Here is a 109,858-nt window from a genome sequence, read left to right as displayed (position 1 = left end):
GTGTCGCCGATACCGATCGACTTCACATAGGCCTCGGCGCGCTTCGCGGTCGAACGCGGATCGCGGGTGTAGAGCTCGCCGGTCGAAGGCTCGACGATATCACAGACCAGGATCAGCATCGGCGTGGCCGAGAAGGGATCGACCCAGATCGCGTCGAGATCGGGCTTCAGGATCATGTCGGACTCGTTGATGGCCTTCCAGCCCTCGATCGACGAACCGTCGAACATGAAGCCGTCGCTCAGCTCATCCTCGCCGACGACACCGGCGCACATCGTCAGATGCTGCCACTTGCCCTTCGGATCGGTGAAACGGAGGTCGACCCACTCGATCTCCTTGTCCTTGATGACCTTAAGAACGTCAGCGGGCTTGTTAGCCATATGTCTTGCCTTCCCCGTCAGAAAAACCGTAAAATATCCATGGGCGGTCGTTGCGCCCTGCCTGCAGCTGATCCTCGCTTGCGCAATCAGATCGCGTCGGCGTCTCTCTCTCCAGTCCGGATGCGGACCGCGCCTTCGACCGGCAGGATGAAGATCTTGCCGTCGCCGATGCGACCCGTCTGCGCCGCGGATGCGATCGCCTCGACCACGCGATCGGCCAGGCTGTCTTCGACGACAACCTCCAGCTTCACCTTGGGCAGGAAATCGACAACATATTCCGCACCGCGGTAAAGCTCGGTATGGCCCTTTTGACGGCCAAATCCCTTCGCTTCGGTCACCGTGATGCCGGAAACGCCCACTTCGTGGAGGGCTTCCTTGACCTCATCGAGCTTGAACGGCTTGATGATCGCTTCAATCTTTTTCACCTGAGCCCTCCCCGGCCAGCGCTATGCGGGCCTTCAATAAGCGTGCCAGAATGCGAGTCGCAAGGATGCTGGGGCAGAACGATGAGATATTCTGCCGCATTGCCGCAAAACCCGGCATATATCGACAATCTGCCTGAAAAATGGGCAGTTTTTGATCAGCTATAGGGTGGTTTGTCCAGCCCGCGGCTGCTCTGCGTGAAAATCTCGCAACCGTCCTCGGTGATTCCGATCGAATGTTCGAACTGCGCCGAGAGCGAGCGGTCGCGCGTCACCGCCGTCCAGCCGTCATCGAGCAGCTTCACGTCGGCCCGGCCGATGTTGATCATCGGCTCGATCGTGAAGAACATGCCGGGGCGGAGTTCGGGGCCGGTGCCGGGGCGACCGACATGCACCACCTCGGGCGAATCGTGGAACACCCGGCCGAGGCCGTGGCCGCAGAAATCACGGACCACGCCATAGCGATGCTTTTCGGCATGCTTCTGGATGGCGTGACCGATGTCGCCCAGATGATTGCCGGGCTTCGCCTGTTCGATCCCGAGCATCAGGCATTCATGGGTGACGTCAACCAGTCGGCGCGCCTTGATGGGCACGTCGCCGACCAGATACATGCGGCTGCTGTCGCCATGCCAGCCGTCGAGCAGCGGGGTGACGTCGATATTGACGATGTCGCCTTCCTTGAGCGTCTTTGGCCCGGGAATGCCATGGCAGACGACATGGTTGATGCTGATGCAGCAGCTATGCGTATAGCCGCGATAATGCATAGTCGCGGGCACCGCGCCGCCCGCGATCGTCATGTCGTAGACGATCCGGTCGAGTTCCTGGGTCTCGACTCCGGGTACGACATGCGGGGCCAGTGCGTCGAGGATGTCGGCGGCCAGCCGCCCGGCGGCGCGCATCCCCGCGAAGCCCGCTTCGCCATGGAGCTTGATGGCCCCGTTGCGCGGGTTGGCGGCAATGGTGTCGTCGGCGATCACATAGTTGGTCATCATTGTCATATAAGCGAAAACCGCCCGCTTTGCGAGGGGCGAGACGCGCGCTATGGCGTCTTCCATGACATCGCCTCAAACCGAAGAACGCATCTGGACGGCCGCCCTGCTGGTGATTGGGGACGAGATATTGTCGGGCCGCACCCAGGACCGGAACGTCTCGCAGGTCGCACTGTGGCTCAACCTTCAGGGGATACGCCTGTCCGAGGTGCGCGTCGTAGCCGACGATCTGTCACTGATTGGCGAGGCTGTGGTCCAGCTAAAGGCGCGCAACGACTATCTGTTCACCACCGGCGGGATCGGCCCGACTCATGACGATATCACCGTCGACGCCATCGCCGCGGCGCTGGGCGTTCCGGTGGTGATTCACCCGCGCGCCCGCGCCGTCCTCCAGGACTATTATGAATCGCGTGGCGGGCTGACCGAGGCGCGGCTGCGGATGGCGAGGGTGCCCGAAGGCGCCGAACTGATCGAGAATCGGATGTCGGGCGCGCCGGGCATCCGGATGGGGAATATCTTCATCCTGGCGGGCGTACCCAACATCGCCGCGATGATGCTCGATGCCTTGTCGAACCGGCTGGAGGGCGGCAAGCCGGTGCTGTCGCGCACGATCGGCTGCTGGGTGGCCGAAAGCGAGGTCGCCGATCTGCTCCGCGAAACCGAAAAGGCCCATGCCGGTTCGCAGATCGGAAGCTATCCCTTCTTCCGTGAAGGCAAGACGGGCGCCAATTTCGTGGTGCGCTCGACCGACGCCGTGATCCTCGATGCCTGTATCGCGGCGATCGCGGCCGGGCTCGAGGGGCTCGGCTACCTGCCCGTGACCGACGGCATCTGAACGCTATACGCCAGGCTGGTCCCGGACGCGCCGGGCAAAGGCGAGCGCGAGGAAGGCGAGCCCGGCGAAGGTCGAGGCGATGACGAAGGCCGCGCCGGGAAAATGAACCGGCGCGCTGGGCCCGGTGAAATAGGCCAGCGTCGGATTCAGCAGCAGCGGAGCGGCTATCGCGCCGATGGCGTTGAGGCTGCCGATGAAACCCTGCATCTCCCCTTGCGCGTCCGCGGGCGCGCGGCTGGACATGAGCGCGGTGAGGCTGGGCTGGACCAGTGCCTGGAGCGCCGACACCACGATCATGATCAGCCCGAACCAGGCATAGGGCACCAGCGCGTAACCGAGATAGCAGGCGGCGGCGACGCCGGTTCCTATCATCGCGGCGCGCCGCTCGCGGAAGCGCGCGACGACCCGGCCCAGGATCACGCCCTGGACCACCACCATCGCCATGCCCGCCATCGTCAGCGATGCGCCGACCATGCCGCTCGACCAGCCATATTGAGCGATGGCGAAATAGGCCCAGGTCGCGGGATAGACCATCGAAGCGATGTTCCAGAGCAACAGCACGGCGGCGAGCCCCAGCACGCCGCGCAGCTTGCGCGCGGCGGCCAGCGCGCCGATCGGGTTGGCGCGCGCCAGGCTGAAGCTGCGGCGGTTTTCAGGGGCTAGCGTCTCGGGGAAAAAGAAATAGCCGAAAACGAAGTTGACCGCGGCCAGCGCGGCGGCGGCATAGAAGGGCGCGCGGTGGCTGATGTCGCCGAGCAGCCCGCCCGCCGCCGGGCCGATGATGAAGCCGATGCCGAACGCCGCGCCGACCAGCCCGAAGCGCTTCGCCCGGTCCTTGGGGGCGGTGATGTCGGCCAGCGCGGCGGTCGCCGGGCTGAACGAAGCTCCGAAGACTCCGGCGATCGCCCGTCCGGCGAACAGCCAGGCCAAGCTCGGCGCGAAGCCCATCAGCACATAGTCGACCGACAGGCCGGCGAGCGCGAGCAGCAGCACCGGCCGCCGCCCGAAGCGATCGCCCAGATTGCCCGCCATCGGCCCGCACAGAAACTGCATCACGGCATAGGCCGCCGCCAGCCAGCCGCCGACCCGCGTCGCATCGGCCAGGCTGAGATGCCCTAGCTCCATCACGAGGCGCGGCAGCACCGGGATGATGATACCGAAGCCGATCGCGTCGATCAGGATGGTGGCGACGATGAATACGGTCGCGGAGCCCCGGCCACGATCTGAATCCGACATCAATTCCCCGAATCTCATGGCGGTGCCCGGCACCGCGCCGCTTCATCGGCGCTCGCCGGCCAAAAGACAAGGATGACGGCGGCGGCGGACTCGTCCATGAAGGGGGTGACATCCTGGGGAGGTTCGCATGATCCGCATCGTCGTCGCCTATATCGCCACGCTGGCCGTTTTCGCCGCTGTCGATTTCGTCTGGCTGACCCAGGTCGGCCCCGGGCTCTACAATCCGCTCATCGGGTCGATACTCGCGATGCGGCCGCGGTTGGAGCCCGCGGTGATCTTCTATCTGCTCTACATTGGCGGCCTGCTCTATTTCGCGGTACTGCCGGGGCTCAACGGCGCTGGCTGGCGCGGCGCGCTGACCAAGGGCGCGATCTTCGGCTTCATGGCCTATGCGACCTACGACCTGACCAACCACGCCACGCTTGTAGTCTGGTCGACCAAGATCACCATACTCGACATGCTGTGGGGCACCTTCCTGTCGGGCACGGCCTCGATCGGCGGCTATGCGATCACCCGGAAGCTCGTGAAAGCCTGACCGTGAAGATCGAAGGTGGTTGCCATTGCGGTCTGGTGCGGTTCGAGGCCGAGGTCGGCGAGGAGCCGCTCGAGGTTCTCGACTGCAACTGCTCGATCTGCGCGATGACCGGCTATCTGCATCTGATCGTGCCCGACACGAAGTTCCGGCTGATCGATGGGCAGAAGGATACCACCACCTATCGGTTCGGCAGCGGCAAGGCGCGGCACATCTTCTGCTCGCAATGCGGGATCAAGAGCTTCTATCGGCCGCGCTCGCATCCCGACGGGATCAGCATCTCGCTGCGCTGTGTCGACGACTGGCAGGATCTCGATGTCCGGATCACGCCCTTCGAAGGGCAGGACTGGGGCAAGGGAGAGAATGTTCCCGGCACATGATCGCCGAAACAAATGTGGCGGCCCCCACTGGAGGCGCCACATCCGGCGTGTAACTGAAATCGGGCCTCAGGCCGCGAGCGGCATGTCCGCCTGATCATTCTGTCCCTCGAGCGGAGCGGGCAGGGCTGCGGACGGTGCTTCCACCACTTTGGCCTCGGCTTGGCGTACCGGGAACAGCCAGCGCGACAGCGCGACCAGCACGCCGAGCGCCAAGTAAATGCCGATCACCGCCATCGGGGCAGGCAGGATTGCGACCGCAAAGGCGACGCGCAGATAGTTGGCGTTGAAGCCGAGATCCTGGCCCAGCGCCTCGCAGACGCCGAAGAAGGTGTCGTGGCGGGCGAAAACGGGGGGCTTCGAAGCGGGCATCTGTCCAATCCTTTGTACGGCGGCCGGCCTGGCCGCGGAGATGCTTCCTGCAGTGCACGGCGCGTGCCAAATGCAGGACATCCCAGTTTTCAAGGACGGAATCGGTTTGCCTTCACCTTGGCTGGCCACTGTACCGCTAACTGTTGGTGAAATGTGCCAGCTATTCGGTGGCGGTGCCGTCTAATTCAAGGAGGGTATCAGGACGGCTTCAGCCGGTAATGGCTGACTGCCCAGGGCACGCCATCCTTGTGGCCGAACAGTCCGGCCGTTGCCAGGAAGAACAGCCGCCAGCGCCGCTCCCACAGCTTCGCGTCCTTGCCATAGGTCTGGCGAAAGATCTCGGCGATCGCAGGCTGGTTCGCGTCGAAACGGGCGAGCCAGTCGAACGCGGTGCGGGCATAATGCTTGCCGTTCCAGCGCCACTCCTCTTCGACCGTGAATAGCTTGGGGAAATGCCTGATCAGTGCATGACTGGGCATGATCCCGCCCGTGAAGAAATGCTGCGCGATCCAGTCGGCCTTGTCGGCATGGTCGAAGCGGTAGCTCGCCTTGTCATGCGTGAAGATGTGGATGAACAGATAGCCATCGGGCTTCAGCCAGCCCTTCACCTTGGTGAGCAGCGCTTCCCAGTTCGACATATGCTCGAACATCTCGACCGAGACGACGCGGTCGAACTGCGCATCGGCCTGGAAGTCGTTCATGTCACAGGTGATGACCTTCAGATTGGTCGATCCCTGTGCGGCGGCGAGCTTCTCGATATGCTGGCGCTGGCCGTGCGAGTTGGACACTGCGGTGATCCGCGCGTTGGGATATTTCGCCGCCATGTAGAGGCTGAGCGAGCCCCAGCCGCAGCCAAGCTCCAATATCTCCTGCCCGTCGGCCAGCTTCGCATGCTCGGCGGTCTGGGCGAGAGCCAGCTCCTCCGCATCGCCGATCGAGTCTTTCGGGTCGGCATAATAGCAGCAGCTATATTTGCGGCGCGGGCCCAGGCACAGATCGAAGAAGGCGGCGGGCACCTCATAATGCTGGGTGTTTGCGTCGTCGGTGTGGATCGCGATCGGGAAGTCCTTCATCGTCCGCGCGAAGGCTTCGTTATTCTCTGGTTCGCGGGCCAGCTTGCGCCCGGTGCGGCCGACGAGGAACTCGACACCCGCCAGCGTGACGGCGTCAGGAAGGGGTAGCCGCTCGACGGCGGCGGTGGCTGCGGCGATGAAGTCCATCAATTTTTCCTGGGAGGTAGTGGGAAGAAGGCGCTGGTCCGCGCCATATAATCTTTGAAGGCGTCGCCCCGGCTGCGCAGCATATGCGCTTCGAGCGGCGGGATGCCGGAGACATGGACGAGCAGCCAGTACATCATCGCCGGGCCGATCAGCGCCAGCCAGCCCTGCCACCAGCCGCCCGACAGGTCGATCGCGATGACCGGATAGGCGACCCAGCCGAGCCATTCGAAGAAATAATTGGGATGGCGCGACCAGCCCCACAAGCCGGTGTCGCAGACCTTGCCATGGTTCGCCTTGTCGGCGGTGAAGGCGCGCAATTGCCGATCGGCAATGCCTTCGCCGATCACCGACAGGATGAGCAGCGCGAGGCCCGCATAATCGGTGGTCGACAGGGCCGGGCCGGGGCGCTGCGCGGCGGCGTAGACCGTGACGACCAGCCCGACGCCGCACAACGCCTGTACTTGCAGGAAACCGAACAGCCGCGCCTGGAACTTGTCGCCCCACTCCTTGCGCAGATCGGCGTAGCGCGGGTCTTCATACGTGGCGTTGGCCGTGCGCGCGAGGATGTGGAAGCCCAGCCTGATCGACCAGCAGCCGACCATCGCAGCGACCAGCCAGCTCCGCTCGAGCGGCGCGGTGCCGGCGGTCATCAGTGCGGCGATCAGGCCGCCCAGCCCGATCGCGAAGGACCAGAAGACATCGGCCCAGCCCGACTGGCCGCTCCGCTTCTGCACCGCCCAGGCGGCCGCCATCATCGCCGACATGATCAGCGATGCGATGATGATGCTGCCGATTGCGCTCATATGGCCTTTGCCCCGATGTTCCCCAGCATCACCCGCTCATCCTGAGGAGCCATTGAGCTTGTCGAAATGGCGTCTCGAAGGGTCCTTCGACACGGGTCTTCGCCAAGCTCAGCCCCTGCTCAGGATGAGCGGGTATGTAAATGCTCTACCCATATACGTTCGTCGCAGCAAAGCCGTTGCAGCAATATTCGCCATTGCGCTTTCGCTAACGTGGGTTAGCAGTCGGGTGGGGCCAGAACCGCAACCCATTTGCTTCGGCCGGCGTAGCTGCAGCGAACGGGAGAGCAGGGCGGAGATGACAGGGACGAAGAGCATGGGCAACCGCCGCGCGGGGCAGCGGATCGCGGTGATCGGCAGCGGCATCACGGGGCTTTCCGCCGCGTGGATGCTGTCGAAGCAGAATGACGTCGTGCTCTACGAGGCCGAGGGGCGGCCCGGCGGCCATACCCGCACGATCGACGTCGACATGCCCGACGGATCGACGCTGGGGGTCGACACGGGCTTCATCGTCTTTAACGACCGCACCTATCCGAACCTGATCGCGATGCTTGCCCATCTCGGCGTTCCGGCGCGGGTGACCGACATGAGCTTCGCGGTGTCGCTTGATGACGGCAAGCTCGAATATGCCGCGGGCGACCGCATCTGGCAGTTGTTCGCCCAGCCATCGAACCTGTTCTCGCGCCGCTTCTGGTCGATGCTGCGCAACCTCGTACGCTTCTATCGCGAGGCTGCGGCGCAGATGGGCGGCTTCGGCGACATGACCCTTGGCCAGATGCTCGAGCAGGGCGGTTATGGCGAGGCGTTCCGCGACGATCATCTGTTGCCGATGGCAGCGGCGATCTGGTCCGCGCCGGCGCAACTGCTGCTCGATTATCCGGCCGAGGCGTTCGTCCGCTTCTGCGACAATCACGGCCTGCTCAACCTCGGCACGCGCCCGAAATGGCGCACGGTGATCGGCGGCAGCCGGAGCTATGTCGACAAGCTGCTCGCCGATTTCGCGGGCGAACTGCGCCTTGGTACGCCGGTCGCGAAGGTCGAGCGCAAGGGCGGGCAGGTGACGATCACCGATGCCACGGGCAATCCCGATCGCTTCGACGAAGTGGTGATCGCCGCGCATGGCAATCAGGCGCTGGCGATGCTCGCCGATCCGAGCCCTGCCGAGCGCGAACTGCTCGGGGCCTTCCGCTATAGCACCAACAGCGTTGTCCTCCATGACGATCCGGCGCTGATGCCCAAGCGCCGCGCGCTGTGGGGCGCTTGGAATTATTTCGGCCGCCGCCACGCCAATGACGCGACCGGCGATCTGTGCGTCAGCTACTGGATGAACCGGCTGCAGGGTTTCGAGACGAAGCGCCCGCTGATCGTCACCCTCAACCCCAATCGCGCGATCGGGGCGGGGCATGAGATCAACCGCACCAGTTTCGAGCATCCGATCTTCGATCATGGCGCGCTCGACGCCCAGCGCCGCATCTGGGCGATCCAGGGGCAGCGCAACACCTTCTACTGTGGAGCGCATTTCGGCGCGGGCTTCCATGAGGATGGCCTGCAATCGGGGCTTGCCGTCGCGGAGATGCTGGGGGCGCAACGCCCCTGGACGGTCGACGACCCCAATGGCCGGTTGGCGATGGATCTTGCTCCAGGCCGGGAAGCCGCGGCGTGAAATCCGCCATCTATGCGGGCGAGGTGTTCCACCAGCGCTTTCGTCCGCGCGCGCACCGGCTGCGCTACCGCATCTTCCAGTGCCTGTTCGACCTCGACGAGATCGATGCGATGGCGGGGCGGCTGCGTCTCTTCTCGCGCAACCGCTTCAATCTCTTCTCCTTCCATGACAAGGACTTCGCGGATCGCAGCGGTGCGCCGTTGCGTCCGCAGATCGAGGCGCTGATGGTTCGCGCCGGGCAGGAACCCGATGGCGGGCCGATCCGTTTGCTGACGATGCCGCGAATGCTGGGCCATGTCTTCAACCCGATATCGGTGTGGTTCTGCCACCGCCGCGACGGCAGCCTCGCGACCTTGATCTATGAAGTGACCAACACCTTCAAGGAACGGCACAGCTATGTGATCCCGGTGACGCCCGAGCAAGCGAACGCCGGTGTCAGCGACAAGCTGATCCGCCAAGCGTGCGACAAGAGCTTTTATGTGTCGCCCTTCATGGACCTCGACATGCGTTACGACTTCACCGTCGAGCCGCCGATGGAGCGCACCCGCGTCGTCGTGGCGGGGGGAGACCTCAAGGGCCCGCTGATCGTCGCCGCCTTTCAGGGCAAGCGCCGCGAATTGAGCGATGCTGCGTTGTTCAAGGCCTTCCTCCGCCATCCGCTGCTGACGCTGAAGGTGGTTGCGGGCATCCATGTCGAAGCGCTCTGGCTGTTCCTCAAGCGGATCGGCGTGCGTCGCCATGTCGCCACCAATGGCGACGGCGTATCGATCGTGGCGGCCGCATGAGCGTTGCCTTCCGCCGGGAAAGCGATGATGAGCATCTCGAGCCGAAGTTCGAGCTGCCGATCCCGCCCGGTCCCAACCTCGTCACCGAACGGGGCGCGACCCTGATCAAGGCGAAGATCGCTGAGCTCGAAGCCGCGATCGACAAAGGCGGCACCGAGGAAGATCTCAAGTCGCTGAAGCGCGACCTGCGTTACTGGGCGACCCGCCATGCGACGATGGAGGTGCAGCTGCCCGCCGCGGGCGACGAAGCCGCCTTCGGCACCCGCGTCCGCTACCGCCTCAACGGCAAGGCCGCCGAGGTATCGATCGTCGGCGACGACGAGGCCGACCCTGCGGCTGGGCTGATCTCCTTCTCTTCTCCCATCGCGCGCGCGCTGATCGGAGCCGGTGAAGGTGACTTTGCTGATTTCGCGGGCAAGTCCGATGCGATCGAGGTGATGTTGGTCGCGCGCCTTTAACCCGATTTCGGTGCGGCGATTCCCGTGTTCCAGTTCCATGGCAGCTTACCATTAGCGCGCCTGCGCCGGACGATCTCGTCATGCAGCGCATACATGTCCGGCAGCAGACCGTGGCGAGGGTGCGAGCCTGCTTCGAACGCCATGTAGAAACCGGAATCGTCATAGGGGGACCATGTCGGTGCACCGGCCGCCTCGGGCTTTCCGCAGCGTGCGAAGGACGCCCAATAATCCATCATCTGCTCCGACAGTTTCCGTTCGAGCGGCGTGGCGGGGATTTGAGGCCAGTTCGACGGGGTGTCCGCCAGCGTGCCGAACACATAGGGAATCTCCGAGGCATGGAATGCGTGCAGGCCTCTTTTGCGGGCCGCCGCTGTGCTATGATCGAAAAAATAGAGGAAGGCCGGTTGACCTGCCGCGCGTTGACGGGCCACCACGTTGAACGCCGTCCAGCCATACATCGCGTCGCGCGTCGCGTCGGTCATGCTCTGCTCCAGATCACAGGCGGGATATAGCTGGAGGAAGGCATCTGCGAGATCGCCATATCGAGCGCGGATCATGCTCTCATAGGCGGTTGCGCTGTCCGGGGCGGCGGGCACCAGGAAGCGGATCGACAATATTTCCCCCCGGTTGAACCCGGCGAGCAGCGGTACCAATGCCTGCTCGCCCCGCTCGAATATATCGACCAGCTGCCCGGGCACGACACCGCCGTCGATGGTCGGCCATGGCGCATAGCCCGCGGCAAAAGCCGCCGATGTCAGGGCTCCCGCATCTATCGCTCGCATGTCGGCGATACTACGGCAGTGTAGTGCGCGCATCAGCGCTGCACCGATGTCCTCGGCGGGCTCATGGCCATGCCGCCGTCCGCGCAGCGAGGGCATCGAGATCATATAGGCGCTTTGCGCGATGGCGCGGTGAAACAGCCCGCGTGCGGCAGGCGAGGCCATCAGGAACAGGACGCTGAGCGCCCCCGCCGATTCCCCGGCAATCGTTATGTTGTTCGGATCGCCTCCAAAGGCCATGATGTTCCAGCTTATCCACTTCAGCGCCTCGATCTGGTCAAGCAGGCCGTAATTGCCTGATACGGCGTCGCTATTTTCCGCGCTGAGCTCTGGATGCGCCAGGAAACCGAACACGCCCAGACGATAGTTGATCGTCACGACCACCACGCCGCGCTGCGCCATCGCCGCGCCGTCAAGCATGGGATCACCGCTGCCGCCGGTCGCGAGCGCCCCGCCGTGGATCCAGACATAGACCGGCGCATCGGCAAGGCCTTCCTTCGCCCAGATGTTGAGCGTCAGGCAGTCCTCGTCCATCGCCTCGAATATCTGGCCATAGACACTGCCCGGCGTCGGCGGACGCTGCCAGCATGCGGGGCCGAAGCCGGCCGCATCCTGGATTTCATCCAGACGAGCCAATCGCACGGGCGGCCGCCACCGTAATTCCCCGACCGGCGGCGCGGCATAGGGAATGCCTCGGAACGACAGGACATCGCCGTCGCGCCGTCCTGCGAAAATGCCGGCATCGGTTTCTACTATCGGATGAGCGGGCATGAACGCTCCATGGATATCGCGAGCGAGGCAGGCAATGCGTCGGACCGGTCTGTCCGCCATGCCATATGCGGGCATGGCGGACAGAAATGGCCTAGAAGCGGTAGCCGAAAGAAGCGCCGATCTGGCGGCCAGGCTGAAGCTGGCCGAGCGCGAGCGATCCGAGCAGCGCCGAGTTGACATAGGCTTGGGCCTTGATCGTTTCGTCGGTGACATTGCGGGCGAACAGGCTCGCCGACCAGCGCGCATCTTCCGACTTATAGGCGATCGACAGATCCAGCGTTCCCGCGGCCTTCTGAGCGGTCACCGGAATATTGAACTCGGTGAAGTAGAAGCGGCTCTTCCAGTCATATCGGGCGCCGAGCGTGATCGCCCCGCCCTTCAGCGGCAGATCATAATAGATCGCCGGGCTGGCGGAGAAACGAGGCGCTTGGGGAAGGCGGTTGCCCGCCAGCTGTATGCCGCAGACCGGCACGCCGCCGCGCGTCTCACAATCGGGCGTGAAAGACGGCCGCGCCGAGTCCTGCGTGAAGAACTCGTCGAACCGCGCATGAAGCCAGGCTCCGGCGAACTCCAGCCGCAGATTGGCCATGGGGCGCAGAGTCATTTCCAGTTCGAGACCGTCGATCGTCGCGCGCGCGGCGTTCACCACGCTCGACACTACGCCGATCACCTGGCTGACCTGCAGGTTCTTATATTTCATATGGAAGGCGGCGAGGTTCGCATCGAGCATGCCGTCGAGATAGGTTCCCTTCAGGCCGAGCTCGATGCTGGAATTGGTTTCGGGGTTGAAGGATGGAGCCAAGCCGCCAGCCGAAAATCCGCCGCCTTTGTAGCCGGTCGCATATTTGACATAGCCGGTGACTCGTTCGGCCAGATCGGCGGACGCGCCGGCTTCATAGGTCACGCGATCCCATTTGGCGCGCTGCCCGCCGGCCCCGATGAAACTGTTGGATTCCTGGATCCGCTTGCGATCGTTGCTGTAGCGCAAACCGGCAAACAGCCGGGCGCTTGGGCTGAACGCATATTGCCCGTGCGCAAACAATGCGTAGGAGCGCGTCTTGATCTCCGCTGCGATCAGCACTGGTATCGGAAGGAAACTTATCGGAACCGCAAGATCCTGGGTGAAATCCTCCGAAAACAGGTTCGCGCCCAGCACTACGCTTAGCGGTTTCGAACTGTCCGAGGCGTAAAGCAATTCAGCATAATTCTGGTCCGCGCTCTGGTCGAACATGGTGTTGGTGAAGTTGACCGGCGTTGCATCGCCATCGAGATTCTGGAAAATCGACGATCGCATGAACGAATAGACCGCGCGCAAGCTGCCGCCGCCCAGTTGCAGTTCGCCCTCGGTCCGGATTGACTTGGACTCGAGTTCGCGTTTGCCCTGGTTCGCATAGGTCTCCCGCTTCTTCGGATCTCCGGTCGCAGCGCTTTGGATGGCGGCGGGCAGGGGGATCGACGGATCGGGGGTGCCGAAGAAGAAGAAGCCCTGACCGTTGTCATCCTCCTTCTGATATTCGAGCGAAACGCGCGCAGTGAAGCGGTCGGATGCCAGCCATTCGAGTTGCGCCCGGCCGGAATAGGTCTTCTCGCCATCGAGACGGTCGGGGCCGTTCGCAACCAGGTTCTTGGTGAAGCCCCGGCCATATTTCTGCTGGACCGCAAGCCGTGCGCGCAGGCTGCCCGCTTCATCCAGCGGGCCACTGATATAGGCCGAGCTCCTGATCAGCCCCGGGTCGATACCGCCCGACACGTCAAGCCCGGCGGATAGCGCCGCCGTCGGCCGGTTAGGGATGATGTTGATCGCGCCGCCGGTCGCGTTCCGCCCGAACAGCGTTCCCTGTGGCCCGCGCAGGATCTCGACCCGGTTGACGTCGAGAAAGGTCGCGGTCGCCAGCGAAGACTGGGCCAGATAGACGCCATCGACATGTAGCGCGACGCCGGGGTCGGCGCCCGCCACCAGCTGCGTGTTGCCAATACCGCGGATCGCGATGTTGGAATTGCTGCCATAGGTGCTGATCTGGATGTTCGGGCTGGTCGTGACCAATTCGCTCAGCGAGCTGATCTGCGCTTCCTGAAGGCGCTTGCCCAGATAGGCGGAGACCGCCGTCGGCGTTTCGCGGATCGACTCCGCCCGCCGCGACGCCGTGACGATGATCTCTTCGTTGGACTCTGCGGTCGCGGCGGCCTGCGCGCTCGCCTGGCTGGCGATACCGATGCTCAATGCCGCAAGGGCGGGCGTCCAGATGCAGGATTTGATAGTCATGATGTCCCCTCCGTCGGTACGGCTTCGTACTCGTCGGCTGTGCTAATCTTCCGTTCGACGAAGAAAAGGACGGGAGATTGCAGCGGGGGGAGGACCAAAGTTTGCACCATCGGCAACGTTCTCGATCCGCTCGACGAACGCTAGTGAGAAACCTTGACCGGCCTCTCGAATAGGGTCTTAGTTGGCCGCCATCGGGGAGTGGATAGGCCATGCCGAGCCTTGGCGAAGAAGGATTGACGGGCGACCCCGTGGTCGCATGGATCAAGCGGCATTGCGCCTGGTCCTATGCCGACGACGAAGCATGTTCGGCGATGCTCGAGAATGTCGGCATTTTTCTCGATGAGCGGGGGCACCTCGTAAGACCGATAGACCCCGAACAGCTGTGCCTGTTGTGTCTCAACATCGCCTCGCTCGCCGACGACGAATTTCACGCCCTCACCAAGCAGCGGCTGCCCGTCGGAACCTTCGCGACGGGCGCGCGCATCATGCTCGGCTTTTCGCATCTGGAGGATGCGCTCAAACAGATGATGCGCTTCTTCGAAATGTTCCACGGCGGCTTTCGCTGGAAGCTGGAGGCTGTCGGTGAGGTCGCGAGCCTATCCGTACAGATCGATGCGGCAGGTATGACGGACTCCCTTCCGGCGGAAGAGGTGCTGATCGTCGCCTTCCACATGTGCTTGTGCTGGTATGCGGGCCGGACCGTGCCGCTGCTGTGGCTCTCCACCGTCTGTCGCGATCATCCAGCGCTGATCGACGACCGCCGCTATTTCATTCGCAGCTATGCCAAGTTGGATAGCGTGACGGCGATACACTTCCCGCGCAGCTGCCTCGGTTGGCCGGTGCGGGCGCGCAATTCGGAACGACCGATTTCCGATGCGATCCGGTTCAGCCTTGGGAATGTGTGGAATGAGGACAGCGCCTCGTTTCTGCCAAAGGATAGTGTCGCCACGGCCGCGTTGGTCCGCTCGATTCTGGCCGACGATCCGACGAGTTCGGTCGAGACGATTTCGTCCCGTCTCGACATGTCGCCAATGTCCTTGTGGCGCGCCTTGCGGCGCGAAGGCGTAAACTTCCAGCAGCTTCGCCGATCCTGCCTGTCCGATCTCGCCGTCGCGCGGCTGCAATATGGTATCGCGCATACCGAGGACGTTGCCGAAGACCTCGGCTTTTCGGACGCGCGATCCTTTCGCCGCTTCATGAGAAGCGCAACCGGCTTTTCACCCGCGCAGATCAGGGCCGGCATGGGAGCCACATCGTCTGAGAGCGGGCGGGAACACAGGTTGAACCATCTGATGGCTACCGTCCGCCGCTTCGACGCTTGCTGAGACGCGTGCTCGGGTCGGACATTCCGGACGTCAGCTGAACGGTGTCGCGAACTCCAGCCGGATTCCGCCGGGAATGAACACCAGGAAATGGCGTGTCGCCGACCCGGGGCGGATCGGCCCCGGCGCGGAATCGATGACGACCTCGGGATGCGCGCTCACCCTGGCCCAGACAGCGTCCAGCGCGGCGTCGTCCGCCACTGCCAGCGACAGGTGATGGAGGCCGATATTGACGCGCCGGTCGAAGGCCCGCGCGGTGCGCGGGTCGGCGGCGCGCCACAGCGTCAGCAGGACCGAGCCATCGGACACGAAGATCGACGGATAGTCGGGGACCCCGCCGACCTCTTCGAAACCGAGCACGCCGCAGAAAAAGCCGCGGGCCTGGTCGATGTCGGGGACGGTGAGGCCGATATGGTGGACGCCTCGGGTGAGTTTCCCGGTCATGCTTTCGATCCTTCCAGTTCGTTGATGCGGGCACGCAATGCGGCGAGTTCGTCGAGAAGCGGCTGGGTGCCCTGCCTTATCTCGGCTTCGGTGAAGCGGGGGGTGATGTGCTGCGGGCAGTTCCAGTCGAAGCCCACCACGTCGATCACGAAGGCCCGTTCGGGCTCCGCGGCATAACCCGGCGTCATCAACGCGGCGATGTGGGCGGGGTCGTCACTGCCATGGGCATGGCCGATCAGTTTCAGCCGCCGGCGGTTCGGATAGTCCATCAGGAACAGCGAGACACGATCGTCGGCAGCCAGGTTGGCGGCGGAGAGAAATTGGCGGTTGCCGCGATAGTCGGCAAAGCCGATCCGATTTCCCGAAATATGCCGCAGAAAGCCTGAAGGGCCGCCGCGGTGCTGGACATAGGGCCAGCCATCTTCGCTCACGCTCGCCATATAGAAGCTGTCGCGTCCGCCGATGAAATCCAGCTCGCGGGCGGTGAGGATGTCGATCGGGCCCGCTTGCGCCTCCATCCGCGCATAGGAAGCCCGCGATCCCGCGGCTTCCTGAAGCGCGCGGGCGCCCGGTCCGAACATCCTATGGAGGAACGTCTGTGCCATGCAGCGGAAATAGCGCGTTGCCATTTCCATGATAATGACCGAGAAATCGTGTTCACTATTTCAAATATGAGAATAATGGACCGTTTCGAGACTCTCACCGCCTTTGTCGCAGTAGCCGATCATCGCGGCTTTGCGGCGGCGGCGCGGGCACTGGGCGTGGCGCCTCCCGCCGTCACCCGCGCCGTCGCGGCGCTCGAACGGCATCTGGGCGTGACGCTGTTCCATCGGTCGACCCGGGCGGTGTCTCTAACCGACGAAGGCGCGGCCTTTCTCGATCGGGCGCGGCAGATCGTGGCCGATCTGCATGAGGCCGAGCATATCGTGATGGGCGGGCGATCCGCGCCCCGCGGACAGCTGTACGTGACCGCCCCGGTGATGTTCGGGCGGCTGCATGTCCTGCCGGTGATCGGCGCGCTGCTCGATAGACATGCGGATTTGAGCGCGCGGATGATGCTGCTCGATCGCAACGTTCGCATCGTCGAAGAAGGAATCGACGTCGCGGTACGGATCGGCGCGCTGGCGGATAGTGCGCTGCGCGTCGTGACGATCGGATCGGTGCGCCAGACGATCGTGGCCAGCCCGGCTTATCTCACCGCGCATGGCGTTCCGCTGGTCCCCGCCGATCTTGCGGGCCACCGCTGCATTGTCGGCAGTGGCGTGCGCGTCGGTAGCGCCTGGCCCTTCGGGTCGAAGGGAGATGCCGATGTGGAGGTCTCTCCGCGCCTGACCGTGAATACGATCGATGCGACGATTGCAGCGGCGGAAGCCGGGCTGGGTATCGCCAATGTGCTGAGCTACCAGTCGGCCGATGCGATCGCCGCCGGCCGGCTGGTGCGTCTTCTGGCGGAGCACGCACCGCCGCCGATGCCGGTCAGCCTGCTGTACGACGCCGGGCGGGCCGCGATGCCGGCGGTGCGCGCGTTCATCGAAATGATGCGCGAGCGCGCCCGGCAGGGAGCGTGGGGCTAGCGGTATTTCGGCCCTGGATGGCGCAGTGAAAGGAACTCTGAGCTCCTATTCCAGGATGCACTTTTATATGACTTTACGGTTTTGCTGATAACACCATAGATGTGAAGATTTTGATCGGTAAAGGAAATTTAATTTACCAGCATATATGCATCCAATTTGGTACAATCGTTGTTCGGCTGATACTTGTCGCTCATGAAACCCCCGGGCATCATTACTTGATCGAATGATTGCAGGCGGGGCTCGCGATGGGGATCAGGAAGCGGCCAGATTCGGGCCAATATTTCATCGAAGCTCCTAAGGCTCGTTCGTCGCGGCAACGCTACGAAAAGACCCCGCTTGTTGCTGCCCGTGCTGGAATATTGTGGTTTTTGAAGGGAATTTTTTCTAGAAATCCTCGGCCTTTCGTCGCTTCGGCTATCGCGGATAAGATCGACAACGGCCTGAATATTTCGCGTCAGGTATTGAAGAGCGGCGCCATTTTGACACCCGGGAGCAGGCTGTTTGAATCCGTTGCGGATCAGCTGCGCCAACATGCTGTCGAGGCCTATAGGGTAGCGGATAATGCACTCGATCAGATCGACGATAATTTAAAACAGGAAGCGGCTTGGCTAGATGAGGCGAAGCCGGATGAAATCCTGAGCACGCTTGAAACCAAGCTGGAGGACCGCCGGGTCAAGCTCCATACCGACCTTCTTTCGCTGGCGAGCGAGTTGGTCAAAAGCCGGGTTAAATTGGAAGAGTTTCTCCATCGGTATAAGATACCGGAGGATTACCATTGGGGAAAACGCCTTGATCTCGCTGTCTTTGGCCAGATCGGCGTACTTTTGCTGATAGAGTTCCTGATGAACGCCGTTTTTCAGGCGGATACCCAACAAACAGGATTGATAGGCGGCGTTTTGATCGCATCGCTTACCTCTCTCGCCACAATCATATTGGGCATGCTTTTTGGGATTGGTTTTCAACGAACGAACAAGATCGCGCAGGGGGGCGTACTTGTGGGGTTGGGGCTGATAGCCCTCGCATTCGTGCTCTCGTTCATTTTTGTTTCTTCGCTGAGCCTCGTTAGGATTGCAGGAGAAAGTGGAGACCTGCACCCGCTCGAAACCGCGCGCGCAGAGTTAATGGGCGATCCATTTGCCGGTGTGCGAGCCATGCTCGACCTTCCCGCTTTTGCTTACACGCTCTGTATTTGTTCGCTGATCTCCGCTGTCGCCCGCAAATATCTTCAATATGGCGGCGCATTTCCTGGGGGCAGGAAGCGCATGCTCGATTTTCTCGATGCCGAGGACTCCTTCGAGGATCAATATTCCGTCGATCTGGATGATGCGAAAGAGATAGCCCAGACCCACGCCGAGATGCTGGAGGAAGCCCCGAGATTTATCGTGGCTTGTAAGGTGCCTATTCAGACCTTGGTTGCGGATCATGAAAATGTCGTCGAACAGCACAGCCATGACATCGACGATATACATGGTGCGGCGAGGCTGTTTACCGCGTTCATTCGTGAGAACGGTTTTGACGGAGACGTGGCGGACGCGGCGTTGCCGCCGGCAGAAGTCAAAGGCTCAATGCAGGGCCATCTCGATAAACTTTCGCAGCGGCACCGGCTTTTCGTCGAGAACGCCAATAATTTGTGTGAACGGGAAGATGTCAGCCAGTCGTCGGTTGTCGCAGCGCGGGAAAGATTGAACGATCTCGTCGAGGCGAAATTGGCGGAATATGCGCTTGAGCGCGAACGGATCGTGGAGCAGGCGCTCAAGAGCTATCAACGTAGCAGAAACTGGCGGAACGACATTATGGCCGCGGCAGCGCGGGACAAGGGTGATATCGCAACGCTTCGACCGGAGAAAATCTGATGGCGCGACGCGGTCGAAAGGGAGGCAAGGAAGCGGTCAGCGGGATCATTTGGCTCGCGGCTCTGGCGGTTTTGTTGGCGGGAGTGACGGGCGGGTATATGTATTTGAAGCGCTCGCAGGCCGTGCATGTCACCGATGCGGACACCGGTTGTTTGTCCGCTTCAACAACGCCTGAAGCGGACCTCTTCATGGTCGATGCAACCGACCATCTGTCTGCGGCGACTGCGAATGAGGTGGTTCAAGCCATTCGTGATCGGGTAAAAGAGTTGCCCCGCTATAGCCAGGTCATCATCGTTGCCTTTGGCGATGATACCTCTACTCCTTTGGCTCCGCTTTTCAGCCATTGTTTGCCGGGCCAGGCCAAGGACGCGCGGCTTGACGAGTCTGGCCGTTTTCTCGACGACGCATATGTGGGATTCGAGAAAGCATTGCTCGACATGAGCACCAAGCTTCAAAACCTGCCTGATGCGCCAACATCGCCTATCACGGCGCAGATCACGCGGGCTGCAAGCAATCCTGTGCTTCACTGGACGGGAGATAAGCGTACGCTCGTACTGTTTTCGGATGGGCTCGAATCCAGCATCTATTGGACAAAGAATTTGAAGCTCCGGGAGCCGGCGCCCCACATTCTTGACGGTGTGAGCGCCGAGTATTTCGAGCTTGGCAACGCGCGGGCAAAAAGGCTGCAAACCGAGGACATGCGCGAAGAGTGGAAGCGCTGGTTCGATAAGGCGGGCGCCAGCGTACGGATGACGGCGCCTGGATATGCCGCAAGCTGACCTGACTTTTTCGGTGAGCAGATGTTCCCAGCATGCTGATGTCGAAGCGATGACCGAGGATTTTGCCAGAAGCATCGTGATCCCGCTCGAAGGGGCACTGACTTTTACGCCAGATAGCGTACCGCCATCACGGTCAGATCATCGGTGGGATCGGTGCCATCCTCGAAGGTGCGTACCGCGTCGCGCACCGCTTCGACGATGTCGGTCGCGCTCGTCCCGCCCTTGAGCGCGGCGAGCAGCCGGTCATGGCCGAACAAAGCGTCGGCGCCGTTGAGCGCTTCGCTCACTCCGTCGGAGATCAGCACGAGCGTCTCGCCGGGCGAGAGCTTCATCACCTCGGCGGGGTAGGGGAAGTCGGTGATGCAGAAGGGCGGTCCGCCGTCGAGCTTGTGCGGTGCGATCGTGCCGTCGGCGCGGATATGGAGCGGGTCCTCGTGGCCGGCGCTGATCAGGATCACCTCACCGCTCGACAGGTCCATGACGCCGATCAGCATCGTGACGTTCATCGCCTCGCTGTTGTCGCGCATCAGTTCCTCATTGAGGATCGACGCGGCTTCGGCGAGGCTGGCGATGCCGCGCAGCACGACGCTCTTGGTCAGTGCCTTCGACAGCGCCATGAACAGCGCGGCGGGCACGCCCTTGCCGGTGACGTCGCCGACCAGGAAGGCGATGCGGTCGGCGTCGATCCGGATCACGTCGTACAAGTCGCCGCCGATCGACTTGGCGGGTTCGAGCAGCGCGTCGACGTCGATGCGCGGATCGATCCGCGCGATCTCGGCGCGGGGCGGCAGCATGCCGAGCTGGATGGTGCGCCCTGCCTGAAGCTCGCCCTCCACCGCGGCGGCGGCGATCCGCTCGCGCACCAGCATCTCGCGCAGCCGCGCCCGCTCGCGCGCCGCCTCGGCGACCATCACGAACAACAGCCCCGCCAGCGCGGAGACCGGCGGCAGCCAGATGCCGGCGAAGCGGAACAGGCCGAAGCTCAGCGCGATGATCGCGATGAACACGCCGAAGGCGAGCGCGGCGCTGGCGCGCGGGCGTAGCCACAGGAAACCAAGCAACACGATCCACAGCGCCCCGAGCGCCACGCCCAGCGTCCAGACGGTCGAAAGCGGCGTGATCGCATCCCCGCGCAGGATCGCGTCGAGAAGATGCGCCTGGATCTCGACACCAGACATCTGGCTGGTCGCGCCCGATTTCGGCGTGGCATAGCGATCGCCGAGGCCGTCGGCGGTCGCGCCGATCAGGACGTGGCGGCCCGCGATCAGCTCCGGCGGCACGCTGCCCTGAAGCAGGTCGATGAAGGAGACGGTCGGGATATGCCCCGTCGCGCCGCCATAGGCGATCAGGACCGGGTGCTCCTGCCGCAATGCCTTGCTGTCCGCGGCCGCACCCCCGCTGGCGCGCAGGCCCGCCATGACCGCGCCAAGTTGGAGCCAGGCGCGCTCGCCGTCGCCTTCCTCCAGATAGATCTGGCGCACGACCCGATCGCTGTCGAAGTGGAGATTGACCTGAGCGATCCCCGCCGCCGCCTCGGCGAGGGGGCCGGAGGGCAGGGCGATGTCATAGGGCGCGCCATTCTGGCCCGGCACGTCGATCACCAGCGGCAGGATCGCGCGGCTGCGGCGCACCGCATCGGCCAGCATCGCATCGTCGGGGCTCGGCTCGATGAACAGCACGTCATAGCCGACGCTGCGCGGCCCCATTGTGGCAAGCTGGCTCAACAGGCTGGCATGGACGCTGCGCGGCCAGGGCCAGCGGCCGATCGCCTCCAGACTGCGATTGTCGATCGCGACGATGACGATGTCGTCGGGCGGGTCGCGATCGGTGGCCGACAGCGCATGGTCATAGACGATATAGTCGATCCGCTCGGTGGCGCGGGTCAGGATCAGGCCCGCGACGAGCGCGCTGCCGATCAGCGCCAGCGCAACCCATCCGGCGGTGAACCGCGATCGCATCCCATTCCCCCAAGGCTCGGGTCCCCACCGGACGAGTGGCGCGACCCTGATGGCTATCATCGGCGTCGTCAACGCCCTTCGCAGATGGTTGCTTTCGGCGCGCAAAGCGGCTGAAAGCGCGGATGTGGAGACCAGCCCAGACCTTGCCATCCGGATGCGCCGCGCCGCGTTCAACCGCGCGCTTGCCGATGCCGATCTCAGCGCGATCGGGCCGCTTCTCGCACCCGATGTCGTTCTCGTCACAGGCACCGACAGCGCGGTCCTATCCGGGCGCAAGGCACAATTGGTGCTATGGAAGCGCGAGTTCGCCGCGCCCGAACGCAGCGTCTATATCCGCACGCCGGAGACGATCCGGGTTTCGGAGGTCGCGCCGATTGCGTTCGAACATGGTCATTGGCAGGGCATGTCGGCCAAGACCGGTCTGCAGTTTGCGGCAGGCGAATACAGCGCGAAATGGCGCAGGATCGGCTCGGACTGGGTGATCGAGGCGGAGCTTTACCTCACGCTGGCCTGATCCCCGACGCGAAAAGGCCGCGCTCCTTGCGGAACGCGGCCCTGCTTTGCCCCCTGTAGCAAATGGGTTAGCGATTTCGAGGCGGACCAACGCATCCGCCGGCTCGGAAATCGCGGTAGAGAAAAAGGGTCAGGCTGCGACCTGGCCCTCTTCGGGATCACGCAGCACATAGCCGCGGCCCCAGACGGTCTCGATATAATTGTCGCCGCCGCATGCCAGGCTGAGCTTCTTGCGCAGCTTGCAGATGAAGACGTCAATGATCTTGAGTTCGGGCTCGTCCATCCCGCCATAGAGATGGTTGAGGAACATTTCCTTGGTCAGCGTGGTGCCCTTGCGCAGCGACAGCAGCTCGAGCATCGCATATTCCTTGCCGGTCAGGTGCACGCGGGCGCCATCGACCTCGACCGTCTTCGCATCGAGGTTGACCGCCAGCTTGCCGGTGCGGATGACCGACTGGCTGTGGCCCTTCGAACGGCGCACGATCGCATGGATGCGAGCGACCAGTTCCTCGCGGTGGAACGGCTTGGTGACATAATCGTCGGCGCCGAAGCCAAGCGCGCGGACCTTCGAGTCCATCTCGCCGATGCCTGACAGGATCATGACCGGGGTCTGGACCTTGGCGTTGCGGAGCTTCTTGAGCACGTCATAGCCGTGCATGTCGGGAAGGTTCAGGTCGAGCGCGATGATGTCGTAATCATAGAGCTTGCCCAGATCGAGGCCTTCCTCGCCCAGATCGGTGGTGTAGACGTTGAACCCTTCCGAACCCAGCATCAGCTCGATGCTCTTGGCGGTCGTGGGATCATCCTCGATCAGCAATACGCGCATAAGACCCGTTCCTGCTTGCCAGTGCCAGGGGACCGAACACGTCGTCCGGCCCGCCCGTGAACCTTGTTAACCATGCCGTTAATGAAGGTAAAAGGTTAATGCGGTGTTAAAGACCATTCGTGATTTTTACTTAGGTAAAAAATCCGTGTCGATTTCGCGGCTTAGGGCAGACCGCCCAACAACGCCTCGATGCGGGCGATCTCCCTTATATATGCTGGGCGCCAGCGCAGGATCGACTCGTCGATTGTCTCGTTCCGGTCGTGATCGTCGAAGTAGCTGCCGTCGCGATGTGTGAATTTCATCGGGTCGCCGACCACCCTCAGACCCGATCCCCGGCGCCGCTTCCGTTCGAACTCGGCGCGTGATTTCAGGATATAATGGTTAACCTGGACATGGTCGTAGCGGACCGGCGCGAAGCCCCGTCCGGGGTCCAGCGCCGCGCCAGACGCGTCGGCATAGCGTCCGTTCATGAGGCGGACGCGATGGGCGGTGACCTTGTATATCTCGCTTGCGACCGCGATGGTCTTGATCTGGCGGCTCAGCGGATGATCGATCTCCGATGCGCGGACGAAGCGATCGGTCACCAGCCCCGACGCATGATCGATCAGCCCCGCCGATCCGAACACCCGCCAGTTAAGGCCGATGGCGGCGACGTCGGGGGCGAACCGCTCCAGGAAACCGGCGATCGACGCGTCGCTCTTCAGGTTCAGAAATTCGTCGAGATCGAGGAAGGCGATCCAGCGTGTCTCACAGCGGACGACGGCGTCCTGATAGGCGCTGATCTGTGATGAGCGGCCCTCGACGCCAGGCCAGGGGCGGTAATCGATCAGGCCGAGCGCGGCTAGCCGTTCGAGCAGGGCATCGCTGCCGTCATCGCTGTCGTTCGAATAGAGCGCGATCCGCTCGATCCCGATGCTGCGGTGGAACGCGATCCACTCGATCAGATAGGGACCTTCGTTGCGCGCGATCCCGCACAGGGTGACGCCGGGCGATCGGTCGGCGGGCGCAATGGCGGGCCGGCCGGCCAGCTGCGGGCGCCCCTCGTGCCGGCCATGGGCGTCGAAATGCGTCCAGGGATCGAGCCCGTCGCGATAGGGGTCGGCCAGGTCGCCCGACGCCAGCAGGTAGCGCTGGGCATCGAAATTGGCGTCGGTGGCGAGCTCAATGGCGAGAGGATCTGGCGCGGACACGGCTGTTATATATGCGTTGGACCTTGATCCCCTGGGCGGCGAGCATCGTCTGCACCGACAGCGGCCCGGCGAGGTGTCCGGCGCCGACTGCGACGAACACGGTGCCCGGCACGTCGAGCCTCTTTTTCAGCCATTCGGTCCAGTTGGCGTTGCGACGGCGCAGCAGCACTTCGCGCAGATGCGGGGTCAGGTCCTCGTCCTTCTCGAAGGCGCGGGCGATCTCGATCTGGTTGCCGTTGGCCCAGCTGCTGAGCAGCCGGTCATAATCGGTGCGTGCGCCGCTCTGCGTGTCGACCATCGCGGCGAGCAACTCGCGCTGGTCTTGCTCGGGCAGGGTGGAGAACAGTTCGAGCTGGGCCGACGCGGTCTCCAGCGCTTCGACCTTGCGGATGCGCGCGCCGGGCGCGGCGGCGCTGATCGCCTGCGGCTCGAAGGCGGGCGTGATCTTCGCCTCGACACCGGCTTCGCGCTGGATGCCCAGCTTCTTGATCGTCGTCCCCATCATCACAAAGGCGGCCTGCCAGGTCGGCATCCGGTCGAGGCTCGCCATGCTGATCCTGGCATCGTTCACCTGCTGGATGAAGCGGGGCCGCAGCTTTTCCGGCAGCCTTTCGACGATCGGGGGCAGGTTGGGGTCGGGGGGCGGAAACAGGCGGGCGATAGCTTGCGGATCCTTGTCGATCTGCGTCTCGACCACCAGCGTGTCAGCGGCGGCCATCGCCTTGCGGATGCGGGCATCCTGCCACTGGTAGCCGGGCGGCAGCGCGTGGATCGTCCCGAACAGATAGATGGTGGTGTCGGCGTCGCCGAATTTCCACAGCGCCGGCGCGGCTATGGCCGGGGTTGCGATCAGGGCGGCGAGAAGCGGCGCAAGGGCGCGGCGGAACAGGATCATGGCGACGGTCTAGGCGAAAATGGATCGTCATCCCAGCCTTCGTTGGAAAGAAGCGAGGCGACCAGATTCCTTGACCCGCCGCACGCCCCACGCCAAAGGGCCCTTACGATTTTCGTAAGCCCGAAGGACCCTGTCTTGGCGACCAAGCCGCTCTCGTTCCAGCGCCTGATCCTGACTCTCCATGACTATTGGAGCGACCAGGGCTGCGTGATCCTGCAGCCTTATGACATGGAGATGGGGGCGGGCACCTTCCACCCCGCGACCACGCTGCGCGCGCTGGGGCCGCAGCCGTGGAAGGCCGCCTATGTCCAGCCGTCGCGCCGCCCGACCGATGGCCGCTATGGCGAGAACCCGAACCGGCTCGGCCATTATTATCAATATCAGGTGATCCTGAAGCCTTCGCCCGCGAATCTGCAGGAGCTCTATCTCGGCAGCCTGGAGCGGATCGGCATCGACCCGCTGGCGCACGACATCCGCTTCGTCGAGGACGACTGGGAAAGCCCGACGCTGGGCGCCTGGGGCCTTGGCTGGGAAGTCTGGTGCGACGGGATGGAGGTGACCCAGTTCACCTATTTCCAGCAGGTCGGCGGCTTCGACTGCAAGCCGGTGGCGGGCGAGCTGACCTATGGGCTCGAACGGCTGGCGATGTACATCCAGGGTGTCGACCGGGTCTATGATCTTGCGTTCAACAACGAGGGCGTCAGCTATGGCGATGTCTTCCTCGAAAATGAGCGCCAGTTCAGCGCCTATAATTTCGAGGCCGCCAATACCGAACTGCTCTTCAAACAGTTCACCCAGGCCGCCGACGAATGCCGCGCGCTGCTCGATCGCGACAAGCCGCTGCCGCTCCCAGCCTATGATCAGGCGATCAAGGCCAGCCATATCTTCAACACGCTGCAGGCGCGCGGGGTGATCTCGGTCGCCGAGCGCCAGGCCTATATCGGCCGCGTCCGCGAACTGGCGAAAGGCGCCTGCGCGGCGTGGATGAGCCATAATGGGTGGGAGGCCTGATCATGGCTGATTTCCTGCTCGAACTCCTCTCCGAGGAAATCCCTGCGCGGATGCAGGAGAAGGCGTCCGCCGATCTCGCCCGCCTGTTCGCCGAGGAACTCGCCAAGGCGGGGCTCAAGCCCGAGGGCCTGACCAGCTATGTCACGCCGCGCCGCCTCGCGCTGATCGCGCGTGGCCTGCCGGTGGAGACCGCCGCCGTCTCCGAAGAGACCAAGGGCCCGAAGGTCGGCGCGCCGCCGCAGGCGCTCGAAGGCTTCCTGCGCAAGACCGGCCTCACCGCCGACCAGCTTGTCGAGCGCGACGGCACGCTGTTTGCGGTGGTGGAGAAGCCCGGCCGCGCGACCGCCACCGTCCTGGCCGAGGCGATCCCCGCGATCGTCCGCGCCTTTCCCTGGCCCAAGTCGATGCGATGGGGCACCGCCTCGCAATCGACCAGTGCGCTGCGCTGGGTCCGCCCGCTCCAGGGCGTGATCGCACTGCTCGGCGACGATGTCGTCCCGTTCGAGATCGATGGCGTCGTCAGCGGCGCGGCGACCGTCGGCCATCGCTTCCACCATCCCGGGATCATCACCATCGGCAATGCCGACGATTATGCGGCAAAGCTGCGCGCCTGCCATGTCATCGTCGACCCGGCCGAACGCCGCGACATCATCCGCACCCGCGCCGCCGAACTGGCGGCCGAGGCGGGGCTGTCGGTGGTGCCCGACGAGGGGCTGGTCGCGGAGAATGCTGGGCTCACCGAATGGCCGGTGCCGTTGCTCGGCCATTTCGACCCGTCCTTCCTCGAAGTCCCGCGCGAGGTGATCCAGCTCACGCTGCGCACCAACCAGAAATATTTCGTCCTGAACGACGCAGCTGGCAAACTCGCTCCAGCCTTCATCTGCACCGCCAACATCACGGCGAGGGATGGCGGCGTCGGCATCGTCGCGGGCAACGGCAAGGTGCTGGCGGCGCGGCTGTCGGACGCGAAGTTCTTCTGGGAGCAGGACCTGAAGATCCGTTTGGAGGACTATCTCCCCAAGCTGGAATCGATGCTGTTCTATGAAGGCATGGGCACGCTGCGCGCAAAGGCGGATCGGATCGCCGATCTCGCCGCTTGGATCGCCACCGCCTATTTCCCCGATCGCGATGCCGAAACCGCGCATCGCGCCGGGCTGCTCGCCAAAGCCGATCTCGCCACCGCCATGGTCGGCGAGTTTCCCGAACTTCAGGGCGTCATGGGCGGCTATTATGCCGAGAAGGGTGGCGAGAAGCCGGGCACCGTCGCGGCGCTCCAGCAGCAATATGTCGGCTCGGTCGAAGGCTGCATTCCGGCCTGCGTCGCGCTGGCTGATCGGATAGACACGCTCGTCGCCTTCTTCGCGCGCGGGATCAAGCCGACCGGGTCAAAGGACCCCTTCGCGCTCCGCCGCGCCGCCCTGCAGATCATCCAAACCATTCTCGCCAACGGCACCCGTCTGAAGCTCGCGGCGACGATCGCGCAGGCGAAGCAGGTGCTCGGCGCGGACGCGCTCGATAGCACCGAGCTGCTCGACTTCTTCGCCGACCGCCTCAAGGTGCAGCAGCGCGAGGCCGGGGTGCGCCACGACCTGATCGACGCGGTGTTCGCGCTCGGCGGGGAAGATGATCTCGTCCGATTGCTTGCACGGGTCAAAGCGTTGCAGGCCTTCGTCGAAACCCCGGACGGAGCGAACCTGCTCGCGGGGTACAAGCGCGCGGCGAACATTCTCAAGAAGGAGGGCGGGGTGCCCGAGGGCGCTTCCGCTGTTCCCGATTATGCGCCCGAACCCGCCGAATCCGCGCTGATCGCGGCGCTCGACACGGCCGAGCCCAAGGTTGCGACGGCGATCGAGGCGGAGGATTTCGCCGGGGCAATGTCCGTCCTCGCCTCGTTGCGCGGGCCGATCGACGCCTTCTTCAACGACGTCACGGTCAATGACGCGGACGAAAATAAGCGACGTACACGTCTTGCCCTACTTGAAAAAATACGTGCTGCGGTGCACAATGTTGCTGACTTCTCGAAAATAGAAGGCTGATTCGATTGCCGCGCCCCAAGCAAGGGGCGGGTCGTGATAGGGAAAGTGACGGCTTGATGACGACGCAATATGTCTATCGCTTCGGCGGCGGTGTTTCCGATGGCGGCAAGGGCGACCGCAACCTGCTCGGCGGCAAGGGCGCCAATCTCGCGGAGATGGCGTCGATCGGCCTGCCGGTGCCGCCCGGCTTCACCATCTCGACCGAAATGTGCCAGCGCTATTATGACGAAGGCCAGATCTTCCCCGAAAGCCTGAAGGCCGAAGTCGCCAACGGCATCGCCCATATCGAGGCGATCACCAACAAGAAGTTCGGCGTCGCCGCCGATCCGCTGCTCGTGTCGGTCCGGTCGGGCGCGCGCGCCTCGATGCCCGGCATGATGGACACCGTGCTCAACCTGGGCCTGAACGACGAGACCGTCGTCGGCCTCGCCACTGTCTCGGGCGACCCCCGCTTCGCGTGGGACAGCTATCGCCGCTTCATTCAGATGTATTCGGACGTCGTTCTCGAGCTCGATCACAGCGCCTTCGAGGAAGCGCTTGAGATCGCCAAAGAGGACAAGGGCTACAGCCTCGACACCGAGATGACCGCCGATGACTGGCAGGCGCTGGTCAAGCGCTATCAGGAACTGGTCGTCGAGCTGTGGGACAAGCCCTTTCCGCAGGATGTTCATGAGCAGCTGTGGGGCGCGATCGGCGCGGTCTTCGGTTCCTGGCAGTCGGAACGCGCAAAGGTCTATCGTCGTCTGAATGACATTCCCGCCGCCTGGGGCACCGCGGTCAACGTGCAGGCGATGGTCTTCGGAAACATGGGTGAGACCTCGGCCACCGGCGTCGCCTTCACCCGCGATCCCGCCAAGGGCGACCGCGCTTATTATGGCGAGTTCCTGATCAACGCGCAGGGTGAGGATGTCGTCGCCGGCATCCGCACGCCCCAATATCTGACCAAGACCGCGCGTGAGCAGGCCGGGGCCAAGCCCGCCTCGATGGAAGAGGCGCTGCCCGAGGTCTATGGTCAGCTCGCCAAGGTGTTCGACCTGCTCGAGACGCATTATCGAGACATGCAGGACATCGAGTTTACGGTGCAGCAGGGCAAGCTCTGGATGCTCCAGACCCGCTCGGGCAAGCGCACCGCCAAGGCGGCGCTCAAGATCGCAGTCGACATGGCCAATGAAGGGCTGATCACCGAGGAAGAGGCGGTCGCCCGCGTCGATCCGGCGGCGCTCGACCAGTTGCTCCACCCGACCCTCGACCCCAGCGCTCCGCGTGACGTGATCGCCAAGGGGCTTCCCGCATCGCCGGGCGCCGCGTCGGGTCTCGTCGTGTTCGATGCCGAGACCGCCGAGAAGCGCGCCGAGCTGGGCGATGCCGTGATCCTGGTGCGTGTCGAGACATCGCCAGAGGACATTCACGGCATGCATGCCGCCAGGGGCATCCTGACCGCGCGTGGCGGCATGACCAGTCACGCCGCCGTGGTGGCGCGCGGCATGGGGCGCCCCTGCGTGTCGGGTGTCGGCAACCTCGCGATCGACGCCAAGGCGAAGGTCTTCCGGGTCGCCGGCCGCGAAGTTCGTGAAGGCGATATCATCACGATCGACGGGGCGACCGGCGAGGTGATGATCGGCGCGGTGCCGACCGTCCAGCCCGAGCTGGCGGGCGATTTCGGCACGCTGATGGGCTGGGCAGACAAGGTCCGCCGCCTCAAGGTCCGGGCCAATGCGGAAACCCCGCTCGACTGCAAGACCGCGCGGATATTTGGCGCGGAGGGCGTCGGCCTTTGCCGCACCGAGCATATGTTCTTCGACGCGAACCGCATCACCGCGGTCCGCCAGATGATCCTGGCTGAGGACGAGAAGGGTCGCCGTGCCGCGCTCGACAAGTTGCTGCCCGAGCAGCGCGCCGACTTCACCGAGATCTTCGAGATCATGGCCGGCCTGCCGGTCACGATCCGCCTGCTCGATCCGCCGCTCCACGAATTCCTGCCGCATGAGGAGGAGGAGTTCGCGGAGGTCGCGGCGGCGACCGGCATAGGTGTCGAGGCGCTGCGCCGCCGCGCCGCCGAACTGCACGAGTTCAACCCGATGCTCGGCCATCGCGGCTGCCGTCTTGGCGTCACCTATCCCGAAATCTACGAGATGCAGGCGCGGGCGATCTTCGAGGCGGCCTGCGATGTCGCGGAGAAGTCTGGAAACGCACCGATCCCCGAGGTGATGGTGCCGCTGGTCGCCACCCGCCGCGAGCTCGAGCTGATGAAGGCGGTGATCGACAAGGCCGCCAAGGCCGTGTTCGCCGAGAAGGGCCGCACGCTCGACTATCTGGTCGGCACGATGATCGAACTGCCGCGCGCTGCGCTGAAGGCGGGCGAGATCGCCGAGGTCGGCGAGTTCTTCTCCTTCGGCACCAACGACCTGACCCAGACCACGTTGGGCGTCAGCCGTGACGACGCGGGCCGTTTCCTGACGACCTATGTCGACAAAGGCATCTATGCGAAAGATCCGTTCGTCAGCCTCGACGTCGAAGGTGTCGGCGAACTGATCGAACTTGCCGCCGAGCGTGGACGCAAGACCCGGGGCGACATCAAGCTGGGCATCTGCGGCGAACATGGCGGTGACCCGGCATCGATCGCCTTTTGCGAGACGATCGGGCTCGATTATGTCTCGGCCTCGCCCTATCGCGTGCCGATCGCTCGCCTCGCGGCGGCGCAGGCCGCGCTGAAGGCGAAGAAATAAGTTTGCTGTCGTCCCGGTCGCCGCCGGGATGACGCAGATCGATGGGCGGGCTAGGGAAGGGCGATGACCTCACCTAGTCCCGCCAATCCCCTGCACCGCATCCGTTCGATCGACGCGCTGCGCGGCGTGGCGCTGTGCGGGATATTGCTCGTCAACATCTTCGACATGGGCGGGCCGCTGGCGATGGACCGGCCGATGACCATGCCGTCGGCGGGCGATCCGGACTGGCAGGTCTGGACGGTCGCGCAACTGTTCATCACCGGCACGATGCGCGGGCTCTTCTCGATGTTGTTCGGAATGGGGCTGCTGATCTTCGTCGGCGACGACGATAGCGCCGACCGGGTCGGCCTCTATTTACGCCGGCTGGTCTTCCTGCTGCTCTTCGGTATCATCGACAGCACCTTGCTGCTGTGGCCCGGCGACATACTTATCATCTATGCGCTCGCCGGGATCATCGTGTTGATCCTCCATCCGCTCAAGCCCGCTCAGTTGCTGTCGGCGGCGGCGGTGCTTCTGCTTCTGCTGTCCGCCTGGGCCGGGCATGAAGCCGCCGGGCTCATCCCCGAAGCGACCGTTTACTCGCCCGAGATTCTGGCGCGGGAGGGTGCGGCTAGGCTTGGCAATTATTGGCAGACCTTCGATTATATGAGCTATGTCAGCTGGTCCTGGACGGTGAACGCGCTCACCTATCGCTGGATGGCCGACGCCGCGGCGTTCATGCTGATCGGGATGGTACTGTATCGCAAGGGGGTGTTCAGCGAAGATGCCGGCACTGCCGTCCCAGGGAGCATGGTCCGCTGCGGCTATGGCGCGGGTCTTGTCCTCCGCGCTGTCCACACCGCGTTGATCTTGGGCAATGACGGCGCGCCGACGATCGTCAGCGCGGTTATCGACCAACCAGGGCGGCTGGCGATGACGCTAGGTCATATCGGCCTGTTCTTGATGCTGTGGCGGCGCGGCGCGTGGCCCCGGCTGGTGGCGCGGCTGGGCGAGATGGGGCGGATGGCGCTCACCCTCTATCTCGGCCAGAGCCTGATCGCCGCGTGGATATTCTCGGGCTTCGGCCTTGGCTTGTGGAACAGGCTCTCCTGGCCGCAACTTTGGCTGGTCGCGATTGCGGTGCTGGTGGCCCAGGCGGGGTTTGCCGCCTTGTGGTTCAAGGCTTTTCGATTCGGCCCGGCAGAATGGCTGTGGCGCTGGGGAACATATGGCCGCCGGCCCTGAGCCGCTTTAGGCGAACAGCCTGGCATGCTCGTCGAACTGGCCCTTGCGCAGCATTTCCGCCTGTTCGCGCCAGCGTTCGTCCGCGATCGTGCCCGGCGCGAGGCCGAGGCGCCCTTCAAGGCCGGCCTCTTCGGCAGGAGAAAGCGCGGTGATTTCGGCGTAACGATGGACGCCGAGTTCGTTGAGCTTGATCTCACCGGCGCGTCCCACTCCGAAGATGAGCGCCAGATCGTCGCGCTGGCCAGAGGCGGCTGCGGCGATCGATCCCGCCGTATCTGCGTAGGTGACCGGACGTTCCTTCTCGAGCTGAGCAATGCGATCGTTGGCGGCCGCGGCGCGGGCGATATGCTGGTCGCGTTCATGCTCCAGCGCAATTCGACGGTCGCGCTCGCCTTCCAGTTCCGCCAGCCGCGTCGAAAGCCGGTCGCATTCCGCATCTGCCGCGATGCGGGCGGCGCGTTCCTGCTCGAAACCCTTGCGCCACTTGCGGCCGCCGGACAGCGTCAGTAGCCCCAGGAACCAGCCAAGCACCAAGACGAGCAGAAGGACGACCCACTGATTGGTGGTGAAATCCGGCATGAACAAAGCCTCCCAAACTATGGGAGCTTAAACCGTTACGCGTGCTCTACGTTCCCGCTCAGCTCATCACATTATCTTTGATCGAGCAGGCGGCGGGGCCGAGGATGACGATGAACAGCACCGGCAGGATGAACAGGATCAGCGGCACCGTCATGATCGCCGGCAGGCGCGCGGCCTTTTCCTCGGCGCGCATCATGCGTTCATGGCGGAATTCGGCCGACAGCACGCGCAGCGCCGCGGCAAGCGGGGTGCCGTATTTCTCGGTCTGGATCATCGTCGTGACGACGCCGCGGATCGAATCGAGGTTCACGCGCTGGGCAAGATTCTCGAACGCCTGGCGGCGATCGGTCAGGAAGCCCAGTTCGATCGCGGTCAACGCGAATTCGTCGCCGAGTTCGGGATAGGCCTTGGCCAGTTCGCGCGCGACGCGGTTGAAGGCGAGGTCGACCGACAGGCCCGCTTCGGCGCAGATCACCAGCAGGTCGAGCGCGTCGGGCAAGGCCTTGCGGATCGCGTGCTGCCGCTTGGTGATCAGGTTCTTCACATAGATGTCGGGCGCCTTGTAGCTGGCGATCAGCGCGCCCGCGACGATCATATATTTCTTGAATGCGCTCGCCTCGGGAAACCAGTTGAGAAGGTAGACGCCGATCGCCGCGGTGCCGCCGATCAGGATCGGCGCGACCAGCCGGAAGAAGATCACCGTGATCGCCGCGTCCTTGGTACGGATTCCCGCCCGCGACAGGTTGAGCGATGCCGCCTTGAGCTGCGAATCCTGCAGCATCTTCATGCTGCCCAGGATCGCCTTCATCCGGCCGATCGAGACGCTCGCCTTCTTTTCCATCTTCGCGCGGCGGCGTGTCTTGGAGGCGGCGACGCCGGCCTTGAGCTGTTCGCGCCGGTCGTTCAGCGCGCGCACGCGCCGTGCCATCGGATCGCGCGCAACCGATTTCACGACGCTGTGCCCAACGACCAGCATGATGATCGCGGTGGTCAGCGCGATGCTGATCGACAGCAATGTGCTGAAGAACTGAGGGGTGACGGCGTGTTCCATCTCAGATCTCGAAATTGATCATCTGGCGCATGATGTAGGCGCCGATCGACATCCACAACATGCCGCCCATGCCCGCGATGATCAGCCGCTGGTCGGTGAAGAAGCTGCCCATATAGGTCGGGCTGATGAAGCTGATCAGCGCGAAGACGATGAAGGGCAGCGCGCCGATGATATAGGCGGACGCCTTGGATTCGGACGACATCGCCGAGATCTTGAGCTTCATCTGCATGCGCTTGCGCAGCACGTCCGACAGGTTCGACAGCGTCTCGGCCAGGTTGCCGCCGGTCTCGCGCTGGATCGCCAGGGTGATCACGAAGAACTGGAACTCGGATGTGCCCAGACGGTCGGCGGTCTCCTGCAGCGATGCCTCGAGCGTGCGGCCGATCTTCATGCGGTCGGAAACCGCCTGGAACTCGCTGCCGACGGGGCCTTCGATTTCGGACGCGACCGCGCCCATCGTTTCGGCGATCGGCAGGCCGGCGCGCAGGCCGCGGACGAGCAGTTCGATCGCATCGGGAAAACGCACCACGAATTGCGCGATGCGGCGCTTGCCGAGGAAGTTCAGGAACATCGGCGGCAGGGCCAGCCCAGCCGCCGTACCGAAGATCAACGCAATCCACAGTGGCAGGCCCAGCACGATGCCGCCGAGGAATGGCACTGCCGCGGTGATCCCGGAGCCGATGAAATAATTGCGGACCGGCCACTTCTTGCCCGCTGCCTCGATCTTGCGGCTGATCTCGATCGGGTCGGGCAGGAAGCGGTCGAGCCCGCTCTTCTCCTTGCGGACCATCGACGCGCGGCTCGCGAGCAGCTTGCGGACCTGTTCGTTGACGACGGGTTCGCCGTGGACATTGTAGCGGCTGCGCACCGACGACAGCCGCTTCGCAAATGCGCGCTGCGCCGGCGGACGTGCTACGACGAAGAAGAACATGGTCATGACCACCGCCATGACCATCATGAAGAGTGCGGTCAGCATGACGCGATGACCACCTGCGCGATCACTTCTTCGCGATCTTGGATTTGGTCGCGAAGATCGCGCTCAGCTCGTCGAGCAGCGACGCCTTCTTCTTGCTTTCGCCGCCGGTCGGATCGTCGCTGACCAGCGCGAGCAGCTTCTCGGAAATCTGGGCAAGGCCCTGGCCCAGCTTCGACGTCTTGCCCGCCTCGGCGACCGGCTTGCCCAGCTTGGCGGCGTTGACCGCCTGCTTGTGGTCATAGGGCAGCATGAAGTCGATCTCGCGTTCGATCGAGTTCTCGAAATCCTTGCGGCTGATCTCGGTCAGGCTGGGATGGACGCGGTTCGCGACAACCAGCACGCCGGCCTGCGGCGCGTTGTTCTTTAGCCAGGCGAGGATGCGGATCGTGTCGCGTGTCGCGGCCAGGGTGAGGTCGACCACCAGCACGACCGACTGGACGTCGTGAAACAGATGCGGATGCTGGACCATCATGCCGCGCGGTACGTCGACCACGGTGCATTCGAATGCGCCCTTCATCTCCTCCTGCAGCTGGAAATAGGCGCCGCCATCGGTGATGATCGGATTGTTGATCGGGGCTTCGGCCGACAGGACCGAGAGCTTGTCGTTGGCCTTGACCAGCGCGCGCTCGAGGAACAGCCCGTCAATGCGCGCCGGATTGTCGATCGCGTCGGTCAGGCCGCGGCCAGGCTCGAGGTCGAGCGACAGCGCGCCGGTCCCGAAATGCACGTCCAGGTCGAGCAGCGCGGTGCTATGGCCGCCATTCTCGCCCATCAGCCAGGCGAGCGAGGAGGCGACGGTCGACGCGCCGACGCCACCGCGCACACCGATCACGGCGGTCATCAGGTGGATCGCATCCTCGGCGATCATGCCGTGGCGCGGGCCCATCAGCATCATTTGCGCCTGGGCGAGCGAGTCACGGATCTGGTCCGCGGTGAAGGGCTTCAGGAGATAATCCTGAATGCCGCTGTTGAGCAGTTCGCGGTAGAGGCGGACATCGTTGGTGTTGCCTGCCGCGATCACGATCGTGCCGGGCTCGCAGACTTCGGCGAGCGAATTGACGTCGGCCAGCGGATCTGCCGAGTCCGCCAGGTCGACGAACAGGATCGTCGGGCTGGCCGACACCGACAGCGACTGGACCGCACCACGCAATCCGCCCTTGCTGACCGATTCCGGCGCCCAGCCGAGTTCGAACACCAGCGGCTTGAGCAGCTCGGAACTGTTGTCGTCGCAGACATAGGCCGCGAAGGGATTGCGGGTCTGCTGCTTGGGATTGAAGGGAGCGTTCATCAATTGCCTCCCTTGGTGGATTCGGCTTTCACGCCGTTTTTCCCGCTCGGATCGGTGTTGCGCCAGATGCGGATCGCCTTGGTGGCGATCTCGGCGTCGGTGCCGCGCTTGTCCTGGCCGCGCACCAGATCCTCGGGATCGGCGACCATCGCCGCGAGGTTCGAATTGGTCGCGCATCCATAATTGGACGACGCCGAGGCGGTGAAATTGGGCTGCGACGCCTGGCTGTAATCGGGGCAGCCCGGCACGCTGGCGGTCGAACGGCTGACGACGATGCGCACCTGGCCGGGCGCAATCGCGCCCTCGGTGACGGGCGTCCCGGCGTTCAGGAACAGACCATAACTCTCTACGATCGCAGCGATATCGGCATTCGATCCCTTGCCGCCGGCCTGACTGTCGACGCCGATTCGATCGCCATAGCGAAGATCGATCGCGTCGAGCCAGTCATGCACCCGCGCGCTTTCGGCGGGGTCGAGGCCGGCGGCGGACACGTCGAGGACATAGTCGCTCCGCTGGACGACCGGCTGATGGATCGATTCGACCGAGCGGTTGAAACGGTCGGCTTGCGCCACGCCGATCGGCAGCGCGGTCAGCAACGCCGCCAGCATCGCGGTCCGCGCGGGGAAGGTGAGGATCTGCAAGGACATCGTCATCCTCTCGTCAATCGAGCTTGAAGCCGGCATCGGGCACCGATGCGGCACTGGACTTGGACGGGGCGCGGCCCACGGGCGCGATCGTCTTCGGCGGCGCGGGCACCGGCACCGGGCTCTTGTCGCCCGATTTGCCCATGAAGGTCTGCCCGGCGATGATCCGCTCGGCATCGGTCGGCGCGCGCAGGCCGGTGGTCGGCAGCGCGATCTGGCTGGGGGATACCGGCTTCACCAGATAGGGGGTGACGACGATCATCAGCTCGGTCTCGTTGCGCTTGAAGGCGTTCGAGCGGAACAGAGCGCCGAGAACGGGCAGGTCGCCCAGGAAAGGCGCCTTGTCGACCGAGCTGTTCTGTCCATTCGACATCAGGCCGCCGATCATGAAAGCCTGGCCCGAGCCGAGCTCCACCGTGGTTTCCGCGCGACGGGTGACGAGACCGGGTATGGTGTAGCCGTTGAGGCGCACCGATCCGGCGTCGGTCAGCTGTGAAACTTCCGGCCGCACGCGGATCGATATCCGCCCGTCGCCCAGCACCGTAGGGGTGAAGGACAGGCTGACGCCATATTGCTTGAAATCGACCGACACCGCGCCGAAGCCCTGCGCGATCGGAATCGGGATTTCGCCGCCCGCCAGGAAGCTGGCGGTCTCGCCCGAGATCGCGGTCAGGTTCGGCTCGGCCAGCGTCGTGACGAGGCCGTCATTCTCGGCCAGGTCGAGCGTCGCCAGCAGGTCCATGCCCAGAGCATGACCGGCAAAGCCCAGCGTGGTCGCCGTGGCCGAATTGTTGATCGTATATAGCGGCGTCCCGATCGCCGTCTGCCCGGTGTTCGGATTGACATAATCCTTGATGGTGCCGGGATTGCCCTGGCCGATGCCAAACAGGAAGCCGCCACTGGTATCCCGGCTCAGCAGATTCGCGCCGATCGTCTTCGCAAACTCGCGGCTGACCTCGGCGATCTTGACGTGCAGGCTCACCTGCAGCGGCACTGCCGACTTGATGCGGTTGACGACCTGGGTGTCCTTGCCGACAAACTGTTCGACAAGCTTCTGGGCTTCCTCGATGTCGCTCGGGCTGGCGACCGTGCCGGTCAGCAGGACGATGCCGTTCATCGTGGTCGACCGGATCGCCGCGTCGGGCATGGCGAGCTTGAGCATCGTGTCGACGCTGGTGATGTTGCTGCCGACGCGGACGATCGACGACCAGACGACCGCGCCCGCCTTGTTGGTGGCATAGACCGCGGTCTCGCCCGGCCCTTTGCCGAAGACGTAGAGCTGGTTCGGCGAGCGGACCTGGACATCGGCGATCTTGTCGTCCGCAACGAACAGGTCGGTCATCGCGGTGGGCAGGTTGACGAGCTGGCCCTCGCCGATCGACAGCGTGGTCGTCTCGCTGGGCTTGCCCATTGTCGCCGTGCGGACACCGCTGACGGTGCGCGTCGCGGCGGCGGCCGACATCACCGGCGCCAGCGCGACCGCGCTGCAGAGGGCGCCGAGCAGCGCCTGTTTCGCAAACATACGCATACTCACTTGGCTCCGGCCGGCGTGACGGTGACGGTGTTGCCGCGCGCGACCCGGATGACCGGACCGGCCGGGGCCTCGCTGGGCGTGGCGGCGGGAGCGCCGGCGCCCGGCTTGGCGGGAACGCTCGACCGCTGATAGCGCGAGACGTCGGCGCCGACCGTATAGGTGGTGTTGGTATCGATCGGGCGCGACGCGATCTCCAGCATCATCTGTCGCTCGGCTTTGGGATCGCTGTCGGCGGGGAGCTTGACCTCGCCATTGGCGATCCGCTCTTCCAGTTCGGCCCGGTCATCCGCGATCGAGCGCAGGGCAAGCGAAAGTTGCCCAATCGTTTGCGCAACAGCAATCTTCTCGGCGATCTTCGGCGTCGCTTCCAGCGTGACGTTCGACGTGTTGGCGACGACGGTCTTGCCCTCTTCGTCGACGGTCTTGTCGGTGCGCTGGTCGGCGGCGAGGACGCGGATATTGCGGATGATCGTCTCGGCGGCCTTCAGCGCGGGGCCATCGCCGCCGCCGGGAACTTCCTGCGTCAGCATCAGGTCGACGCGGTCACCGGGAAAGACGAAGCCGGCCACGCCCGACTGGGCGGAAACCGAGATGGTGACGGCACGCATGCCGGGGCCGAGCGCTGCGGCCAGGAAGCCGCGATCACCGGGCTTGACCAGCGCACCCTGGGTGACCGGTGCACCGGCGGTGATCGCATAGCGGACCACCGAGCCGTTGAGCGTGGCGAGATCGTTCTCGCCCTTCACATAATAGGTCTTGCCGACCAGTTCGGCGGGCCAGCGCTGATAGCGGAAGCTTTCCGGGCCGATGATCGTGCCGACGGGCAGGGGGCGGATCGCGACGGCGACTTCCGGACCGGTAGGTTGCGGCGCGGCGACCGGGGCCGCTTCGGCCTCGCTCTTGCCGCCGAAAAACCCGCGTACGACAACCGCCGATATGCCCGCCATGACGAGGGCCATGATCAGCAGCAGCAACTTCCTCGCATCCATCGGTTCAGACCTTTCGCCCGGTCAGGGCCTACAAAGACGCCGGGCCCCCCGCGGACCCATGCTGCCGCTATGCAACAGACGTGGTTAACAAGCCGTTTGCGATAACCCACAGCCCGCCGATCGCGATCGCGACGCCATAGGGGACCTCGGGCCGGACGGCGTTCGGCCGCCAGCGCTGACGCACCAGCAGGAAGACTGTGATCACGCCGCCCGCCAGCGCCATCACCGTCAGCATCGACATAAGGGCGTTGAACGGCAGCCAGAGCGCCAGCGCCGCGATCATCTTGACGTCGCCGCCGCCCATCATCTTGAGTATGAACAGCACCGCGAAGAACAGGAACAGGCCGAGTGCGATGGCGACGCGGATCGCGACATCGGGCCACAGGCTCTCGCCCGCCACCCACCAGAAGCCTACCGCGAGCAGCGCGATGGCGGCGTTGAGTTCGTTCGATATCGTCCGGGTCTTGATGTCGGTCCACGCCGCCATCAGCAGCAGGACCGCCAGCAAGATGCCGAAAACGTCAGGAAGTTGAACAGTCATGGTTAAGCAGGCTAGACGGCGCGCCTTACCAAAACCTAAACGCAGACCATGAACGGAACGATCATCTCCGCCGACATCGCGGTCATCGGCGCGGGTATGGCGGGGGCCAGCCTTGCCGCCGAGATCGGCGATGCGGCGCGGGTGGTGCTGATCGAGGGCGAGGAACAACCGGGTTATCACAGCACCGGTCGCTCGGCCGCGTTCTGGCAGGAAACCTATGGCGGCCCGGCGGTTCAGCCGCTCACCAGTGCCTCGTTCGATTATCTGTCCGGGCAGGGTTTTCTCGTCGCACGGGGCGCGATCCATCTTGCCGGACCGGATGGGCAGGATGCGATCGAGACCCTTGTCCGCAACTACGACGCGGCAGTCCGGCTCGATCGGCTCGATGCCGGCCAGGCGGCGAAACGGGTGCCGGGATTGCGGCACGAGCAGGGCGGGGGGCTGAGCGAGCCGAGCTGCAAGGATATCGATGTGGCGGGCCTGCACGCTCATTATCTGGGGCGGGCGAAACGTGCGGGTGCGCGGCTGCTCACCGACGCGCGAGCCATCGGGCTGCATCGGGAAGGTGAGGCGTGGCATGTCGAAACCCGCGCTGGGGCCGTGGTCGCGCCTGTCATCGTCGATGCCGCCGGAGCTTGGGCGAGCGAGGTCGCGGCACTGGCCGGAGCGATGCCGATCGCCATCCAGCCGTATCGCCGCACCGTCATTCAGCTGCAGGTCGATCCGCCTGCACCAGCCGATATGCCGCTGGTCATGGATGCCGAGGAGACCTTCTATTTCAAGCCGGAAGCGGGGGGACGCATCTGGTTGACGCCCCATGACGAGACGCCGGTGCCGCCATCGGATGTCGCGCCTGAGGAAATCGACATCGCGATCGCGATCGACCGGCTCGAGAAGGTCGTCGACTGGCGTATCGTCCGGCGCGAGCGGGCCTGGGCGGGGTTGCGCAGCTTCGCGCCGGATCGCGTGCCGGTCTATGGCTTCGACCGGTGTGCGCCCGGCTTCTTCTGGTTCGCCGGACAGGGCGGCTTCGGCATCCAGACCGCGCCCGCGGCGGCGATGATCGGCGCCGCGCTATTGCTGGGGCGCGATCTGCCGGAGGCGGTGCGGCATATCGATCCGGCCGTTTATGATCCGGGGCGCTTTGCCTAGGATCCGCCCTAGAAGACGATCATCCGGTCATCGCCCAGCGCCCCCAGCAAGCCGACCGGTCCTTGCGCCTCGGCCCGCGGGTCGATCCGGGCGAGGTCGATCCCGGCCAGCGCCAGCCCGCTCTGGCAGACGGTGATCGCCACCCCCAGCGCTAGCGCCTCCTCGAATATCTGGGGCAGGGTCGGCAGGCCGGCCGCGGCGCGCGCTTCGTCTTTTGGCGCGGGGCCGAGCGGGGCGAGCAAGGCGACCGCCCACTCGTGCAGATGCAGCTTTACCGAGGCGCCCGCCGCCGCGCCCGCGGCCGCATAGGTCAGCGCCGCGTGAAGCCGCTCGGCATCGGCGGCCGTGACCAGCAGGGTCAGCCCGCGCATCGGCAGCCCGGATCCTTGGGCACGGTGATCGTGCGGAAGCGGAAGGCGAGCGCGTCGACCAGCAACAGCCGCCCCGCCGGATCGTCGCCGAAACTGGTGAGCGCACGGATCGCTTCCATCGCGCCGAGGCTGCCCATCACCCCGGTCAGCGCGCCGAGCACGCCCTGATCGGCGCAGCTGATGTCGGGCTGGCCGGGATCGTCGCCCACCAGGCAGCGATAGCAGGGCTTGTCCGCTTCCCAGCCGCGCCAGACGCCCAGCTGGCCGTCGAACTGGCCGACCGCCGCGGACACCATCGGGATATGCAGCCGGGTCGCGGCATCGGATGTCGCCAGCCGGGTGCCGAAATTGTCGCAGCCGTCGAGGATCAGATCGGCCCCTGCGAGCAGCGCATCGGCGGTGTCGGCGTCGATCCGCACGGTGACGGGCTCGACCATGACGTCGGGATTCATCCCCGCCACCCGTTCGGCGGCAACCTCGGCCTTCGGGCGGCCGATGTCGGCGGTAGCGAACAGGGTCTGGCGCTGGAGGTTCGACAGGTCGACGACGTCATCATCGATCACCCGAAGCCGGCCCACGCCCGCGGCGGCGAGATACTGGATCGCGGGAGAACCGATGCCGCCCGCGCCGATGATCACGACCGTTGCGTTCAGCAGCGCCTGTTGCCCCGCGCCGCCGATCTCCTTGAGGATGATGTGGCGGGCGTAGCGGTCGAGTTGCTGGTCGGTCAGGGACATGGGCTTTGTTACCTTACCCTGTCATTCCCGCGAAAGCGGGAATCCAATGGATGGCGGTGCATTCAAGGCTTGAGCGGTCCGTGACCGTGGACTCCCGCTTTCGCGGGAATGACGAGTGGAAAGGGCTTATCGCCCGGTAGACCCGAATCCGCCCGTGCCGCGTGCCGTATCGTCCAGTTCCTCCACCTCGGCAAAGGCCGCGCGCTGAACCGCGGCGGGGACGAACTGGGCGATGCGCTCGCCGCGCTTCACCTCGAACGGATCGCTGCCGAGATTGGCGAGGATGATCTTCACTTCGCCGCGATAGTCGGCGTCGATCGTGCCTGGGGTGTTGAGGCAGGTTATGCCGTTCTTGAGCGCAAGGCCCGAGCGCGGGCGGACCTGCACCTCATAGCCTTCGGGAATCGCGATCGCGAAGCCGGTGGCGACTGCATAGCGCGCGCCGGGAGCAAGCGTCACATCCTCCGCTGCGACGACGTCGAGCCCCGCGGCATGGGCGGTGGCATAGGCCGGAAGCGGCAGGCCCGCGCCATGGTCGAGGCGTTTCAGTCGTATCGAAATCTCAGGAGAAGGCATCGGCAATCCTTGCGGCGAGGCGGGTGGCGACTTCGGCCTTGGCCAGGTTCTCCCAGCTTTCGACCCCGTCGCGGCTGACGATGTGCACGCTGTTACTGTCGCCGCCCATCACGTCGCCGGACACATCGTTGGCCACGATCCAGTCCGCGTCCTTGCGGGCACGCTTGGCGATGGCGTGGTCGACGACCTTCTCGGTCTCTGCGGCGAAGCCGATCAGCAGGCGGGGGCGGCGCGGGCTGGCGGCGAGCCCGGCGAGGATGTCGGGATTTTCGGCGAGCGACAGCGTCGGCGGCGCGCCTGATCCGTCCTTCTTGATCTTCTGCCCGGCGGACGTGTCGGCGCGCCAGTCGGCGACTGCCGCGACCATCACCGCGACGTCGGCGGGCAAGGCCGCCTCGACAGCCGCCGCCATCTCGCGGGCGCTTTCGACATCGACGCGGTGGACCCCGGCGGGCGTCGCCAGGCTTACCGGGCCCGACACCAGCGTCACCCGCGCGCCCAGCGCCGCCAGCGCTTCGGCGATCGCATAGCCCTGCTTCCCCGACGAGCGGTTCGCGATGTAGCGGACCGGATCGATCGCCTCATGGGTCGGCCCGGCGGTCACCAGCACATGCCGCCCCGCAAGCGCGCCGCCCTTTATGCCCGCGGCAGGAGCGGAGCGCGGCTTATCCAGCAGCTTCTCGATTTCAGCCCAGATGAAGGGCGGTTCGGGCAAGCGACCCGGGCCGAACTCGCCGCAGGCCATCGCGCCGTCGTCGGGATCGAGCACCGTAACGCCATCGTCACGCAGCCGCGCGACGTTGCGCTGGGTCGCGGCGTGGAGCCACATCCGCACGTTCATCGCGGGCACCGCCAGCACCGGCTTGTCGGTGGCGAGGAGCAGCGTGGTGGCGAGGTCGTCGGCCATCCCGGCGGCCATCTTGGCCATCAGGTCGGCGGTCGCGGGGCAGACCACGACCAGATCGGCCTCGCGGCTGAGCTGGATATGACCCATCTCGGTCTCGTTCTTGAGATCCCACAGGCTGGTGTGGACCTCCTGCTCGCTCAGCGCGGCGAGGCTCATCGGCGTCACGAAATGCTGCGCCCCCTCGGTCAGCACACAGCGCACGCTGCCGCCGCCCTTGCGGATGAGCCGCACCAGCTCGCACGCCTTGTAGGCAGCGATGCCGCCACCGATGATGAGCAGAATGCGTGGGGCGATCACGATGTCAACCGATCGAATTCCTGCCGGCATGCCGACTGCAATATGTCGAGATCGGTGGTGACGACCTTCCATAATAGGCGCGGCAGAATGGCGCCATAGTCGTGGGCGATGACGTTTCGCATGCCGTAGATGCTACGCCAATCGATATCGGGATGTCTTTCTTGCAACTCGACTGAAAGCTTGTGGCTGGCTTCACCGATATGCGCGAGCCGGAAGGCAACGAGATCGGTTTCGTCCCGGTCGATCTCGAATTGCCCACGATCGAGGCCTATGGTTCGACGCTTGATGGCGGCGATCAGATCAAGAATTTGTTCGAGGAGGTCGATGTCGCGGTCGTGCATCAAAAGACCTGCAGCATCTCATGCTCGACACGCCTCAAAATTCGCGGACGCATCGAGCGGCGCTCTATGAGGTCAATAGGGCTTTCGAGCAGATCAGACAGTCGATCACGAACCCGGATGAATTCTAACAGGCCCAAGTCGTCGGAATCACGGAAATCGCAGAGCAGATCGACATCGGATGACGGCTTCGCTTCATCGCGCAGGGTCGATCCGAACAGGAACAGAGCGTGGAGCCCGAAGCGCTTGAGTTCCGCTTCATGGCCTTTCAACCGGGAGAGAGCCTCTTTCCGTGTCATGCCGCTATAATAAGAGCAGCGTCGCCGCGACGCCAGCGGCGCCTGCGAGCAGCGCCACGGCGGCATAGCGCCAGCCGTTGCTGATCCGGATCACCTGCACCTCGCGCAGCGGCGGGGGCGGGGGGGTGCCGCCGGGGGCGGGGAATTGCGCTTCGATGCGGCGGATCAGGTCGGGGAGGCCGGCCAGGGTCTTCACATCATCGACGATGCGGTCGGCGAGCCAGGCTTCGGGCCCCAGTTCGGACCGGATCCATTCCTGCACGAACGGGCCCGACGTCTCCCACATGTTGAGATCGGGATCGAGCGCGGTGGCGACGCCTTCGACCATCACCATCGTCTTCTGGAGCAGCAGCAGATGCGGCTGGGTCTGCATGTCGAAGTCGCGGGTGATCGCGAACAGGCCGTCGAGCATCTGCCCGATCGAGATATCCTTGGCGGCGAGCCCCCGAATGGGTTCGCCCACCGCGCGCAGGGCGGTGGTGAACTCGCCGACATTATGGTGCGGCGGCACATAGCCCGCCTCGAAATGGATTTCGGCGACGCGCTTGTAGTTGCCGGTGATCAGCCCGTGGAGGATCTCGGCCAGCCAGACGCGCGCGCGGCGGTCTATCCGGCCCATGATGCCGAAGTCGATCGCGGCGATCCGCCCGTCGGGCAGCGCGAAGAGGTTGCCCTGGTGAAGATCGGCGTGGAAGAAGCCGTCGGCGATCGCCTGGCGCAGGAAGGCCTGCACCAGCAGCGCGCCGAGCGCCTTGCCGTCATGGCCCGCCGCAGCGAGCCCGGCGCGGTCGGCGAGCTTGATGCCGTCGATCCATTCCATCGTCATCACGCGGCGCGCGGTGCGGTTCCAGTCGATCTTCGGGATCACGAAGCCCGGCACCGCTGCCATATTCTCGGCCAGCTCGGATGCCGACGCAGCCTCGCGGCGCAAGTCGAGCTCGCGCGCGGTCCATTGCCGGAAGGTGGCGATGACCAGGCGGGGGCGGAGCCGGGTGAGCTCGCCGCCGATCAGCTCGGCATGCGCGGCGGCCCATTCATAGGTCTCGATCGCCCTGGCGAACTCTTCCTCGATGCCGGGGCGCAGCACCTTGACCGCGACGGTGCGGCCGTCGGTCGTCACCGCGCGGTGGACCTGCGCGATCGAGGCCGCGCCGACCGGGATTTCCTCGAAAGAAGCGAAGGCGGCCTCGATCGGCTTGCCGAGGCTCTGTTCAATCGCCGCGCGGATCAGCGGAAAGGGAGCGGGAGGGAGTGCGTCCTGGAGCCGGAACAGGTCCTTCGCGGCATCCTCGCCGACCAGGTCGGGCCGGGTCGCGAGCGCTTGGCCCAGCTTGACCGCAGCAGGGCCCAGCGCCTCGAATGCGCTGGCATAAGCGGGCTGCTTGGGAATGCGCGCGCCGAAGCGGGCGAGCCGGACGAGACGGCGGACCTGCGGCGGGGTCAGCGGATCGCGTTCGATCCCGCGCAGCGCGCCATGGCGCGCGAGCGTGCGGCCCCAGCGCAGCAGCCGCCACACATGGGTGATGCTGCTGGTCAAATCTTCCAGCCGCTATGGATGGCGACGAGGCCGCCGAGCATCGGCTCGACCCGGGTCTGAACGAAGCCCGCTGCGGCGATCTCGGCCTTGAAGGCGTCCATCGTCGGGAATCGGCGGATCGATTCGATCAGGTAGCGATAGCTCTCCTCGTCCCCCGCGAGCAGCTTGCCCAGCTTGGGGACGAGCTTGTGCGAGTAGACGTCATAGGCTTCCTTGAAGCCCGGCCACAGCGTCGTCGAGAATTCGAGGCAGAAGAAACGGCCGCCGCGCTTGAGCACGCGGTGCGCCTCGGCCAGCGCCTGGGCGCGGTGGGTGACGTTGCGGATGCCGAAGGCGATCGTATAGGCGTCGAAGCTGTTTGCATCGAAGCTCAGCGTCTCGGCATTCTGCATCGACCAGTCGAGCCCTTCGATATGCTTCTTTTGGGCGCGCTCCTTGCCGACGTCGAGCATCGCGGGATTGATGTCCGACACGATCACCTTCGCGCCTGAACGGGCAAGGCGGAAGGCGATGTCGCCGGTACCGCCCGCCACGTCGAGGATGGTTTCCCCGGCGCGCGGCTTCACCAGCCGGACGAAGCGGTCCTTCCACAGTCGATGCAGCCCGCCCGACATTGCGTCGTTCATCAGGTCGTAGCGGCTGGCCACGCTGCGGAAGACTTCGCCGACCTTGGCGGTCTTCTCCTCGGGGGAGACGTCGGTATAGCCGAAGGAAACAGTTTCGCTCATGCGGGTCGCTCTAGCCAAGCGATGCGCCGCCCGCAAACCATGTCTCGTCTGGCGGCACCCATTTTCTTCGTCATTCCCGCGGACGCGGGAATCCACCGCGAGGCACGCTCCGAAGCATCAGGGGTTCGGACCAAGCCAGCGAGTGAATTCCCGCGTTCGCGGGAATGACGAGTTGGGGAGGTCTGCCGCCCATGAACGGAATACTTTCGCTGGGATGACGGGTGGGTTAGGTCGTCTTCATGCCCGAGCTTCCCGAAGTCGAAACCACCGTCCGCGGCCTTGAACCGCCATTGCTGGGCCATCGACTGACGCGGGTGGAGACGCGCCGCGCCGATCTGCGGCGGGCCTTTCCCGCCGATCTGCGCCAGCGGTTGACCGGGGCGACGGTCACCGCATTGGGACGGCGCGCCAAATATGGGCTGATCGAGACGGATCGCGACGACGTCATGATCTTCCACCTCGGCATGTCGGGGCGCTGGCGGATCGATCCGTCGGAGATCGGCACCCACGACCACTTGATCCTGGAGACCGACGCGGGCCGGGTGCTGGCGCTGTGCGACCCGCGCCGTTTCGGATCGGTCGATCTGATCCGCAAGGATGAGCTGGCAGACTTCCCGGCGTTCAAGGCGCTCGGCCCGGAACCGCTGGGGGATGGGCTGTCGGGAGCCTATCTGGCCAAGGCGCTGGACGGGCGCGCCGCGCCGATCAAGGCGATGCTGCTCGACCAGCGGATCGTCGCAGGGCTCGGCAATATCTATGTGTGCGAGGCGCTGCACATGACCGGAATCGCGCCGACCACCCCGGCGGGCCGGATCGCGCGCAAGCGGCTCGACCGGCTGGTCGATTCGATTCGCGAGGTGCTGAGCGCGGCGATCACCGCCGGGGGCTCGACCCTGCGCGATTATGCGCGGCCTGACGGCGAGCTCGGCTATTTCGCCAAGCAGTGGCTGGTCTATGGCCGGGAAGGGGAAGCGTGCCATTGCGGCGCTACCGTTGCGCGGCGGGTCGATGGCGGGCGATCGACCTTCTACTGCCCGAAATGCCAGAAATAGGGCGTTTGGGAGGTTGACCATGGGGCCAAGTCTATGTATTGGCCCGGCCTTCCCGGCGAGGGCTGAGTCTCCCGCCGTCCTTGGACATTTTAGATTAGGGTTTGAACGAGCATGGCGAATACGCCCCAAGCAAAGAAGCGCATCCGTCGCAACGACCGTCGCGCCGAAATCAACGGCGCGCGGGTCAGCCGGATCCGTACCTTTGTGAAGAAGGTAGAGTCCGCGCTCGCTGCCGGCGACAAGACGGCGGCGACTGCCGCGCTCGTCGCTGCCCAGCCCGAACTGTTCCGTGGCGTGTCGAAGGGCGTCGTTCACAAGAACACCGCTTCGCGCAAGTTCTCGCGCCTCAGCAAGCGTGTCGCCGCCCTCGGCTAATTGCGCACAGCATTGCGGTTGACCAAGAGCCCGCCGGCAGCGATGCTGGCGGGCTCTTGTCATATGTGGCCGGAAAACTGTCATGATCGGGTCATCAAAACGTAACTCTCGGAATTAGTTTGATTCGTTGTAAGCGCCCCGAATAAATCATTGAAAAATAACGATAAAAATAATTCTCGTGACGGATGCCCGGCTTACCGCCTGTCAACCCCATATTGCGGGCCGATGACAAAATAGATGCTCTTGATCCGCATCGCGGCTTCTCCATAGAGTGCGATCCACGGCTGGTGCGCGATTCTGTCGCAACCGGCATCAGAGTGATTTCATAACTGGGGCCCGAAGGTCTTGGCCTTTGGAACGGGGAGGGCTTTGCCCTTTCAGAACTGGCAATATCGGGGGGCGGCCGTCGGTCGTCCGGGAAGGATGCGGCGTGTCTGAAGACATTGGCGGGTTGGACATGAATGGCATGCCGTCGCTCGGTAATGTCGATGTCGCCCTCGCCCAGGCCTGGGAGACGATTCGCGCCGGTCTTCGCCGCAGCATCGGCGTGCGGACCTTCGACGGCTGGCTGAAGCCGCTGACGCTTGGTGATTGTGACCTGGCGGGGGGCACGCTGCGCCTGGTTGCGCCCAGCGAGTTCATGGCCAATTGGGTTACTACCCATTTCATCGAGCATCTCCTGCATGGCTGGCGCGCGCTTCTGCCGCAGGTGCGCAGTGTGTCGGTCGTCGCCGCTTCGGGAGCCGATCGCCCCGTGCTGTTCTCCGCAGAAGCGGAAGAGCCGGCTGAGGCCGCCGCCGAGACGCCAGTCGCGGCCGACGCGGGGGTTCGCTGCGGCACCCCGCTCGAGGCGCGCTATACCTTCGACAGCTTCGTCGTCGGAAAGGCCAACGAGGTCGCCTATAACGCCGCGCGCACGCTGGCGGAGGGCGGCAAGCTCGTCTTCAACCCGTTGTTCCTCCATGGTGGCACCGGTCTGGGCAAGACCCACCTGATGCATGCCATCGGCCATGAATATCTGGCGCGCCATCCGGGGGCGAAGGTCGTCTATATGTCGGCTGAGAAGTTCATGTTCGAGTTCGTCTCGGCAATGCGCGCCAAGGATACGTTCAGCTTCAAGCAGCGGCTGCGCGCCGCCGACGTGCTGATGATCGACGACGTCCAGTTCATCGCGGGCAAGGAATCGACCCAGGAAGAATTCTTCCACACGATGAATGAGCTGATCTCGGCGGGCCGCCGCCTGGTGATCAGCGCCGACCGCAGCCCGCAGGACCTCGACGGGATCGAGAGCCGCATCCTTTCGCGCCTGTCCTGGGGCCTGGTCGCCGACGTCAACCCGGCCGATTTCGAGCTGCGCCTCAACATTCTGACCCGCAAGCTGCAGGGCATGCCGCAGGCCCACGTGCCGCAGGACGTGGTGATGTTCCTGGCCCGCCGCATCAGCGCCAATGTCCGCGAACTCGAAGGCGCGCTCAACCGTGTCGTCGCCTATGCCGCGCTGTCGGGCAAGCCGGTCGACATCGACTTCACCCAGGCGACGCTGGCCGACATATTGCGCGCCAACCAGCGCCGCGTGACGATCGACGAGATCCAGCGCAAGGTTTCCGACCATTACCGCATTCGCCAGGCCGAGATGTCGAGCGCCCGCCGCGCCCGCGAGGTCGCGCGGCCCCGCCAGGTGGCGATGTACCTCGCCAAGCAGCTCACCCCGCGGTCGCTGCCTGAGATCGGCCGCCGCTTCGGCGGACGCGATCACACGACGGTGATCCACGCGGTCAAGCAGATCGAGAAGCTGCGTCAGCTTGACGCCGAGCTCGATGCCGATGTGCGGTTGCTGATCCGCCAGCTCGAGGGGTAAAACCCCACCTCTCCCAACGTCATTCCCGCGAAAGCGGGAATCCATGGAAAGGTGCCGCTTCACATCGGACGCGCCGCCGTCCATGGATCCCCGCATTCGCGAGGATGACGGTTTCAGAGCGTCCCGCCTTTCCGCGACGAAGAAAAATGAGATCCCAGCTTCCGCCGGGATGACGGCCCGGGGTGTTGGCCCTACATGGGGGTCATGTCGGCCACGCTCTACAACGCTACGATCCTTCGCCTCGCCACCAGCATCCCGCATCAGACGCGTCTTTCCGAGCCGCAGGCCACCGTTTCGAAACGGTCGCCGATCTGCGGCAGCCGGGTGACGGTCGACGTCGTCGTCGACGAAACGGGGCGGGTCGCCGACCTGGGGCAGGAGGTGCGTGCCTGCGCGCTGGGCCAGGCGGCGGCGGCGCTGATGGGCGAATATGCCATCGGACGCAGCCCGGAACAGCTTGCCGCCGCGCGCGATGCGCTGACCGCCTTTCTGGCCGGCGAACGCGACGATCCCGGCGACTGGCCGGGGCTGGAGATTTTCGAGCCCGCCCGCCGGCACGCCGCGCGCCACCCGTCGATCCGGCTCGCCTTCGAGGCGGTGGCCGAAGCCGCGGCGCAGGCCTCCGCCGAGATGGTTCGATGAGCGATGCGGGCCATGCCACGCTGCTGCTGCGCGACGGGGTGCTGCTGCTGGGGGCGGCGATCGTGTTCGTGCTGCTGTTCCGCCGTCTCGGCCTCGGCGCGACGCTCGGCTATCTGGTCGCCGGCGCGCTGATCGGTCCGCAAGGGCTGGGGCTGATCGGCGGGGCCGAATCGAAGCTGGGCATTGCCGAACTCGGCATCGTCCTGCTGCTGTTCCTCGTCGGGCTCGAACTCAATCCGAACCGGCTGTGGCGGCTGCGGCGCGACATCTTCGGGCTCGGCCTTGCGCAGGTAGCGGCGTGCGGTGCCGCGATCAGCGCGATCATCTATTACGGCACCGGCTTCAGCGGCGCGGCGGCGATCGCGCTCGGCCTGCCGCTGGCTTTGTCCTCGACCGCGCAGGTGCTGCCGATGCTGCGTTCGGCCGGGCGGCTCAACACCCCCGCAGGCGAGCGCGCCTTCTCGGTCCTGCTTTTCCAGGACCTGTCGCTGATCCCGATGATCACGATCATCGCGGCTCTGTCGCGTACGCCGCCCGAAGCGGGGACGCCGCCGGGCTGGCTGTTGGCGATCTATACGGTCGCGGCGGTTGCCGGGCTGGTGCTGGCGGGGCGTTTCATACTCAATCCGCTCTTCAAGCTGATCGGCCGGCTGGGCGAGCGCGAGCTGTTCGTCGCCGCCGGCCTGTTCACCGTGCTGGCGAGCGCGGCGGTGATGGAGGCGCTCCATCTGTCGACTGCGCTCGGCGCGTTCATCGCGGGCGTGATGCTGGCGGATTCGCCCTATCGCCATGAGCTCGAATCGGATGTCGAACCGTTCCGCACGATCCTGCTCGGGCTGTTCTTCATCGCGGTCGGCATGATGCTCGACCTGCACGTCATCGCCGAACGGCCGTTGTTCGTGCTGGTGATGGCGCTGGCGGTGGTGGCCACCAAGACGGCGGTGATGTTCGGCGTCGCCAAGGCGTTCGGGGTCGCCAACCGACCTGCGCTCAGTTTCGGCCTGCTGCTCAGCCAGGGCGGCGAGTTCGCGTTCGTGCTCTTCACCCAGGCCCGCGACGCGCTGCTGATCCAGCCCGAGGCGGCAAGCCTGTTCGGCGCGATCGTCACCCTGTCGATGGCGACCACGCCGTTCCTGATGATGTTCTCGCGCCGCTTCGTCACCGCGCCGCCCAGCAAGGAGGCGCGGCCTGGTCCCGATGGCGGCGAGACGCCGAGCGCGATCGTCGTCGGCTATGGCCGCTTCGGGCAGACGGTGTCGCAGATGCTGATGGCAGCAGGAACGCAACTCAGCCTGATCGACCATGACATCGAGATGATCGACACCGCGACGAAGTTCGGCGCGAAGGTCCATTATGGCGACGGCAAGCGGGTCGACCTGCTGCGGCAGGCGGGGGGCGAGCAGGCGCGGGCGATCATCTTCTGCACCGATGGCGAGCCGCTGACGAAGAAGCAGCTCCAGCCGATCCTGAAGGCCTTTCCCAACGCCGCGATCCTGGTCCGCGCCTTCGACCGACGTCATATGATGGTACTCGCGCAGCTCGACATCGCGGGCGCGGTGCGCGAGCTGTTCGAATCGGCGGTGGTTCTGGGACGCGAGGCGCTGGAGGCGGTGGGCGTCAGCAACAGCAATGTCGACAAGATCGAGGCCGAATATCGCCGCCGTGACGGCAGCCGCCTGGAAGCCCAGGTGGCGACCGGCGACCTCGCGACCAAACGCGACATCATGTTCAGCCCCGATCGGGCGCTGGACCTGGATGGGGACGGGATTCCGGACGAGCAGGAAGGGGAATTGCGATGACGCGGCGTGGCATGACGGGCGATCCACTGGCGGCGCTGCTCGCTCTGTCGGGTGCGGTGGCGGTGATCGCCGGGGCCTATGGCGCGCACGGCGCGTCGGGCAAGGCCGCCGAATGGCTGACCACCGGCGCGCATTACCAGATGATCCACGCCGTCGCGGGGCTGGTAGCGCTGGGCGTGTCGGGCAGGAGCGAGGGCAGGGGCCCGGCGGCGCTGATGCTGCTCGGCGCGCTGATCTTCGCGGGAACGCTCTATGCGATGGCGTTCGGCGGTCCGCGCTGGCTGGGCGCGGTGACGCCGCTCGGCGGGCTGGCGATGATCCTCGGCTGGACGTGGCTGGCGATCGGTTATTTGCGCAGATAACGGGCGATCGCCGCCACTTCGGCGGAGTTCGCGCCATGTTTCCAGGCATTGCGGTTGCCGCGCGGCGCGCCGCTGCCCTTGCCGCCGTGCATCCGGCATCGTGCAGCGCCCCCGACGGCGGGCGAGCGGCATGGCGCCCCCGAGCGCGTCTTCGCTCCGCAGCGGGGCGCATTCGCCAGGATTTCCGGTTGCATGGGGTTGTTCGGTCGAATTTCCATTTCTTTTTTCCTGGGTGGAGGGAAGGGGCTGTTTTGGTGACGTCGTGGCTTCGCTCTCGAGGAGGCTGGCCATGTTCTCCAGCGATGCACGGCAGCGCGAATGCGCGCGCAGGGCGAGCCGTGCGTAGACCCGCGCGGCGTGCGGCCATTGAGCCAGGTTATTGGAGGCGCGCGCCGCCATGTCGGTGAAGATCGCATCGAGCGATTGCGCGTGCGCCAGCAGGGTTGCGGTGAGTGGCTTTAGGGCGTCCGCCCGGCCGGGAGGCGGACGTTGCAAGCGACCTGTTGCCACGAAAGAGACCGACCGGATGCGACGACGGAGAAATGGCGCGGCGGAAGGCTGCAATGATGTTCAGCCTTCATTGTGGAGGCTATAGCCGGGTAACAGAATCCAAGCTCGAAAGCAAGAACAAAAAAAGAACAATTGGGTGCGATTTAGACGGTAAAAGAACTTCCCGGTCCCCAACGATCCATAGCGGACATTCGGCGGTTCCGCTAAGCTAGCGGGATGAAAAGCTTGGCTGCGACCTTTTGGGGCCTGCTTCACCTCGTCGGCTGCTCGGTGGGCCGCCCGTCGGATGCCGAAATCGATAGCATCGAGGCAATCACGACGCACAACGCCTGCACGGGTTCGCTCACCCGTTGGCATCGAGAATATGCGTTTCAGAAGCGCGGCGTTGCGATTGACAGGGATTTCATATCGGTTTGGTATATTGAGGCGGGCCACCGGGGCTTGCCTGCTGGTAGGTTCTCGATCGAGCCCCCGAGAGGCTATCCGCCGATCGACGACACTCAACACCGGGTCGCTGGGGGAGAGTTTGACAGGCAAACCGGCAGGTTCGTTACGTGGATGTGCGGTTGTAATCGCGGACCTTATAATGTGTCCTATCAGATCGAGTGTGCGGGCAAGCGCCGCACGATCTAGACGCTCAAAGTCCAACCGCCTTGCGTACCGCCGCTTTGATCCGCGATCGCCAGCCCGGTCCACCCGCCTTGAAGTGATCGCCGGCATCCCGATCGAGACGCAGTGTCACCGGCACCTTGTTCGAGCCGCGCGGTCGGCCGCCACGGTTCACGGGCTTCTCGCCCTCCATGAGCGCCGCCTTGGCGAACCAGTCGGCGTCAAGCTCAGGGGCATCGTCAGGATCAGCCCAGTTCTTGTGGATGGATAAGACCACGGACTACGCAGCGGTCCCCAGAATACCCAGGATGTCCACACCAGCAAATTTGAGAACGAGCACGAGCGCAACCAGTAAAAGCGTATAAATGGTGTTTGTCAGTATTCCGAGCCATATCGTGTTGGCAGTAGACCCTCGCAAAGTAGCCTCGACGATCCCGGGCTTTGCTGCCGAAATGGCCTCGTCCGCGAACGCGGCCAGCACACTTTCAGCGCTATTGATCAGGCTATCTTTCAAAGCAGGGGTATAACTGCTTACGTGGGATTCGACTTCCGCAACGGTGGGCGGGGTGCCTCCATTCGCCGCAGTCTGCTGCTGTATCCACTGTCGCTTGGACTCCTTGTAAAGCCCATAGGCTACATAGCCCCGGACTTTGTTAGGGTCGTTATCGACGAAGTGCTCAAACTGCCGATTGTAGGTCATTACCGCTTTGGCGCGTTTCCGCTGAGCGTGGAGCGAATTACGGTATTTGCTTTGCTCGACGCCTTGTTGAAGGTTTCTCTAGACATAACCTTCGTGACAAACTGGCCACTATTGCTATCGCGGAAGACCGTGCGGCTAGCCGATCCGGCCTTTTCCACCACATAATGCTTGGTCATATATCCTCCGACACCAATAATATAAGATATCAGCACCGTTATCGCAACATCACGCCGCTTCCAAAACAGCGTGAACTTAGCCCCGCTCCGCATCCAGAAACGCCTCGACCTTGGCCAGATCGACCTTCTTCTCCAGATAGGTCTGCCCGATCCCGCGCGCCAGCAGGAACGGGAGTTGCCCGCCTTCCATCTTCTTGTCGTGCATCATGTGCGCGACGAGCGCCTTGCCGGTGGCGTCGATGCCCGCCGCGCTCAGCGTGGCGGGGAGGCCGGCGGCGGCGATGTGGGCGGTGACGCGGTCCGCATCTTCCTGAGGGCATAGGCCGAGCGAGGCGGAGAAGCGGAAGGCGAGGGCCATGCCGGCGGCGACGGCCTCACCGTGGAGCAGGCGGTCCGAGAAGCCGGTTTCGGCTTCGAGCGCGTGGCCGAAGGTGTGGCCGAGGTTGAGCAGGGCGCGGCGCCCGCTGGTCTCGCGCTCGTCCTGGCCGACGATGCGAGCCTTGGCCTCGACGCTCTTCGTGATCGCATGGGTGCGGGCGTCGGGGTCTCCGGCGAGGAGCCTGCCGCCGTTCGCCTCACACCAGGCGAAGAAGTCGGCATCGTCGATCAGGCCATATTTGATCACCTCGGCATAGCCGGCGCGGAGTTCGCGGGGGGGCAGGGTGTCGAGGGTGGTCGGGTCGATCAGGACATGGGCGGGCTGGTAGAAGGCGCCGATCAGGTTCTTGCCCGCCTTGCTGTTGATCGCGGTCTTGCCGCCGACCGAACTGTCGACCTGCGACAGCAGGGTGGTAGGAACCTGCACGAAGCGGCAGCCGCGCTTGAGGATCGACGCGGCGAAGCCGACGAGGTCGCCTATCACGCCGCCGCCCAGCGCGATGATCGTGTCGTTGCGCTCCACTCCATAGGCGAGCAGCGCGTCGGTGAGCCTCTCAAGCATCTTCCAGCTCTTGGTCGATTCCCCGGCGGGGAGCACCTCGACCGCGCTGGCGATACCTGCCGCCGTCAATGAAGTTTCGAGCCTATAGAGCTGGTTAGGAACGATATTCTTGTCTGTCACGACGATGAAACGGCCGCGTGCAGCATAGGGCGCCAGCAGCTCCCCGGCGCGATCGAGCGCGCCCGGCGCGATCGCGATGTCATAGCTGCGATCACCGAGTTCGACGCGAACGCTCATGCTGCCAATGCTTTCAATATGGAGTCGACGGTCGCGTCGTGCGGCAGCGGCTGACTGTGCACATGGATCGGCGCGAGCGCATAAACGGGGTTGCGGACCGCGGCGAGTTCGGCAAGTGCCTCACGCGGGTCGCGGTTCTTGAGGAGCGGGCGGCTGCCCTCGCGGCGCTGAACGCGCTCGGCGAGGACGTCGATGTCGGCGTCGAGCCAGATGGCGAGCGCGCGATCGAGGATCAGCGCGCGGGTCTCGTCCTGCATGAAGGCGCCGCCGCCGGTGGCGATCACCTTGGGCCGGCCGTCGATCAGCCGCCCGATCACCCGGCGTTCGCCGTCGCGGAATTCCTTTTCGCCGAAGCGCTCGAAAATCTCGGTGATGCTCAGGCCCGCGGCGCGCTCGATCTCGTGATCGGCGTCGACGAAGGGCAGGTGGAGGCGCGCGGCGAGGCGCTTGCCGATCGTCGATTTGCCGACGCCCATCAGTCCGATGAGCACCAGCGGCCGGTCAAAACGCGGAAGATTGGGCGGCAGGCTTTGCGGCATCTCTTCGAGGGCTATACACATGGCCGCCCCCTCGGGCAAAAGCGCCTCCATTGCAACCATCCGGATTCTCTCATGTCGCGGTTCAGCTTCATCCTGTTGAGTGTCGTCATCATCGTCGTCGTGGCGCTTGTGGCCCTGAGTTTCGTCAATACCGAAAGGCCGCCGGTGACCGTCGAAAAGGCGATGCTGAATGAAGCCCAGGCCAAGTAAGAAGGCTGTCCTTGCGCTGACGGCGGGGGTCGCGGCGCTCGCCGCAGCGGCCGCGCTGGCGCAGGAATCGCTGCTGCCGCCCGGCTTCGGCAGCCAGCCGGGACCGACCAACCGCCCGCAGCAGGCGGCGCAGCCCGCGCCTGCGCAGCCGGCGCCAGGCGCGCCCGCCGCGGTGGCGGCTCCGGCGGCGCCCGCGCTGACGCTCGACCCCGGGATTTTTGCCGAGGCGGCGGCCGAGGAACCTGCCAAGCCTGACGAACTCCCCGATTCGGCGCGGCGCTCGATCGCCGAGGCCGGGCCGTTCGCGGGAATGGGCAAGACCGCCTGGGGCGAGACCGATGGTCGCTTCCTGTCGGCGATGATGCGGCGGCTCGACGCGCCGTTCGCCTCGCGCTGGGCGTCGATCACGCTGCGCCGCGCGCTGCTGACGCGGGTGCCGACGCCGAGCCATGTCTCCGCGCCCGATTGGGTCGCCGAACGCGCCTGGCTGCTGCTGCGCATGGGCGAGGCCGACGGCGCGCGCATGCTGGTGCAGGGCGTCGACGTCGACCGCTTCAACGCCAAGCTCTATGCCGTCGCCGGGCAGAGCGCGCTGGCGAACGCCGATGCCGCCGGGCTGTGCCCGCTGGCCGATGGCGGATCGATCCGCAGCCGCGAGCCCGTGTGGCCGATGGCGCGGGCGATCTGCGCCGCGCTGTCGGGCGACACGGCGATCGCCGATGTGCTGATGGACCAGGCGCGCCGCCGCACCCGCGACCCGCAGGGAATCGACGTCCAGCTCGCCGAGCGGATGATGGGGGTGAACGGAGCGGGGCGGCGCAGCGTCTCGATCGAATGGACCGGGGTGAACCAGCTGACCGCGTGGCGCTTCGGCATGGCGAGCGCGCTGGGCCTGACCATCCCGTCGGACCTGATGGGTACGGTGGGGCCGCAGGTGATCGCCTGGTCGGCACGCGCGCCGATGGTGCCCGCCGCCGAGCGGATTGACGCGGCGATGACCGCGGCGCGGCTGGGGGTCTTTTCCAATTCGGCGCTGGTCGATCTCTATTCGCAGGCGGCCGACGACAGCGGCGATTTCGGCAGCGACACCCCCGCCGGACGGCTGCGTGCCTGCTATGTCGCTGACGGCGATCCGGCGCGGATTTCGGCGATGCGCGGCTTCTGGAGCGGAGACGGGCAGGGCGAGGGCAAGCGCGTCGACCGCTATGCCGGGCTGATCCTGACGGCGCGGGCGGCGGCGCGGATCGTGCCCGACGAAGCGCATGCCAGCGACGTAGCCGATCTGATCGCATCGATGATGGCGGCGGGGCTCGACCGCAAGGCAGCGGCCTGGTCGCCGGTCGTCTCCGCCATGTCGCCCGAGAAGGGCGATGCGGCCTGGGCAATCCTGGCGGTGGGATCGCCGAGGGTAAACGTCGACCTGTCGGCGGATCGCTTGTCCGGCGTGGCGGACCGCTGGGCCGAGAGCAACCCGCAGAAGCTGCGCCTGCTGCTCGGCGCGCTCGCCGCGCTCGACCGGCTGCAGACGCAGGAGCAGCTGCAGCTGCTGGTCGATTACAAGGTCGGCTTCGACAATCAGAGCAACTGGGCGCGGATATTGCTCCAGGCCGCCGACCGCAGGGAACCGGCGACGGTCGCGCTTATGGTTGCGGCGGGGTTGCAGCGGACCGGCTGGGCGGGGGTTTCCCCGGCGATGTTCGCGACGATGATCCGGGCGTTGAACGAGGTCGGCCTCGACGGCGAGGCGCGGATGATCGCCGCCGAAGCGATGTCGCGGCTGTAGCACGCCGCCGCCATCCCGCTCATGCCGCCCTTTGCAGGCCGGCATGAGCGGCATGCCGACGCGCTCCAGAAGCGCACGATATCGGGATCAGGGCGAACGGCCCCCTTCTGACGTCATCGTGACGTAGCGCACATGCGGCATTTGCCAATGGGCCTATGTGACGTACATTCGGCGGTGATTGTCGGTGGGGGCGGACATGAGATTATCAGGCAGAAGCCTATGGGCTATCGCGGCGGCGGGCGCCGTAGCGGCATCGGCGACGCTGCTGATCGGCGGGCGAGGGCTGTTCGCAGCGGACCATCTCGATCCGCCCGCGCGCACCGATCCCGCAGTCGACACCACGCCCGACAAGGCGGCGGACATAGCCGACGTCTACGCCTGGCACAGCGCGCAGGACCTGATCATCGCGCTGACCTTCGCCGGGCCGCAGGCGACGAACCTGCCGGCGACCTATGATCGCGACCTGCTCTACACGATCAACATCTCGAACGACGAGCTTCCCTATACCCCCGAGTTCAAGATCGAGATCCGCTTCGGCAAGGATGGCGACGCGACGGGCGTGCAGTTCAAGGGTATACCTGGTTCGACCGGGCCGATCGAAGGGCCGGTCGAAACCAATCTGACCCAGGGGCCGGTCATGGCGCGCGCCGGGTTGTTCGACGATCCCTTCTTCTTCGACCTCCAGGGCTTTCGCGCGACGCGGTCGACCGGGGCGCTGAGCTTCCGCGCCGACCGCAATTTCTTCGCGGGGCAGAACCTGACCGCGGCGGTTGTGCAGATGCCGCGATCGGCGGTGGCCAACGGCGACAACAAGATCCGTATCTGGGCGACCAGCGCCCGCATCGGAGGGCAGATCTGATGGCGAACATGGCATATCGGGCCGCCATCGCAGCGGCGGCGCTGCTCCTGCTCGCGGGTTGCGGCGGCGGCGACGGCGAGACCGCGGCCCCGCCCACGCCGCCGACGACCCCGAGCAGCCAGCCGCCGGCGCCCGCTGGGGCCAATTTCAACGTGCTGTCCTGCCTGACCCAGGAGGTGGCGCCCGGCCGGCCGATCGCCAGCCTGGTGGTGCCGGATTCGCTGGGGATCGACCTGAACGTGCCGCCGGGCTTTCCTAATGGACGGCAACTCACCGATCCGGTGATCGACCTGACGCTGGCGGTGTTGCTGCTCGATCTCAAGCAGGAGCCGGTGACGCGCTTCGTCGACCTGCCGCTCAATCCGCCCGCCAACGACGTGCCGTTCCGCGCGGCCTTCCCCTATCTCGCGGCGGCGCAGGGCAATCCGCCGATCGGCCCGGTGGGATCGAACTTCAATTTCCGTACCGATCCGGCCTCGGCCTATGTGCGGGTGGACCGGATGGGAATGCCCGCGGTCGCGACCGCGCTGATCTCCTCGTCGACCAAGAACAAATATAACGACAAGGACCCGATCGACGACAACAACTTCCTCTTCTACGACGACATCTTCAACACGCTGACCGGCCTGACCAACGCGCTGAGCGACGACCTGTCGGCCGCCGGGTTCAAGATGTGCGCGGTGCCGAACTGAGCCGGTTGGCGGTCCAGACGATCACGGCTGCCAGCGCCAGCGCGCCGAGCAGCCAGGGCGCATAGCCGAGCGCGGCGTCAATCGCCCGGCCCGCCGCGATATCGTGGCCGGTGGCGCGCTCGGCGAACCACAGCGCGGCGGCCACGGCGGCGAGCGCGGCCATCGCGGTGCGGATCGGGTCATAATGGCGTGAGCGGGCGAGCAGCAGCAGACCGGGGGCGGCCAGCGCGACAACGACCAGTTGCACCGCCTCGATCCCCAGGTTGAAGCCCAGGATCGACTGCGCTTTTTGCAGCGGCTCGATTCCCGCATGGGCGATGATCGTCGCGAAGGCGAGGCCGTGGACCAGCCCGAAGCCGCCCGCGACGACCGCCTCATAGCCAGCGAAGATCGGACGCCAGGCGTGGACCGCGGAGATCAGGATCGACAGCGCGATCGCCATTTCGACCGGCGGTGCGGGGAGCCGCCAGCCCAGGAAGGCGCCGCCGATCAGGGTCAGCGAATGACCGATGGTGAAGGCGGTGACGATCGCGGCAAGCGAGCGCACCGTTTGTTTGAAACCGGCGGGCGCGGCCCAGCGCCGGTTCCGCGCCAGCAGCGGGGCGGGCAGCAGCAGCGTGATCAGGAAGAGGAGATGATCATGCCCCTCGGCGATATGGTGCATGCCGAGCGCAAGCGCGCCGCGAAAGCCGCGCCAGCCGCTGCCCGGGCCGCGATCGACGCGCAGGTCGGCCGCACCCTGCTGGAGCGCGCCGAGCATGCGGGGGCTGTCGCCGAAATGGCCGCCGGCAAAGTCGGTGCCGAGCATGACAAGGACGAAGTGGTTGGAGAGCCTATCGATCACCCCGCTATAGTGCAGGGCGAACAGCCGTGTGGTCGCGCCCGGGGGCGGTTGGAGCCCGAAGCGGAAGACCGCGTCGGACGGGGCCTCGCGGGTGATATGCGCGTCGATCAGGTCGATCCGCCAGGGCCGGCCGTCGGGCGCGCGGGCGGCGATATGCGCCATCGCCCAGCGGCGCAGCGCCGCACCATCGGACGCGCTCAGCGCGGGTTCGGCATAGCGCAACTCGCCCACGGGGACGGTCAGCGACGCCTGGACCCGGTAGTCCCCGATATCGAGGGTGAGTTCGGAATTGGGGGTGAGGTGCGCAGCCCCGGGCGCCCCCGCGAGCAGAAGGAGCAGCGCCAGCAGCAGGCGGCGGATCAATGGCCGAACCATATCATCGTGGCGCGGCGATCGGCCGCGCGCGGGTTGATCGCGAGCGCGGCCCGTTGCTCGGCTTCGGCGGCGTCGCTTTCGCCGAGCAGCAGATGCGCCTGCGCGGCGGCGAGATGCGCATCGGCGGAAACCCATTTCGATTGGTTCACCGGCCCCACCGCCGCCACCGCGCCGCGCGGATCATTGTTCGCGATCAACGCCCAGGCGAGGGCGGTCAGCGCCTGGCCATAAGGGCGGTTGGCGGCATCGCGGCGGGCGAAAACGAGCGCGGTCTTCGGGTCGCCGAAGGTCAGGACGTGCTCGACGGCATGGCCGTAGCTCGCCTCGGGGAAGCGGGCGAGGCGGTCGTTCCAGATGCCGCGCGCCTGATCGGCCCAGAAGGCGGATTTTTCACGTTCGCCCTGGTCGCGATAGAGCGCGGCGAGCGCATCCATCGCCTCGGGGCTGCGGGCGATGCGGATCACCCGTTGATAGGCGAGGATCGCGGCCGGGCCGTCGCCGGCCAGCGCCAGCATCTGCGCGCGGTGCGCGTCGGCCAGCCACCAGCCCGGGAACAGACGGGCGGCGCGGTCGAAATGGCGGCGGGCCTCGTCCCAGCGGCCGCGCTGCAATTCGATGCTACCCCTGCGCAAAGCCAGGTCGGCTAGCGTCTGGGCGGTGGGCAGGCGGGCCAGCCGTTCGCAGCGGTCGAGCGTCGCCAGCGCGGCATCGGGCTGTCCGGTGCGCGCCTGGAAATTGGCGATGCGGAACAGGATGGCGATATCGTCGGGATCGGCGCTGGCCGCCTGATAGCGGTGCAGCGCCCCATCATAGTCGCCGCGATAGAAGGCGATGTCGCCGCGTGCCGCCGCCACCTCGATGCGCGCCTCGGCCTCGGGCACGGCATAATGGTCGATCGCGTCGAGTGCGGCTTCGGCCTGTTTCAGCCGGTGGAGGGTGAAGGCTAGCGCGGCCTGGGTCTGGTGGGGCCCGGCGCCCTCCGGCGCGGTGGCGAAGGCGCGGTCGAGCGCAGCCTGCGCGTCGGCATAGTCCTGAAAGGAGCCGGTCAGGCGGCCGCGCGCGATCAGCGCATTGGCGAGGCGTTCCTCGAACAGCCATTCGCCGCGATGATCTCGCAGGAGCATCGCCGCGCCCTCTGCGATCTGATCGTCGCGCGCGAGCATCGCGGCGTAGCTGGCCGGTGCGCCGCCCGAGGGGCGGCGTTCGACCGGGGGAGGGGAGGGTTGGCCCGGGACCAGCCAGCGATCGGCGGCGAAGACGATTGCTAGCGCAATGAAAAGCAGCGCTGCCGCCCGTGCCCATGGGGATGCCATCCAGCTCTTCACGCCCCGCCCTTTCATGCCGAAACAGCTGCCGCAAGTGCAGGGCGGATGCAATCGCCGCTCTCGACTTTGGCGGGGAGCGGCGGCAGGGTTTGGGGATGAGGGACGCCGAGGCCATGTCGCAATTTCTGGAAATGCTGGCGGCGGAAGGCGGGGCGGCGAAGAATACGCTGCTGGCCTATGGCTCTGATCTGCGCGGCGCGTCGGAGTTGCTGGGCGGCGAGCTGGTCGGGGCCGATAGCGCCGCGCTCCAGAAGCTCGGGGCCGAATGGATGGCGCTGAGCCGGACCAGCGTCGCGCGCAAATCGTCCGTGCTGCGGCGCTTCTATGGCTTTCTGGAGGAGGAGGGGATTCGCGCCGACGACCCGTCCGACGCGCTGCCGCGCCCGGCCACCCAGCGGGCCCTGCCGCGCACGCTCAGCCATGATGATATCGGGCGATTGTTCGAAGCGCTGGAGGCGCGGCGGCGCGAGCGGGATGGTGATCCGCTGACGCTGCGGCTGATCGCGCTGGTCGAACTTCTCTATGGATCGGGGCTGCGCGCGACCGAGCTGGTGTCGCTGCCGCGCCATGCGCTGCGCGGGGACCGGCCCTTCCTGATCCTGCGCGGCAAGGGCGGGCGCGAGCGGCTGGTGCCGATATCCGATCGCGCGCGCGCCGCCGTCGCCGAATGGAGTGCGACCGGCTATGCCGCGAGCGATCAGCCCTTCCTCTTTCCCTCGGGGCATGGCCATCTGAGCCGGGTCCGGCTGTTCCAGCTCTTGCGCGAACTCGCCGCCGAGGCGGGGATTCCGCCGCAGCGGATCAGTCCGCATGTGCTGCGCCATGCCTTCGCGACCCATCTGCTCGAAGGCGGGGCGGACCTCCGCGCGTTGCAGACGATGCTGGGCCACGCCGATATCGCGACGACGCAGATCTATACCCATGTGAACAGCGCGCATCTGGTCGAACTGGTCAATGCCCGGCACCCGCTGATGGACGCGCAGCGCAGGGCGGCCGCGGAACCGGGGAGACGCCAGGCGGTTGATCCCTCCTGAAAAAGGAGAAGATGATGAAACGTATTTCGCTGGCCGCGCTGGCGCTTACCACGCTCGCCGCTGCTCCGGCCCTCGCCGATCGCGGGCCGACCCAGCCGGAGGCAACGGCGATCACCGCCACCCTGGCCGCCGCCGGGTTCAAGAGCTGGAACAAGATCGAATATGATCCCGATGGCCCGAAGTGGAAGGTCGACGATGCCCGTGCGCTGAACGGCAAGACCTATGATCTGCAACTCGATGCGAACACCTATGCGATCGTCAAGAAGGATGGGGATTGACGCTAACCCCCCCCTTCCAGGAGGGTGATTTAGCGGGCGATATCCCAGCGGCATCGGATGCGCGCGCGTCACCCTTGTCTCACGCCGGTCTCTGCCATAGGCGTTTGTCTCAACGACAATCCGGGCAGGGGACGATTGCATGGCGGCGGTGGAAGTTGAGATCGATCCCAAGCGGGACCGGCTGGTCATCATCGCATCGACGCTGGGCACCGTCTTCGAATGGTATGATTTCTTCGTCTACGGCACGCTTGCGAGCATCGTAGCGGGGCATTTCTTTCCGTCGGATAATCCCGCCGTCAGCCTGCTGATCTTCCTCGCCAGCTTCGGCGTCGGCTTCGGCATGCGGCCGGTCGGTGCGGTGCTGTTCGGGGTGCTTGGCGACCGGCTGGGCCGCAAATATACCTTCCTCGTCACGATCGCGCTGATGGGCGGGGCGACTGCTGCGGTGGGGATTCTGCCGACCTATGAGGCGGTCGGCGTCACCGCGCCGATCCTGCTGGTGATCTGCCGGGTGTTGCAGGGGCTGGCGCTGGGCGGCGAATATGGCGGCGCGGCGATCTATGTCGCCGAACATGCGCCGTCGAACCGGCGCGGCTTCTATACCAGCTTCATCCAGTCGGGGGTGATCGGCGGCTTCCTGCTCAGCGTGATCGTGGTGGTGGTGTCGAACCTGTTCGTCGACAAGGACGCGTTCGCCGCGTGGGGCTGGCGGATTCCCTTCCTTTTCTCGCTGGTACTGCTCGCCATCTCGCTGTGGATCCGGCTCAAGCTGAAGGAGAGCCCGGTCTTCAAGGCGATGAAGGAGGCGGGCGAAATCGCCAAGAACCCGCTGCGCGAAAGCTTCGACAGTTGGCCGAAGGTCAAGATGATCCTCGTCGCGCTGTTCGGCGTGGCGGCGGGGCTGACGGTGATCTGGTACACCGCGCAGTTCCAGATCTTCTATTTCCTGCAGACCGGCCTGCGGCTGGAGGACAATGCGGCGCGGATGATCGTCGGCGCGGCGGCCTTCTTCAGCCTGTTCTGGTTCATCCTGTTCGGCTGGCTGTCGGACAAGGTCGGCCGCCGCAAGCCGATCCTGATCGGTTATGCGCTGACCCTGCTGCTGATCTTCCCGCTGTTCCATGGCGTCGCGGCGAGCGGCAATCCCGAATTGTCGGCGGCGATGGAGCGCGCACCTGTCGTCGTCACCGGCAGCGATTGCAGCTATGACCCCTTCGCCAAGGCGCAGGCAACCGCGTGTGGCAAGGTGCTCGACGCGCTGTCGAAGAAGGGGATCGCCTATACCAAGGTCGAGGGCGCGCCGGGGGCCGTTCCCGCGGTGACGATCGGCGGCAGGCCGGTCGACGCGATCGACGCCGACAGCCTGGAAACGGCGCTGGCCGACGCCGGTTATAATCTCGACAAGGTCATCCCGACCGCGGGCAACGCCGCGAAGATGATCTTCTACATCGTCGTGATCGGCTTCCTGTCGGGGATGACCTATGGGCCGGTGGCGGCGCTGCTCGTCGAGCTGTTCCCGGCGCGGGTGCGTTATACGTCGATGTCGGTGCCCTATCATATCGGCACCGGCTATTTCGGCGGCTTCATGCCCTTCATCAGCCAATATATCGTCGCCAAGACCGGCGATCCGTTCGCGGGGCTGTGGTACACCGTCGCGGTCGTCGCGCTGGCGCTGGTGGTCAGCCTGTTCTGGCTGCCCGAAACATCGGGCAAGGAACTGGAATAGCGGCGGCGGGGCGGCTATCGGGACCATGTGGTTCCCAATGACGCTCCCCTTCGACTGATTCTGGATGGCGCCGCGCTGGTCTCGAACTGGCGCTGGCTGTCGAATAAGGCAGGCGCACCGGCCGGTGCGGCCGTGAAGGCCGACGGCTATGGGCTGGGCGCTCGCGAAGTGTCGCGCCGGCTGGCCGAGGCGGGGTGCCGCGACTTCTTCGTCGCGACCTGGGCCGAGGCCGACGCGCTCGGCGCGCTGCCGTTCGGGGCGGGGCTGTCGGTGCTGCACGGTGTGCGCGAGGAGGACATGGCCGCCGCGCTCGCGTCGCGCGCCCGGCCGGTGCTCAACAGCCCCGCGATGGTCGCACGCTGGAAGGCGGCGGCGCCGGGGCGTCCGTGCGATGTGATGGTTGATACCGGCATCAACCGGCTGGGGCTGGCGATGGCCGATGCGGTGTCGGGCCTGCTCGACGGGCTGGAGATCGACCTGCTGATGAGCCATCTCGCCTGCGCCGACGAGCCCGGCAGCGCCATGAACGGGCGGCAGCGCGAACGCTTCGCCGATGCCGCGGCACGCATTCCCGCGCGGCGTTACAGCCTCGCCAATTCGGCGGGGGCGTGCCTCGGCCCCGACTATGGCTTCGATCTCGTCCGCCCGGGGATCGGCCTTTATGGCGGCATTCCCCGCCCCGAAGCCGCCGGGCACATCGCCCCGGTGGTGCGGATCGAGGCGCAGATATTGCAGATCCGCGACGTGCCGGCGGGTGAGACGGTGGGCTATGGCGCGACCTTCACCGCCGCCGCGCCGACCCGGATCGCGGTGCTCAACCTGGGCTATGCCGATGGCTATCTGCGCGCCTTTGCCGGGCATGGCACGGTCCGCGCCGGCGGGCAGGTGCGGCCGCTGGCGGGGCGCGTGTCGATGGACCTGATCGCTGCCGATATCGGCGATGCGCCGGTGGAGGAGGGCGGCTGGCTGGAGGTCGACTATGCGCTCGAAGCCGCCGCTGCCGCGACGGGCCTGTCGCAATATGAGTTGCTGACCGGGCTAGGCTCCCGCTATCAGCGGGCTTGGACGGATTAGGATGCCAGTGATTTTGCAGCCAATTATCGCCTTTCTTGCTTCGGTCGGCCGCCTGTTGATCAACGCCCTTGGGGCGATCGGCCGGGTGACGAAGTTCGCCGCGACGACCATATCGCGCGCTGTGCGCCCGCCTTATTATCCGGCACGGCTGTTCGAGCAGCTGTTGCAGATCGGCTGGTTCTCGCTGCCCGTGGTGGGCATGACCGCGATCTTCTCGGGCGCGGCGCTGGCGCAGCAGACCTTCACCGCCGGATCGCGTTTCAACGCCACCTCCACCGTCCCGGCGATCGTCGTGCTCGGCATCGTCCGCGAGCTGGGGCCGGTGCTCGTCGGGCTGATGGTCGCAGGGCGGGTGTCCTCGGCGATGGCGGCGGAGCTGGGCACGATGCGGGTGACCGAGCAGCTCGACGCGCTGTCGACGCTGCGCACCGACCCCTATCGCTACCTGATCGCGCCGCGGCTGATCGCCGCGCTGATCGCGATTCCGCTGATGGTACTGATCGCCAATGCGATTGGCATCTTCGGCGGCTATTTCGTCTCGGTCTACAAGCTCGACTTCAACGCGGTCGGCTATCTCAACACGACACGGCTCTACCTGACCGCGACCGACCTGCAGATGGCGCTCGTCAAATCGGCCTTCTTCGGATTCTTCATCGCGCTGATGGGCTGCTATCACGGCTTCCATGCGCAGGGCGGTGCGGCGGGCGTCGGCCGTGCGACCACCGATGCGGTGGTGTCGGCGTTCATCCTGATCCTGTTGTCGAACATGATCATCACCCTGATGGCGTTCGGCTGATGAGCGACAATCACAAGATCGTCCTGGAGGGCGTGAGCAAGGCGTTCGGGCCCAACCATGTCCTCGACGGCGTCAACCTCGAGATCGAGCGCGGCGAATCGATGGCGATCATCGGCCAGTCCGGCAGCGGCAAGTCGGTGACGCTCAAATGCATCCTGGGCCTGATCAAGCCAGACAGCGGGGCGATCCGCGTCGATGGCGAAGACCTGCTGTCGATGCGATCGCGCGATCTGGCCCGGGTTCGCGCCAAGTTCGGCATGTTGTTCCAGGGTTCGGCGCTGTTCGATTCGCTGCCGATCTGGCGCAACGTGACGTTCGCGCTGACCCAGGGCCGCCAACGCGAAACCGCGAAAATGCGCAGGATCGCGACCGAAAATCTCGAGCGGGTGGGGCTGGGCAGCAACGTGCTCGACCTGCGCCCGAGCGAATTGTCGGGCGGCATGCAGAAGCGTGTGGCGCTGGCCCGCGCGATCGCGCCCCGGCCCGAGATCATATTCTTCGACGAGCCTACCACCGGGCTCGATCCGATCCGCGCCGATGTGATCAACGACCTGATCGTCGAACTGGTCGAGGATCTGGGCGTCACTGCGCTGACGATCACGCATGATATGGCATCGGCGCGCAAGATCGCGCACCGGGTGGCGATGCTCTACCAGGGCAAGATCATCTGGCGGGGGCCGCGCGACCGGCTGTATGATAGCGGAAACCCTTATGTCGATCAGTTCGTTCAGGGCCGTGCCGAAGGCCCGATCCGGTAAAAGCTTGTTCGACGTTTTCGATAACTGAAAGCGCTTCTTCTCGTTGGATCGATCAGTCGTCCTTCGGTAATAGATGGCCATCCCATCCAGAGAGGACGATCAATGCTCGGACGTACCGTTCCCGATGTTACCCTGAAGACCCGCGTGCGCGACGAGAGCGTCGGCGGGCCCAACCCCTTCCGCTGGCAGGACGTGCACACCGGCGAGCTGTTCGCTGGCCGCCGCGCGGTCGTGTTCGCGCTCCCCGGCGCGTTCACCCCGACCTGCACCACCGAACAATGCCCTGCCTATGAGCGCAGCTATGACGATCTGACCGCCGCGGGCGCCGACGACGTCTACTGCCTGTCGGTCAACGACGCCTTCGTGATGTATCAGTGGGGCAAGCATCTCGGCCTGAACAAGGTCAAGCTGCTGCCCGATGGCTCGGGCGATTTCACGCGGCGCATGGGCATGCTGATCCACAAGGATCATCTCGGCTTCGGCGACCGCTCGTGGCGCTATGCAATGGTGGTCGACGACGGCAAGATCGTCGCCTGGTTCGAGGAACCCGGCATCAACGACGCCGGCCAGGACGACGACCCCTATGGCGAGAGCTCGCCGGAGAAGGTGCTGGAGTGGCTGAAGGGCAATCCGGCCAAATAACCCTTCCCCTGCCATCATCCCGGCCTCCGCCGGGATGACGGTTTTCGTCAGGGCTGATAGGCCCTGAGCGTCGCTGCAGCCACGTCGAAGGCATCATAGGCGATCTTCGCCAGGCTGCCGCCGGTGCTGCAGCGGCGCACGCCGATCACGGCCAGTTGATCTATGCGCTCGTCATAGACCTGGGCGATCACGTTCACCGGCTTGGGCGCGACCGCCGCGACCAGTTCGGCGATCGCGCCGTGGTCGGCGAGGCCGGGGACGAAGATGCAGTCCGCCCCGGCTTCGGCATAGGCCACCGCGCGGGCGATGGCGCTTGCGGCGTTGGTGTCGGGAACGCGGAATTTCTCGTGCCGTCCGATCAGCATCGCGGCCGGGTCGGCTGCGTCGATCGCGGCGCGGGCGGCGGCGATCCGATCGGCGGCGAGCGCGCTGTCGTAGATCGCGCTGCCCGACCAATCCTCCACCGAAACCCCGGCGATGCCGGTGTCGAGCGCCAGCGAGACGTTCGCCGCGACCGCCTCGGGCGTGTCGGCGAAGGCGTTCTCGAAATCGGCGTTGACCGGCAGATCGGTCGCAGCGACCAGCTGGCGCAGATGGGCAAGCACCTCGCCGAGGCTGAGTTCGCCATCCTCCTTGCCGAGCGCCCAGGCCGCGCCCGCGCTGGTCGAAGCGATCGCCTTGAAGCCGAGCCGGGTCAGCCGGACCGCGCTGCCCACATCCCAGGCGTTGGGGACGAGGAAGAAGCCGCTGTCGTGCAGCGTGCGGAAGGTGGCGCGCTTTTCGCTGATCGTCGGCATCATCGCTCCTCTCAATCGCGGATATTGGCGGCAACCTCGACCCGCGCCACCCAGCGCTGGACGGCGGGATAATCGGCCAGGTCGAACCCGCCTTCATGCGCGACCCTCGTATAGGCGACGAGCGCGATGTCGGCGAGAGTCAGCGCGTCGCCAGCCAGATAATCGACGCCGCTCAGCGTCTCATCGAGCAGCTTGAGAGCGCCCTTGCCGCGCTCGACGATCTTAGGATCGAGTTCGGTGGGCGACTTGCCGAGATAATGGAGCTGGAAGCGCGCCACCGCGACATAGGGCTCGTGGCTATATTGCTCCCAGAACAGCCATTCGAGCATCCGGGCGCGGGCGCGCGCATCGGCGGGGATGAGCCGCGACCCCTCGGCCAGTGTCAGGATGATCGCGTTCGACTGGGCGAGCGTGCCGCCGTCGGCGTAGCGGATCAGCGGCACCTGGCCGGCGGGGTTCATCGCCAGGAAGTCGGGGGTGCGCGTGTCGCCCTTGAGCACGCTGGTCTCGATCCATTCATAGCGAATGCCGAGGAGATCGGCGGTCCATTTCACCTTGAGACAGTTGCCCGAGATCGAATCGCCGTAGATGTGCATGAAGTCCCCCCTGTGGTTTGTCGGTTCCTATCCGGCTTTGCCGGGGTGGCGAAACAAACATCGTGGGGCGATTGATAAAGGCGGCTTATAGTCTTTGGCGACCGTTCCCCGAATATCGTCACCCCGGGCTTGACCCGGGGTCCCGCTTTCTTTGCGCAGGGCCTGAAGAAGCTGGGCCCCGGGTCAAGCCCGGGGCGACGGAAGGGCTTTGACGAAATGACGGGGAGATGAGCGCGAGGCGATAAAGCGAGACCTTTGTCACAAAGCCGTAAGCTTTCGGCGAAGCGGCTGTAACAATGGTAAACCATAGGGTCGGCTCGTCATCCACACAGGAGACGAGCGATGAATGCCATCACCCGGATCGCCGCCTATCAGGACGCGGCCAACCACAGCGGGCCCGCCTTTCCCGAGGCGCGCCGCCAGCGCCGCCGTTACCGGACGATATGGGTGTCGGACATCCACCTCGGCACGCGCGGCTGCAACGCGCAGATGCTGATCGACTTCCTCGATTCGACCGACAGCGAGACGATGTATCTGGTCGGCGACATCATCGATGGCTGGCGGCTCAAGCGGAGCTGGTACTGGCCCGCGACGCACAACGACATCGTCTGGCGAGTGATGAAGCGCGCCAAGCGCGGCACCCGCGTGGTGTTCATCCCCGGCAATCATGACGAGATGTTCCGACAGTTCGCGGGGCTGACCTTCGGCGGGATCGAGATCCGCCGCAACGCGATCCACGAGACCGCCGATGGCCGCCGTCTGATGGTGACCCATGGCGACGAGTTCGACACGGTGGTGATGTGCCACCGCTGGCTCGCCTTTGCAGGGGACGCCGCCTACGAGATGCTGATGCGGCTGAACGTGGTGATCAACTGGGTCCGCCAGAAGCTCGATCTGCCCTATTGGTCGCTGTCGAAGCATGCCAAGCAGAAGGTGAAGAACGCGGTTGAGTTCATCTCGCGCTTCGAGGAGGCCGTGGCGCACGAAGCGGGCGAGCGCGGCGTCGACGGCGTCGTCTGCGGTCATATTCACACCGCCGAGATCCGGCAGTTCGGCGACGTGGTCTATTATAATGACGGCGATTGGGTCGAAGGCTGCACCGCGCTGGTCGAGCATTTCGACGGGCGGATGGAGGTGATCCACTGGGCCGACGAGATCAAGTCGCGGCGGCAGACGACCACCGCGATGGCCGCTTAGGATGCGCATCGCCATCGCCACCGATGCATGGGGCCCGCAGGTAAACGGCGTCGTCCGCACCCTCCAGGCGGTCAGCGCCGAACTGGGCGCGATGGGGCACGAAGTGTGCGTCATCGCGCCCGACCAGTTCCCGACCCTGCCTTGCCCGAGCTATCCCGAGATAAGGCTGGCGATGACCACCCGGTTCGGCGTCGGCCGCCGGATCGGCGCGTTCGGCGCGGAGGCGATCCACATCGCGACCGAAGGGCCGATCGGGCTGGCCGCGCGGCGCCATTGCCTGAACCACGGCTTCGCCTTCACCACCGCCTATCACACCCAGTTTCCCGATTATGTCGCCGAGCGGACCGGTATGCCCGCCGACTGGTTCTGGCGCTATATCCGCTGGTTCCATGGGCCATCGGCGGCGGTGCTGGCATCGACCCCCTCGGTCGAGGCGATCCTGGAGCGCCGCGGCGTCGGTCCGGTGAGGCGCTGGGGCAGGGGCGTGGACTTGAACCTGTTCCGGCCCGGCCGGCCCGCGCATCCCGCCTTTGCGGACCTGCCGCGCCCGATCCAGCTCTATGTCGGGCGGGTCGCGGTCGAGAAGAACATCGAGGCTTTCCTGGCCTGTGATACGCCCGGGACCAAGGTGATCGTCGGTGACGGCCCGGCGCGGGCGGGATTGGCGCGCGGCTATCCGAAAGCGCGTTTCCTGGGTGCTCTGCACGGCGACGCGCTGGCGGAGGCCTATGCCGGGGCCGATGTCTTCGTCTTCCCCAGCCGCACCGACACCTTCGGGCTCGTCATGATCGAGGCGCTGGCGTGCGGCACGCCGGTCGCCGCTTATCCGGTGACCGGGCCGGTCGATATCCTGACCCCCGAGAGCGGGGCGATGGACGCCGATCTCGCTGAGGCGATCGGCCGGGCACTGCGTTGCGATCGTGCCGATGCCGCGGCCTATGGCGCGAGCTTCGGCTGGCGGCGCAGTGCGGAGCAGTTCCTGTCGGCGCTGGTACCACTGGAGGATGTGGCGCGGCTGGCGGCGTGAAATATTTCCCCTTTTCCCGCTTTCGCGGGAGAAGGCCGGGATGAGGGCCTTCTTCTTTCTTGTCGTTGGGCCGGGGATCGAAAAAGAAGAAGACCCTCACCCAACCCTCTCCCGCGAAAGCGGGAGAGGGTTAAGAAGGCTAAGACGCCTTGCCCTTCGCCCCTGCTTTCTCTACAGGATCGGCCATGCTTCGGCCGCTCCGTGACGGGGCGGCCCTTTTATTTTTTGGAGACCGCCATGGCCCAGCCGCTCATGCCCCATGCCACCGCTTCGTGGCTGGTCGACAATACCGCGCTCAGCTTTCCGCAGATCGCCGAGTTCTGCGGGCTGCACATCCTCGAGATCCAGGCGATCGCTGACGATATGGCCGCGACCAAGCTGACCGGCCGCGATCCGGTCCGTGCGGGCGAACTCACCATGGCCGAGATCGAGAAGGGCCAGAAGGACCCTAATTACCGCCTGGTGATGCAGAAGGGCCCCGATCAGCAGCGCCGCACCAAGGGCCCGCGCTACACCCCGGTCTCGAAGCGCCAGGACAAGCCCGATGGCATCGCCTGGATCATCCGCAACCATCCCGAGGTTTCCGACGGCCAGATTTCCAAGCTGATCGGCACGACCCGCACCACGATCGCGGCGATCCGCGACCGGACCCATTGGAACATCGCCAATATTGTGCCCAAGGACCCGGTGACGCTGGGCCTGTGCTCGCAGCGCGAGCTCGATGCGGTCGTCGCGAAGGCGGCGAAGGCCGCCGGCATCGAGGCGCCCACCGACACCCGCCTGGAAGGCGACCGCGAGGCGCTGATCGAGCAGCTCCGCGCCGAGCGCGACGCCGCCGGCAAGACCGCCGAGATGACCCATGCGGAAGAGGAAGCCGCACTGTTTGGCGGCCCGGCGTTCAAGGATCCGTTCAAGAAGTAAGAGGGGTAGCCCCTCCACTTTTTCTGTCATTCCCGCGAAAGCGGGAATCCATATTCTCTGAAGCTCGAACCTCTTGTGGTTCGGAGGTTATGGATCCCCGCCTCCGCGGGGATGACGATTTTGGGGATGGATGCGATCGCAGCTTTCGTTGGGATGACGATATGGGGGTGGTTGGGTCCAATGCGATCCTTGACCCACTGGCTTCCGCCATCCAAAAGCCTGTCATGACCGACACCGCCACCTTTGCCGACCTGTCCTTCGAGGATGCCCTCAAGCAGCTCGAGGCGATCGTGCGGCAGCTCGAATCAGGCGACGTCCCGCTCGATGAATCGATCTCACTCTATGCCAAGGGCGATGCGCTGAAGCGGCAGTGCGAGGACCGGCTGAAAGCGGCGCAGGCGCGGATCGAGAAGATCAGCATCGGCGGCGACGGCGCGCCCAAGGGAACCGAGCCCTTCACCGCGGGCTGAGCATGGCGGACCTGCTCCCATCCGAGCTTGAGCGCATCGCGCGCGAGATCGACAGCCGGTTCGATGCGCTGCTGACGCCCCCCGACGACAGCCGCAAGCGCCTATACGAGGCGATGCGCCATGCGGCGATCGGCGGCGGCAAGCGGCTGCGCCCGCTGCTCGTATGCGCGGCGGCGCGGCTGTTCGCGGTCGACCCGGAATGCGCGCTGCGCGCAGGCCTCGCGGTGGAGGCGATCCACGTCTACAGCCTGATCCACGACGATCTGCCGTCGATGGACGACGACGACATGCGGCGCGGCAGACCGACCGTCCACAAGGCCTATGACGAGGCGACGGCGATCCTGGCGGGCGACGCCTTTCAGGCGCTGGCCTTCGAGATACTCGCCGCGGAGGCGACCCATGCCGACCCCTTCGTCCGCGCCGAACTGGTCGGTGCGCTGGCGGCGGCGGCGGGGCCGGGCGGCATGGTCGGCGGGCAGGCGATGGACATGGCGGCTGCGGTGACGATGCAGGACCTGGCCAATGTCACCCGGCTCCAGCAGCTCAAGACCGGCGCGCTGATCGCCTTCTCGGTCGAGGCGGGGGCGATATTGGGCCGGGTGCCGCCGGAGGGACGCACGAAGTTGCGCGGCTATGCCCATGACCTCGGCCTCGCCTTCCAGATCGCCGACGACCTGCTCGACGCCGAGGGCGATCCGGCGGCGATGGGCAAGGCGGCGGGCAAGGATGATTCAGCGGGCAAGGCGACCTTCGTCGGCCTGCTCGGCATCGATCGCGCCCGTGCCCAGGCACGGCTGCTGTCCGAACAGGCGGCGGCGCATCTTGCCAATTTCGGGCGCGAAGCCGATCTGCTACGCGAGATCGCCGCCTATGCGGTCGATCGCGACCGCTAAGCGCGAACAGGGGGAATGAACATGCGCACCGGCGTCTATCCCGGCACCTTCGATCCGATCACGCTGGGCCATATGGACATCATCCGGCGCGGCGCGAAGCTGGTCGACAAGCTCGTCGTCGGCGTCACCACCAATCCGTCCAAGTCGCCGATGTTCACCCTCGAGGAGCGGCTGGCGATGGTCCGCCGGGAGACTGCGGACCTCGGCGACAAGATCGAGATCGTCGCATTCGATTCGCTGTTGATGGATTTTGCCGAGAAGATGGGCGCGTCGATCATCGTGCGCGGGCTGCGCGCCGTCGCCGACTTCGAATATGAATATCAGATGGCGGGGATGAACCAGCAGCTGAACAACCGCGTCGAGACCGTCTTCCTGATGGCCGATGTAGCGTTGCAGCCGATCGCGTCGCGCCTCGTCAAGGAGATCGCGCTCTATGGCGGCGCGATCGATCGCTTCGTTCCGGAGCGCGTCGTGCACGAAGTCGTCGCGCGCGTCGAAAAGATCGGTAAGAAGGGCAGCTGACGGTTCAGCCAGCGGCAAGCCGGACAGGGTTAATGGGACCGCTGATGTGGGCCCCGCGCGATTTTCGCGGTAGGAGATGTGATCTGATGCGATCGAAGTTCGTTGTTGCGGCCCTGTCAGGCCTGTTCATGGCCGGTGTGGCGTTCGCGCAGACCGCGCCCGTGGCCGCTCCCCCCGCCGATCCTCAGAATATCCTGAATCTTGACCTGTCGACCGGGGGGCGCGTCAAGGTGCTGCTGCGCCCCGACAAGGCGCCCTATTCGGTCGAGCGGATCAAGGTGCTGACGCGCCGCCATTTTTATGACGGGCTCACCTTCCACCGCGTGATCGAGGGCTTCATGGCCCAGGGCGGCGACCCCAAGGGCACTGGCGAGGGCGGGTCGGACCTGCCCGACCTGAAGGCCGAGTTCAACGATCTGCCGCATGTGCGCGGGACGATGGCGCTGGCGCGCGCCGAAGGCCTCGACACCGCCAACAGCCAGTTCTTCATCATGCTCCAGCCCAACCTCTCGCTCGACGGCAATTATACCGCGATCGGCCGGGTGACCGCAGGCATGGAATATGTCGATGCGCTGGCCAAGGGCGAGCCGCCCGAAAATCCGTCGAAGATCATCCGCGCCTCGATCGAATCCGATGAGCAGGGTATCGCCCCGGCCGCCTTCGTGCCGCCGGCTCCGGCTGCCGCCCCGGCTCCGGTCGCCACGGGCAAGAAGGTGAAGAAGGAGAAGAAGGCGAAGCAGGAGGCGGCGAAGCCCTCCGCGCCTGCGCCGGCGCCTGCTCCGGAACCCGCGCCGCAAGCCGAAGCCGCGCCCGCCACGGCGGGCACCGACGCCGCCGTCCGCGAAGTTTCGGGCGAGCCCGCAACGGCTGCGGCGGTGAAGGATGTGGCGAGCGAAGAGGCGATCGCCACGCCGAAGTGATTGGCGTGCCGGTTGATTTGGGTCGTCATGCTGAACTTGTTTCAGCATCCACTCCGCCAACTGGACGAAGCAAGCGTGTCTTGAGCGGTTGAAGCAGGGGCCTCCTGGATCGCTCCCGCTTCCCGGTGGATCCTGAACCCAGTTCAGGATGACGGCTTTTGGTAAAGCGTTTTGGGGCAAGAGCCGCCTGGTCCGGTTGCGGCCCTGCCCAATGCCGCCTAAGCGGCAGCCATGCGTGTCGACCTCTTCGATTTCGAGCTTCCGCCTGAGAATATTGCGCTGCGCCCGGCCAGTCCGCGCGACAGCGCGCGCATGTTGCTGGTCGAGGGCGAGGGGGACTTCGCCGACCATGTCGTCACCGACCTGCCGAAGCTGTTGCGCGCGGGCGACTGCCTGGTCTTCAACGATACCCGGGTGATCCCGGCCCAACTCGAAGGCGTGCGCGGCGAGGCGCGGATCGGGGCGACGCTCCACAAGCGTGAAGGGCTGCGGCAATGGCGCGCCTTCGTCCGCAATGCCAAGCGGGTGCGGACCGGCGACCGGATCGATTTCGGCGCGGGCGTGTCGGCGATCGCCGCCGATCGCGGCGAGGATGGTTCGATCCTGCTCGATTTCGAAGGCGACGAGCCGGTCGAACTGCTGCTGGAGCGGGCAGGGCGGATGCCGCTGCCGCCCTATATCGCGGGCAAGCGCCCGACGGACGAGCGCGACCTGGAAGACTATCAGACGATGTTCGCGCGCGAGAAAGGCGCGGTCGCCGCCCCCACCGCCGCGCTGCACTTCACGCCGGGGCTGATGGCGGCGCTGGCCGAGGCGGGGATCGGCAGCGAGACGCTGACCCTCCATGTCGGCGCGGGCACCTTCCTGCCGGTCAAGGCCGACGACACCGACGACCACAGGATGCACGCCGAATGGGGCCGCATCGACGCTGCCACCGCCGATCGGCTCAACGCGGTGCGCAGCGGCGGCGGGCGGGTGATCGCGGTCGGCACGACCAGCCTGCGGCTGATCGAGAGCGCAGCGGGGGAGGACGGCGTGATCCGTCCGTTCGACGGCGACACCGCGATCTTCATTACCCCCGGCTATCGCTTTCGCGGCATCGACGGGCTGATGACCAATTTTCACCTGCCCAAGTCGACCCTGTTCATGCTGGTCTCGGCGCTGATGGGTCGGGAACGGATGCAATCGGCCTATGCCCATGCGATCGCGACTGGCTATCGCTTCTACAGCTACGGGGATTCGTCGCTGCTGCTTCCGACATAGCTTAGCCGTAGCGCGGCGCGACGTCGCAATAGAGCTGGCGGATGAAGCCGTTGTTGATGAGGAACTGAAAGAAGGAGAGCGCGGCGGACCGGTTGGCGATCGGACCGGTGAAGTGCGCGTCGGGCTGGGCGGGCTGGGCGGCCAGCCAGCGGCGCACGGGGGCGGGCATCGCGGTGAGGATGCGGCCGCGGCGCTCGCTGGCCATCGACACGATCCCCACCACCTGGCCGCGATCGTCGAGCACCGGGCCGCCGCTAAGGCCATCGAGCTCGGTTATGCCGTTCTTGGCGCTGCCGTCCTCCACCCAGGCGAGGACGGCGTCGGTCTGTCCGCCATGGCGCACCGCCGAAGTCCGCCCCAGCAGCCGCGATCCTATCAGCCCGGGCGTCCCCATCGGGAAGCCCATATGATAGCCGACGGCGCCGGCCCGCGGGGCGTCCCCGCTGAGCGACAGCGCCATCGGCGAACGGATGCCGCCGGTGATCAGCGAGATATCCTGGCCGAGCGGAACGGCAGGCGTAGCGACCGGCGGGGTCGTGCGCTGATCGACCAGGAAGCGGATCGTCCCGCATCGGTCGGTAACGTGCGCGGCCGTGGCCCAGACACCCTGCGGCGCGATCACGAAGCCCGTACCCTGGCGCGACAGATCGAGTTCCGCCGGCCGTTCATAATAGACGGGAAGTGCGCTTGCCGGCGGCGGGCGGCGGGGCGAGCCCACGCTGGCGACGATCCGGCCGGTCTCATGAAACCCGTCCGCCCCCGGGGCGGGGGCGGGCCGCGATGCGAACATTACGGCCATGCCGATCGATGCAGCCAGCAGGCAAACAGGGGCGGCGAGCCCCGGCATCAGGCGGCGATCGCCGCGGCGTTGATGCAGCCGAAGCCGATCCGGAACAGGAGCAAGAAGATCGCCGCCGCCAGATCGCCTGCATCGAGCCGCTTGCTGAGATCCGGTATCAGCAGCTGTGTCAGCCAGAAGGCGGAGAGCTGGATCAGCATCACCGGGATAGCCCATATGACGATGTCCCAGCCGTTCACCGCGCCCGCCAGGCAGAAGGCGAGCGGGATCGCGGCGCCGAGCGCGGCGCCGCCCGCACTTATGGCGACCGAGACATTCCCCGCGCGGATTTCGCGAAGCTCATGATAGGGCGTAATCCAGAAGCTGATCAGCAGCGTGACGAGCCAGATGGTGATCGTCAGCAGCAGCTGGCCAAGAAGGACCGGAAGACCCATCTCCAGACTCGCAAGGATAGCGGTAAGATTTCCCAAGATTTGTTCCCCTGCCCGGATCTTCTCAATGATCGGACAGGCAGGACCCGGCAGGAATACAGCATTATTACGGAATTGTTTTTTTCCGGATGTATTGGTTCAACATCAAACATGGGAAACTGGGTAAAAAGCGCCGAACGTCTCTTGGAGATATTGGACGATAGTCTAACAGGATTCGATCATGTTGCGGAAAATTCGCACCGTTTTGACTTCTATTCCTATTGTGAGCATTACGCGATAGAACGTCGGGAGCTTACCCGTGACTTGCGCCACGGCATGAAGGAACTTGGTCACGGTGCCCCGGCGCACGGCACCATTCTCGGCTCCGCCCACCGGCTTTATCTCGACCTGCGCGTGGCGTTCGACTCGGGAATCGTCACCGCGCTGGAAGAACTCATCAGGGGCGAGACCTATCTCGCCGCGCGGGCCGACGCCGTGCTCGAGCATGACGGGTTGCCGCCCCCCATCTATGAGACCGTCCGCCTGATCCGTGCCAATATCAGCCGGTCCTTGCTCGACCTGACCGGCATGCATCAGCATGCCGGTACAGGCTTCGCGGCGGGCTCGTTCCGACTTTATAAATAGGGCCGGCGGCCCTATTTCCGCTGGCTTGCGGTCTCGTCGCGCTTCGCCTTGAACTCGGAATCGGCGCTCCATTCGGGCCAGCTACGGCTGTCGGCCAGCGCGCGGCCGGTGTTATAGAGCAGGGTGAGATCGGGCCCGAGCGCCGACAGGTCCCAGTCCGCGCTCCATTCGTCGGCGGGCTGGTGATAGCGGTCCCTGGTGTAGGCGTCGGCAAGCGCCGCGCCGCGTTCGACGCCGCCATTGGCGAGATCGCGGCCCGGCTTGAAAGAGATCGCCGGCACGCCCTGCTTGGCGAGGGTGAAATGGTCCGAGCGATAGAAGCCGCCGGTCTCGGTGCGCGGGTCGGGCGTGTAGCTGCGGCCGAGCTTGGTTCCCTCGGCGATCAGCAAGTCGAGCAGCCCGAGCTTGGCGACGCCCGAAATCGTGTAGTCCTTCGCCGCGCCTTCGCCGAAGATGCTGTCCATGTTGATCACGCCTGCGGTGGTCGCCAGCGGATAGACCGGGTTGGCGGCATAATATTCCGAGCCGAGCAGGCCCTTTTCCTCGGCGGTGACGGCCAGGAAGACGATCGAGCGGTCGGTGCGCGGCGCCTTCGCGAAGGCGCGGCCGAGTTCGAGCAATGCGGCGACGCCCGAGGCATTGTCCTTCGCGCCGTTATAGATGCGGTCACCCTTCGCATCGGGCAGGCCGACGCCGAGATGGTCCCAATGCGCCGAATAGACCACGGTCTCGTTCGGGTGTTTTTTGCCGGGCAGGCGGCCGAGGACGTTCTTCGACACGATCGTTTCCGCCTTCACCGCGTAAGACGCGTCGAGCGTGGCGTTGAGCGGGACCGGCTTGAAGTCCTTCTTGCGCGCCGCTGCTTTCATCGCGTCGAAATCGAGCCCGGCGGCCTTGAACAGGACGGCGGCGAGATCGCGTTGGATCCAGCCTTCGACCGGCACATGCTCGGCCTTGGGATCGGCGCGGACGATGTCGAACATGGTGTTGGTGTTCGAGTTCTTGACCGTCGCCCAGCCATAGGAGGCGGGCGCATATTCGTGGATGACGAGGACGCCCGCCGCGCCCTGCCGTGCGCCTTCCTCATATTTGTAGGTCCAGCGGCCATAATAGGTCATCGTCTTGCCGCCGAAATCGCCTTCTCCGCCTTCGAAATCGGGATCATTGACGAGGACGACCAGGACCTTGCCCTTGAGGTCGGTGCCCTTGAAATCGTCCCAGCCGCGCTCGGGCGCTTTGACCCCATAGCCGGCGAAGACCAATTGCGCCCCCTTCAGGTCGACCCGGTCCTGCCCGGTCAGCGCGGCGCGGACGGCGATCTCATCGCCCTGTGACAGTGTGCGGGGGGCCCCGCCGATCGTCATCGACAGGGCGGGCGCGCCGACGATGTCGGATTTGAGCAACGGAACATCCTGCGTCCATGTGCCGCCGGGGCCGCCAGGCTGCAGCCCGGCCGCCTTCATCTGGCGGCTGATGAAGTCGACCGTCTTCGCCTCGGCGGGGGTGGCGGGGGCGCGGCCCTCGAAGGCATCGCTCGACAGGGTCTTCACGTCCTGGCTCACACGCGCGGTGTCGAATTTCGGCGGCGCGGCGGGCGACAGGGCGGGGGTGAACAGGGCGGTTGCGGCGAGGAGAATGGAAAGGTGGCGCATATGATTCATCCGATAGGTGCGGGCCCGCGACGGGCCGTCATGCTATCGGGGATAACCACTTTGCGAGCGATCGCAAGACCGTGAACTCCCTGGAGGAATTCGTTGGAAAGTACCGGAATCGCAACGTTTTTTGCGATGAGTTGATCGCCGGAAATGGAACCGCGATCGGATTGAATTGTTAACCTTTTGATTTGGGAGCGTCGTTCCTTGGCGCGGCTCGCCTAGCAGCGGCGGATAATATGACTGACAACAGGGGTTGCATGTTTGCAGCGACGGATCGTCGCGCATTTCTGTCAAAGGGAATAGCTGTGCCGCCGGCGATGGTGATGCTGCTCTCCACCAGCCTCGCGTCACCCGCCATCGCGGCGTCGGGCGGCACCGTGACGCAGCCCGTGGGTGGTGGCGGCGGTCCGACCGATAGCTATCCGGGACCCGGTGGCGGCGGCGGTGGAATCGGCGGCGGCGGCGGCCCATCGTCGCCCGACATCAACTACCCCTATTTCAACACGCCGGTCGCTAGCGCAGGTCCGCCGTCGAGCATTGCCCCGGTCGGCGGCGGTGGGGTTCCCACGGCCACCGCCGCGCCCGCATTGGGCGGGGGCGGAGCATCGTCACGCGATATCGCGGCACCCAAGACGCGGGCGCGTCGCATCGCCATAGCCGGCGAGCGCGGCTGACCTCATGAATGTCGCGACGGTGTCGAATCCGTCGATAGCGTTTGCGCGCCGTCGATCGCCGCGCGCGCGCGCGCGCGTTGGGCTGGTCGCCTTCGCCGTGGCTGCGCTGGCGCTGTTCGCGATGTGGCTCGTGCGGCCCGATTGGCAGAGCCTGCCGCTGCGGTCCGCGCTGGCCGAGGCCGCGCGGGACGTGCCTGCGCCCGTCGAGGATTTCTACCGGCGACGGGGTTACGAGCCACTCTGGTCCGAGCCTTCGGGCTTCTGGCCGTTCCGGCGAGCGCGGCTGATACCCGAGGCCGAACTGCTCGCTACGCGCATCACCGAGGCGATGCCAAAGCGACGTGACGTCTCCGCCGCGGTCCGGGCTGCGCGCGGTGGCGATGTCGAACATGTCGCGCAAGCCGAACTGGTCCTGTCGCGCGCGTTCGGCGATTACCGCCGCAGCCTCCACGACAGCGTCGCGCCGGCGCGATTGGCCTGGCTCGACCCCGCGCTGGCTCCGCCGCGGGATACCGCCGGAGTGCTTGAGGAGGTCGCGCGCGCGCCGTCGCGCCGCCGCTATCTCGACCTGATCGAGCGGGTGAACCCGATGTACGATGCGCTTCGCCGCGGGCTCGCGGAGTATCGGGCGGACTGGTCGCGTCTGCCGCAAAATCCGGTCGCGGATGGGCCGGCGCTGGCGGCCGGGGCGACCGGCCCGCGGGTGAAGGCGTTGCGGCACCGGCTGGGCCTGGCCGACGCGGGCGAGGCGCCGTTCGACGCGCCGCTCGCATCGGCGGTGCGACGCTTCCAAAACGTCCATGGGCTGCCCGCCACCGGGCACGCCGACCGGGCGACGATCGCCGCGCTGAACCGGGGTGCGGCCTCTTATGAGCGGCTCATCCGCGCCAATCTCGATCGGGCGCAGGCTTTCCCGACCTCGTTCGATGGCCGCTTGCTGTTCGTCAACGTTGCCGCAGCGCAACTGTCGCTGATCGAACAGGGCGAGGTCCGTGAAACGATGCGGGTCGTCGCCGGAAGCCCGGCGATGCCGACCCCGGCGATGGCGGGCGAGATACGCTATGCGGTATTCGATCCCTATTGGAATGTGCCCGTCGATCTGGTGCGCGACCGGCTCGCGCCGCAGGTGCTGCGCCAAGGGCCGTCCTATTTCGAGCAAAGAGGGTTCGAAGCGCTTTCGGACTGGGTCGATGGCGCGCACCGCCTCGATCCGCGTGCGATCGATTGGCGCGCCGTCGCTCAAGGCCGCATCGATCTACGGGTTCGCCAGCGACCGGGCGGCGGCAACGAGATGGGCCGGGTCAAGTTCATGCTGCCCAACGAGCTCGGCATCTATCTGCACGACAGCCCCCACCGGGCGCTGTTCGGCCAAGCGCGACGCTGGGTGAGCGCGGGCTGCGTGCGGCTCCAGGATGCGGATAAAGTGGCGTCGTGGCTGCTGGGGCATGGCATCGGCGCGGCCAATCGCGCTGCGCCCGATCGCCATGTCGATCTTCCGCACCCGACGCCGGTGTACATCGCCTATCTGACCGCCGCGCCGACCGGCGATGGCATCGTCTTCTATCCCGACGTCTATGGGCGCGATCCGGCCTTGCTGGCGGCGATGGGCGCGACATGATCGCAGCGGCCTATATACCGGCCCCCGATTACCTCCCTGGCGGATGGCAGCAGCAGCGGATGGCGCCGGCAGCCGACGTGCGCTGCTTTTCGATCGCCGGCCGGTCGGTGCTGTTCAGCGAGCGGCTGCAACAACTGTTCGAGCTCAACGACAGCGCGGCGGCTATCTGGGACGCGCTGGCGGCTGGCGACACGGTCGAAGCGGTGGAGGCGAGTCTCGTCCGCGGCGGCATCGCCCATGCCGATGCCGCCAACTATGTGCGCGACGCGACCGGCGGATGGATCGCCGCCGGCCTGCTGATCCCGGACGGGTTGATCGCGGCGTCGCGCGCCACCCCCGACGCGAGCGTGTCGCTGCGCATCGGCAGCTTCGAATGCCGAGTCGATATTCACACCGGTCCATCGGACCCGCTGATCGCACTGATCCGGCCGATCCTCGCACAGTTCCTGGTCGGCCAGACGGTGCGCGCACCGGTGATCGCGGTAATGGCCGGGGGTGGCGGCTACTTTCTGCTGTTCGAAGATGAGGTGATCGGCCTGTTCCCCCGCGATCACATCGTCGCCGAGGTCAAGGCGCTGCTGACCGACCGGCTGGCTAAGGCGACCGATGGCGGCAGTTTCCTGATCCATGCCGCGCTGCTGGCGCGTGACGGGCAGGGAATGCTGCTGTCCGGACAGCCGGGAGCGGGCAAGACGACGCTGTCGGTCGCGCTCGCTGCCGAGGGATGGGACTATGGTGCGGACGATATCGTCCGGGTGTCGCCCCGGCGCGGTTTCGAGGGGATCGGGTTCAGCCCGGCGTCGAAATCGGGCGCATGGAAGCTGTTGCACCCTTATGTGCCGCAACTGCCCCAGCTGCCGGTCCACATCCGGCGGGATGGTCAACGGGTCCGTTACCTGCCGGTCGAAGGCTGGGCGCGGGCGAAGGTCGAGCGGATGGCGTGGGGGCTCCTGCTGGCGCGGCGCGAGGGGGCCGACGCGATGCTCGAACCCGTTGAGCCGCTGGCTTTTCTGAGCGAATTGCTGCGCAGCGCCTTTTCCGCCCGGCATCATCTTAAGGCCGACGCGCTGCGCGCGCTGGTCGAGCGCCTGTCGGAGACGCATTGCCAGCGGCTGATCTATTCGGACCTCGGGGCCGCGCTGGAGCTGCTGCGGGAAAAGGTTGCATGGATAGGCTGACGGCGCTGGACGACCTGATGTGTGCGCTGCGCGGAACACCGCTATCGGATTGCGACTGGGACGCGATGCTGGCGCTGGCCAATCAGAGCCTGGTGACACCACAGCTCGCGGCGAACCTCGATGGGCATGGCAAGACGCTGCCCGACCGCGTAGCCGCGTTTCTCGATGATGTCCGCGCCCGCAATGCCGAACGCAACCGGCGGCTCTGGCGGCTGCTCCACGATGCGGTTGCGGCGCTGTCGAAGGCCGGGATCGTGCCTGTGCTTCTTAAAGGCGCTGCGCTCCGCGCCAGTCTTGCTGCCGATGCGCCGTTCGACCGGCTGCTCAGTGATATCGATCTGCTGGTCGCACCGGGCGAGGTGGAGGCGGCGCTGGCGGCTTTGACCGCGGCGGGCTTCGGCATCGCCGCGCGCTATCCGGGAGCGGCAGTCCACGTCGTCGCCGAACTTGGGCGGCCGCAGGATCCGGGCTTCATCGACCTGCACCAGCGCGCGCCGGGGCCGCCGGGGTTGAGCGATGGCGCTGGATTCGCGCCCCGCCGTCGGACGATCGTGCTCGACGGACATGCTGCCGCAGTGCCCGATGCAGCCAGCCAGATCCTGTACCTGTTGCTCCACGACCAGTTTCACGACGGCGGCTATTGGCGGGGTGGCTTCGACCTCCGCCACCTGATCGATGTCGCCGCGCTGGCGCCGGGCTTGTCCGTAGCGGACTGGGCGTGGCTTTACCACGCGTGCGGCACGGCACTGGTGCGGTCAGCGCTCGATGCGATACTGCTGTCGGTCGAGCGGTTGCTGGGCGATCGCGTGTCGCCATGGCGGGCAGGCCGGCATGCGCGGTGGCTCTATCGCCGCTGGATGCTGCAATACCGCTTCCCTAGCCTGCGCTTGCCGTTGGCGGCGCTGGCCGTCGTCGCGGATGCGCGTAGGCTGAGGACGCATCGCCATGCCGATCAGGCGGCGCGAGCGCAATTCATCGAGGGTAAGATGACATGGGGCGAGCGGCTGGGCCGCGCCCGGCGGATATTGCGCGTGGCATCCGGCAAAATCTGAGCGCGGCGTTCCGATCAGGCGTCGGGCAACGGCGTCGATTGCATCCGCTCGATGACGAGGTTCAACCCCTGCTCATCCCGCGCAGCCAGATCGATCGGCCGGATATCACCGTTAAGCGCGCAGGGCTGATTGAGGAAGCGCATTGCGCGGTCGCGGCACCGAAACCGATCGAGCGCCGCGCGCACCACCACGCTACGCCGCGCCATTTCCCCATCCTGGGGATCGCGGGCGGCAATTCGTCGCGCGAACCAATCGTTCATAGGTAACCCTGCAATGCAACACGATAAGCAAGGACCCATCGACCTGGGGGGCATTTGGCCGATGGGTCCCCTGTTACAAGGCCGATGACGGGGGAGACATCGACCGCAATATAAAACCATCCATCCTTGTAATGGTTCCGTACACCGCTGCGGAAACGATATGGTTTATTGGTAATTTTAACTAATATGGGTTTATTTTGCGGAGGAAATGAACCACATGTTAATAACAACCGGCCAAATGATCATGCAACGATGATTTGATACTGTTTATCGCATCGCATGCGTTACGACAGGCTATAAATTAAAGATTAGTTGCTTAACTTGCAATCGCCGCGTCGTCGTTTGCAACTCGTGCGATGCTTCTTTTCACCCGGTTAAGTGTTTCCGGGCCGTCTATCCATGTTGCATTTGCTTAGTCGAAGGGGTTCCTCCTGCGGGAAGCGGCGTCACCGGGCCGACGGTTTCGCGACCTTGGAACAGCGCGTCGAGCCGGCGGCGGATCGATCGTTCATACTCATCACGTTCGAGCGCTGCGGGCTTCGAGAGCATGATGTCTCCGCAAATCGCATCCTTGATACGGCCAAGCGCCGCATCGTCGAGCACGCCGGCGCTCTTGAGTTCTATCGCGAGCTGAACGAAGCCGACGGCGGTCACTTGGGCGCGCAGACCCAGCAGGTCGACCGATTCACGAAGTTTGCGGTTTTCGGTGGCGTCCATGGCGCATTCCTCTCCAAACTGGAGCGATCATCCGCCAGACCGACGAGTGGCGCAATAGTCCAATCGGGTGAGCTGGTTTGGACCTAGTCGTTGCCGCCTATGAGATCGCCAAGACCGCCGAGTACCGAGCCTTCGCCACGGTTCTGGCCGCCGCGGCTGCCCGCCGCGGCGAGCATCCGGCCAGCGAGACGCGAGAAGGGGAGCGACTGGATCCAGACCTTTCCGGGGCCGGTGAGCCGCGCGAAGAACAGGCCTTCGCCGCCGAAGAAAACGCTCTTCACCCCGCCCGCGGTGACGAGATCGAAATCGACGCTGGGCGTGTAGGCGGCGAGACAGCCGGTATCGACATGAAGCTCCTCGCCCGCCGCCAGTTCGCGCTCGACCACGGTGCCGCCCATCTGCACGAACACCCAGCCGTCGCCGTCGAGCCGCTGCATGATGAAGCCTTCGCCGCCGAACAGCCCGGTCATGATGCGGCGCTGGAAATGGACGCCGATCGACACGCCCTTGGCGGCGGCGAGGAAGCTGTCCTTCTGGCAGATGATCGTGCCGCCATAATCGGCCAGCCGCAGCGGCAGGATCGCGCCCGGCGTTGGGGAGGCGAAGGCGACCCGCGCCTTGCCCTGGCCATGATGGGTGAAAACCGTGGTGAACAGGCTTTCACCGGTGATCAGCCGCTTGCCCGCGCCGAGCAGCTTGCCCATGAAACCGCCATCGCTGCCGCCGCTGCCGTCGCCGAAAACGGTGGTCATGCCGACCGCGCCGTCCTTCCACACCAGAGCACCCGCCTCGGCGACCGCGCTTTCACCGGGGTCGAGTTCTATTTCGACGAACTGAAGCTCCTGGCCCTTGATCTCGAAGTCGATGTCGTCGGCGACGCCTGCCTTGCGGTGATGCTGCCACGGGCTGGGAGAAGTCATGGAATAAGCCTCTGAAAAAGAAGACGTCAGGCCGAACTGGTCAGCATTACGGTATAGAGGTGGTATGTTTCAGCTCAAGACGGCGAGCAAGTCCTTCGTGCCGCCGACATGCCCGTCATCGGTCAGGGCGGGCGACGCCGCGCTGCGGAAGGGTGGCGCTCTCTCGAAGAGCATCGAAAAGCAGAAAGTCGATATAGTTGCCGGCGATGCCATGGCGCAGGCCAAGGCTGGATGCATCGCCGGTCTTTCGTCGTCAGTAGTCGTTGCCCGATGCTATTGCCGCGCCGATGGCGAGGCCAGCGATACCGGCAATCAGCGCGTCGTCATTATGATAATGACGATAGCGGTAACGTGGATAGTCATAGCCGTAGCCATAGTAGCGCGGCGCATAATAGCCGCGCGGGCCGTAATAGCCGCGTGACCCGTAATAGCCGCCATATCCACGATAGCCGCGGTCATAGCGATTGTAGCGATCGCCGCGCCAGCCACGATCGCCGCTCCAGCCGTGACGGTCGCCGCGCCAGCCATGGCGGCCGTCACGCGCTTCGGCGGGAACCGCCGCCGCCATCATGCTGGTGGCGACCAGCGTGGCCGCCAGTCCCTTGAAGATGTTACGCATGTCAGACTCCTTACCCGGCCGGCCCGGACATGGCGCGACCAGACTATAGAATGAGCCCATGCAGCTGAACCGCAGCATAACGGCACCTGGAAGGGGGCGCCGCGCCTTGCCTTATTGCGGCGCACCCTCTAAAGGCGCGCCCATCTTCCAACGACCCTCAAAAAATGGAGCCGCTCGGCCATGGCGACCGAACGTACTTTCTCGATCATCAAGCCCGACGCCACGCGTCGCAACCTGACCGGTGCAGTCACCGCGAAGCTCGAGGAGGCCGGCCTGCGCGTCGTCGCTTCCAAGCGCATTCACATGACCAAGGAGCAGGCCGAGGGCTTCTATGCCGTCCACAAGGAGCGCCCCTTCTTCGGGGAGCTGGTCAGCTTCATGATCTCGGGCCCGGTCGTGGTCCAGGTCCTCGAAGGCGAGAACGCCGTTGCCAAGAACCGCGAAGTGATGGGCGCGACCAACCCGGCCAACGCCGACGAGGGCACGATCCGCAAGACCTTCGCCGAATCGATCGAGGCGAACTCGGTCCATGGCTCGGACAGCCTGGAAAATGCCAAGATCGAGATCGACTTCTTCTTCAAGCCCGAAGAAATCGTTGGCTGATAATGAGCGGTCCCGTCATTAGACGGGCGGGGCCGGATGACGCCGCCGCGCTGAGCATGATCGGCGCGGCGACCTTCCTCGAATCCTTTGCGCATATGATCGGCGTGGCCGACATCGTGGCGCATGTCGGCGCCAAGAATAGCGTCGATGCCTGGCGCGGTTTCGCGCAGGACCCCGACAATGCGATCTGGATCGCCGCGCTGCCCGCAACGGCGGTGCCGGTCGGCTATGCGCTGCTCACCGAGCCGGATCTGCCGATCGAGACGCGGGACGGCGATATCGAGCTGCGGCGTATCTATATCCTGTCGAAGTGGCAGGGCGGCGGCCTTGGCCGACGGCTGATCGAGACGGCGATCGGGCATGCCCGCGCGGCGGGCAAGCGCCGGTTCCTGATCGGCGTCGCCGGCGACAATGATAGCGCGATCGGCTTTTACCGGCGGATGGGCTGTGAACAGATCGGCACGCGGCAGTTCCAGGTCGGCGAGACACTGTTCGACGACCTGATCGTCGGGATGGATTTGTAGGGGCTGCTCCTACTTGTCATCCCGGACTTGATCCGGGATCCCGCTTTTTCTTAATCGCTGGAGAAGATTAGCTGGATCCCGGATCAAGTCCGGGATGACGGAGAGAGATAGGAGTCAAAACTCCAGCATCGCCGCCAGTTTCGGCGGTGCGTTCAACCGCCAGCTTTTGCGCAGGCGGTGCTCGACGAGGTCCCAGTCGCTGTCCGGCTGGTCCAGCCTGATGCCGACCCAGCCCGAGGGGCCGAGATAGGGCGGCTTGAAATAGACATCCGGGTCCAGATCGATGAGCATCTCCTGCTCCTCGATCCCGGTCGTCTTGACGAGCACCGCGGTGCGGTCGTCACCATGATGATTGTGCCAGAAATAGGCGAACATACGCTTGTCGGCGACGCGCCAGCAGGGCGATCCGTGCGACACCTTTTCCTCGACCTGCGGCAATGCCATCGCCAGCGTGGCCACCCGGGTGTGGACCGCCTTCGGATCGGCCGAGGCCATCAGGCCTTGCCCTTGTGGCGGGCCTTCCACAGCGCGTCGATCCTTGCCGGCGCGGCCTTGGCGGTGCTGCGCCCGATCAGTGACAGGCCACGCAGCTTGATATCGACCCCGCCGAGCAGGCCGCCGCTCTGGGTTGTGTAGCCGATGTCGTACAGGGTGACGTCCTCGGCCAGTTCGCCGTTGACGGTGAAGCGGGTGGTGATCGCCACCGGCAGGCGCGCGTCACCGCGCACGCGTTCGTTCTCGCCCGCGTCGTGGCGGGCCTGTTTGAGCCCGTCGGCGAACCAGCGCGCCTCAATGCGCGGATCGGTACTGTCGACCGGATCGACGCCGAGCGCCTTTGGGAAAGCGATGGTCTGGCCCTGGATGATCTGGTCGGCCGCGGCGGCGCTGAGAGTCAGCCGGTCGCCATCCTTTTCGCGCACCGCCTTCAGAACCAGCGTGCGGGCACGACTATCGGCCTTGCGGTCCTCCGCGCTGCGGCTCGCCTCGATGGCGCGGCGCTCGCTATAGTTGTTCCAAAGAGTGAGCGCGGAGATGAGCAGTGCGGCGACGCCCAATATCTCCGCCAGGGTCAGCCATCGTATCCAGCGCCGGCGCATCGCGCCTTCGGATGTGTCTTCAGCCATGCGCCCGGATATAGGCGGCCAGCGCCGCAGGATAAAGCCGGTGTTCTTCGATCAGCACGCGAGCGGCGAGGCTGTCCGGCGTGTCGCCGGGGAGGATCGGTACTCGCGCCCGGGCGATGACCTCGCCATCGTCGAGTTCGGGGGTGACGAGGTGGACCGAGCAGCCGCCCTCCGCATCGCCTGCCGCGATCGCGCGGCCATGGGTGTCGAGCCCCTTGTAGAGCGGCAGCAGCGAGGGGTGGATGTTGAGCATATGACCCGCCCAGCCCTGGACGAAGGCGTCGCTCAAAATCCGCATATAGCCCGCCAGCGCGATGTAGCGGACGCCGGCGTCGCGCAGCGCCTTGTCGATGATCGCGTCGAACGCGGCGCGCGGCAGACCCTTGTGGCTGTGCGCGAAAGTGGCGATTCCGGCGTCGCGGGCGATAGCGAGGCCGCCGGCTTGCGGGTCGTTCGAGGCGACGAGGACGACCTCATAGGGGCAGTCTTCGGCGCGAGATGCTTCGATCAGCGCGGCCATGTTGCTGCCGCGTCCGGAGATCAGGATGCCGAGGGGGGCTTTCATGGGTCTACCCCAGATGGGTCGCCGACCAGTCCGCCCGCGCGCTCCACGTCTCGGCCGATCCCGTGACCGTGCAGCCCTTTTCGCCCGCCGCGATATGGCCGACGCGCAGCACGGTTTCACCCGCCGCCTCGAGCGCGCTGGTGACCGCCGCGACATCGCCCTCGGCGACGATCAGCGCCATGCCGATGCCGCAGTTGAAGGTGCGCGCCATCTCCTCGGGCTCGATATTCCCCTGCGCCTGGAGGAAGGCCATCAGCCGCGGCTGGGCCCAGCCATCGGCGTCGACATAAGCATGGAGGCCTTCGGGAAGGACGCGCGGGATATTTTCGAGCAGGCCGCCGCCGGTGATGTGCGCCATCGCGCGCACCTTGCCCGAGCGGACCTGCGGCAGCAGCGACTTCACATAGATCCGGGTCGGGGCCATCAACGCCTCGATCAGTAGTACGTCCTGATCGAACAGGGCAGGGCGATCGAGCTTCCAGCCCTTGTCGGCAGCGAGGCGGCGGACCAGCGAGAAGCCGTTCGAGTGGACCCCCGACGAGGCGAGGCCGAGGATGACGTCGCCCGCCGATACGCGGTTGCCGGTCAGCGCTTCCTCGCGCTCGACCGCGCCGACGCAGAAACCGGCGAGGTCATAGTCGCCATCGGCATACATGCCGGGCATTTCGGCGGTCTCGCCGCCGATCAGTGCGCAGCCCGCGAGCTTGCAGCCCTCGGCGATGCCCGCGATCACCCGCTCGGCGACGCCGTTGTCGAGCTTGCCGGTGGCGAAATAGTCGAGGAAGAACAGCGGTTCGGCGCCCTGGACGATCAGGTCGTTGGCGCACATCGCGACGAGATCGATGCCGACGCCGTCATGCCGCCCGCTGTCGATCGCCAGCTTCAGCTTGGTGCCGACGCCGTCATTGGCGGCGACGAGCAGCGGATCCTTATAGCCCGCCGCCTTCAGATCGAAGAAGCCGCCGAAGCCGCCGAGATCGGCGTCCGCGCCCGGGCGGCGGGTCGACTTGGCGAGCGGACCGATCGCCTTGACGAGGGCATTGCCCGCGGCGATGGAGACGCCGGCCTTGGCGTAGGTGTAGGATTCGGGTTTGTCGGTGCTGTCGCTCATTCGGAAGCGCCTAACCATATCCTACTTGGATTTCCACGGCCAAGTCGCCAAAAGGCACATCGTGACCTTCGCAGACCGTCTTTTCCGTCCCGTACCGTTGTCGATCTTCTGCGCGACGCTGTTCGCGGGCGCACTGGCCTTCGCCCAGCTGGAGCGGGCCGACGAGCGCGGCGTGGCACCGATCGATGGGTCGGGCAGCTATGAGGTGTCGGGGGTAAAGGTCGATGTCGCGGCGCGCACCGCCGACCAGGCGCGCACCGGCGGCTGGCGCGAGGCGCAGCGCAAGGGCTGGAAGATGCTGTGGGCGCGGGTCAACGGCAAGCCGGTCGAGAATGCGCCCGGCCTGCCCGATTCGACGCTCGATTCGATCAGCGGCGGCATCGTCGTCGAACAGGAGCAGATCGGCCCCAATCGTTATATCGCCAGCCTGGGCGTGCTGTTCGACCGTGCCCGTGCGGGTGAGCTGCTGGGCGTGAAGGGGGCGATGCGCCGCTCCGCGCCGATGCTGGTGATCCCGGTCCAGTGGAGCGGCGGCACCCCGGTCAGCTTCGAATCGCGCAGCGAATGGCAGAAGGCCTGGGCGCGCTTCCGGTCGAACAACAGCGCGATAGATTATGTCCGCGTGTCGGGCACCGGCGCCGATCCGGTGCTGCTCAACGCCGCGCAGACACGGCGACCCGGGCGCGGCTGGTGGCGGATGCTGCTCGATCAATATGGCGCGGCGGATATCGTCGTGCCCGAAGTCGTGCTGTTCCGGCAATGGCCGGGCGGGCCGGTGATAGGGCGCTTCACCGCGCGCCACGGCCCCGACGCGGCGGTGATCGACCAATTCACCCTGAAAGCCGACAGCGGCGACGGCCTGCCCGCGATGCTCGACCGCGGCATCGAGCGGATCGACGCCGCCTATGTCCGTGCACTGCAGGAAGGCGCGTTCAAGGCCGATAAGTCGCTGGTGATCGAAACCCCGGTCGAGGAAGTGCCGATCGAGGATGTGCTCAACCAGCTGGCGGTGGCCGCGACCTCGACGATCATGGTTCAGGCGGACACCCCCGACGCGGTGGCGCTGCGTGCCAACGAGCTTGCGCTGCGCGGCATGACGGGGGTGACCGGCGTCCAGACGGGCAGCCTGGCGCTGGGCGGCACATCGATCTTCCGGGTCAGCTTTTCGGGCCCGCCGACCGCCTTCCGCGATGCGCTGGTCTCGCGCGGCTGGCAGGTCGACGATGTCGCGGGCGGCGTCCGCATCCGGCGCGGCAGTCAACCAGCGCGCCCATGACCGATCAGATCGCGCTGCCTTTCCAGTGGCCAGCCGAGGAAAGCGAGCGCGACTTCATTATCAGTGATGCCAACCGGCTCGCGGTGAAGCATCTCGAACATTGGTCGCTGTGGCCGGTGATGGCGACGGTGCTCACGGGCCCGCGCAAGTCGGGACGCAGCCTGCTCGGCCGCATCTTCGCGGCGAAAAGCGGCGGCCGCTTCGTCGACAATGCCGATGCCCAGGACGAAGAGAAGCTGTTCCATGCCTGGAACGCGGCGCAGGCCGACCGCAAGCCGCTGCTGATGGCGGCTGACCTGCCCCCCGCCAAATGGCGGATCAAGCTGCCTGACCTGAAATCGCGGCTGCTGGCGAGCCCGCATGTGGCGATCGAGCAGCCCGACATGCAGCTGATGGCGGGGCTGGTGGAGAAGCTACTGAACGCACGCGGGCTGGCCGCGCCGCCCGAGGTGATCCGCTATGTCGTGCCGCGTATCGAGCGCAGCTATATCGGAATCGGGCGCATCGTCGACGCTATGGACGAGGCGGCGCTGGCAAGGCGGCGGGCGATCGGCATGAAGGTCGCGCGCGAGGCCCTTGCGACAATGGGCGTCACGGACGATAACTATAAGCTGTTATAGCAGGCGGCTCATGGACTCGATCGAACAGACGGCGCGCGATGAAGAAATGGTTGGCGACGTCGGACCGCATGATCCGATCGGCCTGCGCGACCGCTATTTCAACCGGGAGCTGAGCTGGCTGGCCTTCAACCAGCGCGTGCTCGACGAGGCCTGCAACCAGGCGCATCCGCTGCTCGAACGCCTCCGCTTCCTGTCGATATCGGGCAATAATCTCGACGAATTTTTCATGGTCCGCCTTGCCGGCCTCAAGGGTCAGCTGCTCGAAGGGGTGGAGGCGCTGTCGTCCGATGGGCTGACGGTCGCACAACAAGTGGAGGGCGCGACCCGCCGCGCCGATCAGCTGATGGCCGACCAGCAACTGGTTTGGGACCGGCTGCACGACGAACTCGCCACCGCCGGGATCGTCGTGCTCGAAGAAGGCGAGATCGAGGGCAGCGACGCCGCGTGGCTCGAAACCTATTTCCGCGACCATATCTTCGCGGTTCTGACCCCACAGGCGCTCGATCCCGCGCATCCCTTTCCGTTCATCCCGAACAAGGGCTTCAGCCTGTTGTTCGATCTGACCCGCCAATCGGATGGCGAGCAGATATTCGAACTGCTGATGGTGCCGTCGACGCTGCCGCGCTTTGTGCGCCTGCCGGGCGACGGCGCGCGCTATGTCGCGATCGAGACGCTGGTGCGCCGCTTCACCAATCTTCTTTTTCCCGGCTATGTCGTGCGCGGGCAGGGCGCTCTGCGCATCATCCGCGACAGCGACATCGAGGTCGAGGAAGAGGCCGAGGATCTGGTCCTCTACTACCGTACCGCGATCAAGCGGCGGCGCCGCGGCCGGGTGATCCGGCTCGAACTGGAAGGCGGCATGTCCTCATCCTTCGAGCCGCTGTGGAAGGACAAGATCAGCGGGGCCGACGCGTTCATCACCGAATCGGGTAATTTCCTGGGCATCGCCGACCTCGAGCAACTCGTCGACGAGGATCGCCCCGACCTGAAATTCACCCCCTTCGCACCACGCTTTCCTGAGCGCATCCGCGAACATGGCGGCGATTGCTTCGCGGCGATCCGGTCGAAGGACATCATCGTCCATCATCCCTATGAGACCTTCGACGTCGTCCTCGCCTTCCTGCGCCAGGCCGCGCAGGACCCAGACGTCATCGCGATCAAGCAGACGCTCTATCGCGCCGGCAAGCAGTCGGCGGTGATCCGCGCGCTGGTCGACGCGGCCGAGGCGGGCAAGTCGGTGACCGCCGTGGTCGAGCTCAAGGCGCGCTTCGACGAAGAACAGAATCTGATGTGGGCCTCGCAGCTCGAGCGCGCCGGGGTTCAGGTGGTCTACGGATTCATCGACTGGAAGACCCACGCCAAGGTGTCGATGGTGGTGCGGCGCGAGGCCGAGGGACACCGCACCTATTGTCACTTCGGCACGGGCAATTATCACCCGATCACCGCGCGGATCTATACCGACCTGAGCTTCTTCACCGCCGATCCCCGGCTGGGGCGTGATGCGGCGCAGCTGTTCAACTATATCACCGGCTATGTCGAGCCGACCGACCTGCAGAAGCTCACCATCTCGCCGCATGGCATGCGCGAGGAGCTGAGCCGGCTGATCGACGCCGAGATCGACCATGCCCTCGCCGGGCGCGATGCCGCGATCTGGGCGAAGATGAACTCGCTGGTCGATCCGGCGATCATCGAGAAGCTCTACCGCGCGAGCGCGGCGGGGGTGGAGATCGACCTGATCATCCGTGGCATATGCTGCCTGCGGCCGGGCGTGCCGGGCCTGTCGGAGAATATCCGGGTGAAATCTGTCGTCGGGCGGTTCCTGGAGCATAGCCGGGTGATGTGCTTCGGCAACGGCGCGGACCTGCCGAACCGCAACGCCAAGGTGCTGATCAGCTCGGCCGACTGGATGCCGCGAAACTTCGACCGCCGCGTCGAATATCTGCTGCCGATCGAGAATCCGACGGTGCATGCCCAGATCCTCGATCAGGTGATGGTCGCCAATTTGATCGACGACGAGCAGAGCTGGCGGCTGCTGCCCAACGGCGAATATGAGCGGATCAAGCCCGGCAAGCGCCCGTTCAACCTCCACCGCTATTTCATGACCAATCCGTCATTGTCGGGACGCGGCGCCGCGTTGCGGAAGAGCGGGCAGGTGCCGAAACTGTCATTGCGCCGGGACAGTTAGAACGGGTTTCAAGGGCTGGAAGCGTGCTGCCGTTCCTCCGGCAGCCACTGAGCGGCTATGCCGATCCAGAGCATGCCGAAGCCGAGGCCCGCCATCACGTCGCCAGGCCAGTGGACGCCGAGAGCGATCCGTGACCATGCCATTGCGACGGCGATGAGGATGGCGAGGGGAAGGGCCAGCCGTCGCCGTGGGAGCAGAAGCGCGAGCGCCAGCAGGGTGAGCGTCGTGTTCGCCGCATGGGCGCTGGGAAAACTCCACGACGTCACCAGGTCGAGCTGGCCGCGCACCGGCGGACGATCGCGCAGGCAGAACAGCTTGATGATCTCGACCGCCAACCGGCCGGATGCGACTGTCGTGAAATACCATATCGCCGCCATCGCCCGCCCGCGGATAAGGAGCAGGCAGCTCATCGCCAGGCCGAACGGCGCCAATATCCAGAAGCCGCCGAGCCGGGTGAAGGCGATCACCCGCCCCCCGCTGGTCAGGCGCGCGGCATCGAGCAGCCGCAGATCGGCCTGGGGAAAGACGAGCCAAAGCGCCAGGCCGGTGGCGATCAGCAGCAGCCCGGCCAGGAACAGCGTCGTCGCCACGATGTCGCGTCGGGCCATGCCCCGACCTCGCACGAAGGCGTCCCGTGCGGCAAGAGGCCTGTTTCCATCGGACGAGGCGAAGCGCGGCGAGGCACCATTTGTCCGCCGCCACGTTTGATCCGGCACCGAAATCGGCTACAGCGGGAGCATCATGCCAGCGATCTCGATGTTCCGCCGCGCCAAGAGCCCGGCGCCCGGCCATACCCGCGTGGGAATAATCGATATCGGCTCCAATTCGATCCGTCTTGTCATCTATGACGGGCCCGCGCGCGTGCCTGCCGCGCTGTTCAACGAGAAGGTGATGGCGGGCCTCGGCAAGGGCGTGTCGCGCGACGGCGCGCTCGATCCCGAGGCGATGGACCGCGCGATCGCCACGCTCGCGCGTTTCCAGCGGCTATCCGAGCAGATGGGGGTGCCGCATCCGCGCACCGTCGCCACCGCCGCCGTCCGCGACGCCGCCAATGGCCGGCTGTTCATCGACCGGGTGCTTGAACTGGGCCTCGCGGTCGAGCTGCTGTCGGGCGATGACGAAGGACGGCTGGCGGGCCTTGGCGTCATCGCCTCGATCCCGCAGGCCAATGGCATCGTCGGCGACCTTGGCGGCGGCAGCCTCGAACTTGCCCGCGTCGTCGATGGCGAAGTGCGCGAGACCAGTTCCTTTCCGCTGGGCGTGCTGCGGATCGGTGCGGTCAAGGCCAAGGGGCCGCGCGCGCTGGGCGCACTCGTCGCCAAGACGATCGAGAAAAGCGGCTGGGCAGGGAAGGGCGCGGGTCTGCCCTTCTACATGGTCGGCGGATCGTGGCGCTCGCTGGCGCGGCTCGACATGCACCTGACCGGCTATCCGCTGCCGATCGTCCATCATTATTGGATGCCGCCCGAAAATGCGCAGCATCTGGTCCGCGTGCTCGCGCATCTCGATCGCAAGCGGCTGCGCGAAGTGGTCGGCCTGTCGGGATCGCGCATCCCGACGCTGGCCAGCGCCGCGTCGCTGCTCAGCCATGTCGTCCGCAACCTCGGGTCGAGCGAGCTGATCGTCTCGGCCTATGGGCTGCGCGAAGGGCTGCTCTATGACGAGCTGTCCGAATATCAGCGCGCGCAGGACCCGCTGATCGCCTCGACCCGCGAGGAAGGGGCGCGGCAAGGCCGCTTCCCCGAGCATGGCGACCTTCTAGAACGCTGGATCGCGCCGCTGTTCGCCAGCGAGAGCGCGACCGATGCCCGTATCCGCCACGCCACCTGCCTGCTCGCCGATGTCGGCTGGCGCGCCCATCCCGAATTCCGCGCTGAACGCGGCGTCGAGACGGCGCTCCACGGCAATTGGGTCGGCATCGATTCGCGCGGGCGCGGCATGATGGCGCATGCGCTGTGGACCAGCTTCGGCGGGCAGGGAATGGTGCCGGTGATCAGCAGCATCTGCTCGCCGCAGGAAATCGTGACCGCCGAACGCTGGGGCTACGCGCTGCGGCTCGGGCAGCGCTTCTCGGGCGGTGTCGCCGATGCGCTGGTCGGCAGCCGCCTGGCGCTCGGCAAGGACGCGCTGGAGCTGCATTGCGAGCCCGACAACGCCATCCTGTACGGAGAGTCGGTCGAGCGGCGGCACAAGACGCTGGCCTCGGCTTTTGGCATCGAGCCGCGGTTTACCGTCGGCTGATCCGTTTCCCGCGTTTTTCCGGCGGTCTGCCGACAGCGGCTTGAGCCGGGCCCGGCGCTGTGACCCTGTAACGACAAGGGGGCCCCGCTACCGGAGTAGCTATGGCCGACGCGCACCGTTTCCGGCGCGACATTCAGGGTTTGCGCGCGCTCGCCGTGCTCCCCGTCGTTCTCTTCCACGCCTTCCCTGAGTCGCTGCCCGGCGGTTTCGTCGGGGTCGACATCTTCTTCGTCATCTCGGGCTATCTGATCACCCGCATCCTCCATCAGGAATTGCAGGAGGGCCGGTTCAGCGTCGCCAGTTTTTATGTCCGCCGGATCAAGCGGCTGTTTCCCGCGCTCTATCTGATGCTCGCGGCGTCGATGCTGATCGGACTGATCATGCTGCCGCCCGCCGAACTGCGCGAGCTGGCGCGGACCTGTCTCGCCACGATCGGCTTCTTCGCCAATTTCCTCTTCTACAATCTGTCGGGCTATTTCGACGGGCAGTCCGAGCTCAAGCCGCTGCTCCACACCTGGTCGCTGGCGGTGGAGGAACAGTTCTATCTGGTCTTTCCGCTCGCGCTGCTGGCGATATGGCGCTGGCGGCCAGCCTGGTTGTCCGCGCTGCTGTGGATCGCGGCAGGCCTGTCGCTGGCATGGAGCGTCCGCGAACTGGGCGTCGATCCGTCGCGCGCCTTCTATTATCCCTGGCCGCGCGCCTTCGAGCTGCTGATCGGCGCGATCGTCGCGGTCGGGGCGCATCCGAAGATTGGCAGCGGTCAGGTCCGCGACGGGCTCTCGTTGCTAGGACTGGCGCTGATCGGCGCATCGCTGATGTTGCTGTCCGAAGACCGGCCCTTTCCGGGGCTGGCGGCGCTCGCGCCGTGCATCGGCGCGGCGCTGGTCATCGCAACAGGCGAGGAGGAGGAGGCATTGGCCGGGCGCATGCTGGGCTTCGCGCCGCTGGTGCTGATCGGGTCGCTCTCCTACTCGCTCTATCTGTGGCATTGGCCCGCGCTGGTGTTCGGGCGCTACATCGCACTTCGCCCGCTGACCGCGCCCGAGGCGACGGCGGCGGTGCTGGTCGCCTTCGCACTCGCCTGGGCGTCCTGGCGCTATGTCGAGCGGCCGGTGCTGCAATGGCGGCTGCCGCATCGCCCGGTGTTGATCGGCGGCGCGGCGACGATGGCCGTTTTCGCCGCCGCGGCCGCGATCGTAGTGCTGGGCAATGGCCTGCCGCAACGGCTCGATCCGCTCGGCCGGACGCTGGTGGCGGCGGCGCGCGACAATAGCGGCTATCGCGGTGCGTGCCATTCGGAAGAGCATGACGTCATCGCCTATGACCGGCTGTGCGCCTTTGGCGACCGGCGGGCGACCCCGAGCGTGGCGGTGTGGGGCGACAGCTTCGGTGCGGAGCTGGTCGTCGCGATGGGCGAGAAACTGGCGTCCGAGCGGCGATCGGTGCTTCAGATTACCGCGTCGGGCTGCCCGCCCTCGCTCGGCTATGCCGCGCCGCATCGCCCGGCCTGTTCGACCTATAATGACGAGCGGCTCCGCGAGCTGCGCGGCGATCCGCGCATTCGGGAGATCGTGCTGGTCGTCAATTATCTGGGCTTCATGAACGACTCGCCCGCGCGCCAGGCTGCGCTGCTCGACGGGGTAGAGCGGTCGGCGCTGGCGCTGCACGCGGCGGGGAAGGAGGTGACGCTGGTCTACACCATCCCGCGCATGCCTTTCGTCGCGCCAACCGCGCTGGCGATGGAGCGGCTGCGCGGCGGCGATCCTGCGGGATTCGGACAGTCGCGCGCCGACTTCGATCGCGGCGATGCGCTGGTGTCGGCGCGGCTCGACCGGATCGCGCAGGAAACCGGCGCGGCGCGGATCGTGCCCGCGCAGCGGCTATGCGGCGCGCGGCTGTGCCCGGCCTATCTGCCGGGAGCGGGAGTGCTCTATTTCGACCATGCCCATCTGAGCATTGCAGGTGCGCGCTATCTGCTGGCGGGCGCGAGGGTTTAAAAATCAATCATATAAGAGCCGTCATGCTGAACTTGTTTCAGCATCCACCACGAGGCCGGAGACGAACTGAGAGGTTGCACTGCCCGCCCGCCGCAAGGGCCTCTGAGTTCACGCCCGCGGAAGAGTGGATGCTGAAACAAGTTCAGCATGACGTTGAAATTAAGAGACATTACTCCCCGTCGAGGGCGGACATCACCATCTTGCCGTTGCGGACGCTGAAAGCGAGGCGGCCTTCGACGAGGGCAAGGGCGTCCTTGCCAAAGATGTCGTTCCGCCAGCCCTGAAGCAGCGGCAGGTCTCGCACCCCCGCGGCGAGCAGTTCGAGGTCGTCGGCGCGGGCGATCAGGCGCGGGGCGACGTCGGCGTCGCGCGAGCGGACCTTGAGCAGCAGCTTGAGCAGGTCGGCGATCAACGCGCCTTCCTTGCCCAAGCCAGGCTTGCGGTCCTCGCGCGGCGGCATTTCAGCCTCGCTGAGCGGCTGCGCGTCGGCGATGGCCGCCATCAGCCGCGCGCCGATGTCGTTCTGCGCCCAGCTGGGCGACAGGCCGCGCACGCGGGCGAGGTCGCTCTGCTCGCGTGGCGGGTGCGAGGCCATGTCGGCGATCGTCTCGTCCTTGGCGATGCGGCCGCGCGGCAGGTTCTTCGAGCGCGCCTCGCGCTCGCGCCATGCGGCGATCGCCTTGAGGCGGCCCAGCACCTCGGGCTTGCGGCTGGGCAGGCGGATGCGCGTCCAGGCGAGTTCGGGGAGGTTCGCGTAGCTGGCGGGATCGCCGAGCCGCTCCATCTCATTGTCGAGCCAGCTGCCGCGCCCCGTCTTGCGCAGCTTCTCGATCATCCGGGGAAAAAGCTGCGCGAGATAGGTGACGTCGCCGATCGCATAGTCGATCTGGCGCTTGTCGAGCGGGCGGCGCGCCCAATCGGTGAAGCGCGCGCCCTTGTCGAGTTTCACGCCGAGCAGCGTCTCGACCAGGTTCGAATAGCCGATCTGTTCGCCGAGCCCCATCGCCATCGCCGCGACCTGGGTGTCGAACAGCGGATACGGGGTCTTGCCCGTCAGATTGTGGACGATTTCGAGATCCTGGCCGCCGGCGTGGAAGACCTTGAGCACCTCGTCATTCTCGACGAGCAGGTCGAGCAGTGGCGTGAGATCGAGATCCTTGGCCTTGGGGTCGATCGCGGCAGCTTCCTCGCTATCCGCGATCTGGATCAGGCAGAGATCGGGCCAATAGGTGCTCTCGCGCATGAATTCGGTGTCGACCGTGACGAAGGCCGCATTGGAAAGCCGGGCACAGAGATTGGCGAGCGTCGCGCTGTCTGTAATCAGGGGGTGAATATGCATGGCAGACTGCATAGCGGGGTCACAACGCTTGACAAGCACTGCGCGCCCGCGCGAAGCGCTCCGCTCGCAAATTCACCTGAAAGTTGATCATAACATGCATGCCTATCGCACCCATCATTGCGGCCAGCTCCGCGCCCAGGACGTCGGATCGAAGGTCCGGCTGTCGGGTTGGGTGCACCGCAAGCGCGACCATGGCAATCTGCTGTTCGTCGATCTGCGCGATCATCACGGCCTGACGCAGATCGTCACCGACATTGAATCGGAAGCCTTCAAGCAGCTCGAGCGGCTGCGCGTCGAATCGGTGGTGACGATCACCGGCGACGTCGTCGCGCGCGCCGACGAAGCTGTGAACCCCAATCTATCCACCGGCGCGATCGAAGTGCGCGCGCGCGAAGTGAGCGTCCAGTCAGCCGCGCAGGAGCTGCCGCTGCCCGTCGCGGGCGAGGCCGATTATCCCGAGGATATCCGCCTGCGCTACCGCTTCCTCGATCTGCGCCGCGACCGCATCCATGCCAACATCGTGCTGCGCTCGAATGTGATCGCCTCGATCCGCCAGCGGATGATCGCGCAGGGCTTCACCGAATATCAGACCCCGATCCTGACGGCGTCGTCGCCTGAAGGCGCGCGTGACTATCTGGTCCCCAGCCGCGTCCATCCGGGCAAGTTCTACGCGCTGCCGCAGGCGCCGCAGATGTTCAAGCAGCTGCTGATGGTCGCGGGATTCGATCGCTATTTCCAGATCGCACCGTGCTTCCGCGATGAGGACGCCCGCGCCGACCGTAGCCCGGGCGAGTTCTATCAGCTCGACTTCGAGATGAGCTTCGTCACCCAGGAAGATGTGTTCGCGGCAATCGAGCCGGTGCTGCACGGGGTGTTCGAGGAGTTCTCGAACGGCCGCTCGGTCACGCCCGCACCATTCCCGCGCATCGCCTATCGCGACGCCATGCTGCGCTATGGCTCGGACAAGCCCGACCTGCGTAACCCGCTGGAGATCACCGACGTCACCGAGCATTTCGTGGGATCGGGGTTCGGCCTGTTCGCCCGCATCGTCGAGGGGGGCGGCGTGGTCCGCGCGATCCCGGCGCCGGGGGCAGGGGCCAAGAGCCGCAAATTCTTCGACGACATGAACGACTGGGCGCGCGCCCAGGGCCATGCCGGTCTCGGCTATATCAACATCAAGGGCGGCGAGGCCGGCGGCCCGATCGCCAAGAATCATGGAGAGGAGGCGACCGCCAAGCTGATCGCCGCGTTGGGCCTCGGCCCCGACGACGGCGTCTTCTTCGCGGCCGGCAAGGAGTTGCCGACCGCCAAGCTGGCAGGCGCGGCGCGGACCCGCGTCGGCGAGGAACTGGGCCTGATCGAGCAGGGCGTGTTCAAATTCTGCTGGGTCGTCGACTTCCCGATGTACGAATATGACGAGGACGCCAAGAAGATCGACTTCAGCCACAATCCCTTTTCGATGCCGCAGGGCGAGATGGAGGCGCTGGAGACCAAGGACCCGCTCGATATCCTCGCCTATCAGTATGACATCGTCTGCAACGGCGTCGAGCTGTCGTCGGGCGCGATCCGGAACCACAAGCTCGACGTTATGTACAAGGCGTTCGAGATCGCCGGCTACACCAAGGAGCAGGTGGACGAAAATTTCACCGGCATGATCAACGCGTTCAAATATGGCGCGCCGCCGCATGGCGGCTCCGCACCGGGCATCGACCGCATCGTCATGCTGCTGGCCGACGAGCCGAATATCCGCGAGGTCGTGCTGTTCCCGATGAACCAGAAGGCCGAAGACCTGATGATGAACGCGCCGTCGCCGGTGTCGCTCAAGCAGCTTCGCGAATTGAACATCAGGATCGTCGAACCTAGCAAAAGCTAGGTTCCACTATCCTGAGCCTTTTGTTTTAGCCCTCAGACGCCGGGCGCAGGGCATCCGCCCTGCTTGGCTTCGCGCCAATAAGGCGCGGCGGCCGTTCGGCCTTGCGGGATGCTGGCCCATCCCGACGCCGATCTCGTCGTCGGAGCCCGGCAGGGCCCCGCAAGGCCGAACGGCCGCCCGAGCTTATGCGAGGATAGCCAAGTGGGCGGATGCCCGCGCCGGCGCCTGAGGCTAACCAAAAATGTCCCATAGCTGGACGCCCCCGAAACTATTAAGCATCTCCTGCGCTTAAAATGGCGCTCCCGGATAATTATGGGAAATGATCCGGGTATTGGAGTTGCGTTCGTTGGCCATCGATCTGTCAGATTTTGAGCGAGGCAAGAACTTCGACGGCGATTACGACGCTGCGCTCGCCGACGTTCAGAAGCGGCTGTCGCGGCTGCAGGTCGCGCATATGGTCTGCAAGCAGCGCAGCATGATCCTGTTCGAGGGCTGGGATGCCGCCGGCAAGGGCGGGGCGATCCAGCGGCTGACGATGGGCTGGGATCCGCGCCACTTCCATGTCTGGCCGATCGGCGCGCCGACCGAGGAGGAGCGCAATCGCCATTTCCTGTGGCGCTTCTGGCAGAAGCTGCCCGGCGCTGGGCACATCGCGATCTTCGACCGTAGCTGGTATGGCCGCGTCCTGGTCGAACGGGTCGAGGCCTATGCCGGCGAGCGGCTGTGGCGCCGGGCCTATGACGAGATCAACGAGTTCGAAGCGCAGCAGCAGGCCGATGGCGTCAACATCGTAAAGCTGTTCCTCCACGTGACCCAGGAAGAGCAGGACAAACGCCTGGCCGAGCGGCTCGACCATCCGTGGAAACGCTGGAAGGTGACCCCGGAGGATTTCCGCAACCGCGCACGCCGCGCCGACTATCTTGACGCGATGAAGGACATGTTCCGCGAAACCGACACGCGCTGGGCGCCGTGGAAGGTCGTCGACGGCAATGACAAGAAGGCCGCGCGGGTCGCGGCGTTGACGCATGTCGCCGACATGCTGGAACGGACGATGCCGGTCGAGCCGCCCGCGCTGGACCCCGAATTCGAGCGCTACGCCCGCGCGCAGCTGGGCCTGCCCAAAAAGGGCTGAACCCGGGGGCGATCGCCCCATCGACGCCCCTTGCGGATATGACTCCTTTGTTGCAGCATCGCGCCCGCGGCCACAACGCGGGCCGCCATTGCCGCAACGCCGGCCGTGCCGTGAAGAGACACAGAATTTGGGTAGGGGATGAAGGCATGAATAAACAGGAGCTTATCGGCACCGTCGCCGAGACGACCGGCATGACCAAGAATGACGCGTCGAAGGCGGTCGAAGCGGTGTTCGATTCGATTACCGGCCAGCTTAAAAAGGGTGACGAGGTCCGCCTCGTCGGATTCGGCACTTTCTCGGTCAGCAAGCGCAAGGCTTCGACCGGCCGCAATCCCCGGACCGGCGAGCCGATGAAGATCGCCGCGTCGAGCCAGCCCAAGTTCAAGCCCGGCAAGGGGCTGAAGGACGCCGTCAACTGATCCTGTCGTCGTCCGGTCAAGGCGCCGGACGATGACCAACGAGACCGCGACGCCGCCGGGCGCCGCGGCCTTCGCTTTTGGGCTGGACAGCGCGGGTGTCCCGCCCTATCCGCTCACCTCCGTCGCGGATATCACCCGCGTTTCGATCAGAGTGGGCGCATAGCTCAGCGGTAGAGCACACCCTTCACACGGGTGGGGTCGCAGGTTCAATCCCTGCTGCGCCCACCACTCTGAACCTTTCCGGAAACCAAAAGGCTTGCTGCCCGTCTCGTCGTCCCTGGGCGGCGGTTCAGCTGGCCGATGTGCCGTCGCCGGCCAGCCATTCGGGCTGCCGCAACCAGCGCCGCTCGGGCATGCCGGACATTTCGCGCAATGCATCGGGATCGGTCAGGGTGATGTCGCGGCCCTGCCGAATGATCAGCCCGGCGGCCTCGAGGCGGCGAAACACGCGATTCACATGAATCGGGGTGAGCCCGATTACATCGGCGATCTGTTCCTGCGTGATCGGCATCGCGAAGGTGGTGCCCAAGTCAGGTTCGAGAAACCGCAGCCTATCGTAGATGTGGAGCAGGAAGGTGGCGAGCCGCTGCGCCGAATTGGTCCGGCCCAGCGATGTGATCCGATCCATCAGGATGATCCGCTCCTGCTGCGCGCTCAGGAACAGGGCGGCGGTCAGCCGGGGACGGCTCAGCAGGATCGAGCCCATCGCCGCCAGGGGCACCGGTCGGACGACCGACAAGGTAAAGGGGGTGAGCGTCTCCGCGGCGCGCGAGAGGGTGATGCTGGGCACGCCCATCAGATCGCCGGGGAGGTGGATCTTGACGATCTGCCGGTGGCCATTGGCGAGATCGATGCTGCTAGCAACCCAGCCATCGACGAGCAGATAGACGCATGTCACGCGATCACCCTGGGTGCGGATGCGCTGGTTGCGCGGATAGCGCAGCTCGGGCCCTCCCGCTTCGCCGAGCGCGGCCAGGTCGGCCGGCGACAGTTCTATGAACTCGTTGTAACGAGCCACCGGAAGCCGGATCATATTCGCTGATATTTCTGAAACTTGCGCGTCATGGAGCGGCGGCGGAACCGGTTAATCCAGATCGAGCGCGGAGACCGCAATCAGCGTCCCGTCGTCGCCGGTGGTGACGAAACCGTCTCGCACGAGCCTGAGCGCTGCAGCTTCGATCCGATCGCGCCGCTTTTCCAGCGCCGAGGTAAGAGCCGTGGTCTGGGACTTGTCCAGCAGTTTGATCACGGCGCTGCTGTCGAGTTCGACAACCGCCGGCGCTCCATCGAGTTCAGCGCTGAACCGCGTGGGGCGCTCGGTTGATATCATGTCGCCAAGCTTGAACTTCATGACCACCCCTCATTGCCCTGAGCGGAGGCAGTAACCCGAGTGATCGCTTGGTGAATATGATGTGGATTAAGTTGCCTTGCACACCGAACCGAGACCGTAACTTTTTCCGCGCTGTCGTGTGATCGGCAGAAAATAACGCTAGGGATTCAGAGGCATATTCTTGCGGTAACGGGTGATTGCGGCGAGCAGGCCGGGGCGGTGCATCTTGCTTCCGGCGCCCAGGCCCGACACGGCGACCGGCAGGCGCCAATAGGCGATCGTCTCGTCGGCCATGCCGGTGATCCGACGATAGTGACGGAGATAGAAGTCGGCCGCGCGATGGCGGAACCAGCGCGCGATGCGCGACCGCCGTAGCATCTTGCCATAGAGGCCGTAGCGCAGGAGCATTTCGGTTCGTGCGACATCGGCGGCGGGATCGCCCGCGCTGGCGCTGGACCAGTCGACCGCCGCGATCCCTTGTGCCGTCTCGACCGCGTTGCCGGGATGGAAGTCGCCATGGCACAGCGTGTTGCCGCGCGGCATCGCCTGGATGCGGGCCAAGGCGGCGCGGCGCGTATCCTCATCGATGTCGGCGGACAGGATGCGCACCCATAATATGTCGTGCTGGTGATGCACCAGTCCCGCCGCGCTGCACCGGTGAATCCGCGCATGATATTCGGCGAGCTTGCGCAGCGCGGCACGGGCTCGGACGATCCGCCAGCCCGATCGCGGGCCGAGAAGCGGGGCGCCCTCCAGCGCCTCGAAAACGATGCCTTGCCGGCCCTCGACCGTGCGACGGCCGATCGGCCGGGGAACGAGCAGGCCTTCCTCGTTGGCCCAGGTCGCCCCGTCGATCTCGCGGGTCATGATGCCGTCGGCGACGCCATCGCGGAACAGCTTGAGCACCTTGCCCGGGCCCAACCGGATGACGTCGGCGCTCATGCCGCTGGCGATCAGCGAATATAGCTCGAGGCGGTGCATGGCTTCTCCGACGCGGTAATAATGGTCGAGCGCGTGCGAGGGTTGCAAATCCCGGCTTGCCGGAGGATGTACCGCCCGCTTCAGGAGGTAGGACGGATGACGGGGCCCGCAGCCTTGACCTTATCGTTGCTGATGCTGGGCGGCGTGCTGCTCAGCGGCGGCGGGATCACGCTGCTCGTCCGGCGGCGCGACCGCAAGCGCGGCCTGCTGATGCTGGCCGCCGGGCTGGTTATGTTCGGTAATGTCGCGATATGGACATTGCCGCTGGGCGGTTAAATCCTCCCTGGTTTGGCCAGGGAGGATCTGTGGGAACTAGCGGTCGCCGGTCAGCCGCATGTCGAGATAATTGTCCACCGAGGTCATCAGCTCGGGCATCTCGTCGGCGAAGAAATGATTCGCGCCGGGGATGATGTCGTGGTGGATGGTGATGTGCCGCTGGGTCCGCAGCTTGTCGACCAGCTTCTGGACCGCGCCCGGGGTCACGACCTCGTCGCTGTCGCCCTGAATGATGATGCCCGATGACGGGCAGGGCGCCAGGAAGGTGAAGTCGTACATGTTGGCGGGCGGAGCGATCGAGATGAAGCCCTTGATCTCCGGCCGCCGCATCAGCAGCTGCATGCCGATCCACGCGCCGAAGCTGAAGCCGGCGATCCACGTGGTCTGCGCCTCGGGATGGATCGACTGGACCCAGTCGAGCGCCGAGGCGGCGTCGCTGAGTTCGCCGATGCCATTGTCGAAGGTGCCCTGGCTCTTGCCCACGCCGCGGAAGTTGAAGCGCAGCGTCGCGAAGCCGCGGCGCACGAAAGTCTGATAGAGCGCCTGGACGATGCGGTTGTTCATCGTGCCGCCGCCCTGCGGGTGCGGGTGGAGGATCATCGCCACGGGCGCGCGGGGGCGCGGACCGGGGTTGAAACGGCCTTCGAGTCGGCCTTCGGGGCCAGGGAAAATGACTTCGGGCATCGATATCCTTCGGAACAGGCTAGCACTGCCGCGCCGGTGGCGCGCGACGAAACGAAAGCCTATATAAGGAGGCACGCTTCGCGCGCAATCAAATGGATCATGAAGCCTTGGTGACAGACCGTCTCTACCTCGATCATGCCGCGACGACGCCGGTGTTGCCGGCGGCGCGGGCGGCGATGATGGATGCGCTGGAGCGCTGGGCGAATCCATCGTCGCCGCATGCCGAAGGGCGTGCCGCGCGCGCCGCGCTGGAAGAGGCGCGGGGCCGGATCGCCAAGGCGCTGGGCTATGACGGGACGGTCATCTTCACCAGCGGCGCGACCGAGGCGATCGGCATCGCTCTCGGTCGTGCCAAGGCCGCTGTCCGCCTGATTGCGGCTGTCGAGCATGATGCGGTCCGCCGGGCTGCGCCCGATGGTTCGATTTTACACGTTTCGGCGGACGGCATCGTCCGTTTACCCATGGTGATCGAAGGGCCCGTCCCGCTCGTCGCGATCCAGGCCGTGAACAACGAGACCGGCGTGATCCAGCCGCTCGGTGAACATCTAGCTGCGATCCGCGGCGCGGGCGGCTTGCTGCTCGCCGATTGCGCGCAGTCGGCAGGGAAATTGCCGCTGCCTGACGCCGACTTCATCTCGATTTCCGCGCACAAGCTGGGCGGGCCGCCCGGGATCGGCGCGCTGCTGGTGCGCGATCTCGCGACGCTCGTGCCGAGCGGCGGGCAGGAGCAGGGCTATCGCGGCGGCACCGAGAATCTGCCGGCGGTGCTGGGCTTTGCCGCCGCGCTGGAAGCCGGGACCGAATGGCTGGCCCGCGTCCGCATCCTGCGCGCCCGGCTCGACGCCGCGGTCCGCGAAAGCGGCGGTGCGATCGTCGCCGATGGCGCCGAGCGGCTGCCGACCATCGCTAGCTATCATATGCCCCGCGTCGCTGCGACGACCCAGCTGATCCGCTTCGACATGGCGGGTATCGCGGTGTCGGCGGGCAGCGCCTGTTCATCGGGGAGCCTGAAGCCGAGCCATGTGCTGGCGGCGATGGGCTGGAGCGAGGACGCGGCGCGCGAGGTGATCCGGATCAGCTTCGGACCAGATACGCAGGAGACCGATATCGATCGGGTGGTGTCAACATGGCGGTCGATAGCCGCCACAGCGCGGGAGAAGGCAGCATGATCTATCTCGACTATCAGGCGACGACGCCGGTCGCGCCGGAGGTTCGCGCCGCGATGCTGCCCTATCTCGACGAGCGTTTCGGCAACCCGCACTCGCCGCACCGCATGGGCCGCGAGGCGGCGGCGGCGGTGGAGGTGGCGCGCGAGCAGGTCGCCGCGCTGTGCCCCAAGGGCGGTAGCCTGGCCTTCACCGGCAGCGCTACCGAGGCGCTCAACTGGGCGATCAAGGGCAGTAAGGGCGGGATCGTGACGATCGCGACCGAGCATGCGGCGGTCCTCGACAGTGCG

General features: G+C 65.5%; 118 protein-coding genes, 1 tRNA gene and 1 pseudogene (2 of these 120 cut by a window edge). 62 read left to right on the top strand and 58 right to left on the bottom strand.

Annotated elements, in window-relative coordinates:
• From glnA to map, 3 genes are all read right to left on the bottom strand, one after another.
• A protein-coding gene (gene glnA, locus ASE00_RS05295; protein ID WP_056378101.1) for a type I glutamate--ammonia ligase crosses the window boundary here: on the bottom strand, positions 1-377 show its 5' portion. It extends 1,036 nt beyond the left edge of the window; only the first 377 of its 1,413 coding nucleotides appear in the window; it begins with the start codon at positions 375-377; the stop codon falls past the left edge of the window.
• Between the two features lie 86 nt (positions 378-463).
• Complete coding sequence (locus tag ASE00_RS05290) at positions 464-802, bottom strand: P-II family nitrogen regulator (RefSeq protein WP_056378100.1); 339 nt, start codon at positions 800-802, stop codon at positions 464-466.
• Positions 803-957: 155 nt separating this feature from the next.
• Positions 958-1,797, bottom strand: coding sequence for a type I methionyl aminopeptidase (gene map, locus ASE00_RS05285; RefSeq protein ID WP_082594561.1), 840 nt, complete (start codon positions 1,795-1,797; stop codon positions 958-960).
• A 55-nt stretch (positions 1,798-1,852) separates the two neighbouring features.
• Here map and ASE00_RS05280 point away from each other — a divergent pair, with 55 nt between their 5' ends.
• On the top strand, positions 1,853-2,623 hold the full coding sequence (locus ASE00_RS05280) for a competence/damage-inducible protein A (RefSeq protein WP_056378099.1): 771 nt from the start codon (positions 1,853-1,855) through the stop codon (positions 2,621-2,623).
• 3 nt (positions 2,624-2,626) lie between these two features.
• Here the strand turns inward: ASE00_RS05280 and ASE00_RS05275 are convergent, their stop codons facing one another.
• Positions 2,627-3,859 carry a TCR/Tet family MFS transporter gene (locus ASE00_RS05275; protein ID WP_235538539.1) on the bottom strand — a complete coding sequence of 411 codons (1,233 nt, stop codon included), beginning with the start codon at positions 3,857-3,859 and terminating at the stop codon, positions 2,627-2,629.
• A gap of 127 nt (positions 3,860-3,986) precedes the next feature.
• Between ASE00_RS05275 and ASE00_RS05270 the strand changes: the two genes are divergently transcribed.
• On the top strand, positions 3,987-4,394 hold the full coding sequence (locus tag ASE00_RS05270; RefSeq protein ID WP_056378098.1) for a DUF2177 family protein: 408 nt from the start codon (positions 3,987-3,989) through the stop codon (positions 4,392-4,394).
• A gap of 2 nt (positions 4,395-4,396) precedes the next feature.
• On the top strand, positions 4,397-4,771 hold the full coding sequence (locus tag ASE00_RS05265; RefSeq protein WP_056378097.1) for a GFA family protein: 375 nt from the start codon (positions 4,397-4,399) through the stop codon (positions 4,769-4,771).
• A 66-nt stretch (positions 4,772-4,837) separates the two neighbouring features.
• Here the strand turns inward: ASE00_RS05265 and ASE00_RS05260 are convergent, their stop codons facing one another.
• The 3 genes from ASE00_RS05260 to ASE00_RS05250 form a co-directional block, all read right to left on the bottom strand.
• Positions 4,838-5,140, bottom strand: coding sequence for a PspC domain-containing protein (locus ASE00_RS05260; RefSeq protein ID WP_056378096.1), 303 nt, complete (start codon positions 5,138-5,140; stop codon positions 4,838-4,840).
• Between the two features lie 197 nt (positions 5,141-5,337).
• A complete protein-coding gene (locus ASE00_RS05255; RefSeq protein WP_056378095.1) occupies positions 5,338-6,360 on the bottom strand; it encodes an SAM-dependent methyltransferase in 1,023 nt (340 codons plus the stop codon).
• Complete coding sequence (locus ASE00_RS05250; protein ID WP_056378094.1) at positions 6,360-7,163, bottom strand: DUF1295 domain-containing protein; 804 nt, start codon at positions 7,161-7,163, stop codon at positions 6,360-6,362. The genes ASE00_RS05255 and ASE00_RS05250 overlap by 1 nt, the downstream gene beginning before the upstream one ends.
• A 313-nt stretch (positions 7,164-7,476) precedes the next feature.
• Here ASE00_RS05250 and ASE00_RS05245 point away from each other — a divergent pair, with 313 nt between their 5' ends.
• The 3 genes from ASE00_RS05245 to ASE00_RS05235 are packed head-to-tail and all read left to right on the top strand — an operon-like array spanning position 7,477 to position 10,066.
• A complete protein-coding gene (locus tag ASE00_RS05245; protein ID WP_235538538.1) occupies positions 7,477-8,823 on the top strand; it encodes an NAD(P)/FAD-dependent oxidoreductase in 1,347 nt (448 codons plus the stop codon).
• Positions 8,820-9,608 carry a DUF1365 domain-containing protein gene (locus ASE00_RS05240; RefSeq protein WP_056378092.1) on the top strand — a complete coding sequence of 263 codons (789 nt, stop codon included), beginning with the start codon at positions 8,820-8,822 and terminating at the stop codon, positions 9,606-9,608. Before ASE00_RS05245 ends, ASE00_RS05240 begins: the two co-directional genes overlap by 4 nt.
• Positions 9,605-10,066: a GreA/GreB family elongation factor gene (locus tag ASE00_RS05235; RefSeq protein ID WP_056378091.1), complete on the top strand. Its 462-nt coding sequence runs from the start codon at positions 9,605-9,607 to the stop codon at positions 10,064-10,066. Before ASE00_RS05240 ends, ASE00_RS05235 begins: the two co-directional genes overlap by 4 nt.
• On the opposite strand, the gene ASE00_RS05230 is transcribed toward ASE00_RS05235, so the two are convergent.
• Positions 10,063-11,616, bottom strand: coding sequence for a carboxylesterase/lipase family protein (locus ASE00_RS05230; RefSeq protein WP_200957876.1), 1,554 nt, complete (start codon positions 11,614-11,616; stop codon positions 10,063-10,065). The genes ASE00_RS05235 and ASE00_RS05230 overlap by 4 nt on opposite strands.
• Before the next feature lie 91 nt (positions 11,617-11,707).
• Positions 11,708-13,879, bottom strand: coding sequence for a TonB-dependent receptor (locus ASE00_RS05225; protein WP_082594468.1), 2,172 nt, complete (start codon positions 13,877-13,879; stop codon positions 11,708-11,710).
• Positions 13,880-14,088: 209 nt separating this feature from the next.
• On the opposite strand from ASE00_RS05225, the gene ASE00_RS05220 reads away from it, so the two are divergent.
• Positions 14,089-15,204, top strand: a complete 1,116-nt coding sequence (locus ASE00_RS05220; RefSeq protein WP_056378089.1) for a helix-turn-helix transcriptional regulator — start codon at positions 14,089-14,091, stop codon at positions 15,202-15,204.
• Between the two features lie 30 nt (positions 15,205-15,234).
• On the opposite strand, the gene ASE00_RS05215 is transcribed toward ASE00_RS05220, so the two are convergent.
• Entirely contained in the window at positions 15,235-15,645 is a 411-nt protein-coding gene (locus ASE00_RS05215; protein WP_056378088.1) for a VOC family protein, read from the bottom strand.
• Positions 15,642-16,250 (bottom strand): pyridoxamine 5'-phosphate oxidase family protein, encoded by a 609-nt coding sequence (locus tag ASE00_RS05210; protein ID WP_056379335.1) that lies wholly within the window; start codon positions 16,248-16,250, stop codon positions 15,642-15,644. Before ASE00_RS05210 ends, ASE00_RS05215 begins: the two co-directional genes overlap by 4 nt.
• A 75-nt stretch (positions 16,251-16,325) precedes the next feature.
• Between ASE00_RS05210 and ASE00_RS05205 the strand changes: the two genes are divergently transcribed.
• From ASE00_RS05205 to ASE00_RS05195, 3 genes are all read left to right on the top strand, one after another.
• Positions 16,326-17,219, top strand: a complete 894-nt coding sequence (locus ASE00_RS05205) for a LysR family transcriptional regulator (protein WP_056378087.1) — start codon at positions 16,326-16,328, stop codon at positions 17,217-17,219.
• A 245-nt stretch (positions 17,220-17,464) separates the two neighbouring features.
• Positions 17,465-19,072: a hypothetical protein gene (locus ASE00_RS05200; RefSeq protein WP_156405273.1), complete on the top strand. Its 1,608-nt coding sequence runs from the start codon at positions 17,465-17,467 to the stop codon at positions 19,070-19,072.
• Complete coding sequence (locus ASE00_RS05195) at positions 19,072-19,851, top strand: hypothetical protein (protein WP_056378085.1); 780 nt, start codon at positions 19,072-19,074, stop codon at positions 19,849-19,851. The genes ASE00_RS05200 and ASE00_RS05195 overlap by 1 nt, the downstream gene beginning before the upstream one ends.
• Positions 19,852-19,955: 104 nt before the next feature.
• On the opposite strand, the gene ASE00_RS05190 is transcribed toward ASE00_RS05195, so the two are convergent.
• Complete coding sequence (locus ASE00_RS05190) at positions 19,956-21,809, bottom strand: CHASE2 domain-containing protein (RefSeq protein ID WP_056378084.1); 1,854 nt, start codon at positions 21,807-21,809, stop codon at positions 19,956-19,958.
• Positions 21,810-21,933: 124 nt separating this feature from the next.
• On the opposite strand from ASE00_RS05190, the gene ASE00_RS05185 reads away from it, so the two are divergent.
• Positions 21,934-22,323 carry a nuclear transport factor 2 family protein gene (locus tag ASE00_RS05185; RefSeq protein ID WP_056379333.1) on the top strand — a complete coding sequence of 130 codons (390 nt, stop codon included), beginning with the start codon at positions 21,934-21,936 and terminating at the stop codon, positions 22,321-22,323.
• A 129-nt stretch (positions 22,324-22,452) separates the two neighbouring features.
• Here ASE00_RS05185 and ctrA read toward each other — a convergent pair whose 3' ends face one another.
• The 3 genes from ctrA to ASE00_RS05170 form a co-directional block, all read right to left on the bottom strand.
• Positions 22,453-23,148, bottom strand: a complete 696-nt coding sequence (gene ctrA, locus ASE00_RS05180) for a response regulator transcription factor CtrA (RefSeq protein WP_056378083.1) — start codon at positions 23,146-23,148, stop codon at positions 22,453-22,455.
• A gap of 161 nt (positions 23,149-23,309) precedes the next feature.
• Positions 23,310-24,338 carry a glycosyltransferase family 92 protein gene (locus ASE00_RS05175; RefSeq protein ID WP_082594467.1) on the bottom strand — a complete coding sequence of 343 codons (1,029 nt, stop codon included), beginning with the start codon at positions 24,336-24,338 and terminating at the stop codon, positions 23,310-23,312.
• Positions 24,310-25,233 carry a TraB/GumN family protein gene (locus ASE00_RS05170; RefSeq protein WP_056378082.1) on the bottom strand — a complete coding sequence of 308 codons (924 nt, stop codon included), beginning with the start codon at positions 25,231-25,233 and terminating at the stop codon, positions 24,310-24,312. Before ASE00_RS05170 ends, ASE00_RS05175 begins: the two co-directional genes overlap by 29 nt.
• A 135-nt stretch (positions 25,234-25,368) precedes the next feature.
• Here ASE00_RS05170 and ASE00_RS05165 point away from each other — a divergent pair, with 135 nt between their 5' ends.
• The 4 genes from ASE00_RS05165 (at position 25,369) to ASE00_RS05150 (ending at position 32,230) form a co-directional block, all read left to right on the top strand.
• Positions 25,369-26,244, top strand: coding sequence for a glycine--tRNA ligase subunit alpha (locus tag ASE00_RS05165; RefSeq protein WP_056378081.1), 876 nt, complete (start codon positions 25,369-25,371; stop codon positions 26,242-26,244).
• A gap of 2 nt (positions 26,245-26,246) precedes the next feature.
• Positions 26,247-28,280 carry a glycine--tRNA ligase subunit beta gene (glyS, locus tag ASE00_RS05160; RefSeq protein ID WP_056378080.1) on the top strand — a complete coding sequence of 678 codons (2,034 nt, stop codon included), beginning with the start codon at positions 26,247-26,249 and terminating at the stop codon, positions 28,278-28,280.
• A 56-nt stretch (positions 28,281-28,336) separates the two neighbouring features.
• Positions 28,337-31,006, top strand: coding sequence for a pyruvate, phosphate dikinase (gene ppdK, locus ASE00_RS05155; RefSeq protein ID WP_056378079.1), 2,670 nt, complete (start codon positions 28,337-28,339; stop codon positions 31,004-31,006).
• Positions 31,007-31,069: 63 nt separating this feature from the next.
• Entirely contained in the window at positions 31,070-32,230 is a 1,161-nt protein-coding gene (locus ASE00_RS05150) for a DUF418 domain-containing protein (RefSeq protein WP_056378078.1), read from the top strand.
• 6 nt (positions 32,231-32,236) lie between these two features.
• Here ASE00_RS05150 and ASE00_RS05145 read toward each other — a convergent pair whose 3' ends face one another.
• From ASE00_RS05145 to ASE00_RS05110, 8 genes are all read right to left on the bottom strand, one after another.
• Positions 32,237-32,809 (bottom strand): hypothetical protein, encoded by a 573-nt coding sequence (locus ASE00_RS05145; protein ID WP_056378077.1) that lies wholly within the window; start codon positions 32,807-32,809, stop codon positions 32,237-32,239.
• Between the two features lie 58 nt (positions 32,810-32,867).
• The gene (locus tag ASE00_RS05140) at positions 32,868-33,860 is read right to left on the bottom strand and encodes a type II secretion system F family protein (protein WP_056378076.1); all 993 of its coding nucleotides are present in this window, start codon (positions 33,858-33,860) and stop codon (positions 32,868-32,870) included.
• Between the two features lies 1 nt (position 33,861).
• Entirely contained in the window at positions 33,862-34,836 is a 975-nt protein-coding gene (locus ASE00_RS05135) for a type II secretion system F family protein (protein ID WP_056378075.1), read from the bottom strand.
• A gap of 22 nt (positions 34,837-34,858) precedes the next feature.
• Positions 34,859-36,124, bottom strand: coding sequence for a pilus assembly protein CpaE (locus tag ASE00_RS05130; RefSeq protein ID WP_056378074.1), 1,266 nt, complete (start codon positions 36,122-36,124; stop codon positions 34,859-34,861).
• Positions 36,124-36,771: a CpaD family pilus assembly protein gene (locus tag ASE00_RS05125; protein ID WP_235538537.1), complete on the bottom strand. Its 648-nt coding sequence runs from the start codon at positions 36,769-36,771 to the stop codon at positions 36,124-36,126. The genes ASE00_RS05130 and ASE00_RS05125 overlap by 1 nt, the downstream gene beginning before the upstream one ends.
• Positions 36,772-36,784: 13 nt before the next feature.
• On the bottom strand, positions 36,785-38,296 hold the full coding sequence (locus ASE00_RS05120; protein ID WP_056378073.1) for a type II and III secretion system protein family protein: 1,512 nt from the start codon (positions 38,294-38,296) through the stop codon (positions 36,785-36,787).
• A 2-nt stretch (positions 38,297-38,298) separates the two neighbouring features.
• Entirely contained in the window at positions 38,299-39,291 is a 993-nt protein-coding gene (gene cpaB, locus ASE00_RS05115) for a Flp pilus assembly protein CpaB (RefSeq protein WP_056378072.1), read from the bottom strand.
• A 67-nt stretch (positions 39,292-39,358) separates the two neighbouring features.
• On the bottom strand, positions 39,359-39,832 hold the full coding sequence (locus ASE00_RS05110; protein WP_056378071.1) for a prepilin peptidase: 474 nt from the start codon (positions 39,830-39,832) through the stop codon (positions 39,359-39,361).
• A 48-nt stretch (positions 39,833-39,880) separates the two neighbouring features.
• On the opposite strand from ASE00_RS05110, the gene ASE00_RS05105 reads away from it, so the two are divergent.
• Complete coding sequence (locus ASE00_RS05105) at positions 39,881-40,984, top strand: NAD(P)/FAD-dependent oxidoreductase (RefSeq protein ID WP_156405272.1); 1,104 nt, start codon at positions 39,881-39,883, stop codon at positions 40,982-40,984.
• A gap of 8 nt (positions 40,985-40,992) precedes the next feature.
• On the opposite strand, the gene ASE00_RS05100 is transcribed toward ASE00_RS05105, so the two are convergent.
• From ASE00_RS05100 to ASE00_RS05065, 8 genes are all read right to left on the bottom strand, one after another.
• On the bottom strand, positions 40,993-41,355 hold the full coding sequence (locus ASE00_RS05100) for a DsrE family protein (RefSeq protein WP_056378070.1): 363 nt from the start codon (positions 41,353-41,355) through the stop codon (positions 40,993-40,995).
• Positions 41,343-42,092, bottom strand: coding sequence for a HesA/MoeB/ThiF family protein (locus tag ASE00_RS05095; RefSeq protein ID WP_056378069.1), 750 nt, complete (start codon positions 42,090-42,092; stop codon positions 41,343-41,345). Before ASE00_RS05095 ends, ASE00_RS05100 begins: the two co-directional genes overlap by 13 nt.
• A gap of 126 nt (positions 42,093-42,218) precedes the next feature.
• Positions 42,219-42,668: a dUTP diphosphatase gene (gene dut / locus ASE00_RS05090; RefSeq protein WP_056378068.1), complete on the bottom strand. Its 450-nt coding sequence runs from the start codon at positions 42,666-42,668 to the stop codon at positions 42,219-42,221.
• Positions 42,655-43,872 carry a bifunctional phosphopantothenoylcysteine decarboxylase/phosphopantothenate--cysteine ligase CoaBC gene (coaBC, locus tag ASE00_RS05085; protein ID WP_056378067.1) on the bottom strand — a complete coding sequence of 406 codons (1,218 nt, stop codon included), beginning with the start codon at positions 43,870-43,872 and terminating at the stop codon, positions 42,655-42,657. The genes dut and coaBC overlap by 14 nt, the downstream gene beginning before the upstream one ends.
• Positions 43,869-44,213 (bottom strand): DUF86 domain-containing protein, encoded by a 345-nt coding sequence (locus ASE00_RS05080; protein WP_056378066.1) that lies wholly within the window; start codon positions 44,211-44,213, stop codon positions 43,869-43,871. The genes coaBC and ASE00_RS05080 overlap by 4 nt, the downstream gene beginning before the upstream one ends.
• A complete protein-coding gene (locus ASE00_RS05075) occupies positions 44,213-44,509 on the bottom strand; it encodes a nucleotidyltransferase family protein (RefSeq protein ID WP_162256408.1) in 297 nt (98 codons plus the stop codon). Before ASE00_RS05075 ends, ASE00_RS05080 begins: the two co-directional genes overlap by 1 nt.
• Before the next feature lie 4 nt (positions 44,510-44,513).
• A complete protein-coding gene (gene ubiB / locus ASE00_RS05070) occupies positions 44,514-46,046 on the bottom strand; it encodes a 2-polyprenylphenol 6-hydroxylase (protein ID WP_056378064.1) in 1,533 nt (510 codons plus the stop codon).
• On the bottom strand, positions 46,043-46,774 hold the full coding sequence (locus ASE00_RS05065; RefSeq protein WP_056378063.1) for a class I SAM-dependent methyltransferase: 732 nt from the start codon (positions 46,772-46,774) through the stop codon (positions 46,043-46,045). Before ASE00_RS05065 ends, ubiB begins: the two co-directional genes overlap by 4 nt.
• Before the next feature lie 239 nt (positions 46,775-47,013).
• On the opposite strand from ASE00_RS05065, the gene mutM reads away from it, so the two are divergent.
• The 6 genes from mutM (at position 47,014) to ASE00_RS05035 (ending at position 52,862) form a co-directional block, all read left to right on the top strand.
• Positions 47,014-47,826: a bifunctional DNA-formamidopyrimidine glycosylase/DNA-(apurinic or apyrimidinic site) lyase gene (gene mutM, locus ASE00_RS05060; protein WP_056378062.1), complete on the top strand. Its 813-nt coding sequence runs from the start codon at positions 47,014-47,016 to the stop codon at positions 47,824-47,826.
• A 111-nt stretch (positions 47,827-47,937) separates the two neighbouring features.
• Positions 47,938-48,201, top strand: coding sequence for a 30S ribosomal protein S20 (gene rpsT, locus ASE00_RS05055; RefSeq protein WP_056378061.1), 264 nt, complete (start codon positions 47,938-47,940; stop codon positions 48,199-48,201).
• Between the two features lie 457 nt (positions 48,202-48,658).
• Positions 48,659-50,059 carry a chromosomal replication initiator protein DnaA gene (dnaA, locus tag ASE00_RS05050; RefSeq protein ID WP_200957909.1) on the top strand — a complete coding sequence of 467 codons (1,401 nt, stop codon included), beginning with the start codon at positions 48,659-48,661 and terminating at the stop codon, positions 50,057-50,059.
• 195 nt (positions 50,060-50,254) lie between these two features.
• Positions 50,255-50,701, top strand: coding sequence for an iron-sulfur cluster assembly scaffold protein (locus tag ASE00_RS05045; RefSeq protein ID WP_200957875.1), 447 nt, complete (start codon positions 50,255-50,257; stop codon positions 50,699-50,701).
• Positions 50,698-52,500: a cation:proton antiporter gene (locus ASE00_RS05040; RefSeq protein WP_056378059.1), complete on the top strand. Its 1,803-nt coding sequence runs from the start codon at positions 50,698-50,700 to the stop codon at positions 52,498-52,500. The genes ASE00_RS05045 and ASE00_RS05040 overlap by 4 nt, the downstream gene beginning before the upstream one ends.
• Entirely contained in the window at positions 52,497-52,862 is a 366-nt protein-coding gene (locus tag ASE00_RS05035) for a DUF423 domain-containing protein (RefSeq protein ID WP_056378058.1), read from the top strand. The genes ASE00_RS05040 and ASE00_RS05035 overlap by 4 nt, the downstream gene beginning before the upstream one ends.
• Here the strand turns inward: ASE00_RS05035 and ASE00_RS24305 are convergent.
• Positions 52,847-53,056: an HGGxSTG domain-containing protein gene (locus tag ASE00_RS24305; RefSeq protein WP_056378057.1), complete on the bottom strand. Its 210-nt coding sequence runs from the start codon at positions 53,054-53,056 to the stop codon at positions 52,847-52,849. The two genes, ASE00_RS05035 and ASE00_RS24305, sit on opposite strands and share 16 nt — an antisense overlap.
• A 532-nt stretch (positions 53,057-53,588) precedes the next feature.
• Here ASE00_RS24305 and ASE00_RS23710 point away from each other — a divergent pair.
• The gene (locus tag ASE00_RS23710) at positions 53,589-54,005 is read left to right on the top strand and encodes a hypothetical protein (RefSeq protein ID WP_056378056.1); all 417 of its coding nucleotides are present in this window, start codon (positions 53,589-53,591) and stop codon (positions 54,003-54,005) included.
• Between the two features lie 4 nt (positions 54,006-54,009).
• Here the strand turns inward: ASE00_RS23710 and ASE00_RS05020 are convergent, their stop codons facing one another.
• The 5 genes from ASE00_RS05020 to ASE00_RS05000 form a co-directional block, all read right to left on the bottom strand.
• The gene (locus ASE00_RS05020) at positions 54,010-54,258 is read right to left on the bottom strand and encodes a BrnA antitoxin family protein (protein ID WP_056378055.1); all 249 of its coding nucleotides are present in this window, start codon (positions 54,256-54,258) and stop codon (positions 54,010-54,012) included.
• Between the two features lie 3 nt (positions 54,259-54,261).
• On the bottom strand, positions 54,262-54,681 hold the full coding sequence (locus tag ASE00_RS05015) for a hypothetical protein (RefSeq protein WP_056378054.1): 420 nt from the start codon (positions 54,679-54,681) through the stop codon (positions 54,262-54,264).
• Entirely contained in the window at positions 54,681-54,857 is a 177-nt protein-coding gene (locus tag ASE00_RS05010; RefSeq protein WP_156405270.1) for a hypothetical protein, read from the bottom strand. Before ASE00_RS05010 ends, ASE00_RS05015 begins: the two co-directional genes overlap by 1 nt.
• Before the next feature lie 76 nt (positions 54,858-54,933).
• Positions 54,934-56,034, bottom strand: coding sequence for a 3-dehydroquinate synthase (gene aroB, locus ASE00_RS05005; RefSeq protein WP_056378052.1), 1,101 nt, complete (start codon positions 56,032-56,034; stop codon positions 54,934-54,936).
• Entirely contained in the window at positions 56,031-56,573 is a 543-nt protein-coding gene (locus ASE00_RS05000) for a shikimate kinase (protein ID WP_056378051.1), read from the bottom strand. The genes aroB and ASE00_RS05000 overlap by 4 nt, the downstream gene beginning before the upstream one ends.
• 72 nt (positions 56,574-56,645) lie before the next feature.
• Here ASE00_RS05000 and ASE00_RS23825 point away from each other — a divergent pair, with 72 nt between their 5' ends.
• The 4 genes from ASE00_RS23825 (at position 56,646) to ASE00_RS04980 (ending at position 60,117) form a co-directional block, all read left to right on the top strand.
• On the top strand, positions 56,646-56,783 hold the full coding sequence (locus ASE00_RS23825) for a hypothetical protein (RefSeq protein ID WP_200957874.1): 138 nt from the start codon (positions 56,646-56,648) through the stop codon (positions 56,781-56,783).
• Complete coding sequence (locus tag ASE00_RS04990) at positions 56,764-58,566, top strand: hypothetical protein (RefSeq protein ID WP_056378049.1); 1,803 nt, start codon at positions 56,764-56,766, stop codon at positions 58,564-58,566. The genes ASE00_RS23825 and ASE00_RS04990 overlap by 20 nt, the downstream gene beginning before the upstream one ends.
• A gap of 196 nt (positions 58,567-58,762) precedes the next feature.
• A complete protein-coding gene (locus ASE00_RS04985) occupies positions 58,763-59,425 on the top strand; it encodes a DUF4331 family protein (protein ID WP_056378048.1) in 663 nt (220 codons plus the stop codon).
• Positions 59,425-60,117, top strand: coding sequence for a DUF4331 family protein (locus ASE00_RS04980; RefSeq protein WP_056378047.1), 693 nt, complete (start codon positions 59,425-59,427; stop codon positions 60,115-60,117). The genes ASE00_RS04985 and ASE00_RS04980 overlap by 1 nt, the downstream gene beginning before the upstream one ends.
• Here ASE00_RS04980 and ASE00_RS04975 read toward each other — a convergent pair.
• Positions 60,092-61,324: a HupE/UreJ family protein gene (locus ASE00_RS04975; RefSeq protein ID WP_056378046.1), complete on the bottom strand. Its 1,233-nt coding sequence runs from the start codon at positions 61,322-61,324 to the stop codon at positions 60,092-60,094. The two genes, ASE00_RS04980 and ASE00_RS04975, sit on opposite strands and share 26 nt — an antisense overlap.
• Positions 61,321-62,661, bottom strand: coding sequence for a tetratricopeptide repeat protein (locus ASE00_RS04970; protein ID WP_162256407.1), 1,341 nt, complete (start codon positions 62,659-62,661; stop codon positions 61,321-61,323). The genes ASE00_RS04975 and ASE00_RS04970 overlap by 4 nt, the downstream gene beginning before the upstream one ends.
• Positions 62,662-62,756: 95 nt before the next feature.
• Between ASE00_RS04970 and ASE00_RS04965 the strand changes: the two genes are divergently transcribed.
• From ASE00_RS04965 to ASE00_RS04935, 7 genes are all read left to right on the top strand, one after another.
• The gene (locus ASE00_RS04965) at positions 62,757-63,695 is read left to right on the top strand and encodes a tyrosine recombinase (RefSeq protein ID WP_056378044.1); all 939 of its coding nucleotides are present in this window, start codon (positions 62,757-62,759) and stop codon (positions 63,693-63,695) included.
• Between the two features lie 14 nt (positions 63,696-63,709).
• Positions 63,710-63,973: a PepSY domain-containing protein gene (locus ASE00_RS04960; protein ID WP_056378043.1), complete on the top strand. Its 264-nt coding sequence runs from the start codon at positions 63,710-63,712 to the stop codon at positions 63,971-63,973.
• A 139-nt stretch (positions 63,974-64,112) separates the two neighbouring features.
• On the top strand, positions 64,113-65,699 hold the full coding sequence (locus tag ASE00_RS04955) for an MFS transporter (protein ID WP_056378042.1): 1,587 nt from the start codon (positions 64,113-64,115) through the stop codon (positions 65,697-65,699).
• 27 nt (positions 65,700-65,726) lie between these two features.
• Positions 65,727-66,773: an alanine racemase gene (gene alr, locus ASE00_RS04950; protein WP_056378041.1), complete on the top strand. Its 1,047-nt coding sequence runs from the start codon at positions 65,727-65,729 to the stop codon at positions 66,771-66,773.
• Position 66,774: 1 nt separating this feature from the next.
• Positions 66,775-67,569 (top strand): MlaE family ABC transporter permease, encoded by a 795-nt coding sequence (locus ASE00_RS04945; protein WP_056378040.1) that lies wholly within the window; start codon positions 66,775-66,777, stop codon positions 67,567-67,569.
• Positions 67,569-68,327: an ABC transporter ATP-binding protein gene (locus tag ASE00_RS04940; RefSeq protein ID WP_056378039.1), complete on the top strand. Its 759-nt coding sequence runs from the start codon at positions 67,569-67,571 to the stop codon at positions 68,325-68,327. Before ASE00_RS04945 ends, ASE00_RS04940 begins: the two co-directional genes overlap by 1 nt.
• Positions 68,328-68,429: 102 nt before the next feature.
• Positions 68,430-68,969: a peroxiredoxin gene (locus ASE00_RS04935; RefSeq protein ID WP_056378038.1), complete on the top strand. Its 540-nt coding sequence runs from the start codon at positions 68,430-68,432 to the stop codon at positions 68,967-68,969.
• Positions 68,970-69,016: 47 nt separating this feature from the next.
• Here ASE00_RS04935 and ASE00_RS04930 read toward each other — a convergent pair whose 3' ends face one another.
• Positions 69,017-69,766, bottom strand: a complete 750-nt coding sequence (locus tag ASE00_RS04930) for an isocitrate lyase/PEP mutase family protein (protein WP_082594558.1) — start codon at positions 69,764-69,766, stop codon at positions 69,017-69,019.
• Between the two features lie 11 nt (positions 69,767-69,777).
• Positions 69,778-70,362, bottom strand: coding sequence for a glutathione S-transferase family protein (locus ASE00_RS04925; protein ID WP_056378036.1), 585 nt, complete (start codon positions 70,360-70,362; stop codon positions 69,778-69,780).
• A gap of 342 nt (positions 70,363-70,704) precedes the next feature.
• Here ASE00_RS04925 and ASE00_RS04920 point away from each other — a divergent pair, with 342 nt between their 5' ends.
• The 8 genes from ASE00_RS04920 (at position 70,705) to queA (ending at position 77,575) form a co-directional block, all read left to right on the top strand.
• Entirely contained in the window at positions 70,705-71,559 is an 855-nt protein-coding gene (locus ASE00_RS04920) for a UDP-2,3-diacylglucosamine diphosphatase (RefSeq protein WP_056378035.1), read from the top strand.
• 1 nt (position 71,560) lies between these two features.
• On the top strand, positions 71,561-72,586 hold the full coding sequence (locus ASE00_RS04915) for a glycosyltransferase family 4 protein (protein ID WP_056378034.1): 1,026 nt from the start codon (positions 71,561-71,563) through the stop codon (positions 72,584-72,586).
• Positions 72,587-72,823: 237 nt separating this feature from the next.
• The gene (locus ASE00_RS04910; protein WP_056378033.1) at positions 72,824-73,507 is read left to right on the top strand and encodes a DUF1013 domain-containing protein; all 684 of its coding nucleotides are present in this window, start codon (positions 72,824-72,826) and stop codon (positions 73,505-73,507) included.
• Positions 73,508-73,731: 224 nt separating this feature from the next.
• Positions 73,732-73,977 carry an exodeoxyribonuclease VII small subunit gene (locus tag ASE00_RS04905; RefSeq protein WP_056379325.1) on the top strand — a complete coding sequence of 82 codons (246 nt, stop codon included), beginning with the start codon at positions 73,732-73,734 and terminating at the stop codon, positions 73,975-73,977.
• Between the two features lie 2 nt (positions 73,978-73,979).
• Positions 73,980-74,870, top strand: a complete 891-nt coding sequence (locus tag ASE00_RS04900) for a polyprenyl synthetase family protein (RefSeq protein ID WP_056378032.1) — start codon at positions 73,980-73,982, stop codon at positions 74,868-74,870.
• Positions 74,871-74,891: 21 nt separating this feature from the next.
• Positions 74,892-75,392 (top strand): pantetheine-phosphate adenylyltransferase, encoded by a 501-nt coding sequence (gene coaD / locus ASE00_RS04895; RefSeq protein WP_200957906.1) that lies wholly within the window; start codon positions 74,892-74,894, stop codon positions 75,390-75,392.
• 128 nt (positions 75,393-75,520) lie between these two features.
• The gene (locus ASE00_RS04890) at positions 75,521-76,312 is read left to right on the top strand and encodes a peptidylprolyl isomerase (RefSeq protein WP_414819840.1); all 792 of its coding nucleotides are present in this window, start codon (positions 75,521-75,523) and stop codon (positions 76,310-76,312) included.
• 231 nt (positions 76,313-76,543) lie between these two features.
• Positions 76,544-77,575 (top strand): tRNA preQ1(34) S-adenosylmethionine ribosyltransferase-isomerase QueA, encoded by a 1,032-nt coding sequence (gene queA, locus ASE00_RS04885; RefSeq protein ID WP_056378029.1) that lies wholly within the window; start codon positions 76,544-76,546, stop codon positions 77,573-77,575.
• Between the two features lies 1 nt (position 77,576).
• Here queA and ASE00_RS04880 read toward each other — a convergent pair whose 3' ends face one another.
• Positions 77,577-78,422, bottom strand: coding sequence for a S1 family peptidase (locus tag ASE00_RS04880; protein ID WP_056378028.1), 846 nt, complete (start codon positions 78,420-78,422; stop codon positions 77,577-77,579).
• Positions 78,422-78,808 (bottom strand): DUF350 domain-containing protein, encoded by a 387-nt coding sequence (locus ASE00_RS04875; RefSeq protein WP_056378027.1) that lies wholly within the window; start codon positions 78,806-78,808, stop codon positions 78,422-78,424. The genes ASE00_RS04880 and ASE00_RS04875 overlap by 1 nt, the downstream gene beginning before the upstream one ends.
• A gap of 147 nt (positions 78,809-78,955) precedes the next feature.
• Between ASE00_RS04875 and ASE00_RS04870 the strand changes: the two genes are divergently transcribed.
• Complete coding sequence (locus tag ASE00_RS04870; protein ID WP_056378026.1) at positions 78,956-79,429, top strand: DUF2383 domain-containing protein; 474 nt, start codon at positions 78,956-78,958, stop codon at positions 79,427-79,429.
• Between the two features lie 11 nt (positions 79,430-79,440).
• Here ASE00_RS04870 and ASE00_RS04865 read toward each other — a convergent pair whose 3' ends face one another.
• Positions 79,441-81,081 (bottom strand): M28 family metallopeptidase, encoded by a 1,641-nt coding sequence (locus ASE00_RS04865; protein ID WP_056379324.1) that lies wholly within the window; start codon positions 81,079-81,081, stop codon positions 79,441-79,443.
• A gap of 308 nt (positions 81,082-81,389) precedes the next feature.
• Here ASE00_RS04865 and ASE00_RS23300 point away from each other — a divergent pair, with 308 nt between their 5' ends.
• From ASE00_RS23300 to ASE00_RS04845, 4 genes are read left to right on the top strand one after another with little or no spacing between them, the layout of a single operon-like run.
• Entirely contained in the window at positions 81,390-81,758 is a 369-nt protein-coding gene (locus ASE00_RS23300; RefSeq protein ID WP_156405268.1) for a hypothetical protein, read from the top strand.
• A gap of 4 nt (positions 81,759-81,762) precedes the next feature.
• Entirely contained in the window at positions 81,763-83,376 is a 1,614-nt protein-coding gene (locus ASE00_RS04855) for a L,D-transpeptidase family protein (protein ID WP_056378024.1), read from the top strand.
• Positions 83,373-84,554, top strand: coding sequence for a hypothetical protein (locus ASE00_RS04850; protein ID WP_056378023.1), 1,182 nt, complete (start codon positions 83,373-83,375; stop codon positions 84,552-84,554). The genes ASE00_RS04855 and ASE00_RS04850 overlap by 4 nt, the downstream gene beginning before the upstream one ends.
• Positions 84,542-85,606, top strand: a complete 1,065-nt coding sequence (locus ASE00_RS04845) for a nucleotidyltransferase family protein (protein WP_056378022.1) — start codon at positions 84,542-84,544, stop codon at positions 85,604-85,606. The genes ASE00_RS04850 and ASE00_RS04845 overlap by 13 nt, the downstream gene beginning before the upstream one ends.
• A gap of 14 nt (positions 85,607-85,620) precedes the next feature.
• Here ASE00_RS04845 and ASE00_RS23295 read toward each other — a convergent pair whose 3' ends face one another.
• The 4 genes from ASE00_RS23295 to ASE00_RS04825 form a co-directional block, all read right to left on the bottom strand.
• Positions 85,621-85,812: a hypothetical protein gene (locus tag ASE00_RS23295; RefSeq protein ID WP_156405266.1), complete on the bottom strand. Its 192-nt coding sequence runs from the start codon at positions 85,810-85,812 to the stop codon at positions 85,621-85,623.
• 447 nt (positions 85,813-86,259) lie between these two features.
• A complete protein-coding gene (locus ASE00_RS04835; RefSeq protein WP_056378020.1) occupies positions 86,260-86,583 on the bottom strand; it encodes a hypothetical protein in 324 nt (107 codons plus the stop codon).
• A gap of 83 nt (positions 86,584-86,666) precedes the next feature.
• Entirely contained in the window at positions 86,667-87,503 is an 837-nt protein-coding gene (locus ASE00_RS04830) for a TIGR00266 family protein (RefSeq protein ID WP_056378019.1), read from the bottom strand.
• Positions 87,504-87,756: 253 nt separating this feature from the next.
• Positions 87,757-88,122, bottom strand: a complete 366-nt coding sequence (locus tag ASE00_RS04825; RefSeq protein ID WP_056378018.1) for a hypothetical protein — start codon at positions 88,120-88,122, stop codon at positions 87,757-87,759.
• 180 nt (positions 88,123-88,302) lie between these two features.
• On the opposite strand from ASE00_RS04825, the gene ndk reads away from it, so the two are divergent.
• Complete coding sequence (gene ndk, locus ASE00_RS04820) at positions 88,303-88,725, top strand: nucleoside-diphosphate kinase (RefSeq protein WP_056378017.1); 423 nt, start codon at positions 88,303-88,305, stop codon at positions 88,723-88,725.
• 2 nt (positions 88,726-88,727) lie between these two features.
• The gene (locus ASE00_RS04815; RefSeq protein WP_056378016.1) at positions 88,728-89,249 is read left to right on the top strand and encodes a GNAT family N-acetyltransferase; all 522 of its coding nucleotides are present in this window, start codon (positions 88,728-88,730) and stop codon (positions 89,247-89,249) included.
• Positions 89,250-89,363: 114 nt separating this feature from the next.
• Here the strand turns inward: ASE00_RS04815 and ASE00_RS04810 are convergent, their stop codons facing one another.
• The 4 genes and pseudogenes from ASE00_RS04810 to purM all read right to left on the bottom strand — a co-directional run bounded on the left by ASE00_RS04810 (position 89,364) and on the right by purM (position 92,049).
• Positions 89,364-89,744 carry an MmcQ/YjbR family DNA-binding protein gene (locus ASE00_RS04810; RefSeq protein WP_056378015.1) on the bottom strand — a complete coding sequence of 127 codons (381 nt, stop codon included), beginning with the start codon at positions 89,742-89,744 and terminating at the stop codon, positions 89,364-89,366.
• Entirely contained in the window at positions 89,744-90,373 is a 630-nt protein-coding gene (locus tag ASE00_RS04805) for a hypothetical protein (RefSeq protein ID WP_056378014.1), read from the bottom strand. Before ASE00_RS04805 ends, ASE00_RS04810 begins: the two co-directional genes overlap by 1 nt.
• 7 nt (positions 90,374-90,380) lie before the next feature.
• Positions 90,381-90,938, bottom strand: a pseudogene (gene purN / locus ASE00_RS04800) (phosphoribosylglycinamide formyltransferase); the annotation flags it as partial.
• Between the two features lie 4 nt (positions 90,939-90,942).
• A complete protein-coding gene (gene purM, locus ASE00_RS04795) occupies positions 90,943-92,049 on the bottom strand; it encodes a phosphoribosylformylglycinamidine cyclo-ligase (RefSeq protein ID WP_056378012.1) in 1,107 nt (368 codons plus the stop codon).
• A gap of 61 nt (positions 92,050-92,110) precedes the next feature.
• Here purM and ASE00_RS04790 point away from each other — a divergent pair, with 61 nt between their 5' ends.
• Genes ASE00_RS04790 through ASE00_RS04780 form a run of 3 tightly spaced genes read left to right on the top strand, consistent with a single transcriptional unit; the run spans position 92,111 to position 96,130 of the window.
• Complete coding sequence (locus tag ASE00_RS04790) at positions 92,111-93,325, top strand: hypothetical protein (RefSeq protein WP_056379321.1); 1,215 nt, start codon at positions 92,111-92,113, stop codon at positions 93,323-93,325.
• Positions 93,322-93,945 carry a DnaA ATPase domain-containing protein gene (locus ASE00_RS04785; protein WP_056378011.1) on the top strand — a complete coding sequence of 208 codons (624 nt, stop codon included), beginning with the start codon at positions 93,322-93,324 and terminating at the stop codon, positions 93,943-93,945. The genes ASE00_RS04790 and ASE00_RS04785 overlap by 4 nt, the downstream gene beginning before the upstream one ends.
• A gap of 46 nt (positions 93,946-93,991) precedes the next feature.
• Positions 93,992-96,130, top strand: a complete 2,139-nt coding sequence (locus ASE00_RS04780; RefSeq protein ID WP_056379319.1) for an RNA degradosome polyphosphate kinase — start codon at positions 93,992-93,994, stop codon at positions 96,128-96,130.
• A gap of 8 nt (positions 96,131-96,138) precedes the next feature.
• Here the strand turns inward: ASE00_RS04780 and ASE00_RS04775 are convergent, their stop codons facing one another.
• Complete coding sequence (locus ASE00_RS04775; RefSeq protein ID WP_056378010.1) at positions 96,139-96,738, bottom strand: phosphatase PAP2 family protein; 600 nt, start codon at positions 96,736-96,738, stop codon at positions 96,139-96,141.
• Between the two features lie 133 nt (positions 96,739-96,871).
• Here ASE00_RS04775 and ASE00_RS04770 point away from each other — a divergent pair, with 133 nt between their 5' ends.
• The gene (locus tag ASE00_RS04770; RefSeq protein ID WP_056378009.1) at positions 96,872-98,371 is read left to right on the top strand and encodes a Ppx/GppA family phosphatase; all 1,500 of its coding nucleotides are present in this window, start codon (positions 96,872-96,874) and stop codon (positions 98,369-98,371) included.
• 101 nt (positions 98,372-98,472) lie between these two features.
• Complete coding sequence (locus tag ASE00_RS04765) at positions 98,473-100,368, top strand: acyltransferase family protein (protein WP_056378008.1); 1,896 nt, start codon at positions 98,473-98,475, stop codon at positions 100,366-100,368.
• Between the two features lie 169 nt (positions 100,369-100,537).
• On the opposite strand, the gene rnd is transcribed toward ASE00_RS04765, so the two are convergent.
• Complete coding sequence (rnd, locus tag ASE00_RS04760) at positions 100,538-101,707, bottom strand: ribonuclease D (protein WP_200957873.1); 1,170 nt, start codon at positions 101,705-101,707, stop codon at positions 100,538-100,540.
• Between the two features lie 94 nt (positions 101,708-101,801).
• On the opposite strand from rnd, the gene aspS reads away from it, so the two are divergent.
• From aspS to ASE00_RS04740, 5 genes are all read left to right on the top strand, one after another.
• The gene (gene aspS / locus ASE00_RS04755; protein WP_056378006.1) at positions 101,802-103,580 is read left to right on the top strand and encodes an aspartate--tRNA ligase; all 1,779 of its coding nucleotides are present in this window, start codon (positions 101,802-101,804) and stop codon (positions 103,578-103,580) included.
• Between the two features lie 346 nt (positions 103,581-103,926).
• Entirely contained in the window at positions 103,927-104,712 is a 786-nt protein-coding gene (locus tag ASE00_RS04750; protein ID WP_056378005.1) for a polyphosphate kinase 2 family protein, read from the top strand.
• 38 nt (positions 104,713-104,750) lie between these two features.
• The gene (locus tag ASE00_RS04745; protein ID WP_414819829.1) at positions 104,751-105,131 is read left to right on the top strand and encodes an HU family DNA-binding protein; all 381 of its coding nucleotides are present in this window, start codon (positions 104,751-104,753) and stop codon (positions 105,129-105,131) included.
• A 31-nt stretch (positions 105,132-105,162) separates the two neighbouring features.
• Positions 105,163-105,294 carry a hypothetical protein gene (locus ASE00_RS24215; RefSeq protein ID WP_268801338.1) on the top strand — a complete coding sequence of 44 codons (132 nt, stop codon included), beginning with the start codon at positions 105,163-105,165 and terminating at the stop codon, positions 105,292-105,294.
• Positions 105,285-105,359: transfer RNA gene (locus ASE00_RS04740), tRNA-Val, on the top strand. Before ASE00_RS24215 ends, ASE00_RS04740 begins: the two co-directional genes overlap by 10 nt.
• A gap of 61 nt (positions 105,360-105,420) precedes the next feature.
• Here the strand turns inward: ASE00_RS04740 and ASE00_RS04735 are convergent.
• From ASE00_RS04735 to ASE00_RS04725, 3 genes are all read right to left on the bottom strand, one after another.
• Positions 105,421-106,164 (bottom strand): Crp/Fnr family transcriptional regulator, encoded by a 744-nt coding sequence (locus tag ASE00_RS04735; RefSeq protein ID WP_056378003.1) that lies wholly within the window; start codon positions 106,162-106,164, stop codon positions 105,421-105,423.
• A 51-nt stretch (positions 106,165-106,215) separates the two neighbouring features.
• A complete protein-coding gene (locus ASE00_RS04730) occupies positions 106,216-106,482 on the bottom strand; it encodes a hypothetical protein (protein ID WP_056378002.1) in 267 nt (88 codons plus the stop codon).
• A gap of 138 nt (positions 106,483-106,620) precedes the next feature.
• Positions 106,621-107,442: a phosphotransferase family protein gene (locus ASE00_RS04725; protein WP_056378001.1), complete on the bottom strand. Its 822-nt coding sequence runs from the start codon at positions 107,440-107,442 to the stop codon at positions 106,621-106,623.
• A 96-nt stretch (positions 107,443-107,538) separates the two neighbouring features.
• Here ASE00_RS04725 and ASE00_RS04720 point away from each other — a divergent pair, with 96 nt between their 5' ends.
• Positions 107,539-107,718 (top strand): hypothetical protein, encoded by a 180-nt coding sequence (locus tag ASE00_RS04720; RefSeq protein ID WP_056378000.1) that lies wholly within the window; start codon positions 107,539-107,541, stop codon positions 107,716-107,718.
• Between the two features lie 36 nt (positions 107,719-107,754).
• Here ASE00_RS04720 and ASE00_RS04715 read toward each other — a convergent pair whose 3' ends face one another.
• On the bottom strand, positions 107,755-108,402 hold the full coding sequence (locus ASE00_RS04715) for an alpha/beta hydrolase (RefSeq protein WP_056377999.1): 648 nt from the start codon (positions 108,400-108,402) through the stop codon (positions 107,755-107,757).
• Between the two features lie 107 nt (positions 108,403-108,509).
• On the opposite strand from ASE00_RS04715, the gene ASE00_RS04710 reads away from it, so the two are divergent.
• Together ASE00_RS04710 and ASE00_RS04705 are read left to right on the top strand one after the other, a co-directional pair.
• On the top strand, positions 108,510-109,571 hold the full coding sequence (locus ASE00_RS04710; RefSeq protein ID WP_056379317.1) for a cysteine desulfurase family protein: 1,062 nt from the start codon (positions 108,510-108,512) through the stop codon (positions 109,569-109,571).
• Positions 109,568-109,858, top strand: the 5' portion of a protein-coding gene (locus ASE00_RS04705; RefSeq protein WP_056379316.1) for a cysteine desulfurase family protein. The gene runs 804 nt beyond the window's last position; 291 of the gene's 1,095 nt are visible here — the first part of the coding sequence; the start codon lies at positions 109,568-109,570; its stop codon lies beyond the right edge, outside the window. Before ASE00_RS04710 ends, ASE00_RS04705 begins: the two co-directional genes overlap by 4 nt.

Source organism: Sphingomonas sp. Root710, from assembly GCF_001429065.1.
In the GTDB taxonomy this organism is placed as follows: domain Bacteria; phylum Pseudomonadota; class Alphaproteobacteria; order Sphingomonadales; family Sphingomonadaceae; genus Rhizorhabdus.
Note: the sequence above shows the minus strand (reverse complement) of the source record. Positions and strands in the feature narration are given on the sequence as shown.

Bases quoted from the DNA above. Each gene is read 5' to 3' on its own strand.
- map (WP_082594561.1), bottom strand. From the start codon at position 1,797: ATGACAATGATGACCAACTATGTGATCGCCGACGACACCATTGCCGCC.
- ASE00_RS05280 (WP_056378099.1), top strand. From the start codon at position 1,853: ATGACATCGCCTCAAACCGAAGAACGCATCTGGACGGCCGCCCTGCTG.
- ASE00_RS05275 (WP_235538539.1), bottom strand. From the start codon at position 3,859: ATGTCGGATTCAGATCGTGGCCGGGGCTCCGCGACCGTATTCATCGTC.
- ASE00_RS05270 (WP_056378098.1), top strand. From the start codon at position 3,987: ATGATCCGCATCGTCGTCGCCTATATCGCCACGCTGGCCGTTTTCGCC.
- ASE00_RS05260 (WP_056378096.1), bottom strand. From the start codon at position 5,140: ATGCCCGCTTCGAAGCCCCCCGTTTTCGCCCGCCACGACACCTTCTTC.
- ASE00_RS05255 (WP_056378095.1), bottom strand. From the start codon at position 6,360: ATGGACTTCATCGCCGCAGCCACCGCCGCCGTCGAGCGGCTACCCCTT.
- ASE00_RS05250 (WP_056378094.1), bottom strand. From the start codon at position 7,163: ATGAGCGCAATCGGCAGCATCATCATCGCATCGCTGATCATGTCGGCG.
- ASE00_RS05245 (WP_235538538.1), top strand. From the start codon at position 7,477: ATGGGCAACCGCCGCGCGGGGCAGCGGATCGCGGTGATCGGCAGCGGC.
- ASE00_RS05235 (WP_056378091.1), top strand. From the start codon at position 9,605: ATGAGCGTTGCCTTCCGCCGGGAAAGCGATGATGAGCATCTCGAGCCG.
- ASE00_RS05230 (WP_200957876.1), bottom strand. From the start codon at position 11,616: ATGCCCGCTCATCCGATAGTAGAAACCGATGCCGGCATTTTCGCAGGA.
- ASE00_RS05225 (WP_082594468.1), bottom strand. From the start codon at position 13,879: ATGACTATCAAATCCTGCATCTGGACGCCCGCCCTTGCGGCATTGAGC.
- ASE00_RS05220 (WP_056378089.1), top strand. From the start codon at position 14,089: ATGCCGAGCCTTGGCGAAGAAGGATTGACGGGCGACCCCGTGGTCGCA.
- ASE00_RS05215 (WP_056378088.1), bottom strand. From the start codon at position 15,645: ATGACCGGGAAACTCACCCGAGGCGTCCACCATATCGGCCTCACCGTC.
- ASE00_RS05210 (WP_056379335.1), bottom strand. From the start codon at position 16,250: ATGGCACAGACGTTCCTCCATAGGATGTTCGGACCGGGCGCCCGCGCG.
- ASE00_RS05205 (WP_056378087.1), top strand. From the start codon at position 16,326: ATGGACCGTTTCGAGACTCTCACCGCCTTTGTCGCAGTAGCCGATCAT.
- ASE00_RS05200 (WP_156405273.1), top strand. From the start codon at position 17,465: ATGGGGATCAGGAAGCGGCCAGATTCGGGCCAATATTTCATCGAAGCT.
- ASE00_RS05195 (WP_056378085.1), top strand. From the start codon at position 19,072: ATGGCGCGACGCGGTCGAAAGGGAGGCAAGGAAGCGGTCAGCGGGATC.
- ASE00_RS05190 (WP_056378084.1), bottom strand. From the start codon at position 21,809: ATGCGATCGCGGTTCACCGCCGGATGGGTTGCGCTGGCGCTGATCGGC.
- ctrA (WP_056378083.1), bottom strand. From the start codon at position 23,148: ATGCGCGTATTGCTGATCGAGGATGATCCCACGACCGCCAAGAGCATC.
- ASE00_RS05170 (WP_056378082.1), bottom strand. From the start codon at position 25,233: ATGATCCTGTTCCGCCGCGCCCTTGCGCCGCTTCTCGCCGCCCTGATC.
- glyS (WP_056378080.1), top strand. From the start codon at position 26,247: ATGGCTGATTTCCTGCTCGAACTCCTCTCCGAGGAAATCCCTGCGCGG.
- ppdK (WP_056378079.1), top strand. From the start codon at position 28,337: ATGACGACGCAATATGTCTATCGCTTCGGCGGCGGTGTTTCCGATGGC.
- ASE00_RS05150 (WP_056378078.1), top strand. From the start codon at position 31,070: ATGACCTCACCTAGTCCCGCCAATCCCCTGCACCGCATCCGTTCGATC.
- ASE00_RS05145 (WP_056378077.1), bottom strand. From the start codon at position 32,809: ATGCCGGATTTCACCACCAATCAGTGGGTCGTCCTTCTGCTCGTCTTG.
- ASE00_RS05140 (WP_056378076.1), bottom strand. From the start codon at position 33,860: ATGGAACACGCCGTCACCCCTCAGTTCTTCAGCACATTGCTGTCGATC.
- ASE00_RS05135 (WP_056378075.1), bottom strand. From the start codon at position 34,836: ATGCTGACCGCACTCTTCATGATGGTCATGGCGGTGGTCATGACCATG.
- ASE00_RS05130 (WP_056378074.1), bottom strand. From the start codon at position 36,124: ATGAACGCTCCCTTCAATCCCAAGCAGCAGACCCGCAATCCCTTCGCG.
- ASE00_RS05125 (WP_235538537.1), bottom strand. From the start codon at position 36,771: ATGTCCTTGCAGATCCTCACCTTCCCCGCGCGGACCGCGATGCTGGCG.
- ASE00_RS05120 (WP_056378073.1), bottom strand. From the start codon at position 38,296: ATGCGTATGTTTGCGAAACAGGCGCTGCTCGGCGCCCTCTGCAGCGCG.
- cpaB (WP_056378072.1), bottom strand. From the start codon at position 39,291: ATGGATGCGAGGAAGTTGCTGCTGCTGATCATGGCCCTCGTCATGGCG.
- ASE00_RS05110 (WP_056378071.1), bottom strand. From the start codon at position 39,832: ATGACTGTTCAACTTCCTGACGTTTTCGGCATCTTGCTGGCGGTCCTG.
- ASE00_RS05105 (WP_156405272.1), top strand. From the start codon at position 39,881: ATGAACGGAACGATCATCTCCGCCGACATCGCGGTCATCGGCGCGGGT.
- ASE00_RS05100 (WP_056378070.1), bottom strand. From the start codon at position 41,355: ATGCGCGGGCTGACCCTGCTGGTCACGGCCGCCGATGCCGAGCGGCTT.
- ASE00_RS05095 (WP_056378069.1), bottom strand. From the start codon at position 42,092: ATGTCCCTGACCGACCAGCAACTCGACCGCTACGCCCGCCACATCATC.
- dut (WP_056378068.1), bottom strand. From the start codon at position 42,668: ATGCCTTCTCCTGAGATTTCGATACGACTGAAACGCCTCGACCATGGC.
- ASE00_RS05080 (WP_056378066.1), bottom strand. From the start codon at position 44,213: ATGCACGACCGCGACATCGACCTCCTCGAACAAATTCTTGATCTGATC.
- ASE00_RS05075 (WP_162256408.1), bottom strand. From the start codon at position 44,509: ATGACACGGAAAGAGGCTCTCTCCCGGTTGAAAGGCCATGAAGCGGAA.
- ASE00_RS05065 (WP_056378063.1), bottom strand. From the start codon at position 46,774: ATGAGCGAAACTGTTTCCTTCGGCTATACCGACGTCTCCCCCGAGGAG.
- mutM (WP_056378062.1), top strand. From the start codon at position 47,014: ATGCCCGAGCTTCCCGAAGTCGAAACCACCGTCCGCGGCCTTGAACCG.
- rpsT (WP_056378061.1), top strand. From the start codon at position 47,938: ATGGCGAATACGCCCCAAGCAAAGAAGCGCATCCGTCGCAACGACCGT.
- dnaA (WP_200957909.1), top strand. From the start codon at position 48,659: ATGAATGGCATGCCGTCGCTCGGTAATGTCGATGTCGCCCTCGCCCAG.
- ASE00_RS05045 (WP_200957875.1), top strand. From the start codon at position 50,255: ATGGGGGTCATGTCGGCCACGCTCTACAACGCTACGATCCTTCGCCTC.
- ASE00_RS05040 (WP_056378059.1), top strand. From the start codon at position 50,698: ATGAGCGATGCGGGCCATGCCACGCTGCTGCTGCGCGACGGGGTGCTG.
- ASE00_RS05035 (WP_056378058.1), top strand. From the start codon at position 52,497: ATGACGCGGCGTGGCATGACGGGCGATCCACTGGCGGCGCTGCTCGCT.
- ASE00_RS24305 (WP_056378057.1), bottom strand. From the start codon at position 53,056: ATGCAACCGGAAATCCTGGCGAATGCGCCCCGCTGCGGAGCGAAGACG.
- ASE00_RS23710 (WP_056378056.1), top strand. From the start codon at position 53,589: ATGAAAAGCTTGGCTGCGACCTTTTGGGGCCTGCTTCACCTCGTCGGC.
- ASE00_RS05015 (WP_056378054.1), bottom strand. From the start codon at position 54,681: ATGACCTACAATCGGCAGTTTGAGCACTTCGTCGATAACGACCCTAAC.
- ASE00_RS05010 (WP_156405270.1), bottom strand. From the start codon at position 54,857: ATGACCAAGCATTATGTGGTGGAAAAGGCCGGATCGGCTAGCCGCACG.
- aroB (WP_056378052.1), bottom strand. From the start codon at position 56,034: ATGAGCGTTCGCGTCGAACTCGGTGATCGCAGCTATGACATCGCGATC.
- ASE00_RS05000 (WP_056378051.1), bottom strand. From the start codon at position 56,573: ATGCCGCAAAGCCTGCCGCCCAATCTTCCGCGTTTTGACCGGCCGCTG.
- ASE00_RS23825 (WP_200957874.1), top strand. From the start codon at position 56,646: ATGTCGCGGTTCAGCTTCATCCTGTTGAGTGTCGTCATCATCGTCGTC.
- ASE00_RS04990 (WP_056378049.1), top strand. From the start codon at position 56,764: ATGAAGCCCAGGCCAAGTAAGAAGGCTGTCCTTGCGCTGACGGCGGGG.
- ASE00_RS04985 (WP_056378048.1), top strand. From the start codon at position 58,763: ATGAGATTATCAGGCAGAAGCCTATGGGCTATCGCGGCGGCGGGCGCC.
- ASE00_RS04980 (WP_056378047.1), top strand. From the start codon at position 59,425: ATGGCGAACATGGCATATCGGGCCGCCATCGCAGCGGCGGCGCTGCTC.
- ASE00_RS04965 (WP_056378044.1), top strand. From the start codon at position 62,757: ATGAGGGACGCCGAGGCCATGTCGCAATTTCTGGAAATGCTGGCGGCG.
- ASE00_RS04960 (WP_056378043.1), top strand. From the start codon at position 63,710: ATGAAACGTATTTCGCTGGCCGCGCTGGCGCTTACCACGCTCGCCGCT.
- ASE00_RS04955 (WP_056378042.1), top strand. From the start codon at position 64,113: ATGGCGGCGGTGGAAGTTGAGATCGATCCCAAGCGGGACCGGCTGGTC.
- ASE00_RS04945 (WP_056378040.1), top strand. From the start codon at position 66,775: ATGCCAGTGATTTTGCAGCCAATTATCGCCTTTCTTGCTTCGGTCGGC.
- ASE00_RS04940 (WP_056378039.1), top strand. From the start codon at position 67,569: ATGAGCGACAATCACAAGATCGTCCTGGAGGGCGTGAGCAAGGCGTTC.
- ASE00_RS04935 (WP_056378038.1), top strand. From the start codon at position 68,430: ATGCTCGGACGTACCGTTCCCGATGTTACCCTGAAGACCCGCGTGCGC.
- ASE00_RS04930 (WP_082594558.1), bottom strand. From the start codon at position 69,766: ATGCCGACGATCAGCGAAAAGCGCGCCACCTTCCGCACGCTGCACGAC.
- ASE00_RS04925 (WP_056378036.1), bottom strand. From the start codon at position 70,362: ATGCACATCTACGGCGATTCGATCTCGGGCAACTGTCTCAAGGTGAAA.
- ASE00_RS04920 (WP_056378035.1), top strand. From the start codon at position 70,705: ATGAATGCCATCACCCGGATCGCCGCCTATCAGGACGCGGCCAACCAC.
- ASE00_RS04915 (WP_056378034.1), top strand. From the start codon at position 71,561: ATGCGCATCGCCATCGCCACCGATGCATGGGGCCCGCAGGTAAACGGC.
- ASE00_RS04910 (WP_056378033.1), top strand. From the start codon at position 72,824: ATGGCCCAGCCGCTCATGCCCCATGCCACCGCTTCGTGGCTGGTCGAC.
- ASE00_RS04905 (WP_056379325.1), top strand. From the start codon at position 73,732: ATGACCGACACCGCCACCTTTGCCGACCTGTCCTTCGAGGATGCCCTC.
- ASE00_RS04900 (WP_056378032.1), top strand. From the start codon at position 73,980: ATGGCGGACCTGCTCCCATCCGAGCTTGAGCGCATCGCGCGCGAGATC.
- coaD (WP_200957906.1), top strand. From the start codon at position 74,892: ATGCGCACCGGCGTCTATCCCGGCACCTTCGATCCGATCACGCTGGGC.
- ASE00_RS04890 (WP_414819840.1), top strand. From the start codon at position 75,521: ATGGCCGGTGTGGCGTTCGCGCAGACCGCGCCCGTGGCCGCTCCCCCC.
- queA (WP_056378029.1), top strand. From the start codon at position 76,544: ATGCGTGTCGACCTCTTCGATTTCGAGCTTCCGCCTGAGAATATTGCG.
- ASE00_RS04880 (WP_056378028.1), bottom strand. From the start codon at position 78,422: ATGCCGGGGCTCGCCGCCCCTGTTTGCCTGCTGGCTGCATCGATCGGC.
- ASE00_RS04875 (WP_056378027.1), bottom strand. From the start codon at position 78,808: ATGGGTCTTCCGGTCCTTCTTGGCCAGCTGCTGCTGACGATCACCATC.
- ASE00_RS04870 (WP_056378026.1), top strand. From the start codon at position 78,956: ATGGGAAACTGGGTAAAAAGCGCCGAACGTCTCTTGGAGATATTGGAC.
- ASE00_RS04865 (WP_056379324.1), bottom strand. From the start codon at position 81,081: ATGCGCCACCTTTCCATTCTCCTCGCCGCAACCGCCCTGTTCACCCCC.
- ASE00_RS04855 (WP_056378024.1), top strand. From the start codon at position 81,763: ATGAATGTCGCGACGGTGTCGAATCCGTCGATAGCGTTTGCGCGCCGT.
- ASE00_RS04850 (WP_056378023.1), top strand. From the start codon at position 83,373: ATGATCGCAGCGGCCTATATACCGGCCCCCGATTACCTCCCTGGCGGA.
- ASE00_RS04845 (WP_056378022.1), top strand. From the start codon at position 84,542: ATGGATAGGCTGACGGCGCTGGACGACCTGATGTGTGCGCTGCGCGGA.
- ASE00_RS23295 (WP_156405266.1), bottom strand. From the start codon at position 85,812: ATGGCGCGGCGTAGCGTGGTGGTGCGCGCGGCGCTCGATCGGTTTCGG.
- ASE00_RS04835 (WP_056378020.1), bottom strand. From the start codon at position 86,583: ATGGACGCCACCGAAAACCGCAAACTTCGTGAATCGGTCGACCTGCTG.
- ASE00_RS04830 (WP_056378019.1), bottom strand. From the start codon at position 87,503: ATGACTTCTCCCAGCCCGTGGCAGCATCACCGCAAGGCAGGCGTCGCC.
- ASE00_RS04825 (WP_056378018.1), bottom strand. From the start codon at position 88,122: ATGCGTAACATCTTCAAGGGACTGGCGGCCACGCTGGTCGCCACCAGC.
- ndk (WP_056378017.1), top strand. From the start codon at position 88,303: ATGGCGACCGAACGTACTTTCTCGATCATCAAGCCCGACGCCACGCGT.
- ASE00_RS04815 (WP_056378016.1), top strand. From the start codon at position 88,728: ATGAGCGGTCCCGTCATTAGACGGGCGGGGCCGGATGACGCCGCCGCG.
- ASE00_RS04810 (WP_056378015.1), bottom strand. From the start codon at position 89,744: ATGGCCTCGGCCGATCCGAAGGCGGTCCACACCCGGGTGGCCACGCTG.
- ASE00_RS04805 (WP_056378014.1), bottom strand. From the start codon at position 90,373: ATGGCTGAAGACACATCCGAAGGCGCGATGCGCCGGCGCTGGATACGA.
- purM (WP_056378012.1), bottom strand. From the start codon at position 92,049: ATGAGCGACAGCACCGACAAACCCGAATCCTACACCTACGCCAAGGCC.
- ASE00_RS04785 (WP_056378011.1), top strand. From the start codon at position 93,322: ATGACCGATCAGATCGCGCTGCCTTTCCAGTGGCCAGCCGAGGAAAGC.
- ASE00_RS04780 (WP_056379319.1), top strand. From the start codon at position 93,992: ATGGTTGGCGACGTCGGACCGCATGATCCGATCGGCCTGCGCGACCGC.
- ASE00_RS04775 (WP_056378010.1), bottom strand. From the start codon at position 96,738: ATGGCCCGACGCGACATCGTGGCGACGACGCTGTTCCTGGCCGGGCTG.
- ASE00_RS04770 (WP_056378009.1), top strand. From the start codon at position 96,872: ATGCCAGCGATCTCGATGTTCCGCCGCGCCAAGAGCCCGGCGCCCGGC.
- ASE00_RS04765 (WP_056378008.1), top strand. From the start codon at position 98,473: ATGGCCGACGCGCACCGTTTCCGGCGCGACATTCAGGGTTTGCGCGCG.
- rnd (WP_200957873.1), bottom strand. From the start codon at position 101,707: ATGCATATTCACCCCCTGATTACAGACAGCGCGACGCTCGCCAATCTC.
- aspS (WP_056378006.1), top strand. From the start codon at position 101,802: ATGCATGCCTATCGCACCCATCATTGCGGCCAGCTCCGCGCCCAGGAC.
- ASE00_RS04745 (WP_414819829.1), top strand. From the start codon at position 104,751: ATGACTCCTTTGTTGCAGCATCGCGCCCGCGGCCACAACGCGGGCCGC.
- ASE00_RS24215 (WP_268801338.1), top strand. From the start codon at position 105,163: ATGACCAACGAGACCGCGACGCCGCCGGGCGCCGCGGCCTTCGCTTTT.
- ASE00_RS04735 (WP_056378003.1), bottom strand. From the start codon at position 106,164: ATGATCCGGCTTCCGGTGGCTCGTTACAACGAGTTCATAGAACTGTCG.
- ASE00_RS04730 (WP_056378002.1), bottom strand. From the start codon at position 106,482: ATGAAGTTCAAGCTTGGCGACATGATATCAACCGAGCGCCCCACGCGG.
- ASE00_RS04725 (WP_056378001.1), bottom strand. From the start codon at position 107,442: ATGCACCGCCTCGAGCTATATTCGCTGATCGCCAGCGGCATGAGCGCC.
- ASE00_RS04720 (WP_056378000.1), top strand. From the start codon at position 107,539: ATGACGGGGCCCGCAGCCTTGACCTTATCGTTGCTGATGCTGGGCGGC.
- ASE00_RS04715 (WP_056377999.1), bottom strand. From the start codon at position 108,402: ATGCCCGAAGTCATTTTCCCTGGCCCCGAAGGCCGACTCGAAGGCCGT.